Below are 113,457 nucleotides of genomic sequence, written 5' to 3' on the forward strand. Positions count from 1 at the left end.
GCATGGACTCCCTCCTCCGCCTTGCGATCGCACGCACCAGACCCCGCCGACCCCGCCCTCCGGGCGGACGACGCCGATGTGAAGACACTCCCTAGGCGCAGCTGAACTTCGCCGCGGCCCAGTCCCCGTGGTCACCGCTCTTGGAGCCGTTGGTGTCGGTGATCTTGAGGCGGACGTGCCGGGCCCCGCCGAGCGGGACGTCCACCGGCACGGTCGCGGAGGCGCCCGTCACCTTGGGCGAGGTCCACAGCACCGTGCCGTCGGCCTCGACCGAGAACGCCACCTCCCCGTAGCCGTTGATCTCGTCGTCGATCCCCGCGTCGGCGGTGAACCGGGTGCAGCGGCCGCCGGTGTAGAGCTCGATGTCGGAGTCGGCGTGCGCGCCGATCCCCTTGGGGTACACCGTTCCCGCCAGAGTGATCGGATGACCGTCCGCGGCGCCCGACTCCCCGTTGCTGCGGTCGCGTTCCGGCGGCCCGTAGCCGTTGCCCTCGCTCAGCCACACCATGTCGCTCGCCCAGGTGTCGGCCACCGGCGGGCGCGGCATCGTGGAGACCGCGAACGGCTGCGCCGTCACGCGGGGCTGCCCGGCCGCCCGGTAGGCGGCGGAGGCCCGCAGTACGGCCTCCCCCGGTGCCGCGTTCTGCGGCGGGGTGACGGTGACCTGGATCCGGCGGGTCGTCCCGGCGGGGATGCGGGCCACCGGCACGGGGGCCGTCACCGACCAGCCGGCCGGCGCCGCCAGCGTCACCTGGACGCCGGTGGCGTCACTGCCGCCGGCCGTCACGTCGACCGGCACGGTCGCCGGCACGCCCGCGCCGACCTCCTGCGCCGGCGGTGACGAGACGGTGGCGGCGCTGCCCGGCGCCTTCCCGCCGAGCGCGCTGGCGCCCAGCAGCCGCAGGCCGAACGCCTTCGCGGTGCTCAGCGACGCGGTCTTGACATGCACCACGCCGCCGCGGTCGGCGGCGTCGTACCACCAGCCGCGGGAGGCCGCGTCGAAGGCGGCCTTCGAGGTGTACCGCGGCAGCGCGGCCCCGTCCAGCAGCAGCCCGGACGGCGCGTCACCGGTGTGCACGGTGAACAGGTACGGGCGGGCGGTCTGCTTGCCCTGGAAGCTGCCGACGCTCGCGCCGACGTCGACGCTCACGTCGCCCGCGCCGGACGCCGGGGCCCGGACGGTGACCTTCTGCTGCGCGGACTTCCCGTCCCGGCTCTGCCGGGTGACGCCGTCGTCCTCGTACAGCGTGAAGGAGGACGTGCCCTGCGGGTAGACGTCCCAGGCGACCGGCGAGGACGCGGTGCGGTCCTGGTAGGACCTGATGCCGGGCCACATCGGCACGGCGGCACCGGCCTTGACGAACAGCGGCAGGGTGCCCAGCGGCGCGCTGTAGCCGTTGACCGTGGTCGGCCCCTGGTATAGGCGGCCGGTCCAGTAGTCGGTCCAGGTGCCCTTCGGCAGGTAGATGCCGTCGCGCACCGCGGTGTCCTGGTAGACCGGCGCGACGAGGAAGTCCTCGCCGGACAGGAACTCGTACTTGGCGGCGTCGGAGGCGGCCTTCGGGTCGTCCGGGTACTCCAGCGCGAGCGGCCTGACCTGGCCGACGCCGGTGCGGTTCGCCTCGGCCGCGTAGGAGTACGTGTACGGCAGCAGCGACTCCTTCAGCTTGAGGTACTGGCGGTTGATGGACGTGTACGGCTCCCCGTACTGGTAGGGCTGCTTGTCGCTGGCGGCCCAGCCGTCCATCGTCATCACGGCGGGCAGGAAGGACTTCCACTCCAGGTCGCGGGTGTACGTCTTGGGGCTGCCGCCGAAGATGCCGTCGATGTCGCCCGAGGTGTAGGCGAGACCGGACATCGTGGCGCCCGCGTACGTCGGGATCTGCCAGCGGATGTACTCCCAGCTGCCCGACTGGTCGCCGGACCACTGCACGCCGCAGCGCTGGGCGCCCGACCAGCTCTCGGGGGCCCAGGTGAAGCCGCGGGCGTCGCTGTTGGCCTCGATGCCCCGGTAGGCGTCCTTGCAGCCGTCGAGGGCGAACTTGTAGCCGCCGCCGACCCAGGCCACGTCGAGCTTGGCGATCCGCTGGCCGGCCTTGACCTGGTCGGCGAGCTTGTCGATGCCGTCCTCGGTCCACAGGCCCGTGGCCATCTTGCGGTCCCCCAGGCCGGCGGAGGTCTCCGGCAGGTTCTCGTAGCCGCAGCCGTAGCCGTCGTTGACGAGCATCCAGCCGTTGGGCATGTCGTTCTTGACGTAGTCGTCGGCGACCTTGAGGGCGTCCAGGGTGTGGCGCTCGCCCCGGTTGGCGTTGTGCAGGTAGCAGTCCGAGTCCCCGACCTCCAGCCCGTACACGGGCGGCAGGAAGGGGCGGCCGGTCAGCTGCGTGTACTGGCCGATGACGTCCTTGGCGGACGGTCCGGCGAAGTAGTACGCGTCGAACCGGTTCTCCTGCTCGGTCGTCGCCACCGGGTCGGTGAAGGCGTACGTGCCGGGCGCGTACGTGTTGCGGAAGGCGCCGTAGCCGGCCGTGGACAGGTAGAACGGCACGGAGTTGGGGTGGCCGCCGTCGTTCCAGTTGTCGTCCACGCCGACCTCGACGGTCTTGCCGCGGTGCGAGGTGTTGCCGCGGCCGTTCTGCATGCCGGCGCCGTAGAACTGCTCGGTGGCGCCGCGCTCCAGGGTCTGCGTGGTCCTGGCGCCGTTCCAGGTCAGGCCCTTGGACTCGGCCCAGACCTTGGTGCCGTCGGCGCGGTACAGCGCGAAGCGCAGCGGGGCCTTGTAGGCGCGCAGGGTGACCTCGGAGGTGCTCAGCTCGTAGCGGTCGCCCGCGTCCCGCCAGCGGGTGGCCGGAGCCGCGCCCTGCGGCAGCACGATGTCGCTGCCGGTGGGGTCGGTGAACCGGCCGTCGGGCGCGAGCTCCACCCGGAACGTCCGGCCGGACACGAACGTGACCCGGGCCTCGGCCTTGCCCGCCGTCAGGTGGTACACGGGTCCGGCGGCGGCGAATCCGGTCACGTTCCCGACGGTGACGTCGGCGGCAGCGACGGGTGCGGCGTGCGCCGCGCCGGCGGCCGGGGCCAGCAGGGCCGCGAGCAGGCCCAGCAGCACGAGCAGCGGTATCGCCTGGATTCTGCGGAGGTTCTGAGCATCCCTGTGCATGAACACCTCTCTGGCTGCAACTGCGCGCAGTTCGGAGCATGAAATGAGCAACTGTGAGCGTGTATAGCGCAGGTGCCGTGTTCATGACCAGAGGGCATGACGAGAACGGCCCCGGCGGGAATCCGCCGGGGCCGCTGGTTTGTCCGGGTGTGTGCCGCTACAGGGCGACGCCCAGGAGCGCGTCCACCGCGCGGGAGACGACGCCGGGCGCCCCCTCGTCCGTGCCGCCGGAAACGGCCTGCGAGACCGCCCAGCGGTCCACCGCGGCGAGCGCGGCCGGTGCGTCCAGGTCGTCGGCGAGCGCCGCGCGGATCTCCTCGACGAGCGCCTCGGCCGGCGGCCCGTCGGGGCGGGAGACCGCCGCGCGCCAGCGGGCGAGCCGCTCGACGGCGTCGGCGAGGACGGCGTCGGTCCACTCCCAGTCGGCACGGTAGTGGTGGGCGAGCAGCGACAGCCGGATCGCGGCCGGGTCGACCCCGTCCCGGCGCAGCTGCGAGACGAAGACCAGGTTGCCCTTGGACTTCGACATCTTCTCGCCGTGCAGGGCGACCATGCCGGCGTGCACGTACGCCTTGGCCATCGGGAACTCGCCGGTCAGCACCTGGGCGTGCGAGGCGCCCATCTCGTGGTGCGGGAAGGCGAGGTCGGAACCGCCGCCCTGGACGTCGAAGCCCATGCCCAGGTGGTCCAGCGCGATGGCCACGCACTCGATGTGCCAGCCGGGCCGGCCGCGGCCGAGGGAGGCGCCGTCCCAGCTCGGCTCGCCCTCGCGGGCGGCCATCCAGAGCATCGGGTCCAGCGGGTTCTTCTTGCCGGGGCGGTCCGGGTCGCCGCCGCGCTCCGCGGACAGGATCCGCATCGCGGCCGCGTCCAGGTTCGAGACCTGCCCGAAGTGCGGGTCGGCGTCGACGGAGAAGTAGGTGTCGCCGCCCAGTTCGTAGGCCGCGCCCAGTTCCAGGAGCCGTTCGACCAGCGGGACGATCCCGGGTATGGCCTCGACGGCACCGATGTAGTGGTCCGGAGGGAGCATCCGCAGCGCGGTCATGTCCTCGCGGAACAGGGCGGTCTCACGCTCGGCGAGCGCGGTCCAGTCGTCCCCGTTGGCGACGGCCCGCTCCAGCAGCGGATCGTCGACGTCGGTGACGTTCTGGACGTACTGCACCTGGCGCTTCGTGTCGAGCCACACGCGCTGCACGAGGTCGAACGCGTTGTAGGTGGCCGCGTGCCCCATGTGGGTGGCGTCGTAGGGGGTGATCCCGCAGACATAGATGCGGGCGACCGGACCGGGGTCCAGGGTTACCGGGCCACCGGTCGCGGTGTCGTGGAGGCGGAGGTCGCGGCCACTGCCGGGAAGGGCAGGGACGTCGGAAGCGGGCCAGGCATACATGTCATGAGCGTAACCGGACGTGGGTTCCGGAATCGAACCGGAGGCGGACCCGCGCGCGGATGGGCCGGATCGGCCGTCTTGACGGCGCGCCGGGCAGCCGGATCGCCGCCCCCGGCCGCCGCCCCCGGTTCACGGGCCGCACGGCAGGGCCGTACGGCGGGTCGGCGGGCGGGGAGCCGCCGGGGGACCTAGACGGGCGGCCACGGGATCGCGGGCCACTGGCCGCTCGGCAGCGGGTAGCGACCGGTGCGCAGCAGCTCCGCCACCCGGGTGGCGACCGCCTCGACCTCGGCGCCGGTCAGCAGCGCCGCCAACCGGCCGCCCAGCTCGCCCTCCAGCGCCGCGGTGAGGCCGCGGAGCACCGCGACGGCCTCGTCGGGCAGCGCTTCGTCGGCCCAGCCCCACAGCAGCGTGCGCAGCTTGTCGTCGGTGTGGAAGGAGACGCCGTGGTCGATGCCGTAGAGGCGGCCGTCCGGAGCGGGCAGCAGATGGCCGCCCTTGCGGTCGGCGTTGTTGATCACCGCGTCCAGCAGGGCGATCCGGCGCAGCCGGGGGTCGTCGGCGTGCACCAGGAGCGCGGTGCGGCCGCCGCCGACCTCGGCCCGCACGACCGGCTTCCAGCCCTCGCCCGGCTCGTCCTCCTCGACCAGGGCCAGCAGCTCCCGCTCCTGCTCGGACTCGTCGATCCACAGCTGGCACATGCCCTCGCCGTACGGGCCGTCCCGCAGCACCGTCGGCGGGACCAGGCCCCAGCCGGTGGCCTCCGAGACCAGGTACGCGGCCACCTCGCGCTCGGCGAGGGTGCCGTCCGGGAAGTCCCACAGCGGGCGCTCGCCCGCGACGGGCTTGTACACGCAGTGCGCGGTACGGCCGTCGAGGGCCACCTCGCAGTACAGGACGGCGTTGGAGGCGTCGCGCAGCTGCCCGCGCACGGTCAGCTCACCGCGGGTGAGCAGCTCCAGGGCCTCCCCGGCCGGCACCCCCGCGACATCCGCCGCGGCGGCGGGCACGTCCGCCGGGTCGGCGGGCCGGCCGGCGGCGTCGCCGCTCAGGCTCCCCGCCGGTACCCGTTCTGGCGCGGGCATACGTGTCCTTCCGGGTCCAGGGGCAGGCTGCACAGCGGGCACGGCGGGCGGCCCGCCGAGACCACGTCCAGGGCGCGCTTGGCGAAGGAGCGGGCCTGCGCGCCGGTCAGGTGGACGCGCAGCAGTGGCGGACCGTTCTCGTCGTCCTCCCGCAGCTCCTCGGCGGCCTCCAGCGTGGCGTCGTCGGCGTCGGGTTCGACCTCGACCAGCGCCTGGGCCTCAAGGACCATGCGCTCCTGGGTGCTGTCCCAGGCCAGCGCCATGGTGCCGACCCGGAACTCCTCCTCGACGGGGCTGTCGAGCGGCGCGGTGTCGGCCAGTTCGCCCGGGGCGACCGCGGGCACGACGGTGCTGCCCCCGGTCCGCCGGACGACCTCGTCCAGCAGCTCGTCGATCCGTTCGGCCAACGCCGCGACCTGCGTCTTCTCCAGGGCGACGCTGGTGGTGCGGCCTGCGCCGGTGGCCTGCAGGAAGAAGATGCGCTGGCCCGGCTCGCCGACCGTCCCGGCGACGAACCGGTCCGGCTGTTCGTAGAAGAAGACCTGACGGGGCACGTCCTGCTCCGTTTGCTCGACTGTGCGTCTGCTCGACTGTGGGACTGCTCAGCTGCGGCGGTGCTCAGTTATGGGTGTGCTCGGCTCTGGGTGGAAGCGGCTGTTCCGCGCCATCGGACACCGGTCCGGGGCACGGAACGCCGCCGGTCCACCACCCTACTGCGGAAGCCGATCACGGTGCGCCCGTGCCTCCGCCGACCACCGCGTCGCCCGACGTGTCCCCGGCGGCGTCCGCGCCCGCCTCCGACGCCCCGGTGGCCGCCGCGGACAGCGCGGGCGCCAGCCCCGTGAGGTCCCCGGTGTCGCCGAGCCGCAGCAGGAACGGCCGGTACGCGGTGTAGCGGATCGCGGTCACCGAGCAGGGGTCGACGGCGATCCGCTGGAAGAGGTCCAGGTGCATGCCCAGGGCGTCGGCGGCGATGGCCTTGATGATGTCGCCGTGCGAGCAGATGGCGTAGACCGCGTCCGGGCCGTGGCTCTCCTCGATCCGCGCGTTCCACTCCCGCACCGCGTCGACCGCGCGGGCCTGCATGGAGCGCAGCGACTCGCCGTCGGGGCCGGGGAAGACCGCGGCGGACGGATGGCGCTGCACGGTGGCCCACAGCGGCTCGTCGGCGAGCTCGGAGAGCTTGCGGCCGGTCCACTCCCCGTAGTGGCACTCCCCGATCCGGTCCTCGGTGTGGACGGGCAGCTCGGGGCGGGTGTCCAGCATCGACTGGACGGTCTCCCGGCAGCGCTGCAGCGGGCTGGTGACGACGGCGGCCAGCGGCACGGGGGACAGCCGGGCGGCGAGCTCGGTGGCCTGGGCGCGGCCGCTGTCGTCCAGGGCGACGCCCGGGCTCCAGCCGGCCAGCACTCCGTCGGCGTTGGCGGTGGACCGCCCGTGGCGGACAAGGATCACGGTGGGCATGTCGGCCAGCCTACGTCGGTGGTGTGACTTCGCCGGATCGCGGAAGAATAGCCAGGGTGATCGTGGACTGCGCCATCTACAAGGACGGGCACCGCACCGACGGGCCCGACGACCTTTCCGACGCCCTGGACCAGGCGCGGGCCTCGGGCGCCTTCCTCTGGATCGGGCTGCACGAGCCGACCGAGGAGGAGTTCGCGTTGGTGACGTCGGAGTTCGGTCTGCACCCGCTGGCCGTCGAGGACGCCCTGACCGCGCACCAGCGTCCCAAGCTGGAGGTCTACGACGACTCGCTCTTCATGGTCCTCAAGCCGCTGGAGTACGACGACGCGACGGCGACGGTCACCTCGGGCGAGCTGATGGTGTTCGTCGGCGACGCGTTCGTGGTGACGGTCCGGCACGGCGAGGGCAGCGCGCTGGCCGAGGTGCGGCACCGGCTGGAGAAGGACCCGGAGCTGCTGCGGAAGGGACCGGCCTCCGTGCTGTATGTGATCAGCGACACAGTGGTCGACCACTATGTCGAGATCGCCTCCGAACTCCAGGTGGACCTGGAGGAGTTGGAGTCGAGCGTGTTCAGCCCGAACGTCTCGGACTCGGGCAACACCGCGAGCACGATCTACACCTTCAAGCGCCAGGCGCTGGAGTTCCGCCGCGCCACGGGTCCGCTGATGGACCCGATGAACCGGCTGACCAGCAGCGGGGTGCCCTTCGTCGCGGAGTCGATCCGGCCCTTCTTCCGCGACGTCGCCGACCACCTGACCCGCTCGAACGAGCAGGGCGAGAGCCTGGACCGGCTGCTGTCGGACATCCTCGCCGCCCACCTGACGCAGGTCGGGGTGCGGCAGAACGACGACATGCGCAAGATCTCGGCCTGGGCGGCGATGGCGGCGGCGCCGACGATGGTCGCCGGCATCTACGGGATGAACTTCGAGCACATGCCGGAACTGCACCAGACCTGGGGTTATCCGGCGGTGATGACGCTCATGGCGGGCATCGTCACCTTCCTGTACGTGTTCTTCAAGCGGCGCGGGTGGCTGTAGCGGGGCGGGCCTGAGGGGCGCGTCGGAGCGGGACGGAGGGCCGGGGCGGAGCGGGCGGCGGGATGCGGCGGAGCGGGGTGGAGGGCCGCGGGGCGTAACCCCCGGGCCGCTGGGGCGTTGTGTTTGCTGACGGCCGTGGCGGGGAAGACCCCCGAGCCCCCACCACGGCCGCAGAATCCCCAGCGATTCCCGTCGAGCCTCCACACCCCGCACTGTCCTGCCTCCTGGGTAGGGTGCAACGGGGGCCGAGGGGCCGACGAGGCCGTGAATCGCGAAGCAGGTGGACATGTTCAGCAAGGCGACGAGGAGCCGCCCGACCACGCGCCGGCCGGGTCCGGCGGGGTCGGACTGGTCTCCGTACGAGCGCCTCGAGGACGCGTCGGACGCCTACTTCCTGCACGCGGACGTCGCGTTGGACGCGATCAGGGGCGTGCTCGGCCGCCGAAAGGTCCTCGGTTTCACCCTGGAGCGGGTGGTCGATCTGACGGAGGCCGGCACCTCGGTGTGGCAGGAGGCGGCGGTCTGCGACGGCCGCCGGCTGATCCTGTGGCACAGCGAGGAGTTGGCCGACGAGAGCGCGCCCGGCGGCACGGTCCTGGACTCGTCGGTGCAGGTGCTGCCGCTGAACTCCATCGGCCACGTCGGGATGCGGACGCTGGTCGGCAGGAACGAGAAGGGGGCGCGGGTCGACCGCGGGGTCTACCTGGTCCTCGCGACCTCGATGCCGCACGAGTTGAGCGCCGTGCAGGGTGATCCGGACTCGCCGGTCGCCGCCGCCCGGTTCCGTCCGGAGGCGTTCCGGTTCAGCAAGTCGCTCGACGACGGGGGGCCGGGGCAGATAGCCAGGCTCGTCTCGTTCGGCCGGCTGCTGGGGCGGCTGGTGCCGAGCTAGGCCCGGCCGTCGCGTGCCCGGCGCCTTGCGTTGCTCTCGCATCCTTTGCGGCTTCGGCGTTGTTCGCGCACGAAGCCGGCTCCGGCCCGCCCGGCGGGTGCGGGGGGCCGGGGCTGGTTCTCCTGCGGCTTCTCCTACGGCGTGCGAGCGCCGTTACGCGAGGCCCGCGCGCTCCATGGCCTCGACGCCCGCCCGCAGCGCGGCGACGCGCTCGTCGAGCGTCCAGCCGGCCGGGGTGACGGTCAGGGTGGTGACGCCGGCGGCCGCGTACTCCTGCATCCGGTCCGCGATCCGCTCGACCGGGCCCAGCAGGCTGGTGCGGTCGATCAGCTCGCGCGGGATGGCGGCCGCGGCGCCGTCCTTGTCGCCCGCCAGGTACTTGTCCTGGATCTCGGCGGCCTCCTTCTCGTACCCCATGCGCTGGGCGAGCCGGTTGTAGAAGTTCTGCTTCCTGCTGCCCATGCCGCCGACGTACAGGGCGGTGTAGGGGCGGAAGATGTCGGCGAGCGCGTCCACGTCGTCGCCCAGCGCGAGCGGCAGGGTCGGACAGACGTCGAAGCCGTCGAGGGTCTTGCCGACCTTGGCGCGGCCCGCGCGCAGCGGGGCCAGCGAGGTCTCCTCCATGTTCTCGGCGGCGCAGAAGAGCGTCAGCGCGCCGTCGGCGATCTCGCCGGTCTGCTCCAGGTTCTTGGGGCCGATCGCGGCGATGTACAGCGGGATGTGCTCGCGCACCGGGTGCACGGTGAGCTTGAGCGCCTTGCCGGGCCCGTCGGGCAGCGGCAGCGTCCAGTGCTCGCCCTCGTGGGAGAGCCGCTCGCGGGCCATCGCCTTGCGGACGATCTCGACGTACTCCCGGGTGCGGGACAGCGGCTTGTCGAAGCGCGTGCCGTACCAGCCCTCGGAGACCTGCGGTCCCGAGACGCCCAGGCCCAGCCGGAAGCGGCCGCCGGAGAGCGAGTCCAGGGTGGCGGCGGTCATCGCGGTCATCGCGGGGGTGCGGGCCGGGATCTGGAAGATCGCCGAGCCGATGTCGATGCGCTCGGTCTGCGCGGCCACCCACGAGAGCACGGTCGCGGCGTCGGAACCGTACGCCTCCGCGGCCCAGCAGACCGCGTAGCCGAGCCGGTCCGCCTCCTGGGCGACGGCCAGGTTGTCGGCGTCCATCCCGCCGCCCCAGTAGCCGAGGTTGATTCCGAGCCGCATACCGTTCCCCTTACTGCTGCCTTACTGATGAGTAACGTCCCTGTCCCTCCGGACTTTAGCGCCAAGGCGTGCTCCGCGCGCCTGTCGGGTCCGTCACGGCTGCCCAATCAGCCACTTCACCAGTAATCTCAGCGCTCATGGAACAGAGGCACCTCGGACGCACCGGGCTGCGCGTCTCGCGACTCGGCCTGGGCACGCTCACATGGGGGCGGTACACCGGGGAACGTGACGCGGCCGACCAGCTGAAGACGTTCTGGGAGGCGGGCGGCACGCTCGTGGACACCGCCGACGTCTACGCGGACGGCGGCGCGGAGTACGTGCTCGGACGACTCCTGGAGGACTTCGTCCCGCGCACGGACCTGGTGATCGCCACCAAGGCGGGCAGCGTGCCCGATCCCGACCGGCGCTTCGACTGCTCCCGCGGCCACCTCCTCGCGGCCCTGGACGCCTCCCTGCAGCGCCTCGGCACCGACTACGTCGACCTGTGGCAGGTGCACGCCTTCGACCCGGCCACCCCGCTCGACGAGACGCTGCAGGCCCTCGACATCGCCGTCACCTCCGGCCGGGCCCGGTACGTCGGGGTGTCCAACTACTGCGGCTGGCAGCTGGCCAAGGCCGCGACCTGGCAGCGCGCGGTACCCGGCCGCACCCCGCTGGCCAGCACGCAGATGGAGTACTCGCTGCTCCAGCGCGGCATCGAGCGCGAGGTGCTGCCCGCCGCCATCGACCTGGGCATCGGGCTGCTGCCGTCCTCGCCGCTCGGCCGGGGCGTGCTCACCGGCAAGTACCGCACCGGGACGCCCGTCGAGTCGCGCGGCGGCTCGGAGGAGATGGCGGCCTTCGTCGACCCGTACCTCGACGACACCGCCCGGCTCATCGTCGACGCCGTCAGCACGGCGGCCGACGGGCTCGCGGTGCGGCCGATAGACGTCGCGCTGGCCTGGGTCAGGGACCGGCCGGGAGTGACCGCGCCGATCGTCGGCGCGCGCAACGCGCAGCAGCTGGCGCAGGCATTGTCAGTGGAGGCGCTTAGTCTTCCGGGTGAGATCCGCCAGGCGCTGGACGACGTGTCGGCGCCACTGCACCGCTACCCGGATCACGACTGGAGCACGCTCTAGGGCGGCCCGGCCGGGATCCGCCGCACCACGCCGCACCACGGAGGCCCACGTGACCGAGGACCGCACCGACCAGGACGTCGCGACGCCGGAAGCCGACGGGCAACCGCCCACGGCCCCCGCCCGCCTCGCCGAGACGGAGCGGGCCCAGGAGCGGGTCATAGACGATGCCGCCGCTCCACTCGTCCCGGCCCCGGCCGCCCCGGCCAGCCGTGCGGGCGCCCGGGCCAAGCCCCCTGTCGATCTCGCGAACCTCGCCGCCGCCATGCGCTCCATCGAGCGCGGCGACAACCCCGCGGCGCCCGCGCCCAAGGGCGACGCCGCGGCGGCCCGCCGCAAGCGCCGCGAGGCGATGGCCGCCGAGGCGGCGAAGCTCCAGGCCGCCGAGGCGGCAGCCGCGGCGGGCGGGCAGCCGGCGGAGGCCGCGGGGGCCGCTGAGGTCCCGACGGACGCGGCGGACGTGACGGCGGAGCCGGAGGGGTCCGAGCCCGCGGTCGAGGGCGTCACGGACGCGGGCGTCGCGGACGCGGTGGAGGAGCCGGAGGACGGTCCGGCGGACCTCGACGACGCAGCCGTGTCCGAGCCGGAACCCGAACCCGAACCTGTCACGGCCCCGGTCGCGGATCCCGATCCGGTTCCCGCGTCGGCTCCGGCTCCGGCCGCAGCGGTGGTCGCGGAGCCCGCTGCCGACGCTGAACGGCCCGTCCGGGAACGGGAGCGCCCGGCCCGGGAGCCGGTCCGGCTCGCGCGGGTGCCGGTCGCGTACGACCCGGCCGCCGTCGAGGCGGCGCGGAGCGTGCTGGCCGAGGGCGGCGCGCCGGCGGAGCTGGCCGAGCCCGCGGTGGCGGCGCTCGGCGAGCGGGCGGCGCAGGCGCTGCGCGAGGACCCGTGGCAGGTGCTGGCGCTGCCCGGCGTCCGCGTCGAGCACGCGGACGGCTTCGCGCGGGCGCTGCTCGGCGGCGAGTGCGGGCCCGACGACGAGCGCCGCGTGCAGGCCCTGGTCGTGTGGCTGCTGGAGCGGGCGGCGGAGCAGGGGCACACCGCCCTCGAATCGTCCGTGCTGCGCGCCGCGCTGGAGAAGCAGTCGGTCTCCGGCGCCGAGGAAGGCCTCAGCGCCGCCATCGCCGAGGGCCGCGTGCTGGTGTTCCAGGACACCGAGGACGTCCCCGGCAAGCCCGCCGCGGCGGACGAGGGGGACGAGGGGCCGCCGGTCCGGCTGCTGCTCGGCCTCGACCGGTACGCGCTCGCCGAGGAGAGCCTCGCGGACGGCCTGGACCGGCTGCTCAAGACCTTCGAAGGGGACGGCCTGGACTGGGAGTCGGCCGCGGCCGCCACGTCGTCGCCGTCCGCCGCCGCGCTGGTCCGCGCCGCCGCCGTCAGCGGGCTGGTGACGCACACCGGCGGCGAGGCGGCCCGCGCCGAGCCGACGGCGCTGGTCGCCGCGGCCCGGGAGCTGGGGCTGCGCGCGTACGCCGCCGCGTACACCGCGGAGGGCCGGCGGCGGCTCGCCGCCCACCTCGGCGACGACACCGCCGTCACCGTCGCCGGGCTGCTGTCCGGCCAGGAGGGACCGGGCCGGGAGGCCGACGGGAGCCTGGCGCTCGACGTGTTGGCCGTGCTGGACGCACCGCAGCTCGACGTGGAGCTCGCCGCGACCCTCGTCGAGGCCGTGCCCGACGGCGCGCGGCTGGTCCTCAGCGGCGACCCGGGGGTGCTCTGGTCGACCGGGCCCGGCCGGGCCTTCGCGGACCTGCTGGCGGCGAAGACGTGCCCGCAGGTGGCGTCCCGCACCCCGGACTTCGGGCCCATCGGCGAGCTGGTGTCGGGGATCGGCATCGGGGAGCTGGCGGCGGTGGAGGCGCCCGACAAGGAGGTCGTGATCGTCCCGGTCCGCGACCCCCGCGAGGCCGTGCACCGCACGGTGCAGCTCGTCGCCGACTCGGTGCCGCGCGTCATCGGGGTGGCCGCGGCCGAGACCCAGGTCATCACGCCCGGCCACGGCGGCGCCGTCGGCACCCAGGTGCTCAACGCGGCGCTGAAGGAACGGCTCAATCCCGGCCCCGGCCGGTTCGGCGGCTTCGACCCGGGCGACCGGGTGGTGTACGCCCCGGAGCCGGGCCTCACGCTGCCCGGCACGGTGCTGTCGGCCGATCCCGAGGGGCTGCACCTGGACTGCGCGGGCATTCCGGTCCTGGTGCCGCGCGACGAGGTGGCGGCGCTGCGGCACGGGTGGGCGATGACGGCACAGCAGGCCGCGGGGCTGCGCTGGCCCGCCGTGGTCGTCGTGCTGCCGGGCGACGCGGTGCAGGCGCTGACCCGCGCGTGGGTCTACACGGCCTTCGGCCGCGGCGAGCGCCATCTGTCGGTGGTGCAGGGCGCCGACCAGGCCCTGGCGCAGGCGGTGGCCGGCATTCCGGCGAAGGACCGTACGACGCGGCTGCGTTCGGTGCTGCGCGAGCAGGCGACGGCCGAGTGAGTCGGTCCGGGGCGGAGCGGTGACCCCGCCCCGCCCCGGACCCCGGCCGCCTAGTTGTCCGGGTCGAGCGCGCTCAGCTCGTCGTCGAAGACCGAACTGACGTCGAACCGGCAGATGATCAGCTGGGGGTCGGCCTGCTCGAACGGGGCGGCCAGCCAGTCCCCCGGATCGGTGGGCTCGGCGGCGGAGACCCACAGGGTCGAGTCGCCCTCCTCCAGCCCGAACTCCTTGTGCCGCTGGGCGATCTCGTCCGGCTCGTACTCGCCGAAGAGGATGCCGACGGCCGCGTTCACCCCGGTGTCCGGTCCGGAGTCGGCGTCGGCGACCCGCCGGGCCTGCAGCAGCAGCCGCTGCGGCTCGACGATGCTGTAGTCGCGGCGGATGAGCACGCTGATGGCGGCGGGTTCGTCGGACCCGGCGTACTCGGGCAGCGTGTCACCCGACGGGACCTCGAAGGGGGTGACCTCGTCGTAGGCGTCGTAAAGCAGCTCGTCGTAGGCCTCGGCGGCTGCGGCGAGGTCGTCGAAGGCGGTGTAGACGGCGGGGTCGTCCTCCCCCGTCCGGTTCTCGATCGCCTCGAGGTGGCGGTCCAGCGCGGCTTTGACCGCCTCGGCGGCGGCACGTACCTCGGCAACGGTGGGCTGCACGTCATCAGACATGGTGCAGACGCTATCCGCACCAGGGCGTTGCCCGCACAATAGATGCGATGCCGGAATACGAATTCACAGAGATGTACGTCCCCCGGGGTGTCTCCCGGAAGGACGCGACGCGACTGCTGACCGACCACGCGGAGTACGGCCACTGGGAGTTGGACCGGCTCCGCCTCTACCCCGACGGGAGCCGCCGGGTGCGGCTGCGCCGCCGGATCATCCGCCAGGTCAGGGCGACCTGGTGAGCTGACATCCCCCGACCGCATGAAATGGGACCCCGCGACTGCGGGGTCCCATCGAACCGTGCGCGCGAGCCGGCCGTCCTGCGACGATCTGGCGGCTCTCCCGCTCTCCGTCAGCGACGGGCGGCTCGGTTGCGGCGGTAGAGCATCCCGCCACCGAGCAGCAGCGCCGCACTGGTCGGCAACGCCATCCCGAGCGACCCCGCACCGGTGGCGGCCAGCTGGGCCTCCGGAGCGCCCTGGTGGCCGGCCGGAGCCGCGTGGTGCAGGGCGGGCGTGACGTGGTGCGCCGAGGGCGCGGAGGGGTGGACGTGCCCGGCGGGCTGGACGTGCCCGGTGCCGGTGCCCGGCGTTCCGGGGTGACCGGGGGTGTTCGGCTGGCCTGGCTGACCGGGCTGGCCGGGGGTGCTCGGGTTACCGGGCTGACCCGGCTGACCCGGAGTGCCGGGGTTCCCGGGCTGACCCGGAGTCCCGGGGTTACCGGGCTGACCCGGCGTACCAGGGTTACCCGGCTGACCCGGCGTACCAGGGTTACCCGGCTGACCCGGCGTACCAGGGTTACCCGGCTGACCCGGCGTACCAGGGTTGCCAGGCTGACCCGGGTGGCCCGGCGTACCGGGGTTCCCGGGCTGACCGGGGTGCCCCTCATGACCGCCCGGCTGTCCCCCCGGATGACCACCCGGGTTCCCTCCCGGATGTCCGCCCGGCTGTCCCGGAGTTCCCGGCTGCTGGCCGCCGGGGTGGTCCTCGCAGTCGTCGGCGTCCGAGTGGGCGGGCGGCGCGTACTCCACGTTCCCGCAGCCGTTGCCCATCGCGGGGTTGAGCGCACCGATCACGCTCACGCTGTTGCCGCAGGCGTTGACCGGGACGTCGATCGGAACCTGCGCCGAGTTGCCCGAGAGCACGCCGGGCGAGTGCGAGGCGCCGCCGTGCGCGACCGCGCCGGTGGAACCGTAGGGGCCGTACGTACCGTAAGGGCCGTATGCGTCGTAAGAGTCGTTTGAACCGTACGAGTCCTGGGGAGAGTGCGGACTGTAGGGACCGCTGGGGGCCGACCCGCCGCGCCCCCCATGGACCGAGGTGTTCGCGCAGCTGTTGCCCATGGCCGGGTTCAGCAGCCCGATGACGCTCGCCGTGTTGCCGCACAGGTTGACGGGTACGTGCACCGGCACCTGGACGTTGTTGCCGGAGCCGACGCCCGGCGAGTCGGACGTGGTGCCGGCGGCACCCGAGTCCGCGAACGCGAAGCCGCTGCCGGCGGCGAGTACGCCACCCGTCGCGACCACGGTGATCAGGCCCTTCTTGGCGACCTGTCGCATAGCCTTCCCTGCCTTCGCTCTCAGTGAGTCCGCGGGGTCGCGGCCCCGGGAAGGGAACGGATGGCTGTGAAACCCCTGTCCGAATCCCCCGGAAAATGCCGGGGGCCCCGGAGTGCGCACCGCGCACTCCGGGGCCGACCCGGACCAGGCCCTTACCGGGCCGGAGATGACGTCACTGGTTGACGCAGGCGTTGCCGAAGGCCGGGTTCAGCAGGCCGATCACGCTGACCGTGTTGCCACAGGCGTTGATCGGGATGTGGACCGGAACCTGGATGAGGTTGCCCGAGAGCACGCCCGGGGAGCCCACCGCGGCACCGTGCGCACCGGCGTCGGCAGCGGCGAGGCCCGCACCGGCGAGCACGAGACCACCCGAAACGGCGACAGTGGCGACAATCTTCTTGATCATGGTTTCCTCCTAGTTCGAAACGCGATCCCCAGCCGCGGACCGCACAAGTCGTAACGACCCCGAAGGAACCGAGCTACGAAACTGCGGGAGCTTTCACCCGTCTCAGTTCGATTGCGACAGATGGTCGAATCGTCAGCAGTTTTCGATGAAACGGTCCAGCACTCGAACGCCGAACTTGAGCCCGTCCACCGGAACCCGCTCGTCCACGCCGTGGAACATGCCCGCGAAGTCCAGCTCCGGCGGGAGCTTGAGCGGCGCGAACCCGAAGCAGCGGATGCCCAGGTCGTCGAAGGACTTCGCGTCCGTCCCGCCGGACAGGCAGTACGGCACCGCCCGCGCGATCGGGTCCTCGGCCTTCAGCGCGGCCTGCATGGCGTCGACCAGCGCGCCGTCGAAGTCCGTCTCCAGCGCCTTGTCCGAGTGGACGGACTCGCGCTTGACCCGCGGGCCGAGGATCCGGTCCAGGTCGGTGAGGAACTCCTCCTCGTAACCGGGCAGGAAGCGCCCGTCGACGTGGGCGGTGGCCTGGCCGGGGATCACGTTGACCTTGTAGCCCGCGCCGAGCATCGTCGGGGCGGCGGTGTTGCGCAGCGTGGTGCCGATCATCTTGGCGATGCCGCCGAGCTTCGCGAGCGTCGCGTCCATGTCCTCGGGGTCGAGCTCGGTGCCCAGCGCGTCCGACAGCTCGTCGAGGAAGCCGCGGACCGACTTCGTCATCCGCACCGGGAACTTGTGCCGGCCCAGCCGTCCGACGGCCTCGCACAGCTCGGTGATCGCGTTGTCGTTGTTGGTCATGGAGCCGTGCCCGGCCGTACCGTCGACGGTGAGCCGCATCCAGTGCATGCCCTTCTGCGCCGTCTCCACGAGGTACAGCCGCAGGTTCTCGTTGACGGTGAAGGAGAAGCCGCCGACCTCGCCGATCGCCTCGCTCACCCCTTCGAAGAGGTCCGGGTGCTTGTTGACGAGGTGCCGCGCTCCGTAGACGCCGCCCGCCTCCTCGTCGGCCAGGAACGCCAGCACGATGTCGCGCGGGGGCTTGCGGCCGCTGCGCAGCCGGTCGCGCACCACCGCCAGCGTCATGGCGTCCATGTCCTTCATGTCGACGGCCCCGCGCCCCCACACGCAGCCGTCGGCGATCTCGCCGGAGAACGGGTGGTGCGTCCAGTCGTCGGCGTTGGCCGGCACCACGTCGGTGTGCCCGTGGATCAGCAGCGCGGGCCGCGAGGGGTCCTCCCCCGCGATCCGGGCGACGGTGGACGCCCGCCCCTTGTGCGACTCGAAGATCTGCGGTTCGAGACCGACCTCGGCCAGCTTCTCGGCGACGTACTCGGCCGCGGCGCGCTCGCCGGGCCCGGAGTGGTCGCCGTAGTTGCTGGTGTCGATCCGGATCAGATCCCGGCACAGGTCGACGACCTCGTCCTCGCCGGTGATCTTCCTGTCGCCCTTCGCGCCCGAATTCGACTCGCTCACGCTGTCTCCTCGTCCCTCACGCACTCCCGCGCCCGCAGCCGGCGGCCCGCGGCGGATTCCACTCCCCATACTCCCCCGCCCACCCCCGCCACCCAAGAGCCACCCGCCCCGCGTCATGATCCCTTCACACCTGCACGCGTGATCGAGCCCCTGGGATCTTTGCTATGGTTTACCTCGTCGCCGCAGCCGAGAGGCCTGCGGTACACCCGGTCCGGGTGGCGGAATGGCAGACGCGCTAGCTTGAGGTGCTAGTGCCCTTTATCGGGCGTGGGGGTTCAAGTCCCCCCTCGGACACTCACGGATTACCGAAAGACCCTGGCGACAGGGTCTTTTTTCATGTCCTGACTTCCCGGGGCAAAGGTGTCTCTTCCGGCGCTAGGGTTCAGCCAGCGCACTGGGGATGCGCCCCAACCGCGTTGACAGCGCTACCGGCTGCCCGGGTTCGCTCGTGCGGCCTTGCACCGAGGGGGGCCTCATGCAAGAGATGACCAAGGGTGCCAATGTCGGCCTGGCGACGTTGAGCGAGGACACCGGCTCCGTGATCGTGAGTCTGGGCTGGAGCAGCGCGTCCGGGGACGGGGACGCGGATGTCTCCGTGCTCCTGCTGGACGCCGACGGCAAGGCCCGCAGCGATGCGGACTTCTTCTTCTACAACCACCCGGCGGCGCCCGACGGCAGCGTGCAACTGCTGGGCAAGACGCCCACCGCGAACGGCAACGAGGACCGGATCAGCCTCGATCTGACGGCGATGCCCGCGGACGTCCAGCAGGTGGTGGTCGCGGCCAGCCGGTACGGCGACGACCGGTTCGGCACGCTCGAGGACCTGCAACTGACGCTGGCCGACGGGTCGGGTGAGGGCCTGCTCGCCTTCCGCATCACCGATGCGAGCGTCGAGAGCGCGTTCATCTTCGGCGAGCTGTACCGGCGGGGCGAGGAGTGGAAGTTCCGGGCCGTCGGGCAGGGGTACGAGACCGGGCTCGCCGGGCTGGCGACGGACTACGGGATCGACGTCGACGACGCCGACGAGGCGGAGGAGGCAGAGGAGGAGCACGAGGCGGGCGGGACGAGCGAGGCCGAGGAGAACGTACCCGCCGCCGCGCCGGTGCTGGAAGTACCGGCGGTCACCCTCGAACAGGCACCGGCTCCCGAGGCCCCGGCCGCCCCCGCCGCCGGCGGCGTCGAAGCCGCGGCGCCGAAGCGCCCGCGCACTGCCAAGAAGAAGGTGACGCTGCCGAAGGCGACCAGGAAGTCGCTCGCCGAGAACGACTCCTGGCGGCCCTCCCGGCTCTTCCCCGCCTCCTCCCTCAAGAGCGACCACGAGCGGGAGACGCGCGCCACCTCCATCCTGCTGTCGGTGATGGCCCAGGTCCCGGAGTTCGGGCGACGGCTCACCGCCGCGTTCGGGGCTCCCGCCGGCCGTATGGAGACCTTCACGGAGGTGTCGCTGCCGCACGGCGAGACGCCGAAGCGCCCCGACGGCGTCATCCGGGTGGAGCGTGCCGGGCGGCTGTGGACCGCGCTGGTCGAGACGAAGACCAACGGCAATCCGCTCAAGGCCGAGCAGGTCCAGGACTACATGGACATCGCCGCCCGCCGGGGCTACGAGGCCGTGATCACCGTCTCCAACGACGTGGCCCTGGAGGGCAGCCCGCTGGTGGACGTGAAGATCGACGGGCGCCGCAAGCACAAGGTCGCCCTGTGGCACCTGTCCTGGGCCGAGGTCACCCAGCAGGCCCAGATGCTCATCCGCCACGAGGGCGTCGGCAGCGCCGCGCACGCCGCCCTCCTGGAGGAGTTCCTGCACTACCTGCAGCACGAGAACTCCGGCTGCCACGGCTTCCAGAACATGGGCCCCGCGTGGGTGCCGGTACGCAACGGCATCGACGAGGAGATCCTCTGCCAGGGCGACGAGCGCGCGGTCCAGGTCGTCGAGAGCTGGGAGCGGCTGATCCGGCAGGTCTGCCTGCGGCTCGGCGGTGAGCTCGGCCAGAAGGTGCTGCCGGTCCAGCGGGCGAAGCGCGGCTCCGATCCGCGGTCGCGGCGGGCGGACCTCGCCGACCGGCTCTGCGAGGACGGCCGGCTGCACGCCGAGATCCGCATCGACGGCAGCGTCGGCATCCTGGCGATCACCGCGGACCTGCGCACCGGCAAGCTGCGGATCTCCCTGGAGATCCCGCGCCCGGAGCAGGGCTCCCCGCTCACCTGGACCAAGCGCCTGGTCCGCCAGCTCGCCGAGGCCCCGGCCGACCTGCACATCGAGACGCTGGTCGAGGGCCGGGGCAGCGGCCCGCGCGGCACGCTGGAGAGACTGCGCCCCGAGCCGGGCGAACTCCTGCCCAAGGACGGCGGCCGGATCACCGGCTTCCGGCTCTCCCTCTTCAAGGGGATGGGCAGCTCCCGGGGCAGCGCCGAGACGGGCTTCATCCGCAGCGTCGACGCCGCGGTGGACCGGTTCCACTCCACCGTCGTCACCCAGTTGGAGCGCCCGGCGGGGCGCCGCCCGCAGCAGGACCGGGCGACCGCGCCCGTCTGACCGGGGACCGCAGGACCGTCCCGCGGCATCAGGTCGCGGGGCGGGTCACCAGGCTGCCGGGGCGTAGTCCTTCAGGAAGCAGCCGTAGAGGTCTTCGCCGAGTTCGCCGCGGACGATGGGGTCGTAGACGCGGGCGGCGCCGTCGACCAGGTCGAGGGGGGCGTGGAAGCCCTCTTCGGCGAGGCGCATCTTGTCGGGGTGGGGGCGCTCGTCGGTGATCCAGCCGGTGTCGACGGCGGTCATGAGGATGCCGTCCGTCTCCAGCATCTCCTGGGCGCTGGTGCGGGTGAGCATGTTCAGGGCGGCCTTGGCCATGTTGGTGTGCGGGTGGCCCGGACCCTTGTAGCCGCGGCTGAACTGGCCTTCCATCGCCGAGACGTTGACGACGTACTTGCGGCGGGCCGCGGCCGCGGCCATCGACGGGCGCAGCCGGCTGACGAGGACGAACGGCGCGGTGACGTTGCACAGCTGGACCTCGAGGAGTTCGAGCGGGTCGACCTCCTCGACGCGCTGGATCCAGGTGTTGGTGGCGTCCAGGTCCGGCACGAGGCCGCCGGCGTCGATGGCCGTGCCGGCCTCGATGCGGGCCGGGGTGGCGGAGCCGGTGGTCAGGGCCAGGGCCGTGATCGACTCGGGCGTCAGCGCGTCGTGGCCGGACGAGGAGGGGCCGGGCAGGGCGATCTGGGCGCCGCTGCCGAAGTGGCCCAGCACGGTCCTCGACGGCAGCTCGCCGGCCGGCAGCGGGGCGAGCTCCGCGGCGACGAGCTCCGCGTAGGCGCGGGGGCTGCGGCGGACGGTCTGCGCGGCGTTGTTGATCAGGATGTCGAGCGGTCCCTCGGCGGCCACCTCGTCGGCGAGCGCGATGACCTGGGCGGGGTCGCGCAGGTCTATTCCGACGATCTTCAGCCGGTGCAGCCAGTCCGCGCTGTCGGGCATCGCCTTGAAGCGGCGGACCGCGTCGTTCGGGAAGCGGGTGGTGATGGTGGTGTGCGCGCCGTCGCGCAGCAGCCGCAGCGCGATGTACATGCCGATCTTGGCGCGGCCGCCGGTGAGCAGGGCGCGGCGTCCCGTGAGGTCCGTGCGCGCGTCGCGGCGGCCGCGGTTCTCCCGCGCGCAGGGCGGGCAGAGCTGGTGGTAGAACGCGTCGACCTCGACGTAGCGGGTCTTGCAGATGTAGCAGGAGCGCGGGCGCTCCAGGATCCCGGCGATCTCCGTCGTCGTGGACGTCGTGAGCATGTTGCCCAGCGTCTCGTCGTCGATCCGGTCGGCCGCGCCGGTGGCCGTGGCCTCGGTGACGGCCTTGTCGTTCGCCGTCTTCGCCGCCCGGCGCTCCTGGCGGCGGCGCTGCTTCACGGTGCGGTAGATGCCCGCGGTGGCGCGCCGTACGGCGATCGCGTCCGGGTGGTCGACGTCCAGCCGGTCGAGCTCGGCCAGCACGCTCAGGCAGAGCTCCATGCGCGCCGGGTCGATGCCCGTCGAATCGTCGCGCCGGGTTTCCGTCTGTTCACTCGCTGTCATGCCGCTGCTGCCTTACTGGATCGTCTGTTCCGTCCCGAGTCCACCCGAGTCAGGCGGAACTCTACGGACGCACGTGTAGCACCACCAAATACGAGCCCGTCGGCGACCCCCGCGTCTACGGTCGGTGCGCGGGCCGGCACGGACGGTCGCCGAGCAGTGACGTCCGCCACCCCCGTGTCCGGCCCTTGAGACGGGGGATAGTCTCGGCACGTTCGTACTCTCCCTGGAGGCCAGTTGAGCGCCAGCAGCCCGCTCACCGTCCCGGACGACTCCCCGTTCGGCGTACACAACCTGCCGTACGGCGTCTTCACGACCGCCGACCGGCCGGAGCAGCGCCGGATCGGCGTCGCCATCGGTGACCACGTCCTCGACGCGGGCGCGGCGGCCCGCGCGCTCGGCGAGTCCGGTTTCCCCGCCCTCGACGCCTCCAGCCTGAACCCCCTGCTGGCCGCGGGCCGGCCGGTGTGGACCGCGGTGCGGGCCGCGCTCACCCGGTGGCTGACGGACGAGTCGCTGCGCGGGGCGGTCGAGCCGTGCTTGGTGCCGCGCGCGGAGGCCGTCCTCCACCTGCCGTTCGAGGTGGCCGACTACGTCGACTTCTACGCCTCCGAGCACCACGCGACGAACCTGGGCCGCATCTTCCGGCCCGGGTCCGAGCCGCTGACGCCCAACTGGAAGCATCTGCCGATCGGCTACCACGGCCGGTCCGGCACGATCGTCGTCTCGGGCACCCCGATCATCCGCCCGTCCGGGCAGCGCAAGGCCCCGGCGGACGCGGTCCCGGACTTCGGCCCGTCCCGCCGCCTGGACATCGAGGCGGAGCTCGGCTTCGTCGTCGGCACGCCGTCCGAGCTGGGCAGTCCGGTCGCGCTGGCCGACGCCGCCGAGCACGTCTTCGGCGTCTGCCTCGTCAACGACTGGTCCGCCCGCGATCTGCAGGCGTGGGAGTACGTGCCGCTGGGCCCGTTCCTCGGCAAGTCCTTCGCCACGTCGGTCTCGCCCTGGATCGTCCCGCTGGACGCCCTCGCGCAGGCCCGCACCACGCCGCCCGAGCGCGACGTCGAGCCGCTGCCCTACCTCGACGACCGGGACGCCGCCGAGCCGTCCGGCTTCGACATCGCCTTCGAGGTCCGGCTCAACGGCCACACCGTCTCGCGGCCGCCGTTCGCCGCCATGTACTGGACGTACGCGCAGATGCTCGCGCACCTGACCGCCAACGGCGCGTCCCTGCGGACCGGGGACCTCTTCGCCTCCGGCACCATCAGCGGCCCCGAGCGCGAGACGCGCGGCGCGCTCATCGAGCTGACGTGGAACGGCCAGGAGCCGCTGAAGCTGGCGGACGGCAGCGAGCGCACGTTCCTCGACGACGGCGACGAGGTCGTCATCACCGCCACCGCCCCGGGCCCGAACGGCACCCGCGTCGGCTTCGGCGAGGTGGCCGGCCGCATCACCCCCCGCCCCGCGGGCTGAACGACCCGGTGCCCGCCGCACCTCGCCAGGACGGGGTGCGGCGGGCACCGGCGCGCTCTAACGCACCCGGCCGCGCGGCTTCAGGGGCACGGGCGGCAGTTCGGGGGCGGGCAGCGGAGGTCCGTCGTAGCCCTTCACCTCGCCGAAGCGGGGGCCCGTCGTCCAGTCCTCGCGGGCCTGGGCGATGTCCTCGTTCGACCGTCCGATGAAGTTCCACCACATGACGATCTTCTCCTCGAAGGGCTCGCCGCCCAGGAGCATCAGGCCGCTGTCCACATCGGCGCGCAGCGCGAGTTCCCGGCGGCCGCAGCCGAGGTAGAGCATGGAGCCGGGGGCCAGGCGTACGCCGTCGACCTCGGTCTCGCCGGACATCGTCAGGGCGGCGTACTCGAAGTCGGGGCGGAGCGGCAGGCGGGTGTCGGTGCCCGCCGCCAGGGCGAGGTCGGCGCCGACCAGCGGGGTGTGGACGGTGCCGGGCGAGGCGGCGCCGTCCAGTTCGCCGAGGATGACCGTGGCGCGCAGGCCGCCGCCCCCGCTGACGACCGGCAGGTCGGCGTGGTGCTCGAAGGCGGGCGCGGTGTTGCGGTGGGCGTCGGGCAGGGCGACCCAGAGCTGGGCGCCGTGCAGCAGCCGGGAGTGCTCGCGCGGGGACTCCTCGGAGTGCGAGATGGCCCGGCCCGAGGTCATCAGGCCCAGCTCGCGGGGGCGTACCGTCTGCAGGCTGCCGAGGCTGTCGCGGTGCAGCACCTCGCCGTCGTGCAGCCAGCTCACCGTCTGCAGCCCCATGTGCGGGTGCGGCGGGACCTGCATCCCGGACTCGGCGGCGATGTCGTCCGGCCCGTAGTGGTCGACGAAGCACCAGGCGCCGACCATCCGGCGGCCCAGGTTCGGCAGGAGCCGGCGCACCTCCGTGCTCGCGCCGAGGGCGACGGTGCGGCCGGTCAGGAGCTCGCGGACGGGCTGGGCCGAGACGTCGTCCCGGCCGCCGCACACGGTCGGTGCGGGCTTCACATCGAGGTTGCTCATGCCCCGATCATCCCGCACCCCGCGTCCCGCGCCGAGTGCCGCCGGCTCGGACGGCCGGAGGCACTCGCAGCCGCCTCAGATGGCCGGGTGCACTCCGTGCACCAGGTCCATCGCCTCGCTGGTGTAGCGCTCGCGGACGCTGAGGTCGAGGTCGGGGAAGTAGTCCTTGAGCCGGGCGACCACCTGCTGCTCGGACTCGTGGCAGTCGCGCAGCAGGAAGATCGCCTTGCGCAGGATCGACCGGTCCATCGGAAGCCCCCTCAAAAACCGCCCACCCGCTTCTTGCCGTGGGCCGCTTTCCACGGTACGCAGCCGACCGTCAGCACTGGGGCAAAGGGATCTCCGCGCCCGGCAAAGGCAGGTAAAGACCTGCAAAGCCGTCCGCCCGCGGCTACCCGTTGGGCAGCAGGTCCATGGGGATGTCCACGGGGCGGGCCCGCAGGTACTCGCCCAGGCTCTTGGCCTGCGGGTCGGGGCGGGTGGAGGCGGCGACGCCCTCGCCGAGCAGGCCGCGCACGACGAAGTTGAGGGCGCGCAGGTTGGGCAGCTCGTAGCGGACGACCTCCAGCTCCGCCGCCTCCGGGAGCAGCAGCCGCAGCTCGTCGACGCCCAGGTGGGCGCGGAGCCAGGCGTACGCCTCGTCGCTGCGGGCCCACAGGCCGATGTTGGCGTCGCCGCCCTTGTCGCCGGAGCGGGCGCCCACCAGCCGTCCGAGCGGCGCCCGGACGGTGGGGCCCGAGTCGTCCGGCCGGCGCGGCTCCGCGGCGGCGACGGCCGCGCTGTCCGGGCGCTCGCGGCGCTCGCGCGCCGCCGTCGGGGGCCGCGGCACGTCCAGCCGGGTGCCGTCGGCGAGCACGACCTCCGCCGTCACCTCCGCGGCGGGGACCAGCGCGGGCCAGTACACCCCGTACTCGGTGGGCCGGGGGGACGCCTGCTCCAGGTAGAAGCCGGGGTAGCTGGCCAGCGCCGTGCCCGCGACGGCGGTGAACAGCGCGCGGCCGACCTTGTCACGGTCGGCGTCCTTGACGGTCAGCGTCAGCCGGGCGGTGTCGGCCGCCGGGCGCTCCATGCGCAGGTCGAACTCGTCGAAGCGGTCGGCGCCGCCCGTGGCGTCGAGCAGGGACGCCTCCGCGAACCGCGCCTTCGCCTCGATGTCGAGACCGGTCAGCACGAAGGTGGCGCTGTTGCGGAAGCCGCCGAGGTGGTTGAGGCAGACCTTGAGGGTGTCGGGGGCGGGCTCGCCGCGGGTGCCGGTGACCAGTACCCGGTCGGGGCCCTGCTGCTCCAGCCGCAGGGTGTCGAAGCGGGCCACGACGTCGGCGTTGAGGTACTCGGGCCGCTCGATCTCGTAGAGAAGCTGCGCCGTGACGGTGTCGACGGTGACCGCGCCGCCCGTTCCCTCGTGCTTGGTGATGACGCACGAGCCGTCGGGGCGCATCTCGGCGATCGGGAAGCCGGGGTGGACGGGGTACTCGATCTCGGTGAAGAAGGAGAAGTTGCCGCCGGTGGCCTGGGCGCCGCACTCGATGATGTGGCCCGCGGCGACCGCCCCGGCGAGCCGGTCCCAGTCGTCGGGCGCCCAGTCGAAGGCCCACGCGGCCGGCCCGATGACGAGCGCGGCGTCGGTGACCCGGCCGCAGATGACCACGTCGGCGCCGGCGCGCAGCGCGCGGGCGATGCCCCAGCCGCCGAGGTAGGCGTTGGCGGTGACGGGCTCGACCCCGGAGTCGGCGAGCGGCCGGCCGGTGGAGAGGTTGGCGAAGGCGTGGCCCTTGTCGCGCAGCTCGGGGAGGCGTCCGAGCAGGTCGTCGCCCTCCACGTGGGCGATGACGGGGTGCAGGCCCCCGAGCGCGGCCAGTTCGCCGAGTTTGGCGGCGAGCCCGGCGGGGTTGAGGCCGCCCGCGTTGACGACGACCTTGATGCCGCGCTCCAGGCAGGTGCCGAGCACGTCGTGCATCTGGGCGAGGAAGGAGACCGCGTAGCCGGCGTCGGGGTCGCGCTGCCGTGCCTTCCACAGGATCAGCATCGTCAGCTCGGCCAGGTAGTCGCCGGTCAATACGTCGATCGGACCACCTTCGACCATCTCGCGAGCGGCGGACAGCCGGTCGCCGTAGAAGCCCGAGCAGTTGGCTATACGCAGGACGTCGAACGGTGCCGGCATGGCGGTCACTCCTGGTCGGTGCTGGGCAGTGGTGGCCGCGCGCAGCATTTCGCGTGCGGTGGCCACCCGGCAAGGGGCCCGTACGGAGCACCCCCTCTCGCGTGCCCGGCGTAGGCCGCCTAACGTGCGTGCATGAGCTCTGCTGGGACGACCCCTCCGCCGCCGGACGAACCGACCTCCACCGCCGCGGACTCCGGCGACCCCCGGGGCGTCCCGGCGCTCGCCGACGGGTCGGGCGGTTTCCTGGCCGAACTGCGGGACGCGATCAGCTTCCGGGCGTTCCTGCTGGTCGTCGGGGGCCTGCTGGTCCAGCTGGCGTTCATCGTGTCGTACCTGGGCGCGTTCCACTCCCCCACCCCGCACCGGATCCCGGCCGCCGTGGTGGCCCCGGCGCAGGTGTCGGGCCAGGTGGTCCAGCAGCTGAACGCGCTGTCCGGCGAACCGGTGAAGGCGGTCGCGGTGGCCGACGAGGCCGAGGCGCGGCGGCAGATCATGAACCGTACGGTGGACGCCGCGATCCTGATCAACCCGGCGGGGAAGACCGACACGCTGCTGGTGGCGTCGGCGGGCGGCCCCTCGGTGTCGCAGACCTCCACGCAGATCGCGCAGAGCGTCGAGAAGGCCCAGCACCGGCAGGTGAAGGTCATCGACATCAAGGCCCCCAACAAGGAGGACGGCCGCGGTCTGAGCTCGTTCTACCTGGTCATCGGCTGGGTGGTGGGCGGCTATCTGACCGCTTCGATCCTGGGCGTGGCGGGCGGCGCGCGGCCGGTCAACCGGCACCGGACGGCGATCCGGCTCGGCACCCTCGCGCTCTACTCGGTGGTCTCCGGGCTCGGCGGGGCGATCATCGTGGACCCGGTCTTCTCGGCGCTGACCGGCCACTTCCTGGCGCTGTGGGGCATCGGTTCGCTGATCGTCTTCGCGGCCGCCGCCGTCACCACCGCCCTGCAGGTGCTCTTCGGGATCGTCGGCATCGGGGTGTCGATCCTGCTCTTCGTCGTGCTGGGCAACCCCAGCGCCGGGGGCGTCTACCCCGCGTCGCTGCTGCCGCGGTTCTGGAGCGCGATCGGGCAGTCCCTGCCGCCGGGCGCGGGCACGACGGCGGTCCGCAACACGGTGTACTTCGGCGGCAGCGCGACGGCCGGCCCGCTGTGGGTGCTGGCCGCGTACGCGGCTGCCGGCGTGGTCGTCGCGATGGTCACCGTCGTGGTCCGCGACCGCCGGGCGGGGGCCGTCCCCGCGCGCCCCGGGAAGCCGCTCGGGGCGGCCACGCCGCTCTGACGCCGCCGGCGCCGTGCCCGCCGTCGCCTTCCGGACGGGCGGGGAGGGTGGCGGAAGCGGAGACGGCCCCTCCTGCGGCGTGTCCGACACGCCTAGGCTGAGCCCATGAGCTCTTACGACGATCTTCCGCCGTTCGAATTCGCCTTCCCCGGACCGCTGCGCGACCGGCTGGTCGCCGCGGTCCTGTCCGGGGCGAAGACGTCGACGACGGGGCTCGTCGCGGACTACGAGCACTGCGGCGACGCGCTGCCCGTCGTCGGGGAGCGGGCCGCGGTGGTCGACTCCGCGGGCCGGCCGGTGGCCGTGCTGGAGACCACGGAGGTCCGCGTGCTGCCGCTCGCCGACGTCGATCTGGCGCACGTGGTGGACGAGGGCGAGGGCGAGGGCAGCATCGCCGAATGGCGGGCGAACCACGAGGGGTTCTGGCACAGCCCGCAGATGCGCGAGGCGGTCGGCGACCCGCACTTCACCGTCGACGACCGGACGCTGGTCGTCGCGCAGCGCTTCCGCGTCGTGGAGCACCTGGACCCGGCGACCGGCGCGCCCGCGCCGTCGCCCCGGCAGCGCTCCGCGGACGAGCTGCTGGACATCGTCGACGAGCACGACGTGGTCGTCGGGCAGGCGCGGCGCGCCGAGGCGTACGCGCGCGGGCTGCGGCACCGCTGCGTGTTCGTCCTGGTGCGCGACGGCGAGGGGCGCACGTTCGTGCACCGCCGCACCGCGCAGAAGCTGGTCTTCCCCTCGCTGTACGACATGTTCGTGGGCGGGGTGGTCGGGGCGGGTGAGACGTACGACGACGCGGCGCTGCGGGAGGCCGAGGAGGAGCTGGGGGTGTCAGGACTCCCCGGACCCCGTCCGCTGTTCACGTTCCTCTATGAGCGGGACGGGCACTCCTGGTGGTCCCGGGTGTACGAGGTGCGGTGCGAGCTCCCCGTCTCCCCGCAGGTCGAGGAGGTCGCCTGGCACGCCTTCCTCACCGACGGTGAGCTGGAGCGGCGGTTGGCCGAATGGAGTTGGGCCCCGGACGGCCTCGACGCGTTCCACAGGCTGCGCGAGTGGCGCGGGCGGCCTTCTGGGGCGTAGCCGTCTTGGCTGAAAAGTGTGCTGGTGGACACCCCCGCGCGGTGACACGTTGTGGCCTCGCCCATGGGAAAGGGGAGACACCATGCGCATGATCTATTCCGATCGCGGTCCCTCACCACTGGACCTCGGGAAGCCGGGCGAGGCACCACGCGACTCGACGTTCGGCTGGTGGGGCGCGCTCAGTGTGGAGCACTTCGTCAACCAGGTCACCCTCACCTACACCCACGAGGACGCGACCGGCTGGCTGAACTACCTGCAGCAGTTCTACGACCGCAACTTCTGGTTCGCGGACGACGGCGTCAAGGTGTGGGCCTACGAGGACACGTACGACGACTGGCAGGACCGCTACGGCCTGGACGCGGTGGCCGCGGTCTACCACTCGGGCCACGGCGGCATGTACAACGACGGCACCTTCATCGCGCCACTGGGCGGCACGTGGGACAACCGCAGTGACGCTCTGTCGTCCAACATGCGGCTGGGCAACCAGCGGGTGAACTACATCTTCTGGTCCACCTGCAACTCCCTGCGCGTGCTGGACGGGCACAGCCCGATCCGTACGTGGGGCACGCCCAACGTCGGCTTCCGCATGATCTTCGGCTTCGAGTCGACCAGCGTCGACCACCCCGGCTACGGGTCGAACTTCTGGAACTACTGGCGCGGCGGGCAGACCTTCACCGACGCCTGGCTCAACGCCAGCTGGGCGATCTCCACCCACCAGGCGCCGTCCGTGGCCGCGGTGGGCACCACCCAGGACGAGGCCGTCAACCGCCTCAACACCGAGCGGTCCTTCTCCCGCGACCACGTCGCGGACAACTGGTACGCCTGGCGCTGGTACTACGCCCGCGACGCCATCCGCGAACCGCTGATGACGCTGCCGGACGAGCCGAAGCTGGTCCTGCTCGCGCCGCGCGAGCCGAGCGCCGAGCTGCTCGCCATGGGCCGGGCCGCGCAGTTCCCCGAGGCAGCGCTCGCCGAGATCCAGGTCGAGGCGCAGGGCGTGCTGAGCGCCACGTCCGGCGACCGGCACATCTCCACGGGACCCGGCGCCGTGCGGTGGGTCAAGCTCGCCGAGCCCAACCGCCGCAACACCGAGCAGATCTCCACCGAGCAGGCCATCGCCGCGGCCCAGCCCTTCGCCCAGCAGCACGCGAACGGCGCCGAGCTGGTCGTCGACAGCGTGCACGACCTGATGGAGAACTACGGCAGCAAGGACGGGGAGCAGGGCGAGCCCCGCAGCGTGGAGACCATGGTGGTCTTCCGTCAGCAGTTCAACGACGTTCCCGTCATCACCCCCGGCCGGGGCGAGATGCGCGTGTCGGTGGACAACGACGGCACCGTCGTCCAGGCGCTGATCTCCACCCGCCAGCAGGCCGGCAGCAGCGGTCTGCTCACCTCGCTGGTCACCGAACCGCAGCCCGGTGCGCGCGGTGCGGCGCACGAGGCCTCCCGGCCGTCGTTCGCCGAACCGCAGGCAGCGCTGGCCGTGGCGCAGCAGCAGCTGCTCGCCGAGCTGGCGGCCCACGCGGCGGCCGGCCCGAAGAACGCGGCCATGACCGGCGCGCGGAGCCAGAACCGGTCCCCGAAGTCCCCGGAGTCCATCGAGTCCCGTGACGTGCCCGGCACGACGCAGGTCGGCTACGAGATCGAGGGCAACCACGCCTACCTGGCCGCCCGCAAGCTCATCGAGATCGGCCCGGAGGGCGGCTTCGTGACCCGCCGCTGGGTGATCGCACCGCTCGCCCGCTGAACAACCCCGCGACCGACGGGGCCGGAGCCGCTCCGGCCCCGTCACCGCGTTCCGGAGCGGCCCGCCGGGCCGCTCCGGTCCCGCGGTGGTCCGGACGTACAGTGACCGGGTGATCGTCTTCGTACGGGCGCTGCCCGGCAGGCTGCGGGCCGCGGTGTCGGCGGTCGGGCTGTGGTTCGCCCCGACCCGGGTGCAGGCGGAGGGCGTGACGCCCGACTACCGGTTCTCACTCGCCAACGAGCGCACGTTCCTGGCCTGGATCAGGACCGCGCTGGCGCTGATCGGCGGCGGCTTCGCGGTGGACCAGTTCCTGCCGGACCTGCCGCGGACCGTCCGGGTCGTCCTCGCGCTGGCGCTGCTGGCGGGTGGCGCGATGTGCGCGGTGCGGGCCGTCAACTACTGGGTGCGCTGCGAGCGCGCCATGCGCAGGAACGAGGACCTGCCGATCTCCCGCTTCCCGACGCTGCTGGCCGTGCTCGTGGCGGGCATCGCGGTGCTGATGGTGGCGATCGTGCTGCTCGGCCGGGCGGGCTAGGCCGTGCCGGCGACCGCCGGGGTGCGGGAGCGCGATCCCGGCCTGCAGCCGGAGCGCACGCGGCTCGCGTGGCGGCGGACGACCCTGTCGTGCGCGGTCACGGCGGTGCTGGCGGGCCGGCAGGCGCTCCACCGGGGGCTGTCGGGCGTGGGGATCGTGGGGGTGGCGCTCGGCGCGCTGGTCTGGCTCGCCTTCCTGGTCGTCGCCCAGCGCCGGATCCGGCTGATGGACGCGCCGCGGCCGCCCGTGCTCGGTGCACGGGCGGCCGCGGCGGTGGTGGGGTGCACGGTGGCGCTGGCCGTCTTCGGCGCGGCCGTGCTGTGGTGACGGACCTGTCCCGTCACCCGGTCGGACACGTCACACGGTGACGACGATCTTGCCGCGGGTGTGGCCCTCGGCGCTGAGCCGCTGCGCGTCGGCCGCCCGCTCCAGCGGGAACGTGGCGGCGACCTCCACGGTGACCACTCCGGCCTCGGCGAGGTCGCTGAGCGCCGCGAGGTCCGCCGCGTCGGGGCGGACCCACTGGAACCGGCCGCCCATGCCCAGCACCGCCGGGTCCGCGATCGAGACCAGCCGGCCGCCGTCGGCGAGCAGCTGCGGGGAGACGGTCAGGGCGTCGCCGCCGACCAGGTCCAGCACCGCGTCCACGCCGTCGGGAGCCAGCGCCCGCACGCGGTCGGCGAGGCCGTCCCCGTAGACCACCGGCTCCGCGCCGAGATCGCGCAGGTAGGCGTGGTTCTTCTCCCCCGCCGTCCCGATCACCCGGGCGCCGAGGTGCTTGGCGATCTGGACGGCCATGGAGCCGACGCCGCCGGCCGCCGCGTGGATCAGGACTGTGTCGCCCTTGCCGACGCTCAGCTCGTGCAGCAGCGTCTGATAGGCGGTCAGGCCCGCCAGCGGCAGGCCCGCGGCCTGCTCGAAGCTGAGGTTGGACGGCTTGCGGGCGAGCGTGCGGACCGGGGCGCCGACGTACTCGGCGAACGTGCCGCGGGACAGGAAGTCCTCGCGGACGTAGCCGATGACCTCGTCGCCCTCCTCGTACTCGGGAACGTCGGGGCCGGTCCTGACGACGACCCCCGCGACGTCCCAGCCCGGGATGACGGGGTAGACCGCGTCGAGCAGCGAGTCCAGGTAACCGGCCTGCGCCTTCCAGTCGACGGGGTTCACCGCCGCGGCCTTGACCTTGATCAGGACGGTGTCCGGTCCGACCTTGGGGTCGGGGCGGTCGCCGTACTCCAGGGCCTCGGGCCCTCCGTAGCTGCGGTAACTGACGGCCTTCATGGTGGTGGCTCCTGTACGCGGTGGGGGGATCGGGCGGGGATCAGACGACGCCGGCCTTGTCGGCCGCGCCGGGCTGCTCCACCACCTTGGGGGACGGGACGGCACTCGTGGCGGACGCCGTCACCTCGACGGTCCGGTGTCCCTGGTGGGTCCGCAAGCCGAGCCAGCTGACCAGCCCGACGAGGGCGAAGGAGACGGCCGCGATGGTGAAGGTGAGGGTGAAGCCCGATTCCGCGGGCAGCGCGGGCACTCCCGCGGGCAGGTGCTCGATGGTCTTGGACGCCAGGATCGTGGTGACCACGGCGCTGCCGATCGCGCTGCCGGTGGAGCGGGAGATCGAGTTGATGCCGTTGGCGATGCCGCTCTGGTGGTGCGGGACGCTCGCCATGATGACGGCGGGCATGGCCGCGTAGCCGAAGCTGACGGCCGCGCCGACGACGAGGCCGGCGCCGATCACCGAGGCGGTGTGGCCGTGGTCGAGGGCGAGCCAGGCGAAGCCGGCGGCGCCCAGGACGGCGGCCAGGCCGAGCACGACCCGCGGGCCGCGGTGCCGGACGAGCCGGCCGCCGATGGGCGAGGCGAGCAGCGAGACGATGGCGCCCGGGAGCAGGAACTCGACGGAGGCCCGCAGGATCGACGCGTCGAAGCCGTAGCCGGTGACGGCCTGGGGCATCTGGACGAGGTAGGAGACGCCCAGGAAGTTCGCGAACATGCCGAAGCCGACGAGGATGCCGGCGAGGTTGGCCATCAGCACCGGGCGGTGGACGAACATGCGCATGTCGACCAGCGGCTCGCGGACCTTCAGCTCGGTCAGCACCCAGACGGCGCCCATGACGACGGCGCCGGCGAAGCTGCCCAGCGTGCGGCCGGAGGCCCAGCCCCACTCGTGGCCCTGCGAGATCGGCAGCAGGAGCAGGAGGAGGGCGACGCCGAGGGTGAGCGCGCCGAGGATGTCGGTGCGGCCGCCGGTCTTGTGCCGGGTCGCGGGGACCAGGAGGACCACGGCGAGCAGGGCGAGGACGGCGAAGCCGGTCGCCATCCAGAACGCGTTGCGGTAGTCGGCGTCGGGGCCGGAGGTGAGCAGGCCCGTGGCGACCAGCGCGAGACCGCTGCCGAACGCCAGGGTGCCGCTGACCAGGGCCATCGCACCGGGGAGCTTCTGCGGGCGGACCTCCTCGCGCAGCACCGACAGCGCCAGCGGGAAGATCGCGGTGGCGGCGCCCTGCAGCACCCGGCCGACGATCAGCAGGGGCAGCGAGGACGCCAGGGCGGCGATGACGGAACCCGCGACCATGACGCCGAGTACGGCCACCAGGGTCGGCTTCTTGCCGTGCTGGTCCCCGAAGCGGCCGAGCAGCGGGGTGAAGACCGCGGCGGACAGCAGGGTGGCCGTGGTCACCCAGCTGACGTTGGCGGTGGAGGTGCCGAGGTCGTTGCGGATCAGGCCCAGGATCGGGACGGGCAGGGTCTGCATCATCGACACGACCATGGCGGCGAGGCTCAGGGCGAAGACGATGACCGTCTCGTTCCGGTGCCCCGCTGCGGCGGGTGCGGTGCTGGCGTGGCTCATTACTGGCGGGTCCTTCGCATGGGCTGCGTCTCATTGCTTCACGACGTGGATGCTTGATGTCGTCAAGCAACTCGACAGACGGTAGACCTCAATAGTTAAGGACGTCAAGTTAATGATTGATGTCGTCAAGCATTTTGAGTACACTCGAGCCATGAGCGCCACGACCCAGAACGTCCCGACCAAGCTCGAACTCCTGGAGCTGCTCGCCGCCATCGGCACCGCCCAGTGGCGGGACTTCGCGGCCGCCGCGGCGCACCACGGCCTCACCTCCACGCAGGCCAAGGTCCTCGCCCAGCTCGATGGGCCGCTGCCGATGCGCGGCCTCGCGGCGCTGCTGGTGTGCGACGCGTCGAACGTCACCGGGATCGTGGACCGGCTGGAGGCCCGTTCGCTCGTGCGCCGCGAGGCGGACCCGGCCGACCGCCGGGTCAAGAACGTCGTGGCGACCGACGAGGGGCGCGAGACCATCCGGCGCGTGCGCGAGGAGATGCAGGCCACGCACGGCGCGCTCGACGCGCTGGACGAGCAGGAGAGCGCGACACTCTACGCCCTGCTGGGCCGGCTCCGCCCGGCGATGGAGAAGAACGCCTGACGGCCTGACAGCTCCGGCCCGACAGCCCGACGGCTCCGGCCTGCCGCCGTCAGCGGCGGCGCAGCGCCGCCGCGACCGCCCGCACGTCACGACTGGCGAAGCCGGGCTCCCGCCCCAGCGCGCGGACCAGGTCGTCCCGCACCGCGCGGGTGCGGCCCGCCGCGACCAGCGCCAGCGACTCGGCGAGCGCGGCCGGCAGCGAGGGGTGGTACCACGGCTCCGCCGCGTCCTCGTCGAACCAGCGGACCGCAGGGAACGAGCCGTGCACCTTGGGCTGGTGGTCACCGAACCAGGACCAGGTCCGGGGATCCAGCGACACGTTGACCACCTGGCCGGCGGGCAGCGTGCGCACCCACGGGCGGGACGCGTCCTGCTGCCAGCGCCAGTGACCCGGGGCGGTCTTCCCGCGCTGGGTGACGCCCACGTAGCGGAGTTTGCGGCGGATCACCGGCCACGGCTCACGGCTCTCCCCGATCCAGTCGGCGAGCGCGCCGTGCACGGTGTCGAAGGTGCTGCCGCCGAAGACCACGTCCACGAGGGCGACCGGCCGCCTGCGGCGGGCGAGCGCGTACGGGTCGAGCCCGGCCGCGGCCAGGTGCTCGCGGAAGCGGGCCCGCACGGCCGGGGTCCAGCCGCGCTCGCCCGTGCACGAGACCGGCAGCCGCAGCAGCCGCCCCTGCCACGACGAGCCCTCGAACGCGCCGGTCAGCAGGTCGTACATGCTGTCCAGCGACCGTCCGACGAAGCACAGGTCGGCGCCGTCGGAACGGGCCAGCACCTTCGCGGCGCACTCGGTGAGCGCCGGCAGGTAGCCCAGCTTCGCGGGCGGCGCCCCCTCGGTCAGCGCTCCGAGCCGGTCGGGGCCGGCGCCCGCGGACGTGGCGAGGCTCCAGCGGAACGGCTGCGGCGGGGCGGACGGTCGGGCGGGCATACCCCCAGTGGATCACCGCCGGCCGGACGGGTCATCCGGTTTTCCCGCGACCGCCCGACCGCCCGCCCGACGGCCGGTCGTCGCGGCTACGGCTACGGCTACGGCTACGGCTACGGCTACGGCTACGGCTACGGCTACGGCGCGAGGATGTCGAGTTCGCGCAGCGCGCCGACGCAGATCTCCCGCATCAGGCTCTCCGCGGCCACCGCGTCCCGCGCCCGGACCGCCTCGGCGACCCGTACGTGCAGGGTGACCGCCTCGGGGTCGGGGGCGGTGAACATCACGTGGTGCTCGGTGCGGCCGGTCAGCACCTCGGCCACCACGTCGCCGAGCCGGGCGAACATCTCGTTGCCGGAGGCCCGCAGCATGACGCGGTGGAACGCCACGTCGTGCACCAGGTACTCGTCCAGGTCCGCGGCGCGGCCGGCCGCGGCCATGTCGGAGGCGAGCACCGTCAGCTCCCGGCACTGCCCCGGGGTGGCGGCCTGCGCGGCGAGCGCGGCGGCCACCGGCTCGACGGCGGTGCGCAGCATCGTCAGCGAGCGCAGCTGGCGGGGGCGGTCCGCGCCGGCCAGCCGCCAGCGGATGACCGCCGGGTCGAAGACGTTCCACTCCTCGGTGCGGCGCACGGTGACGCCGACCCGGCGGCGCGTCTCGACCAGGTGCATGGCCTCCAGGACGCGGACGGCCTCGCGGACGACGGTGCGCGAGACCCCGTACCGCTCCTCGAGTTCGTCGATGCGCAACACCGTGCCGGGCGGGTAGGCGCCCGAGGCGATGGCGGGCCCGAGTTCGGCCAGTACGCGGGCGTGCAGGCCGCCGCTCTCTCCCTGCTGAGGCATGGACGACAGCTTAGGCGCCAGCTCACTGATATGACATTTTCGCATCGAGCTCTTGAATAAGTAGTACCTATGGCGTTTATTGGTGCCAGCCGCTTGCACAAGGAGGTACGAGCGCATGACTGCCGAACCCGCGCAGCACCAGCAGCAGCCGCACCCGAGTCCCCCGGTCGTCGTCGTCATGGGCGTGTCCGGCTCGGGCAAGTCCACGGTCGGCGGCCTGCTCGCCGAACGGCTGGGCGTCCCCTACGCCGAGGCGGACGACTTCCACCCGGCGGCGAACATCGCCAAGATGTCGGCCGGCCACCCGCTGGACGACACCGACCGCGCGCCGTGGCTGGACGCCATCGCCGCCTGGGCCACCGAACGCACCGGGCTGGGCGGCGTGGTCAGCTGCTCCGCGCTGCGCCGCCGCTACCGCGACCGGCTCCGCGCCGCCGCCCCCGAGCTGTTCTTCCTGCACCTGGACGGCCCGCCGGAGCTGATCGCCGCCCGGATGCAGGCCCGCATGGAGCACTTCATGCCGCCCGGGCTGCTGCGCTCGCAGCTCGACGCCCTCGAACCGCTGGATCCCGACGAGGCCGGAGCCGTCATCGCGATCGACGGCGGCCCGCAGCAGATCACCGAGCGCGCGTACGCCGCCCTCCCCCGCTGACCCCCGCCTCCCCCGCCCTCCCCCTGGAGTACGAACGTGTCTGCACTCAGCGTCGAGCTGCTGGCCGCGACCACCGCGCCCCCCATCACCTCCGCCGGTGACACCCGGCTCGCCATCGCCGCCCTCGTCGGCATCGCCGTCATCATCCTGCTGATCACCCGCTGGAAGGTGCACGCCTTCCTCGCCCTCACCATCGGCTCCGGCGTGCTCGGCGCGGTGGCGGGCGCACCGCTGGCGAAGACCGTCACGAGCTTCACGACGGGGCTCGGGTCGACCGTCGCGGGCGTCGGCGTGCTCATCGCGCTCGGCGCCATCCTCGGCAAGCTGCTGGCGGACTCCGGCGGCGCCGACCAGATCGTCGACACCATCCTGGCCCGCACCAGCGAGCGCCGGATGCCGTGGGCGATGGCGGGGATCGCGGGGCTGATCGGGCTGCCGCTCTTCTTCGAGGTCGGCATCGTGCTGCTGATCCCCGTGGTGCTGCTGGTCGCCCGGCGCGGCAACTACTCGCTGATGCGGGTCGGCATCCCGGCGCTGGCCGGGCTCTCCGTCATGCACGGCCTGGTGCCGCCGCACCCCGGCCCGCTGGCCGCGATCGACTCCATCCACGCCGACCTCGGCACCACCCTGGCGCTCGGCGTCCTGGTCGCGCTGCCCACGCTCGCCATCGCGGGACCGCTCTTCGGCCGGGTGGCCGACCGCTGGGTCAAGGTCGAGCCGCCGGAGACCATGACGCCGGCCCGCGCCTCCGACGACCTGGAGCACCGTCCCAGCTTCGTCGCGACGGTGTGCACCATGCTGCTGCCGGTGGTGCTCATGCTCGCCAAGGCGCTGGTGGACGTCATCGTCGACGACAAGCAGAGCCTGGTCTTCCGGATCTTCGACGTGGTCGGCACCCCGCTGATCGCGCTGCTCGCCGCCGTCGTGCTGGCCATGTTCACCATGGGCCGCGCCGCCGGGTTCAGCAAGGAGCGGATCTCCACGACGGTCGAGAAGTCGCTCGCCCCGATCGCCGGCATCCTGCTCATCGTCGGCGCCGGCGGCGGGTTCAAGCAGACACTGATCGACGCCGGGGTCGGCAACATGATCCTCGACTGGTCGGACAGCTGGAACATCTCCCCGCTGCTGCTCGCCTGGCTGATCGCCGTCCTGATCCGCGTCGCCACCGGCTCCGCGACCGTCGCGACGATCTCGGCCGCGGGCCTGGTGGCACCGCTCGCCGCCGACATGTCGACAACGCACGCGGCGCTGCTGGTCCTCGCCGTCGGCGCCGGCTCGCTCTTCTTCTCCCATGTCAACGACGCCGGGTTCTGGCTCGTGAAGGAGTACTTCGGGATGGACGTCCCGCAGACCCTCAAATCATGGTCGACGATGGAGACAGTGATCTCCGTGGTGGCCCTAGGCTTCGTCCTGCTGCTCTCGCTCGTCCTGTAGTGCGAGACGGCGTCAGTTGACCGTCCTGGGGAGGGCACGCATGGGCACGCCGTCGATTGCCGACACCACGGGCACGGAGCCGTATCTCATGGAACTGGCTCCTGACGTCCATGCTTTCTGCCAGCCCGACGGCGGGTGGTGCCTGAGCAACGCTGGCTTCGTCAGCGACGGCACGAGCACCCTGCTGGTGGACACCGCCGCCACCGAGCGCCGCACCCGGCTGCTGCGCGACGCCATCACGGCGGCGGGCGCGCCGCATCCGGAGTACGTCGTCAACACCCACCACCACGGCGACCACACCTACGGCAACGGCCTGTTCGCGGCGGGCGGCTCGGCGATCGTCGGGCACACCGCCTGCCGCAGCGAGGTGCTGGCGGCCGGCCGCCAGCTGCACGGGGTGTGGCCGGACGTCGACTACGGCGACATCCGGATCACCCCGCCCACCGTCACGTACTCCGAGTCGATGCGGCTGCACACGGCCGGCTCCGAGGTCCGGCTGTTCCACCCGGGGGTGGCGCACACGCCCGGCGACACCATCGTGTGGCTGCCGCGCCAGCGCATCGTGTTCACGGGCGACCTGGTCTTCAACGGCGGCACGCCGTTCATCCTGATGGGGTCGCTGAACGGGTCGCTGCGCGCGCTGGACCTGCTGCGGTCGCTGGACGCCGAGATCGTCGTCCCCGGGCACGGCCCGGTGACCGACCCCGGCGCCTTCGACACCATGGAGCGGTACCTGCGCCACCTCGGCGCCCTCGCGGAGAGCGGCCGCGCCGCCGGCCGCACCCCGCTGGAGACCGCCCGCGCCGCCGACCTCGGCCCCTTCGCCCAACTACGGGAGTCCGAGCGCCTGGTCGCCAACCTGCACCGCGTCTACGCCGAACTCGACGGCATCGCCCCGGGCGCCCCGCTGGACGTGCCGGCGGCGTTCGCCGACATGACCAAGATGAACGGCGGCGTCCCGGTGGCGTGCCACGCGTAGAACCGCGGCGGTGGCGCGGCGGTGAGCCGCCCGCGCTACCAGCGCGGCACGGCCGGCGTCCGCCAGTCCGGCTCGGCCAGGCGCATCGCGGCCGCGTCGTCGCGGTCGCGGAGCGTGCCGTCGTCGTCCAGCCAGCGCTGGTGGAGCACCTCGAGGGCGTCGCGGTCGAGTTCGACGCCGAGGCCGGGCGCGTCGGAGACGGTGAGGCGGCCGTCGGTGAAGACGTGCCGGGACGTGATGACGTCGTCGGTCTGCCAGGGGTAGTGCGAGTCGCAGGCGTAGTCGAGGTTGGGGACGGTCGCGGCCACGTGGGTCATCGCCGCCAGGCTGATGCCCAGGTGGGTGTTGGAGTGCATGGACAGGCCGACGCCGAAGGCGCGGCAGATCGCGGCCAGTTCGCGGGTGTTGCGCAGGCCGCCCCAGTAGTGGTGGTCGGAGAGCACCACCTGCACGGCGCCCGTCGCGAAGGCCTCCCGGATCTCCGGGAACGTCGTCACGCACATGTTGGTGGCCAGCGGCACGTCCGTGCCCGCCGCGACCTCCGCCATCCGGCCCGTCGTGCTGGCCGGGTCCTCCAGGTACTCCAGGACGTCGCCCAGTTCGGCGGCGACCCGCAGGGAGGTCTCCACGGACCAGGCGCCGTTGGGGTCCAGCCGCAGCGGCTGTCCGGGGAACGCCGCGGCCAGCGCCCGGACGGCGGCGATCTCCTCGTCGGGCGGGAAGACCCCGCCCTTGAGCTTGAACGAGCCGAACCCGTACGTGTCGGCGAAGCGGCGGGCCTGGGCGACGACCCCGGCCGGGTCGAGCGCGGCGCCCCAGTCGTCCCGCGGGGTGTCCGCGCCGGGGTGGTGCGCCCAGCGGTAGAAGAGGTAGGCGCTGTACTCGACGGTGTCGCGGACCTTGCCGCCGAGCAGCGCGTGCACGGGCAGGCCCTGGATCTTGCCGAGCGCGTCGAGGCAGGCGACCTCGAAGCCGGAGATGACGGAGAGCCGCAGCTTGTCGGCGGTCTGCACGCCGCGCAGCCCGCCGACGTCGACGGAGTCCGAGACGTCGTCGGGGTTCCCGGGATCGCCGCAGACCCGCTCGGCGAGCGAGAACAGCCCGTTCAGGTCGCTGACCGCGTGACCGGGCAGCGCCTTGCCCAGCGGGGCGGCGAGCTCCAGGTAGCGGGTGTCGCCGTAGGTCTCGCCGACGCCCACCGTGCCGTCGGCGGTGACCACCTCGATGATCAGGCGCGGGGTGTAGGGCTGGTGCACGCCCTGGGTGTTGAGCAGCGGCGGGTCGGCGATCAGGATCGGCGTGAGCCTGACCTCCGTCACCGTCAGTGCCCCGGCATCCGCCGCTGTCTGTGTATGTGAATACCGTTCACCCATAAGTCCAGAGGCTAGGCGGGGGCCGAGTCCGCGTCAACCCATGCCGGCAACGCCTCCCGGGCCGCGTGCCAGGCCGGCGGCAGGGCCGCGACCCCGGTGCGGGCGGCGACCACGCCGCCCGCGATGGCGCAGGTGGTGTCCATGTCGCCGAGACCGGAGACCGTGAACCACAGGCACTCCTGGAGGTCGTCGGGGTGGTTGGCCGCGCACCACAGGGCGAACGGGACCGTGTCGGGGGCCGAGACCCGGTACCCCGAGCCGAGCACCTCGGCCGCGTGGCGGACCGAGGCGTACTCCGACATCCGCGAGGCGGTGCGCAGACCGGAGCGGACGTCGGAGACGTCGAGCCGGTCGGCGACGGCGCCCAGGAAGTCGGCGCGGGCGGGCGCCGCGCCGTCCCGGCCGCGGGCCGCGAGCGCGGCGGCGACCGCCACCGCCACGGCCCCGACGACGGCCTCGTGGTGGCCGTGGGAGACGGCCGCCTGGCGGGCGGCGAGCTCCGCGACCGCGTCCAGGTCCCGGCAGTGCCAGGCGCCGAGCGGGGCGACGCGCATGGCGGCCCCGTTCCCCCAGGAGCCCAGCCCCTCGAACTGCTCGGCCACCACCGCCTTCCAGGGCTCACCGGCGCCGATCCGGCGCAGCACGTCGTGCATGGAGGGGCCGTAGCCGCGGTGGTCGTCGGCGGCGTACTCGTCGGCGAGGCGCCGGGCCAGCCGGTCCTGGTCGACCTCGCCGCCGCTCTCGGCCAGCTCCCGCACGAGCGCGAGCGCCTGCGCGGTGTCGTCGCTCCACAGCCAGGTCTCCTGCGGCGGCAGCACGCGTCTGTCCAGCGCCTCGGGTCCGGACCGACGGAGCAGCGAGAACCAGCGGTCGCCGAAGGCGTCCCCGTGGGCGAGTCCGTGGAGCGAGTCCAGGGCGGCGGCGGGGATGTACATCTAGGCTCCTCGAAGGGCATGGGCGGAAGGGTCAGTCTCGCAGTAGGAACCAGCCCACAACACCGGATTCCGGATCCGCACTGGACGACATACCGACTGGTCGGCATGATGGCAGGAACGCCAGGACCAAGGTGTGCCGGGTGGTGAGGAGCAGACGATGAGCGAGACGGACAATCCACCGGGGCTCGACCTCGGTCGGCTGCGCGAACATCTGGACCGGGAGCGCCCGGGTCTGGTGCGCGGCGCCCTGCGCGCCAGGCTGATCGAGGGCGGCCGCTCCAACCTGACGTACGCCGTCACCGACGGCACCGCGCGGTGGGTCGTGCGGCGGCCGCCGCTGGGGCACGTGCTGGCCACCGCGCACGACATGACGCGCGAGCACCGGGTGATCAGCGCGCTGCGCGACACCCCGGTCCCGGTGCCCGGCACGGTGCTGCTGTGCGAGGACCCCGAGGTGATCGGCGCCCCGTTCTACGTCATGGACTTCGTGGACGGCACCCCGTACCGCACCGCGGAGCAGCTCGCCGGGATCGGCCCCGAGCGCACCCGCGAGGTCGTGCTGGGGCTGCTGGACACCCTGGTGGACCTGCACGCGGTGGATCCGGCGGCCGTCGGCCTGGAGAGCTTCGGGCGGCCCGAGGGCTTCCTGGAGCGGCAGCTGCGCCGCTGGGGCAAGCAGCTGGAGGCGTCCACCAGCCGCGAGCTGCCCGGCATCGCGGAGCTGCACACCGCGCTCGGCAAGGCGCTGCCCGCCTCGCCCGCGCCCACCGTCGTGCACGGCGACTACCGGCTCGACAACGTGCTCGTCGGCGCCGACGACCGGGTGCTGGCCGTCCTGGACTGGGAGATGTCGACCCTGGGCGACCCGCTCACCGACCTCGGCCTGCTGGTGATGTACAGCGAGCAGGAGACCGTCCCCGACGTGCCCGTGTCCACCACCGGCGACGCGCCCGGCCACCCCGACGCCCGGGAGCTGGTCGAGCGGTACGCCGAGCGGTCCGGCCGCGACACCTCCGCCATCGACTGGTACACGGCCTTCGCCTACTTCAAGCTCGCCGTGATCCTCGAGGGCATCCACTACCGCTTCACGCTCGGCCAGACCGTCGGGGCCGGTTTCGACCGGATCGGCGCGCTGGTTCCCGCCTTCATCGACCGCGGGCTGCTCAAGCTCCGGCTCCAGCCCCAGGAGGACTGAGGACTGATGGATTTCGCCTACGACGCCCGTACCGAGGAACTGCGGACGCGGCTCACCGCGTTCATGGAGTCGCACGTCTACCCGGCCGAGCCGGTCTTCGCCGCCCAGCGCGAGCAGGCCGAGGGCGACGCCCGCTGGTCCGCGCCGCCCGTCGTCGGGGAGCTGAAGGCGGAGGCGAAGCGGCAGGGCCTGTGGAACCTCTTCCTGCCCGGCGAGCGCGGGGCGGGGCTGACCAACCTGCAGTACGCGCCGCTGGCCGAGATCACCGGCCGCAGCCCGCACCTGGCGCCGCCGGCGCTGAACTGCGCCGCGCCCGACACCGGGAACATGGAGGTGCTGAGCGAGTTCGGCACCGAGCAGCAGCGCAAGCAGTGGCTGGAGCCGCTGCTCGCCGGCGAGATCCGGTCGGCGTTCGCGATGACGGAGCCCGACGTCGCCTCGTCGGACGCGACCAACATCGAGACCCGCATCGAGCGCGACGGCGACTCCTACGTCGTCAACGGCCGCAAGTGGTACATCTCCGGGGCGATGAACCCGAAGTGCGCGATCATGATCGTGATGGGCAAGAGCGACCCGTCGGCCGAGCGGCACCGCCAGCAGAGCCAGATCCTCGTGCCGCGCGACACTCCCGGGGTCGAGGTCCGCCGCGGCATGCGGGTGTTCGGCTACGACGACGGCGACCACGGCGGGCACGCCGAGGTGGTCTTCACCGACGTGCGGGTGCCGGCCGAGAACCTGATCGGCGAGGAGGGCGGCGGCTTCGCCATCGCCCAGGCGCGGCTGGGGCCGGGCCGGATCCACCACTGCATGCGGCTGATCGGGATGGCCGAGCGCGCGGTCGAGCTGATGTGCCGGCGGGCGACGGACCGGGTGGCGTTCGGCAAGCCGATCGCCGAGCAGGGCGTCGTGCAGGAGTGGATCGCCGAGGCGCGGGTCGAGATCGAGCTGCTGCGGCTGCTGGTGCTGAAGACGGCCTGGCTGATGGACACGGTCGGCAACCGGGGCGCGCACACCGAGATCCAGTCGATCAAGATCGCCACCCCGGCCGCGGTGCAGAAGATCATCGACCGCGCGATCCAGGTGCACGGCGCCGGCGGCGTGAGCCAGGACTTCCCGCTGGCGGAGCTGTGGGCGGCCACCCGGACGCTGCGCCTGGCGGACGGCCCGGACGAGGTGCACAAGCGCTCGCTGGCGCGTCGCGAGCTGAAGAAGTACGTGTAAGCCTGCCGCTGCTTCGTGGGGGCGGGGCCGGGATCTCCGGCGCGAGGGTTCGAAATCGTGTAACTACGGGTGTGGCCGCCCACAGATACACGGCAGCATTTCGAACCCCCACGCCTGCGACCCCGGCCCCTCACGTTCGGACCCGGTAGTGCCGTCAGGTGTTGACGACCACTACCCGGCCGGTGGTCTTGCCGTCCGCCACCCGCTGGACCGCTTCCGCCGCGCCCGCGAGCGGGACGCGCTCGCTGACGTAGGGCTTGACGCTGCCCTCGGCGGCCAGCCGGGTGAGGGTCTCGTGGGCCTGCAGGACCGCCTGCGGGTCCTTCGTGTTGTACAGGCCCCAGTGCAGGCCGAGGATCGAGTAGTTCTTGACGAGGGCGTGGTTCAGGCCCGGGGTCGGGACCGTGCCGCTGGTGAAGCCGACGATGACGATGCGGCCCTCGAAGGCGATGCACTTCGTCGACTTCGTGTAGGCGTCGCCGCCCACCGGGTCGTAGACGACGTTCGCGCCGCGGCCGTTGGTGGCCTCCTTGACGACGGCCACGAAGTCCTCGCCGTACCGGTCGACGACCAGGTCCGCGCCCAGCTCGCGGGCGACCTTCGCCTTCTCCGGCCCGCCGGTGACGCCGATGACGGTGGCGCCGGCGGCCTTGCCGAGCTGGATCGCCGCGCTGCCGACGCCGCCCGCGGCGGCGTGCACCAGCAGGACCTCGCCGGGCTGCAGGGCGGCCCGGCGGTGCAGCCCGAACAGGCCGGTCTGGTAGCCGATGTGCAGGGCCGCGGCCTCGGCGTCGTCCAGCGCCTCGGGCGCCGGCAGCACCGAAGCGGCGCTGACGACGGCCAGTTCCGCGAACGCGCCGTGCGGCAGCGAGGCCGGGGAGATGATCCGGGCGCCGACGTCGAGGCCCGTCACGCCCTCGCCGAGGGCGAGGATCTCGCCGCACAGCTCGACGCCCGGGGTGAACGGCAGCGGCGGGCGGATCTGGTACTGGCCGCGGCACAGCAGGGCGTCGGGGAAGTTGATGTTCGCGGCGCGCACCCGCACCAGCACCTCACCGGGGCCGGGCTGCGGATCCGGTACCTCGTCGAGGCGCATCGCCTCGCGCGGCTCCCCGTTCTCGTGCACGCGCCATGCCTTCACCAGGTACCTCCAGGGTTGTCAGCTGGGCTGCCGCACCGAGTGCAGCAGCATGTCTGCGAAGTCCTCGGCGACCGTCGTCGCGGACAGCGGGCCGTCCGCGCGGTACCAGGTGCCGAGGTGGTGCACCGAGCCGAAGAAGTAGTCGACGACGAGGTCGGGCCGCAGCTCGGTGCGGAAGACCCCGTCCTTCTGGCCCTCCTCGATCAGGGCCCGGAACTTCTCGTGGTAGCGGCGGCGCTCGGCACGCACCGCCTTCTGCTTCTCCGGGCTCAGCTGGTGCATGGACCGGAAGAAGATCTTGGTGTCGTCCAGGTTCCCGATACTGGTGACGACGACGTCGGCGGCGGCCTCCGCCAGCCGGGTGGCGACCGGCGCGTCCTGGGCGGCGATGGAGTCGAGGCGCTCGGTCTGCAGCCGCAGCACGCGGCCGTAGATCTCGTGCAGCAGGTCGTCCTTGGAGCCGAAGTAGTGGTAGAGCGCGCCCTTCGTCACCCCCGCCGCTTCGACGATCTCCTGCACCGAGGTGCGGTCGTAGCCGCGCTCGGCGAAGAGGCGGGTGGCCTCGGCGAGCAGCCGCTCGGGAACCGCGGTCGCCTTCGTGGTCGTGCTGCGTGCCATGGCCTGCCCTTTCTCCGTGCCGATGCGCCGGTCGACATTCCGACCGGTATGGACCCTATCCGGCCCGGGCCTTCAGTTCGCGCCGCAGGATCTTGCCCGTCGTGGTCTTGGGCAGTTCCTCGATGACCTCCACCTCGCGCGGGTACTTGTAGGCGGCGAGCCGCTCCTTGCAGTACGCGATGAGATCGGCGGGCTCGGCGGCCACCCCCGGCCGCAGGCTGACGTACGCCTTGACGCTCTCGCCCCGGTACGCGTCGGGGATGCCGACGACGGCCGCCTCCCGGACGGCGGGGTGGGTGTAGAGCACGTCCTCGACCTCGCGCGGCCAGACCTTGAAGCCGGACGCGTTGATCATGTCCTTCTTGCGGTCGACGACGTAGAGCCAGCCCTCCTCGTCCATGAAGCCGATGTCGCCGGTGCGCAGCTCGCCGCCGGGCAGGGCCGCCGCCGACTCCTCGGGGCGGTTCCAGTAGCCGGGGACCACCATCGGGCCGCGCACGCCGATCTCGCCGTGCGTGCCGAACGGCACGTCCGCGCCGTGCTCGTCGATGATGCGCACCACGGTGTCGGGGCCGGGGACGCCGACGGACAGGGTGCCGGACTCCGGGTCGACGGGTGCCTCCTGGCCGGCGGGGACGCTCGCGCAGGGCGCGGTGCACTCCGTCAGGCCGTAGCCGTTGCGGATGTAGGGCCCGAACCGCTCGCGGAACCCCTCGACGATGGCCGGCGGCAGGGGCGCGCCGCCCGAGTAGATGTAGTGGAACGACGAGAAGTGGTCCGGCGTGGCCTCCGGGCGGGCCATCAGCGCCATGAAGGCGGTGGCGGGACCGACGGTGTAGGCCGGGCGGTACTCCTGGAACGCCTCCAGCACGACGCCCGCCTCGAAGCGGTTGGTCAGCGCCAGGGTGGCGCCGTTGGCGACGGCCGAGGAGAGCTGGGCCACCATGCCGGTGATGTGGAAGAGCGGCGCCAGCGCGAAGATCACCGAGCCGTCCGGCAGGGCGAGCATGACGCGCTGCCGGTCGGCGTTGTAGGCGAGGTTGCCGTGGGTGTTCATCGCGCCCTTGGGCGCGCCGGTGGTCCCGGAGGTGTAGCTGATCAGCGCGGTGCCGTCGCGCTCGGGGAGCGCCGCGGGCCCGGGCCCCGCGGCGGCGCGGGCCGCGTCGAGCAGGTCGTCCGCGTCGTCGGGGGCGGGCAGCCGTTCGGCGGGCAGCACGCGGCGGTCGTCGCGGGTCTGCAGGTCCAGCTCGCTGGTGACCAGCGCGATCGTGGCCGGCGAGCCGGCGGCGGTCTGCCGGACGTAGCCGTCCCAGGCCCGGTCGGAGCAGACGATCGCCCGGACCCCGGCGTCGGCGAGGATGTGGGAGAGCTCGTGCGTCTTGTACATCGGGTTGACCGGCACGACCACGCCGCCGGCCTTCCACGCGCCGAGCAGCGTGATGACGAACTGCGGGATGTTCTGCAGCATCACCGCGAGCCGGTCGCCGGGCGCGAAGCCGCGGGCCGCCAGGTGGTTCGCCAGGCCGTCGGAGAGCTCGTCGACCTCGCGGTAGGTCAGCCGGCCGTCGAAGTAGGCGAGGGCGGCGCGGTCGGGGACGCGGGCGACCGCGTCACGGAAGGCGTGCAGCACGCTCGGCGGGGCCGCGGGCAGCGCGCGCTGCTCCTCGGTGAAGTGCCGGAGCCACGGCTTGGCGGCGTAGGAGGTCACGAGCGGTCCCCGCCCTCCGTCGCGCGCTCCAGTTTCCGCTGCAGGCGGTTCATGCCGTCGATCCACTGCTCCGGGTCCGCGGCGCGGGCCGCGTAGTACTGGGCGACCTCCGGGTGCGGCAGGATCAGGAACCGCTCGGCGGCGATGCCGGCCATGACGGCGTCGGCGAGCTCCTCCGGCTCGATCGCGGTGGGCGCGAGCACCAGCTCGCCCGCGGCCCCGGCCGCCCGCATCATGTCGGTCCGCACGCCCTGCGGGCAGACCGCGTGCACGCGGATGCCGCGGTGCCGGTAGGTGAGCGACAGCCACTCGGCGTACGCGTAGGCGCCGTGCTTGGTCACCGAGTACGGCGCCGCGCCGACCATGGTGAGCAGCCCGGCGGCGGAGACGGTGGCGACGAACCGGCCGCTGCCGCGCTCCAGCCACTCGGGCAGCAGCTCGCGGGCGGCCCGGACGTGGCTCATGACGTTGACGTCCCAGGAGTGCTCCCACTCCTCGTCGGTGGCGTCCGGGCCGCCGGTGCCGATGCCGGCGTTGGCGCAGAAGACGTCGATCGTGCCGTCGAGCGCGTCCCGCGCCTTGCCGACGATCCCCGAGGCGTCGCCGGGCACCGCGATGCCGCCGATCTCGTCGGCGACGGCCTGCGCGGCTGCGGCGTTCAGGTCGTTGACCACGACCCGCGCGCCCTCGGCGGCGAATCTGCGGGCCAGCGCGGCGCCGATGCCGCCACCTGCCCCGGTGACGACCACTCGGGCATCGCGCAGGGTTTCCACGGCCACGATCGTGTCTCCTTCGACTCGACTGCATCTCGACTGGATACGGCTCAGGTACGGCTCGGTACGGCTCTTGGGTGCGGCCTGGGTACGGCTCTCGGGTCCGACTCGGGTACGGCTCCCTTCGCATACTAAGCGGTCGGTCAGGTGCACGGAAGGGCAAAATCGTATGCGCGGGGTATGGCCGGTCTCCTCCCCGTTCGGGATGATGCGGGCACATGGCGCGGATCGTGACCTGAGGAGACCGCCGTGACGCTGACGAGTGTGACGAGTGTGCGGCCCTACTGGGAGCTGACCTTCGACGAGGACGGCGACGTCGACGCGCGGCAGCGCGATCAGCTGCAGGCGGGCGCGGCCGCCGCGGGCGTCACCGATCTGCTGGTGTTCGCGCACGGCTGGAACAACGACCAGTCCATGGCGACCTGGCTCTACGACCGCTTCTTCGCGCCCTTCCCCGGGCTGCTCGGCCCCGGCGCCGGCGCGCGGCTGGGCTACGTCGGCGTGCTCTGGCCCGCCATGCGCTTCAGCGACGAGCCCATCCCGGACTTCACCCCCGCGCTGACGATCGCCCCCGCCCCGACCGGCAGGACGGAGCTGAGCGAGGAGACGTGCCGGGCCCTGACCGCCATGTTCCCCGAGCAGGGCGCGACGGTGGCGCGGCTGGCGGAGCTGCTGCGGGAGTGCCCCGACTCCCCCGAGGCGTTCGAGGAGTACGTGCGCCTGGTCCGCGACCTCGTGAAGCTGCCGGAGGGCTGCCCGGCCGCCGCGTTCGCCGCGGACTCCGACGACGGCTCGCAGTCCGACCCGGCGATCCTGCTGGACGACCCGGTGGCGCTCTGCGCGGAGTTCACCGCCGCCCTCCAGGAGACGGGCGTGGACTGCGGCCCCGACGGGCCCGAGGAACCGCAGCTGTTCGGCGGGATCCGCAAGCGGCTGTGGAACGGCGCGCACGAACTGCTGCGGCAGGCGACGTACTTCGCGATGAAGCGGCGGGCCGGCACGATCGGCCAGCGGGGCCTCGGCCCGGTGCTGGGCCGCCTCGCGCAGCCGGCGACGCCGGCGCGGGTGCACCTGGTGGGGCACAGCTTCGGCGCCCGGCTGGTGTCGTTCGCCCTGCTCGGACTGCCCGCCGGCGCGCACAACGTGAAGTCCGTGACGCTGCTCCAAGGGGCCTTCTCGCACTACGCGTACGCGCGCCAACTGCCGGGTGACCCGTCGCGCTCGGGCGTGCTGCACGACGTCGAGCAGCGGGTGGACGGCCCCGTGGTGTCCTGTTTCTCCCGCCACGACACGGCGCTCAGCGTGATCTACCCGATCGCGTCACGGCTGTCGCGCGACGACACCTCGCTCCTCGGGCTCGGCGACCGCTGGGGCGCGATGGGCTACGACGGCATCCAGGCCGTGACCGGCACCCGCAAGGCGACGGTCGAGGACGCCCGCACCGGCCGGTTCCCGGCGACCGGGTGCGTCAGCGTGGACGTGTCGGCCATCGTGCGCAGCGGCCCGCCGCCGGCGGGCGCGCACAGCGACATCTGCCACGAGGAACTGGCGCGCGTGGTGATCGCCGCGGGACGGATCCCGGCCTGAGCCCCGCCCCCTGGCGCTCGCCGGGGGACGGATCCCCGACCTGAGCCCCTGTCCCGTGGTCCTCGCCGCGGGACGGGTCCCGACCCGATTCCAGCCCCCTGGTGCTCGCCGCGGGACGGGTATCGACCCGATTCCCGCCCCGCGGCGCTCACCCGTTCACCGTGAGCCGCTACCGGTGCGCGGGGAACTCGACGACCTGCTGGAAGGTCGGGCGGTTCTGCCAGCTGATCTTGTCCTGGGTGATCCCGCCCAGCGGACGCTGGATGATCGAGTCGGAGCACCACTGGTCGCCGGCCGAGCAGTTCGCGTCGGCCGGGTAGACGGCGGTCGCGGGCTTCGCGACCGCCTGCTTCAACGTGGCCAGCAGCACGTCACGGCAGCCGCCGAGGGTGCCGCCGCCGCAGAAGGCCTGCGGCGTCCAGCCCTGCACGGGGTCGCCGAGGACCGTGCGCAGGTCCTTGTCGGTGTAGCTCCACCAGCCGTACTGGAACGCGCTGCCCGCGTGCGCCCCGGTCGGCCCGTGGCCGGCCGACGGTGACTCGTCGATCGACAGGTTGGACGTCAGCGCCGCGTACAGGCCGTCGCCGAGGCCGGGCCGGAACGCGCCGTCGACCAGCAGCGGCCACCACGCGTCCATCGTGCGGACCGCGTCCGCGTTCGCGTAGACGTGGGAGCCCGCCGCGGTCTCCCTGCGCTTGCTGCCCGCCGCGCCCCAGTCGGACAACTGCTGCACGGCGGTGACCAGTTGCGGGTCGGTGACCGGGGCGCTGCGCAGCACGCGCAGCAGCTCGGGCAGGACGTCCTCGCCGCGCAGGTCGGTCAGCGCGGCGTCGGCCATCGCCTTGGTGAGCGCGGACCGGGTCACCCCGCCCGCGGCGACGAGCTGCTTCACCCGGTCGTTCAGCAGATCCCCGCGGTGCACGGAGCCGTTGCCGAAGCCGGCCGAGGTGAAGTCCTTGGCCTGCTTGTTGTTCCAGGAGATGTAGTAGTCCTGGTCGACGGATTGCGGGTGCTGCGCCGGCGGGGTGTAGGTGGCGGTGTTCGTCGCCGGGTTCCAGCCCTGCCACTCGTAGGCGGCCTCCGCCTTCACCGGGAAGGACGGGTCGACGCCCGCGGCCCGCACCGGATTGGTCCCGCTGTTGAAGTACGCGGTCTGCCGGGAGTCCGCGTAGAACCAGTTGAAGGTGTAGTTGATGTTCTGGGTGGCCTGCTGGAACGAGGCCGCGTCATGGACGAAGCCGGGGTCGTTCAGCATCTGGAACCCGAGGATCGAGTCGGCCTCGTGCCGGTACGAGCTGCGCAGCGTGGTGTACGCGACCGCCTTGCCGCCGACCGTCGCGCGGTAGGCCACCGGCCCGTACGCCGTGCGGTAGACCTGCATCCGGTAGGAGCCCGCCGCCGTCGAGTCCGCGACCGTGGGCTTCCAGGAGTTGACGCGCTCCAGCTTCTCCATCGCCGTGCAGACGCCGTGGTAGACGTAGTGCACGGCGTCCTGGCACAGCTCGACGGCGTAGGTGTCGGTGATGTCCTGGCCGGCCGAGGTGGCGCTCCAGGCGTAGTCCTGGCCGCGGCCGAGCTCCACGTACATCCCCAGCCCGGCGAACGAGGCGCCGCGCGCGCTGATCCCCGGGCCCTGCAGCTCCTGGAGCATCAGCAGCTGGGGCGCGAAGTACCCGGTCTGCGGGCCGAACACGGCGAGCGGATGGCCGCCGGCGGTGTGCGCGCCGCTGACCACCAGGGCGTTGGACATGCCCTTCTTGGTGGAGAACAGGTTCGCCGGCAGCGCCCCGTTGTCGAAGATCCCCTGCGCGGCCTTGAGCGGCCCGGCCTTGACCGGCGTCTTCGCGGCGGTCGTCGCGCCGCCGGTCTGGTCGTAGACCAGCGGTTCCGCGACGACGGTGCCGGGCACCGGCATCGCCGCGCCCTGCGGGTTCGCGGGCTTGCCCGCGTACGGGAAGCTGGAGCCGTCGTGCAGGGTCAGCGTCGCCTCGGGGTCGTTGCGCTCGCGGAACGTCTCCCAGACCGTGGTGCCCTGCGTGACGCCGTACTTCTGCTGGGCGGCGAGCAGCGACAGCGCGCTCTCCACCTCACCGCCGCCGCCGGAGCCGAACAGCGCGCCGATGACCGAGCCGAGCGCGATCAGGTCGGTGAGCTTGAATGGCTGGATCTCACCGGCGTTGGTGATCGCGTCGATCTGTCCGGTCAGCACGTACTCGCCGGGGAAGTAGCGGCCGTTCTTGGCCGCGGTGATGTAGGCGTTGATGCCGGCGACGTACGCCGTCACGTCGGCGAGCGCCTGCTGCCCGCGCGGGCCGCTGTTCGCCGTGAGCTGGTCCACCTGCGCCTGGAGGTCGGCCTCCGTGTACGGGGCGGCCCGCCAGAACTCCTGCTCCAGCTCCCGGTTGGCGGCCGCGCCGCCCGCGAAGGACGACAGCTGGCCGCGCCCGACGTGCCGGAACAGGTCCATCAGCCACAGCCGGTCCTGCGCCGCCGCGTATCCGGCGCCGTACTCGGTCCCCTCGCGGGTGGTGCCCTTGATGTGCGGGACACCGGTCTTCTTGTCGCGGGTGATGGTGACGTCGGCGCGGGGCGTGGTCACGGACGCGACCTGGCCGGAGGGGACGCCGAAGGAGGCGTCGTTGAAGAAGGTGCTGATGGAGGCGTCGGTGAGCGACGGGTAGCCGGTGGCGAGGTTGGCGTACGGTCCGAGCTGGTCGGCGGCGTGCGCGGGGCGGGTGCCGAGGACCTTGTGGGCGAGGATGTCGGCGAGCGTCGCGTTGCCGTTCTCGCCGGCCGGCAGGATGTCGCCGCACCGGCCCTGGCAGTAGTCGATGACGGGGTCCGCGGCCGCGGCCGTCTGCGGCAGCGGTACGACGAGGGTGACGCCGAGCGCGAGCAGCGCCGCCGCGGTCACGGATCTGAACCTGCGGGTGACCGCCTTGCCCTTGCGGGCGCCTACCTTGCCGGTGCGTAGTTTGCCGGTGCGTTGTGGCATTCCTGCTCCTCCCGGAGGCCGATGGGCCGGAGGTTACCGCCGGTACGCTCCGGCCGGAAGGTGAACATGCGTCACCTTTTTGTTCGGCACTTCCGGCCTCCGGAAGGTTTACCGACGAGGCGACGCCGTACCCGCACGTCCGCCGCTCACCGGCTCACAGCGCGTCCCGGGGAGCGGCCTCGAAGAGCCCGATCACCCGCTTCACCAGTTCCGCTCCGGTGGGCAGGAGTTGCTCGTCCAGCCGCCCGATCGGAGCGATCCCCCGCGAGTTGCAGGCGAAGGCGCCGTCGAACCCGGGCACGTCCGCCACCGTCACCCGCTGGTGCCGCCACGGCACCCCGGCCGCGTCCATCTCCCGCTGGAGCACCCGCATCGTGATGCCGTGCAGGGCGGGCGCGTCGGGCCACACGACCGTGTCGCCGTCCGCGAAGCCGACGTTGGTGATCGCCCCCTCGGCGATCACGCCGCCGGGCCCGACGAGCAGCGCCTCGTCGAACCCGGCCTCGCGCGCGGCGTTGCCGAAGTACCCCTGGGCGAAGCCGCCGACGTGCTTCACCTGGGCCACCGGCCGCTGGTAGTCGACGGTCATCAGGCTCTGCGCCCCGCTGGGCGCGGCCCCGGGCCCCCGGACCGACACCAGCAGGGAGACGTCGTCGGCACCGTCGGGACGGTAGACGTTGACGCGCACCGAAGCGTCGACGTCGTCCCCCAGCGCGTGCCGCACCGCGTCGAGCACCCGCCCGCCGTCCAGCCCGGTCCCGAACAACTCCCGCGTGGCACCGTCCAGCCGCTCGACATGAAACCCGAGCCCCCGCACCGCCCGCCCCCTGACCTGCATGGCGGTGAAGTGCCCGTAACTGCTGACCATGACGAACCGCGCCAGGTCGTCAGCGGTGGCGGGACGGCCGTCGATCTCGATCCGGAAGGCGGGAGCTGAGCCAGGAGTACCAGTCATACCGGCTACCCAATCACGCCGCCCCCGCGGGTCGCCGGGAGTACCGGCGTCAGCTCTCCGCCGGAGCCCCCGGCAGCCAGCCGTCGAGCAGCCGCTCCATCACGGCCACGGGGAGGGCGCTGTTCTCCGCCGCCGCGGAGGCCACGGCCCAGTCGGGGTAGCCCAGCAGTTCCACCACGACCTCTGGAGGCAGTGCGGGGTGCAGGGCAGCGTGGCGGCGGCTGTCGGAGTGCTCCAGGCAGATCAGCAGCGTCTCCGCCGTGGCCGCCGGGTGGCGGGCGATGGGGCGCAGCGCCTTGCGCACCGCGTGCGAGTCGAGCGCCATCCGGTGCAGCAGATCGGCGGGGCAGTGCGGATTGGTGGCGACCGCACTGTAGACAGCCGGCCCGTGCCGTTCCGCGATGGCCCGCAGATGGGCCGCGGTGAGGGACGGATGGGACGCGATCCGCTGGGCCACACCCGCGTCCGGGTCCCCGGCCAACCCGGCGAGCAGATCGGCGGGGAGGTCCTCCCGGACGGCGGCGAGTGCGCGCACCTGGGCGACGGGAGACGCGGCCAGCTGCCGCAGTTCGTCCTCGGACGCGGCGGCGATCCTCGGCAGGATCTCCCGGGGAGGGCGCCGGCGGGCCGCGATCGTCATGAGCAGGTCCAGCGAAATGGCCGGGTTGGCGCCGAGCTCGCGGCGGACCTCGGAGGACGGATCCCCGGCGAGGCGTCGCAGCAGCGATGCGGGGACGTCGGGGTTTCCGGCCAGAGCGGCCCGGACCGACGGGGCGGGGTCGTCGGCCAGCGCGGTGTACACCTCTTCCGCGACGCCGGGGCGTTCCGCGATCAAGGCGCGCTGCCAGGGTTCCGGCAGGGAGATGAACGCCGCCATGCCGTCCGGCGGCGTCGCGGGATTCCGCAGTGCGGAGAGCTGGACCTCAAGGATGCCGGGGGCGTGGTCGCCGCACTGGGCACGGCGCTCGTCAGGGTCCGCGACGGTGTGGCACGAACCGCACATGGTGGGCGGCGGGCTGCCGCCGTCGGCGAGCAGCCCGGCGAGGATGCGGGCCGGAGCCCGGTCGTTTTGGGCCAGCGCGGAGCGGACGGCGGTGCTCGGGTGCCGCGCGAGCGTCTCCATCAGGTCGGACGGCAGCGCCGCGTTGCCTGCGAGCGCCTGCAGCACGCTGTGGTCCGGGTCGTCGGCGAGGACGTGGAACGTCTCGCCGAGGTCCTGTTCCAGGTCCGCCACCTCCCAACGGACGTCCCGGTCGGGACAGCGGGCGAGCTCCGCCGCCCAGGAGAGCGGCGCCAAGCCGCTGACGAGGGCGGCGAGCGCCACCTTCGGGTCGTCCCGCGGCACCTCCTCCAACGGCAGGGACCCGGCCCACACCAGCGCCTGCAGCACCCGACTGGCGCCCCGCTCGACCAGCGCGCGCCGCAGGCCGGGCCCGAGGTCGGTCCGCGTGGCGAGTTCGCCGAGGAGATCCTGGTCGGCACGCTCGACGAAACGGGCGAGCAGCCGCCGCGGCAGCGCCTCGTTCTCGGCGAGGCCGCACAACTGGGCCCCGTGTTCCAGCACCGGGTGGCTCACCGCCTCCGTCACCTGTCCTCCATGGCGTCGGCCCGCGTACGGGCATCCCGCATCATGACCCATCACCCCCGGCCGCCGTGCGGCTGGTTCCGGGGTCTGGATTGCTACCGACGGGTAGTGCGAGGATCGCGGCGCACGGTGACGGGATGTCGAACGAGCAGAGGACGGGACAGCCATGGCGCAGCTGCACGATCTGACCGCGGTGGAGCAGGCGGAGGGGATACGGAGCGGGACCGTGTCGCCGGTCGAGTTGACCGAGCACTATCTCGACCGCGTCGAGCGGCTCAACGAGACCGTGGGCGCGTACATCACCGTGACCCCCGAGATCGCCCGCAAGCAGGCGGCCGACGCGGAGGGCGAGGCGCTCGCCGCGCGCCGTGAGGGGCGGGAGCTGGCGCCGCTGTACGGGGTTCCGGTGCCGGTCAAGGACCTCAACTTCGTGGCGGGGGTGCGCTGCACGCTCGGCTCGCGGGCGTACGCCGACCACGTGCCGGACATCGACGACCATGTGGTGACCAGGCTCCGCGAGGCGGGCACGATCCTGCTCGGCAAGACCAACACCCCCGAGTTCGGGCTGCCCTGCTACACCGAGAACCAGCTCGCGCCGCCCGCCCGCACCCCGTGGGACCTGGAGCGGTCCGCCGGCGGGTCCAGCGGGGGCGCCGGCGCGGCGGTCGCCGCCGGGCTGGCGCCGATCGCCCAGGGCAGCGACGGCGGCGGCTCGATCCGCATCCCGGCGTCCGTCTGCGGGCTGTTCGGGATCAAGCCGAGCCGGGGGCGCGTCAGCGGCGGGCCGGTGCAGCACGACGTGAGCGGCCTGGCCACGTCCGGGCCGCTCGCCCGCAGCGTCGCCGACGCCGCCACGCTGCTCGACGTGCTGGCCGGCCCGATGCCCGGCATCCCGTACGGCGCGCCCTCGCTGCCGCAGGGCGCGACCTTCGCCTCGTACGCCGGGGTCGAGCCGGGCCCGCTGCGGGTGGTCGCGCTGCCGACCCCGCCGGTGCCCGGCGTCGAGCTGCACCCGGACTGCCGGGCGGCGTTCGACGGGACGGCCGGTCTGCTGCGCGACCTCGGCCACCAGGTGGACGAGATGGAGCTGCCCGTCGACGACTCCGTCCGCGACGCCTTCAGCCGGGTGTGGGCCGTGATGTCGACCGTCTACCCGGTCGCCCCGGAGCACGAGGAGCTGCTGATGCCGCTCACCCGGCACCTGCGCGAGCAGGGCGGCCGGGTGTCGGGGCCGGAGTTCGCGGGAGCGCTGTACGCGTTCCGCGCCCTGGGACAGCTGATCGCCGACGCGCTGCTGTCGTCGTACGACGTCATCCTGACCCCGACGCTCGCCCAGCCGCCCGCCCCGGTCGGCGGGCTGCGCAACGACGGCGACCCCGAGGCGGAGTTCGCCGGCCTGGCGGCCTTCACGCCGTTCACCCCGCTCTACAACGCCACCGGCCAGCCCGCGGTGTCCGTCCCGCTGCACTGGACGGAGGCGGGCCTGCCGATCGGCGTGATGTTCGGCGGCCGGTACGGCGACGAGGCCACGCTCATCTCGCTCTCCGCGCAGCTGGAGGCGGCCCGGCCCTGGGCGCGGCGGCACCCCGCCATCTGGTGACCGCGAGGCACTGAGTCCCTCCTGTGCCCCCGTCCGGGCGTTGACACGGCCGTCGACCGGAACCATGCTGAGCAAGCGCTTGGTAACCCGTCGGACAGTTGGGCACAGGAGGCATCAGATGTCGCAGGCCAGGATCTTCGCTTCGCTGGACGATCTCCGGGCGGCGGTCGGCGAGCAGCTCGGTACGACCGGCTGGCTGGAGGTCGACCAGAAGCGGATCGACCTGTTCGCGGAGGCCACCGGCGACCACCAGTGGATCCACGTCGACCCGGAGAAGGCCGCGCAGGGACCGTTCGGCACCACCATCGCGCACGGCTACCTGACGCTGTCGCTGATCCCGTCGCTCACGCCGGAGCTCTTCCGGGTCGAGGGCGTGAAGATGGGCGTCAACTACGGCGTCAACAAGGTCCGCTTCCCCGCGCCCGTCCCAGTCGGGTCGCGGCTGCGGGCGACGGCGCAGATCGCGGAGGTCAGCGAGGTCGGCGGCGGCGTCCAGCTCGTCACCAAGGTGACGATCGAGCGCGAGGGCGGCGACAAGCCGGTCTGCGTCGCGGAGACGGTGGCCCGCTTCTACCTCTGAGCAGCGCCGGCGGCCACGGTGGGCCGGCCGGCACGGTTACGGCAGGTCGGCCCGCACGCTATGACTGGTCGGCCGGCACCGGCTGGCGCGGGCTGACCATCCGCCCGACGAGGTCGGCGTAGAGCACGCCGACGTCGTCGGGCGTGCGGCGTCCGTCGGGGTTGAACCACCGGGCGACGTCGATGCACAGCGACAGGATGGCGAGGGCGGTGCCCGCGACGTCCGGCACGTCGAACTCGCCGGTCCGCACGCCGTCCTCGATGATCGAGCGGACCGCGCGCTCGGACTTGCGGCGCAGCGCGACGATCTCGGTGTAGTGGTCCTCCGCGAGCGCGCCCAGCTCGTACTGCACGACGCGCGCGGTGGTGTGCCGCTCGGCGTGCCAGCTGACGAAGGCCCGGACGGCGACGGCGAGCCGCTCCCCCGGCGCACCGGCGCCGCCTGCGGCCTCTTCGAGCAGCCCGACGGAGCGCAGGTGCCCGACCCGGCTGATCTGGTAGAGCAGCTCTTCCTTGGTCTTGTAGTGGATGTAGAGCGCCGCGGGGCTCATGCCCGCGCGTCCGGCGATGTCCCGGGTCGTCGTCGCGTGGTACCCGCGCTCGGCGAACGCCTCGACCGCGGCGATCACCAGCCGGCGGGCAGCATCCGGGGTGACGTCGCTCCACGCGTCGGGCGTTCCTGCCTCCACATCCATGGCCGACACCCTACAGCCAAGGTGAGCAAGCGCTTAGATACCGTCCGGTCGGTCAATCGGACCGGCGGCGACGCCGGCGGCGGCTCAGAAGGCCGAGACCCCCGTCAGGGCGCGCCCGATGAGCAGCTTGTGGATCTGGCTGGTGCCCTCGTACAGCGTCATGACGCGCGCGTCCCGCAGCAGCTTCCCCGCCGGGTACTCGTCGATGTACCCGTACCCGCCGAACACCTGCAGCGCGTTGTTGGCGGCCCGCACCGCGGCCTCGCTCGCGTAGAGCTTCGCCACCGACGACTCGGTGGCGAAGGGCAGCCCGCGGTCGATGTGGTCGGCGACGCGCCAGGTCAGCAGCCGGGCGGCGTCCACGTCCACGGCGATGTCGGAGATCAGCTCCTGCACCAGCTGGTGGTGGGCGATCGGCTTCCCGAACTGCTCGCGCTCCCCCGCGTACGCCACGGCCGCGTCCAGGCACGCCTGCGCGATGCCGACGCAGCCCGCCGCGACCGACATCCGGCCCTTGGCCAGGGCGGACATCGCCACCGAGAAGCCCTTGCCCTCGGGCGCGATCATGGCGGAGGCCGGCACCCGGACCCCGTCGAGCACCAGCTCGGCGGTGGCCTGGCCGCGCAGCCCGAGCTTGCCGTGGATCTCCCGGCGGGTGAGCCCAGGGGTGTCGGTCGGCACCAGGAAGGCGCTGACGCCCTTGTGCCCGGGCGCCCGCTCCGGGTCGCCGGTGCGGGCGAAGAGCAGCACGACATCGGCCCAGGTGCCGTTGGTGATGAACATCTTGGAGCCGGTGATGACGTACGAGTCGCCGTCCCGCACCGCGCGGGTGGTCAGGTTCGCGGCGTCGGAACCGGTGCCGGGCTCGGTCAGCCCGAAGCAGCCCACCGCGTCGCCGGAGGTGAGCCGCGGCAGCCACCGCTGCTTCTGCTCCTCGCTCCCCCAGTGCGCGATCGACTTGGCGACCAGCCCCAGCGACACCGAGACGATGCCGCGGACGGCGGAGTCGCCGCGTCCCAGCTCCTCGGTGACCAGGCAGTACGCCAGGTGGTCGCCGCCGGAGCCGCCGTACTCCTCGTCGATCGTCAGCCCGAGGAAGCCGAGCGCGCCGAGCTTCTTGACGATCCCGCGGTCCACGCTCTCGGCGCGGTCCCACGCCACCGCGTGCGGGGTGATCTCGCGCTCGGTGAAGTCCCGGGCGAGCTGCCGGACGGCGGTCTGCTCCTGCGAGAGCGCAAGGTCCACGGGGGCACCTCCCATAAATTAGCACCGCTAGTTTTTAGGGTGCAGGCCCTACTATGCGTGCCATGGCCCGCCCTCGCAAGCCCCTCCTGAACCGCGAACTGATCGTCGCCGCCGCCCTGTCCCTCGTGGACGCGGAAGGGCTGCCGGCGCTCTCGACGCGGCGGCTCGCGGCCGAACTCGGAGTCAGCGGGCCGTCGCTCTACAACCACTTCAAGGTCAAGGACGACATCCTGGACGCGGTGGCCGACACCGTCGTCTCCCAGGTCGATCTGTCGATGTTCCAGCGGTCCCAGGGGCCCCAGGGGTCCCAGGAGCTCCAGGGCGGCCCCGACTGGCGGGCGGCGCTGCTGGCCTGGGGCCGCTCCTACCGCGCGGCCCTGACCGCGCACCCGAACATCGTCCCGTTCCTCGCCCAGGGCCCCGGCCGCAGGCCGGCCGGCCTGCGGATGGCCGACGCCGTCTTCGGCGCCATGGTGGACGCCGGCTGGCCCCCCGCCCAGGCGACCAGGATCGGCGCGCTGATGCGCTACTTCGTCGCGGGCTCCGCCCTCGGCTCCTTCGCCCGCGGCTTCGTCGACGACGCGGGCGCGTACGACCCCGCCGACTACCCCCGCCTGGGCAGCGCGCACCTGCTGGCGGAGCACCAGCAGCAGGTCGACGAGGGCGCGTTCGAGACGGGCCTGCGGGCGCTGGTCGACGGTCTCGCGATCCAGTACGAGGCCGGCGGTTACGATGCCCCGCATGTCTGACGACGTGCGGGTGAGGTACCGGAAGTACGACGGGTCGCTGCACTGGAACATGGAGATGCGACGGCTGGGCGAGGACGAGCACGGCGTCTGGCTCGGCGTCTCCGGCGGCAGCTCCTCGCGGAAGGGGCACGAGCCGGGCATCGTCTTCCCGGAGGCGTACGTGCTCCTGTTCCCCCGCGAGGCGTGGTGGACCGCGACGTTCAACGCGGCCCCCCGCCCCACCGAGATCTACTGCGACATCACCACGCCGCCCCAGTGGATCTCCGAGACCGAGGTCACCATGGTCGACCTGGACCTCGACGTCGTCCGCAAGCGCGGTGTGCCGGCCCCGCGCCTGCTGGACGAGGACGAGTTCGCCGACCACCAGGTGCGGTACGGCTACCCGCCCGAGGTCGTCGAACGGGCCGCCGCGTCCGCACGGTGGCTGATGCGGCAGATCGCCGACGGCGCCGAGCCGTTCTCCACGGTCCACCGCGAGTGGCTCGCCCTCGTGGAGTAGCCGCGCCGGTGGCAGAACGGCCGGCAGCTCCCGGGGGCTCAGTCGAAGACGACCAGGGCCCGGCCGCCACGGCCCTGCGTCATCGCCGAGAACGCCGCCGGGATCCCGTCAAGACCGATCCGTTCCGTCACCATGCCGCCCAGGTCGAGGCGCCCGGCCCGGATGTGCTCCGCCAGCACCGGCAGGTCCCGCGCCGGGTCGCTGTTGCCGAACACGCAGCCCGACAGCGTCCGGCCGAAGTAGAACAGCTCCAGCGCGGTGAACGTGACCTGCTGGTCCTGCCCGCCGATGCCGACCACCGTCGTCCGGCCCCCGCGCCGGGTCGACGACCAGGCCGTGCGGATCGTGTCGGCGCGGCCGACGCACTCGATGGCCACGTCCGCCCCGTACCCGCCGGTGAGCTTGCGGATCTGCTTGGCGGTGTCGTCGGAGGCGAGCAGGAAGTCGGTGGCTCCCGCCGCCCGCGCCAGCTCCTCCTTCGCGGGCGAGACGTCGACGGCGATCACCGGTCCGGCGTCCGCGATGCGCGCGGACTGCAGCACGGAGAGCCCGACGCCGCCGACGCCGAAGACCGCCACCGACTCCCCGCCGCGCACCCGCGCGGCGTGGTGGACGGCGCCGTAACCGGTCAGGACCGCGCAGCCGAGCAGCGCGGCGTCGGTGAGCGGGATGCCGTCCGGGAGCGGCAGGATCGCGTTCTCGGGGACGACCGTCTCCTCGGCGAAGACGGCGGTGCCCAGGCCCGCGTACAGCTCGCTCCCGTCGGAGGCGAGCTTCGCGTACGGGGTCGTGGCGCCGGTGCCCGCGTTGGCGCAGAGCCACGGCTCGTCGAGGGCGCAGAAGTGGCAGGCTCCGCAGGAGGGGGCCCAGTTGAGGACGACGCGGTCGCCCGGCGCGACCGCCGTGACCCCCTCGCCCACCTCAATGACGGTTCCGGCGCCCTCGTGCCCCAGGACGGCCGGGGCGGGCTGGCGCAGCGTCCCGTTGGACAGCGACAGGTCGGAGTGGCAGACACCCGCGGCGGCGAGGCGGACCCGGACCTGGCCGGGGCCCGGTGCCGGGATCTCGATCTCGGTGACGATCAGGGGCTGGCTGACGGCGGGAAGGACGGCGGCGCGGACCACGGAATTCCTCTCGGACTCTCTGCTCGGACTACGGATCACCAGCTGGGCGGGCGGCCCGGCCTCGGCACCAGGCCTTGGGGGTACCAGGCCTCGGCATCAGGACGCGGGCCGGGCCGCGGAAACGCGACTCAGCACTGCTCAGAACTGCAGCGACTTCGTCTGCAGGTACTCCGCCAGGCCGTGCGCGCCCAGCTCGCGCCCGACGCCCGACTGCTTGTAGCCGCCGAACGGTGCCAGCGGGTTGAACCGGCCGCCGTTGATGTCGACCTGCCCGGTGTCCATCCGGCGGGCGAAGGCCACGGCCTCCCCCTCCTCGCCGGCCCAGACCGCCCCCGCCAGACCGTAGACGGTGCCGTTGGCGATGCGCAGCGCGTCGTCCTCGTCCTGGTACTTCAGGATCGCGACGACCGGGCCGAAGATCTCCTCCTGGGCGATGGCCATGTCGGGCGTGACGTCGGCGAAGACGGTCGGGCGGACGTAGTAGCCGTCGGTGAGTCCTTCGGGGGCGTCGGGTCCGCCCGCGACGACCCGGGCGCCCTCGTCGATGCCGCGCTGGATGTAGCCGCGGACCCGGTCGCGCTGCTTGCGGCTGACGACGGGGCCGAGCCGGTCGCCCGGCACGTACTTGGCGGCGGCGGCCGCGGCCAGCTCCACGGCCTCGTCGTACCGGTCGGCGTCGACGAGCATCCGCGTCCACGCGCTGCAGGTCTGGCCGGAGTTGGCGAAGACGTTGCCGAGGCCCACGTTGACCGCCTTGGCGAGGTCGGCGCTCGGCAGGATGACGTTGGCGGACTTGCCGCCGAGTTCGAGCGCCACGCGCTTGACCGCGGCGCCGGCGGTGGCGCCGATCTGCTTGCCGACGGCCGTGGAGCCGGTGAACGAGACGAGGTCCACGTCCTCGTGGGCGGCCAGCGCCTGTCCGGCGACCGGGCCGAGGCCGGTGACGAGGTTGAACACCCCGGCGGGCAGGCCCGCCTCGTCGACGGCCTCGGCGAAGAGCTGCGCGGTGAGCGGGGTGTCCTCGGCGGGCTTGAGGACGATCGTGCAGCCGGCCGCCAGCGCGGGCGCGACCTTGGCGACGATCTGGTGCAGCGGGTAGTTCCAGGGCGTGATGGCGCCGACGACGCCCACCGGCTCCTGCAGCACGGTGGAGTTGCCGACCTTCTCCTCGAAGGCGTACGACGCGGCCAGCTGCGCGTACGAGCCGGCGACGGCGATCGGCAGGTCGGTGTGGACGGCGGCCGCGAAGCCGAGCGGGGCGCCGAGTTCGGCGCTGATGGTCCCGGCGATCTCCTCGCGGCGGGCGATCAGCCGGTCGCGTACCGCGCCGATCAGGGCGGCGCGGTCGGCGGGCGCGGTCGCGGCCCAGCCGGGGAGCGCCGCGCGGGCGGCGCGCACGGCGGCGTCGACGTCCTGCGCCGTGCCGGCCGGCACGGAGGCGATGACCTGCTCGTCCGCCGGGTTGACCACCTCGATCGACTCGTGCCCGGCGGCGGGGCGCCAGGCTCCGTCGATGTACATGCCGTCGTGAGCCTTCACGTCGTCGTCCTCCCGGTAGGGGGCGGGTCTCCCTGACCCGCCCAAACTAGCGCTGTTAGTTTTCGCACGCCAGAGGCTCTCCCGTGCTCTGGCTCACGTCACACGGGGACCGGTGGACATCGGCGGGGTCCGGCGGTGGTCGGCGGATGTCGGCGCACCCCACGCCGACCGTACGCCCGGCACCCGTTCAGCCACGGTCCGGCAGCGCCGAGACCTGCACCGGGAACCCGTTGAGCACGGCGGTCCCGGAGAGCGGGTCGAGGCGGCTGCCGTCGAGGAGCTGGTTGACGTTGACCCCGGGGCGCAGCCCCGCGGTGGCGAGCCGGGTGCCGGCGCGGTCGTGCCCCCAGCCGTGCGGCAGGCTGACGACGCCGGGGCGTACGGCGTCGGTGACCTCGACCGGGGCCTCGATCTCGCCGCCGTCGCCCTTGATCAGGGCGGTCCCGCCGTCGGCGAGCCCGAACCGGACCGCGTCCTCGGGATGCACCTGCAGCGTGCACAGGTTGGTGCCGCCGGAGAGCGCCGGCAGGTTGTGCATCCAGCTGTTGTTGGAGCGCAGGTGGCGGCGGCCGATGAGGACGGGGCCCGCGGCCCGTTCGGTCAGCGAGCGCAGCAGCCTCGGCACGTCGGCGGCGATCGGCGCCGGGGCGAGCTCGATCCGGCCCGTCGGGGTGCGCAGCACCTCGGGGACGCGGGGGGCGAGCGGGCCGAGGTCGATGCCGTGCGGCCGGTCGAGGACCTTGTCGAGGGTCAGGCCGTACGGGCCGAGGCGGAGCATGAGGTCGATCCGCCGCTCGTAGCCGGTCCTGCCGCCGAGCCCGGCGGCCAGCTCCGCCGGGTCGCCGCCGTGCAGCGGCGAGTGCGGGTCGGCGGTCGCGCGGGCCAGCAGCCGGGCGATGGCCTGCTCGTCCACGGCGGCGGGGTCGGCGTCCGGCGCCGCGCCGGACAGGATCAGCACGAGCCGGGCGTAGATCTCGGGCTCGCCGGGCCGGCCGTCCTCCAGCTCGACGGCCGGGCGGCTGTAGCGCACGGTGTTGCGGACGGCGAGCGTGGAGAAGGCGAAGTCGTAGTGCGCGCTCTGTGTCGGCCGCGGCGGCGGCAGGACGACGTGGGCGTGCCGGGAGGTCTCGTTGAGATACGGGTCGACGCTGACCATGAAGTCCAGCCCGGCCAGCGCCCGGTCGAGGCGGTCGCCGTCGGGCGCGGAGAGCACCGGGTTGGCGGCGAGGGCGATGACGGCCCGGACGCGCCCCTCGCCCGGGGTGTCGATCTCCTCGGCCAGGGCCGCGGAGGGCAGTTCGCTCTTCACCTCGGGGTGGCCGGAGACCCGGCTGTGCCAGCGCCCGACGGTGAAGCCCCTGCCGGGCGCGGCGGGCCGGGGCGCCCGCGCGGTCGGGGCGAGCGGGAACATGGCGCCGCCGGGCCGGTCGAGGTTGCCGGTCAGCACGTTGAGCACGTCCACCAGCCAGCTGCACAGGGTGCCGAACTCGACGGCGGTGCTGCCGAGCCGGCCGTAGACGGCGGCGCTGGGCGCTGCGGCCAGTTCACGGGCGAGGGCCCGGATCTCGGCGGCCGGCACCTCGCACACGCCCTCGACGGCCTCCGGGGTGAAGTCGGCGGCAAGCGCGCGCACCTCCTCGACCCCCGTGACGTGGTCCGCGAGCGCGCCGAGGTCGGTGAGGCCCTCGGCGAACAGCACCTGCACGACCGCGAAGAGCAGCGCGGCGTCGGTGCCCGGCCGCAGCGAGACGTGCCGGTCGGCGACCTCGGCGGTGCGGGTGCGCTTGGGGTCGATGACGGTGATCCGTCCGCCGCGCTTGCGCAGCGCCTTGAGCTTGCCGGGGAAGTCCGCGGCGGTGGCCAGGCTCCCGTTGGAGACCAGCGGGTTGGCGCCGATGATGAGCAGATGGTCGGTGCGGTCCAGGTCGGGGACCGGGATCGCGTTGGGGTCGCCGAAGAGGTAGCCGCACGCGACGTGCTTGGGCATCTGGTCCAGGGTGCTGGCGGAGAAGACGTTGCGGCTGCCCAGGGCGCCGATGAGCTGCGCGGGGTAGAGGCCGCCCGCGACCGTGTGGACGTTGGGGTTGCCGAGGACGACGCCGACGGCGTCGGCCCCGTGCGCGGCGGTGACCGCGCCGAGGCCGGCGGCGACGGCGGCGAACGCCTCGGCCCAGCCGGTCTCGACCAGCCGGCCGTCCTTGCGGACCAGGGGGCGGGTCAGGCGGTCGGGGTCGGCGTCGAGGGCGCCGAACGTCGCCCCCTTGGGGCAGATGAAGCCGGCACTGAACACGTCCTCGCGGTCACCGCGGGCGCTCGTGACGGTGTTCTCGTCGAGGGTGAGCGTCAGCCCGCAGGTGGCCTCGCACAACGGGCAGATTCGCAGGGCGGTACGGGTCATCGGGCTCTCCTGGGACGACGGCAGCACGCGTACAGCCGAGCATACCGACCGGTATGCATGCGTGAACCCCCACGGCGGTCCCAATCGGCCGGCGACCGCCCCGGCCCCGAGAAGCCCCTGCCGCCCAGGCCTTGAGTGGCCCTATCGCGCCAGGTACGCGCGCAGCAGCCGCTTGGTCTCCGCGATCACGGCCGGGTCCCCCGCCGGATCGGTGCGAAAGGCCAGCTGGAGCAGGGCGTCGGCGGCTTCCACGCTGATCACGAAGGTGAGCCGGGCGTACGCGTCCGCCGGGTCGAGGCCCAGCCGCCCGGCGAGCAGTTCCAGCAGCCGGTCGGCGACGTGCAGGTTGGGCTCGGACTCCCCGGGGACGCCGAAGTCGACAAGTTCGAAGCCCGGGGTGGTGCCCTTCATCGCGATGTACTCGTCGACCACCACCTCCACGACCACGTCGAGCGGCAGCGACGCGTCTCCCCCGGGCCCCGCCAGCCGGTCCGTGACGGCGTCCAGGTAGCGGTCGAGGTTGCGCTGCGCCAGGGCGTCGGCCATCGCCCGCTTGTTGGAGAAGAACCGGTAGACGGAGCCGATCGGCACCCCGGCACGGACGGCGACCGCGCGGGTGCTCAGGCTCTCGTAACCGGCCTCGTCCAGCAGTTGGGCACAAGCGTCCAGGATGCGGCCGAGACGTTCGGTGCTGCGCTGCTGCACCGGGGTCCTGCGAAGCCCTTGTCCGGTCACGGCACACCCCCTTTTCGGGCCACCTTAGGTCACGGCGCCGCGCTCCGGCCGAAGGTCATTGACGGTTGGCCCGTCCCATTCCTATGGTCGACGATAGGAATAGGACAACGGCATCCGGGAGCTCACGATGGGCAGCACACACGGCACGGACCTCACGTACTCGCCCGGTTTCGGGAACGAGCACGTCAGCGAGGCGGTGCCCGGCGCGGTGCCGATCGGCCGGAACTCCCCGCAGCGCGCGCCGCTGGGCCTGTACGCGGAGCAGCTCAGCGGCACCGCGTTCACCGAGCCCCGGCAGCAGAACCTCCGCAGCTGGCTGTACCGGATCCGCCCGTCGGCCGCCCATCCGCCGTTCCGCCGGGTCGGCAACGGCGCGCTGCGCAGCGCGCCCTTCCTGGACGTCGAGCCGGACCCCAACCGGCTGCGCTGGAGCGCGCCCGCGCTGCCGGACACCCCCACCGACTTCGTCCAGGGCCTGGTCACCGTCGGCGGCAACGGCGACGTGCTGCGCCGCGAGGGCATCGGCATCCACTGGTACGCGGCCGACACGTCGATGACCGACCGGGTCTTCTCGTCCTCCGATGGCGAGTTCCTGATCGTGCCCGAGCACGGCACCCTGCTGCTCCGCACCGAGCTGGGCCTGCTCCAGGCCGGCCCCGGCGAGGTGGCGCTGATCCCGCGCGGGATGCGCTTCCGCGTCGAGCTGCTGGACGCCACGGCGCGCGGCTACGTCTGCGAGAACTACGGGCAGGCCTTCCGGCTCCCCGACCTCGGCCCGATCGGCGCCAACGGGCTGGCCAACGCGCGCGACTTCCTGGCGCCGGTGGCCGCCTTCGAGGACCGCGAGGAACCGGTCGAGGTGATCAACAAGTTCGGCGGAAACCTGTGGGCCGCGACGTACGACCACTCGCCGCTGGACGTCGTCGGCTGGCACGGCAACCTCGTCCCGTACGTCTACGACCTGCGGCGGTTCAACGTCCTGGGCTCGCTGAGCTACGACCACCCGGACCCGTCGATCTTCACCGTGCTGACCTCCCCTTCCGACACCCCCGGCCTGGCCAACGCCGACTTCGTGGTCTTCGCGCCGCGCTGGCTGGTCGGCGAGGACACCTTCCGGCCGCCGTACTTCCACCGCAACGTCATGAGCGAGTTCATGGGCCTGATCGAGGGCGCGTACGACGCCAAGGCCGAGGGGTTCGTCCCCGGCGGCGCATCGCTGCACAACATGATGTCGGCGCACGGCCCGGACCGCGCGACCTTCGACAAGGCCAGCGCCGCCGAGCTGAAGCCGCAGAAGGTCGACGACGGGCTGGCGTTCATGTTCGAGACCCGCTGGCCCGTCGTGCCGACCGCCGGCGCGCTCGCCGCCGACCACCGGCAGGAGGGGTACGACGAGGTGTGGACGGGCCTCGAGCGGCACTTCCCCACCTCATGACCGCCTTCGCCCCGGACTCGATCGTCCTCAACCGCAAACTGCCGCTGTGGTACCAGGTCTCGCAGTCGCTGCGCGCCTCGATACTCGGCCGCCGCCCGGACGCCCCGCTGCGGCTGCCCACCGAGGACGACCTGGCCGGCCACTACGGCGTGAGCGTGCTGACCATGCGCCAGGCCCTGAAGGAGCTGGAGACCGAGGGGCTGATCAGCCGGCACCGGCGGCGCGGCACGTTCATCGAGCCGACCGCGCTGCGCGGCGCGCCGGTCCGGCTGCTGGGCTCGGTCGACGCCATCGTGGCCCAGCAGTCGGGCGAGCACACGGCGGTGCTGGCGCACGGCACCGCCCCCGTCCCGGCCTGGGCCGCCGAGCACCTGCCGGACCTCGCGGAGGCCGCCTACTTCCGCCGGCTGCGCTGCGAGGAGGGCGGCGAGCCGACCAACTGGGCGGAGAACTTCGTCCGTCCGGAACTCGCCGACCGCATCGACCTGGCCGATCTCGAACGGTGGCCGATGACGAAGGTCCTGCGGGACTCGCTGGGCGTGCGGATCAGCCGGATCACCGACACGGTGGAGGCGCGGCTGGCGGACCCGGAGACCGCGCGGCTGCTCGACATCCCGCTGCTGAGCCCGATCCTGCACTACACCGGGGTGACGTACGACGATTCGGGCCGCGCGGTGGACGTGGTGCGGATCCACTACCGCGGGGACCGGTTCTCCTTCACCGTGACGATGGAGGCGCGCTGACGGCGCCGCCGGTCCGCCGCGCGCTGCCCGGGGGGCGACTGTCACCGCCGGTCCGCCGCCCGGGTGGCGGTGCGCCCGTCACCTCGGCTCAGTACGATGCCGTCGGTGGGAAGCGCATCCGCGCATCCAGGCGCTGGGGAGGCCCGTGACGTGACACCGCCACGAGCCGGCGGCTCCGGCCCCGGGGCGGGCCGGGGCGCTCCCGTGCTCGCCGACCTGATGCCGTGGTCCGTGCCGCCGCTGGTCTACGGGCGGTCCTGGGCGGTCGCGCCCGACGTCAAGGCGCTGCGGGCCCGCTGGGACGCACTGCTGGCGGCCTCCGACGACGCGGAGCGCGAGCGGCTGCTGCGGCCGAGCCGGGCCCGCGGGCTGCACACGCCGGCGCCGCAACTGGCGGTGCCGGGGCGGGCGGGACCGCCCGCCGCCACCACCCGGCTCGCCCGCGAGAGCGGCCGCTGCCCGGAGCCGGTCCGCGTCCTGCACGGCGCCTTCGACCTGCAGTGGCTGATCCCCGACCACCGGCTCATCGACGCCGCCCGCCCCGAGCTGTGGCGGGTCGCCGACGAGCGGCAGATCTTCGCCGTGGAGCAGGCCAGGCTCCCCAACGTGCCCGGTCCCGCGCTGTCGTTCGGCGCCGTCCTGCCCGACGGCCGCTCCCCCGCCGGGAAGCCCGGCAGGATCCGGCCGCTGTACCGGCGGCCCGGCGGGCAGGACCCCAACCTCGCGCCCGGCCTGACCGAGCTGCTCGGTGAGCTGCTCGGCCTGCCGGTGGCCGCCGAGGACGTCCTGGCCTGGATCACCGTCGCGGGCCTGCCGTCCCGGGATCCGCGGGACGGCGTAGCGGTGCCGCTCACCCGCGACCCGGAACTGTGGCTCGCCGCCGTCGAACTGGGCCGGACCGCGATTTGGCTGCACACCCGCGGCGAGCGCTGCGCGGACCCCGCCGCGGACCGGCCCGGCGGCCATCCCCGGCTGCCCGGCGGCCGGCGCCCGTACGTGCGCGCCCCGCTGCCCGCCGCGCCGCAAGCCGGGGAGCTGGCCTACGACCCGGACGAGGAGGCGCTGCGGATCGGGGACGGGCTGATCTCACCGGTGCCGGCCGCCGCGTGGGAGTTCCACGCGGGCGGGGTGCGGGTGCTGGAGGCCTGGTACGAGCGGCGGACGGCCGTCGCGGCGGCGGGGACGCTGGAGGCGCTGCGGCCCGCGCGCTGGACCCGGGAGACGACCACGGAGCTGCTCGAACTCGTCACCGTGCTCACGCTGCTGGCCGGGCTCCGCCCGGAGCGGCGCCGGCTCGCGGAGCGGCTGGCGGCGGAGCCGGGGTCACGCCGGGCCGCCGCGGCGGGGATCTCCGCCGAAGCGCTGCGACTGGCGGGGGTGCTGCCCGCGCCCGCGGGGGCGCGGCGCCCCGCCTCGGTGCTCGACCATCACGAGGAGGGGCCGGACGGCCAGTTCGCGCTCCTGTGAACCGCCGGCGGGGACGTGACCGGGGTGCGGAGGAGCGTCGAACCCGCCGAAACCGACAAACCGTTGAATCCGTTGCGGCGCTGCAACCGTTGGAGCCGACAAACCATCGGGCCCGTCGAAACCGTCACAACTGCCGCACCGCACGTGGACGCGCGTAGAGGTCCTGCCGTTCACGGCGAGCACACCGCAACGCCGCTGGCCGCAGCGTTGTGCCGGGACGGTGTGACCGCCGGAAGGTGGGATCAGCCGCGGCTGCCGAACAGGGAGCGCCGCAGGCGCCGCAGAGGCGCGAACAGGGACACCCGTGCACTGCGGCTCGCCTTGGTGCGCGCCGTATCCCGCGAGGTCAGCTCGCGCATCAGCAACGTCGCCTCCGCACTCTCACGGTGCGGGACGACGGGGCCGCCCAGTATCGCGAGATGACGGTCCAGACGTGTGCTGGTCGTGCTGCTTCCGCAGTTGATGGCAGGCACTCTCGGCCTGCTTCGCATCGCTATTTGTTCCATGACACTCCCCACCCGTACGAGGGCACCCGGCCCGGGCAGGGTAACCCTATCGCCCCGACGCGTCACCTGCGCATCCCAGGCCCCGGATTGACCACCCGGCCCCGGGTGTTGACGACTGAACAGCGAAATGCCAGCGCTCGCACGGTAGTTGGCGAACGGCCGACCACAAGAGCCTACCCCCCTCCCGCTCCTTCATCATCGCCGGGACCGGCCGCATCCGCACGCGGTTGAGGTAGATTTCCTCCGAATCACTCCGGTTACGGGCGGGGGTTCGCACATGAGCGCAGGCACGGGCGGTGAGCGGGTGCTCGCGGACCGCTACCGGCTGATCGGCGAGCTCGGGCGCGGCGGCATGGGCGTCGTGTGGCGGGCGCGGGACGAACTGCTCGGCCGCGAGGTCGCCGTCAAGGAGGTGCGGGCGCCCGCCGGACTCGACGAGCGCGAGGTGCGGCAGCTGTACGCCCGCCTGGAGCAGGAGGGCCGGGCCGCGGCCCGCATCATCCACCCGAACGTGATCACGGTGTACGACGTGGCGGTCGCCGACGGCGCACCGTGGATCATCATGCAGCTCGTTCCGGGCCTCACCCTCGCCGACGTCCTGGACGCGGAGGGCCCCATGAGCCCGCGGCGGGCGGCGGGCATCGGCGGCCAGGTACTGGCCGGCCTGCGCGCCGCGCACGTCGCGGGGGTGCTGCACCGGGACGTGAAGCCCGGCAACGTGCTGATCGCCAACGACGGCCGGGTCGTCCTCACGGACTTCGGCATCGCGATGATCGAGGGCACCTCGGCGCTCACCCGCACGGGCGAGCTGATCGGGTCGCCGGAGTACCTGGCGCCCGAGCGGGCCATCGGCAGAGCCCCGGGTCCGGAGTCGGACCTGTGGTCCCTGGGCGTGCTGATCTACCGGTCGGTGGAGGGCTCCTCGCCGTTCCGCCGCGACTCGGCGCTGAGCACCCTGCGCGCGGCCGTCGACGACCCCCTGCCGGAGCCGCGCCGGGCGGGGCCGCTGCGCCCGGTGCTGGAGGGCCTGCTGCGCAAGGACCCGGCGGACCGGATCGACGGGAGCGAGGCGCAGCGGATGCTGGACGAGGTGGCGGCCGGCCGCACCACCGGGCCGCCGTCCGGGTTCGGCTCACCGCCCCGGACGACGCCGATGCCGCTGCCCCTGCCGCTGCCGTCCGGCGGGAGCGGCGGGACCGGCGGCGGGACGCCGCCGACCCTGCCGGGGTACGGAGCCGGCTACGGGCCGCCGCCCGCTCCCCGTTCCGCCGGCGCCGAGCCGGATCCCGAGCGGCGCCGGCGGGTCGCGGCGGTGCTGGCGGCGGGGGCGCTGGTGCTCGCCCTGGCGGCGGCCCTGGTGGCCTGGCAGTTGATGGACCGCGGGACGGGGGACGGGGCGTCCGGCGGCGGGACCGGGTCGGGTGCGAGCAGCGTCCGCCCGTCCACCAGCACCACTGGGACCACGACCAGGAGCAGCCCGCCGACCACGACGAAGCCGTCGACGGCTACGACGACCACCGCGTCGCCCTCGACGTCCGCCACCACGGTTGTCGACATCGGCGTCGTCATCGAGCTGAGCGCCGTGCGGGACGCGTACAAGGGGGCGTGCCCGGCGCCGTCCGACCAGGCGCCGGCGTTCACCGCGGTGATCACGGTGGACCGGCTGCCGGCGACGGTGGTGTGGCGCTGGACGACGCGGAGCGGCCGCGGCTCGGACCCGGGGTGGAAGACCGCGCAGTTCCCCGCGGGCGGATCGACGTCACGGACCTACCGGCACACCGAGCTGTCGTTCGAGCCGGGCCGGAGGACGACCGACCGCATCGCGGTGGAGGCCGGCTCCCCGAAGGAGTACCGGTCCGACCCGGTGTCGTTCACGGTGGAGTGCGTACCGGAGCCGCCGACGTCGAGTTCGACGCCGGCGGCGGCCGGTACGGGCGGTACGGGCGGTACGGGCGGTACTGGTCAGGCGGCGGAGCTGAACGCGGGCAGGTAACCGCCGGACTGCCCGGCGGCCTTGGGGTGGTAGGACTCGTCGATCGGGAAGGTCAGGCTGTTCAGCCAGGGCGACCCCGAGCAGAGTTCGTGCCCGGTGAACGTGCCGCGCACGTCGGCGAAGCTGAAGCCGTGGTCGGCGGCGCGCTTGGCCGTCACCGTGTCGAGTTCGTCGGCGGCGCCGTTGATGGCGGTGCGCGAGCGGTCGCTGAGGCCGGCCCAGCAACTGCCGCCGATCTTGTAGAAGTGCGGGTAGCCGACGACGACCACGTGGGCGTTGGGCGCCTTGGCGTGGATCGCGTTGTACACGTTGTCGAGGAGGCCGGGGAGGGTGTTGTCCGCGTAGGTGCGGGCCGTCGCGATGCGGGCCAGGCAGGTGCTCTCGGAGTTCAGGACGCAGGTCTGCATGACGTCGGCGAAGCCGGCGTCGTTGCCGCCGATGCTGATGCTCACCAGGCCGGTGGAGGAGTTGAGCGGCCCGAGCTGGTTGTTGAGCACGTCTCCCGTCTTGGCGCCGGAACAGGCGGTGAAGGCGAACGCGGACGGGGCGTGGGCCGCCGCCCACAGCGCGGGATAGGCCTTGGTGCTGCGCTTGCAGGCACCGCTGGAGCTGTCGTAGCTGCCGGCGCCGACACCCGCGGAGTACGAGTCTCCGAGGGCTGCGTACGAGGGCGCCGCGGCGTGCGCGGGGGCCGCGCCGATAAGCGCGAGGCCAGTGGTGAGGATCAGCGCGGATACGGCTGAAGCCAACCGGGACAGTCTCATGGAACCTCCCTGGGCAGGATCTCTGCGAGACCTGTTGTACCGGCCGGTAACCCTTGGGGGAAGTACCCTGACCACGAATTTTTGTCGTGTCCATTACGATGATATGAAGAGTCCGTAATGGCTCGACCCCACGCCGACCGGGCCGCGTTCAAACCTCTTCCGCGCCTCGTTCCCGCCTCGTTCCCGCCGCGTCCGTGACTCGTCCGTGCCGCGTGCCCGCCTCGACCGCGCCTCGCGTCCGCCGCCTCGGCCGAGGCGCCCGTCCGGCCCGGAAAAGCACTGGGCACGAGCGGCTCCCGTGCCGGATCATGGGCCGCATGTCCGCGAAGCCCCACGACCCGAGGAGGCCTGTGCCACCGAGCCCGTCCGACCCCGCACCCGCCCGGCACGCACCGCGCCCGCCGCACCGCGCGGTACCCGTCCACCTCCGCCTGGACGACAGCGACTCCCCCTCCGACGTCGTGGACGCGCTCTTCCTCGGGCGCTTCACCTCCGGCGAGCAGCCGTATTCGCGCGGCGCCTCCCTCGAGAACGTCAAGTCCGGTCTGACGCTGATCCCGCCGGACGCCACCGTCCTGCGCCAGGCGCGCGACAAGGACCGCAGCGCCACGCTCGCCGAGGGCGACGGCTGGACGATCCTGATCTCGCGGTGGAACCGCGGCGCGGACGTCACGGTCGCCGCCGTCACCGACGAGCTGGCCGAGCAGGTGCTCACGCGCGCCGTCGCGGACGCCGAGGACGAACCGGAACCCCAGCCCGAGACGGTGACCATGGGCTTCTGGTACGTCTCGCCGCGCCGCGGCCCGCACCGCACCACCCGGCAGATCTCCGCCGCCACGTGGGAGGAGCTGCGGGGCAACTACACGGCGCCGGTGGCCGAGGCCATGGACGGCCTGATGAAGCTCTCCAAGGACGACATCACCGGCCGGCTGCTGCTCCTGCACGGACCGCCCGGCACCGGCAAGACCTCGGCGCTGCGCACCCTGGCCCGCTCGTGGCGCGACTGGTGCCAGGTCGACTGCGTGCTGGACCCCGAGCGGCTCTTCAACGACGTCGGCTACCTGATGGACATCGCCATCGGCGAGGACGACGGAACGGCCGGCGGCCGCTGGCGGCTGCTGCTCCTGGAGGACTGCGACGAGCTGATCCGCGGTCAGGCCAAGCACCAGACCGGCCAGGCGCTCTCGCGGCTGCTCAACCTGACCGACGGGCTGCTCGGCCAGGGCCGCAACGTGCTCGTCGGCATCACCACCAACGAGGACTTGGAGCGGCTGCACCCCGCGGTCGTCCGGCCGGGCCGCTGCCTGTCCCGTATCGAGGTCGGCCCGCTGACCCGCGACGAGTCCGTCGCCTGGCTCGGCACCGCCGAGGGCGTCGGGCGCGAGGGCGCCACCCTCGCCGAGCTGTACGCGCTGCGGCGCGGCGCCGGCGCGACCATCCCCGCCCAGGCCCCCACGTCGGACGGCCTGTACCTCTGATCGGTACCGGGTTCGGGTGGGGGTTCGTCCGGGTGTCGCGGACGTCGCAGCCGCGGCGCGCGCTCCGGGGCGAGGACCTGCCCGCGGCGGGGGAACTACCCGCCGTAGGCGGCGCGCAGTGCGTCCTGGACGGCGGCGAGGGCGGCCGCGCGGTCCAGTCCGAGGCGGTGCGCGCGCTGCGCGAACTCCGCGGCGGCGGCAGCGGCCTGCCGCTCGGCGGCGTCGCCCGCGGCGGCGACGAAGGTGCCGTGCCGGCCCCGGGTCTCGACGACGCCGTCCGCCTCCAGGGCGCGGTAGGCCTTGGCGACGGTGTTGGCCGCGAGGCCCAGCTCCTCGGCGAGGCCGCGGACGGTCGGGAGCTTGTGGCCGACGGGGAGCCGCCCGGTGCGGGCCTGATCGGCGATCTGCTCGCGCACTTGCTCGAAGGGGGCGGTGGCCGCGTCGGCGGCGACGGTGATCCTCAGGCTCATGGCGGCGATCCTGGCACAGCGGGCCGGGTGGTCCGTCGACGCCGGTCCGGATCCGGCTCGCCGTCGGCCCCGGTGCGCGTGCGCTGATAGTGCCGGGCGACCCGGGCCCGGTTGCCGCACGCCGGCTTGCACCACTCCTGCCGGCCGTGCCCCTTGACGAAGTAGCGGACGCAGCGCGGTGCCGTGCAGGCCCGCAGCCGCTCCCGTTCGGGACCGGCCAGGAAGTCGATGGCGGCGCGGGCCAGGGCCGCGATGATCCGCACCCGCGGGTCACCCTCCGTGGACAGCGCCCGGACACCCGGGGGCGCGCCCCGGGGCCAGACCAGCTGCGGGGCGACCGGTTCGGCCGCGGCGGCGGAGTTGAGCCGGTCGAGGGCCTGCTCGGCGGAGATGAGGCGGTCGGCGTCGGCGCGGCTCGGCGGCGCGGGGCTGACGGCCAGGGCGAACAGCGCCCGCACCGCCTGCCGCAGGGCGACGACGCGGTCCCTGAGCTCCTCGTCCGCGGTGAACTCCCCGGCGGCGCCCTGCCCGAGGAGCAGGTCCGCCCGCTCCCGGATCCAGCGGGCCGCCTCCTCGGCGGTGGCGAGATCGTCGGCGACGCCGCCGTCCCCGTCGTGCCGGACCGTGCTCACCAGCTCCAGCGCCAGCTGTCGCTCCATGGATCTCCCTCGTCGCCGCCTCCCCCCCAGCCTACGACCCCTAATGAGAGGAAGGGGCCCTCTCATTAGCCGGCCTCCTACAGCCCGAGGTTGCGGTACCTGGCCCGCCGGGCGGCCAGCCGTTCGCCGCGGTCGCGGGCCCGCAGGGCGGCCAGCTCGGCGCCGAGCAGCCCGCCGAGGCGGCCGAGGAACTCGTCCGGGTCGTCCGCCGCGTCGGGCCCCTCCTCGACGATGGTGTCGACGATCCGGTTGGCCAGCAGGTCGGCGGAGCCGACCCCCTGCCGCTCCGCGACCTCGAACGCGCGGTCCGTCGTCCGGTACAGGATCGCGGACGCGCCCTCCGGCGGCAGCGGCGAGAGCCAGGCGTGCCGGGCGGCGATGACGCGGTCGGCGGGCAGCAGCGCCAGCGCGCCGCCGCCGGCGCCCTGGCCGAGCAGCAGGCAGAGAGTCGGCGCCCGCAGGGTGACGAGGTCGGCGAGGCAGCGGGCGATCTCCCCCGCGAGGCCGCCCTCCTCCGCCTCCCGGCTGAGCGCCGCGCCCGCCGTGTCGATCACGGTGAGCAGCGGCAGGTCGAGTTCGGCCGCGATCCGCATGCCGCGCCGCGCCTCCCGCAGCCCGGCCGGGCCCAGCGGGGCGGGCCCCGCCTCGTCCGGGCGCCGGTCGTGACCGAGCACGACGCAGGGCGTCGGCCCGAACCTTGCCAGCGCGAGCAGCAGCCCGGGGTCGCGCTCCCCTGCGCCGGTGCCGCTCAGCGGCGTGACCTCCCGCCCGGCGCCCGCCAGCAGCGCCCGCAGCCCCGGCCGGTCGGGCCGGCGCGAGCGGCGGATCGAGTCGGCGGTGGAGACCCCGGCGGCCGGCGCCGGCGTGCCCGCGGGGATGTCGCCCGCCTCCTCGCCCGCCTCGCCGCACAGCACGTCGAGCGCGCGCGCCGCGACCTCGGCCAGCTGGCCCGCCGGGAGCACCGCGTCTACCAGCCCGTTGGCCAGCAGGTTCTCGGCGACCTGGACACCGGCCGGGAACGGCTCGCCGTACAGCGCCTCATGGACCCGCGGGCCGAGGAACCCGATCAGCGCCCCCGGCTCGGCGGCGGTGACGTGCCCCAGCGACCCCCAGGACGCGAGCACCCCGCCAGTGGTGGGATGCCGCAGGTAGACGAGGTAGGGCAGGCCTTCGGCCTTGTGGTCGGCGATGGCCGCCGCGACCTTGACCATCTGCAGGAACGCGACGGTGCCCTCCTGCATCCGCGTCCCGCCGGAGGCGGGGGACGCGAGCAGCGGCAGCCGCTCCCGGGTCGCCCGCTCCACCGCGGTCACCAGCCGCGTCCCGGCCGCCACCCCGATCGACCCGCCGAGGAACCCGAACTCCCCCGCGACCAGCGCCACCCGCCGCCCCCGGATCCGCCCCTCACCCGTGACGACGGACTCGTCGAGCCCGGTCCGCAGCCGCGCCTTCTCCACGTCGGCGCGGTACTCCGCCGCCTCGGGCAGCACGGTGACGGGCTCGTCCCACCGCCGCCAACTCCCCGCGTCGACCGCGGCCTCGATCACTTGCAGCACGGCAGGCCGGCTCGTATCGCTCATCCCGCCACCCTGCCACGACTGATCAACCGGGCGCGTTCTTAATCGGCTCTCAGGGGTCCCTTAAAGCGCCCATAAAGATCGGGATTTCGCAGCCGGCGGCCGGATTCTGGCGGGTGGGCGGGGCTAGCGTGCGGGGAGTTGGGAACGTGCCGCCGTCGAAGGAGACTCCCGGAATGACCGTACGTCGCAGGGCTGCCGCAGGCGCTGTCGTGGGGCTCGTGCCGCTGGTGCTGGCCGGGCTGGGCGCCGCTCCCGCGAGCGCGCACGGCTCGATGTCGAATCCGGTCAGCCGGGTGTCCGCCTGCTACGCGGAGGGTCCGGAGAGCCCGCGGTCGGCCGCGTGCAAGGCCGCTGTCGCGGCGGGCGGGACGCAGGCGCTCTACGATTGGAACGGGGTGCGCGACGGCGAGGCGGGCGGGCGGAGCCGGGCGAAGGTGCCGGACGGGCAGCTGTGCAGCGCCGGCAACGCGGAGTACAAGGGGCTCGACCTGGCGCGCGCGGACTGGCCGGCGACGGCGATGAGCAGCGGCTCGTTCACCTTCAGGTACCGGGCGACGGCCCCGCACAGAGGCAGGTTCGACCTGTACGTCACCAAGGCCGGCTACGACGCGTCGAAGCCGCTGAAATGGTCGGACCTGGAGGCGAAGCCGTTCGCGTCGGTGACCGACCCGACGCTCACGGACGGCTCCTACGTGTTCTCCGGCAAGGTGCCGCAGCGCACCGGCCGGCACCTGATCTACAGCGTCTGGCAGCGCTCGGACAGCCCCGAGGCGTTCTACACCTGCTCCGACGTCGTCTTCGGCAAGGACACCGGCGGCTCGGCCCCGGCCACCCCCTCGCACAGCCCCTCGCACAGCGCACCGGCGACCACGGCGGCGGCCCCGGCCGCGTCCGCGCCGTCCGCGCCGTCCGAGGCGCAGATCGCCGCGGGCGCCTCGAAGTCCACCGTCCACCACGACCACCCGACGGCCACCCCCACGGCGGGCGGTGCCGCGCCGCAGGCCGACGGCTCCGCCGCGCCCGTGGCGCCCGCCGAGGGCACGGTCCTCGCCGAGACCGGCGGCTCCGCCGGTACGGGCCCGCTCGCCGTCGGCGGGGCCGCGGTGATCGCGGCCGGGGCCTCGGTGCTGCTGGTCGCAGTCCGCCGCAGGGCCGCCACCGCGGGACGTCACCGCTCCTGACGGACCGCCCCCAGAACCGGTGCCGCTGCCACCCCACGGGCAGTGGCACCTTGGCGTTTCCGGGGCCGGGCGGCTACCAGTTGGGCCGGATCGGGCCGCCCGGCGCCAGCCGGGCCAGATCGTCCCGCAGGGCCCGCAGCCGGCGCTCGCCGAGGAGGTCCGCCCAGGGGCGTACGGCCTCGGCGGCCGCCTCCTCCGCGGCGCGGGTGCAGGCCCAGCCGCGGTCGGTGAGCACGACGAGCCGGGCGCGGGCGTCGTCCGGGTGCGGACGGCGCTCCACGTATCCCTTGCGGACCAGGTCCTCGACCATCTGGCTCGCCGCCTGGCGGGTGACGCCGAGGTGCTCCGCCAGGTCCGCGGCGGTCGCGTCGCCCGGCGCGAGGCGGGCGAAGGCGAAGCCGTGGGCGGGCCGGAGGTCGTCGAAGCCGCGCGCGACGACACCGTCGTGGATCACGGCGGTGAGACCGCCGGCCGCGGCCAGCAGGGTCGCGGTCAGGCTCATGGCGTCAGCGTTGTTCACGGGAGCAGCTTGACACACTAGGCAAGCCACTTGACTATATAGACAAGCAACTTGCTCAAGCGACTTGACGATCTGGAGTTTCCGTATGCCTTTTGTCCCCGCCGCCGAAGCCGTCGTCCACGAGATGCACGGCGTCCGTTTCGTCTCGTACATCCTCCCCGCCCACGGCAGCAAGGAGCTGTGCGCCTGGCGCGGCGAGATACCCGGCGGCACCGCCGGACCGGCCCACACCATCACCCGCGAGGAGGTCTTCCTCGTGCTGAGCGGCACGCTGCGGTTCAGCATCGACGGCGAGGTCTCCACCCTGCGGCCCGGCGACGCCGCGGTCGCGCCCGCCGGCTCCTCCCTGGGCGTCAGCAACCCCACGGAGGAACCGGCCGCCATGTGGGTCACCACCAGCGTCGGCCTGGAGGCCGAACTCGCCGACGGCACCCGCATCTCGCCGCCCTGGGTCAGCTGAGCGCGGAGAGGCAGGTCGTCCGGGTCGCGTGGGCGGGATCGAGGGCGTTGGCCGCCTCGTGGAAGGCGATCCGGTCGGTCAGTCCGATCAGGACGTGCTCGGAGAGGTCCACCGCGCAGAGGTCCTGCAGCAGCACGTTGCGCACGTCGGGGCCGGAGAGGAACTGCGACGCGTACGGCGTGACGACCTCGTCGTACCGGGTCGCGATGACGGTGTAGCGCACGCCGGGGACGGTGTCGCCGCCGGCGTTGAGGGCCTGCATGAAGGCCGATCCGGCGACCTGGTCGGCGAGCCCCGGAGTGACGGAGTGGATGGCGTCCGCCGCCCCCGGGAAGTACGGGAGCAGGCCGGCGAGGCCGTCGAGGGTGGTTCCGTGGTTGTCGGGGGCCAGGCCGACCAGCGCGTTCACCTTCGACGCCCCGCCGAGGAACTTGAGGTACCAGCGCGGCATCATGCCGCCCTGGGAGTGGCCGACCAGGTCCGCCTTCTGCGCCCCGGTGGCCGCCAGCACCCGGTCGTTGAAGTCCGCCAGTTGCTGCGCGGAGTCCGCGACGGCGCCGAGCCCGTCGAAGAAGGGGACGCCCGGCAGCTGCCCGTAGTCGAAGGAGAAGACGCAGTAGCCCCGGGCCACCAGATAGGGGGCGAACGCGAGCCAGTTGTCGGTGCCGTTGCCGAACGTTCCGTGCACGAGCACGACCGGCCGGGGGTGCGCGGCCGAGGGCCGGCAGGAGAAGTCGTTCCATCCGCTGGAGGGGGCCGAGTGTGCGGTGGCGGCGGTCGCCGCGGTCGGGGCGACCGCCACCGCGCAGGCCAGGGCCAGAGCGGAGAGCGTTCGCTTCCAGGACAGCCTCATGTGATCTCCTCGCAGGTCAGGGGAGTTGGGGGGCTCCACCCACGCTGTGATCCGGATCACAAATTGTTACGTTCACGTCAACTTACGCGCCAGTAGCAAAACACGCCAGTTACGCGTCGGTAAAGAATTGACCACCTGGGGCCGCCGTGACGGCGGCCCCCTCCGCCTCCACGGCCGGAGCCCCGCGCAGGCAGTACGCCGCGGTCAGCACCCCCGCCGCGCCGAACACGGCGAGCAGCAGCCGGTGGTCGGCGACCGCGACGAGCCCGGCGCCCACCAGCCCGCCCACCGCCGTGGGCGCGAAGACGAGCGTGTTCGCGGTGGCCGCGACGCGGCCGATCAGTTCGGCGGGCGTCTCGCGCTGGACGGCGGTCAGCACGGTGATCAGCACCCACGGCAGCCCGACGCCGATCGCCGCGCCGCCCGCGAGGGCGGCGGAGACCCACGGCGTGGCACGCGCCGCTATCCCGAGGGCGAAGAGCAGCATCCCGGTGGCCGCGAAGACCCGTTCCGGCATCCGCCGCAGCAGCGCACCCGCGACCACTCCCCCGGCGACGGAGCCCGCGCCCTGCACCGCGTACAGCACGCCCACGAAGGCGGGCGAACGGTGCAGGCCCGCGTCGACCACCGCGTAGATCGTGGAACTGCCGAGCGCGGACAGCAGCATGGCGATCGAGCCGACGGCCACCAGACGGCGCAGCAGGGGGTGCCGGCGCAGGTGGCGGATACCGGCGGCGGTCTGCTCGCGCCAGCTCGACGCGGCCGGGGCGGGCGCCTGCTCGCGCACCCGGACCATCGCGAAGACGGCCGCGGCGAGGGCGAAGGTGACGGCGTCGAGCACGGCGACGGAGCCGCCCCCGTAGCGGACGTACAGCCCGGCGCCGGCGAGCGGGGCGAGGAGCTTCATCGCCTCGTTGGCGGTCATCCGCAGCCCGTTGAAGTCGCCGCGCAGCGCCTCGGGGACGGTGGCGGTGACGACGGCGGCCTCGGCCGCGTCGCAGAGCACCGACGCGGTGCCGTACAGGACGAGCACGGCGAACAGGATCCAGACCAGGTCCGCCGTACGCACCGCGAGCAGCAGCGGCAGCAGGGCGGCCATCGCGGCGTTGACCAGGATCAGCAGCGGACGGCGGCGGACCCGGTCGACCAGCGTGCCGAGCAGCGGACCGGCCAGCGTCGGGGCCCACAGGCAGACGCCGACCAGCGCCGCGAGGCTGCTGGAGCCGGTCAGCGACTTCACCCAGATACCGGCGGCCAGCATCATCGCCGAGCTGCCGAAGCCGGAGACCAGCACGCCGCCCAAGTACGTTCCCGCGTCGCGGTCGCGCAGGACCCCCCATGCCGTCATGACTCCCAACCTAATGCTTGGGAGTCACCGGGGCAACGGGCAGCCCGAAGCGGCACGGAGGGGTGGGAGCGGGGTGCGGGCCGGGCTAGGGCGGGGTGCGGGTGGGGTCATTCCCCTTCGGGGGCCCGGGTGTTGCTCTCCACGGGGGCGGCGGGGGCGGACTCGGCGGCCGGCACGGCGGGCGCAGGCACGGCCGGTGCGGGTGCGGCCGGTGCGGGAGGGGCCGGTGCGGGTGTGGCCGGTGCGGCCGGTGCGGGAGGGGCCGGCGCGGGTGCGGCCGGTGCGGGAGGGGCCGCGCGTTCCAGGAAGCGCAGCAGCTCGACCGGGAAGGGCAGCACCAGCGTCGAGTTCTTCTCCGCCGCGACCGCCACCACCGTCTGCAGCAGCCGCAGTTGCAGGGCCGAGGGGTTGTCCTCCATCTGCAGGGCTGCCTGGGCCAGCACCTTCGAGGCCTGCAGTTCGGCGTCCGCGTTGATGATGCGGGCCCGGCGCTCGCGCTCCGCCTCGGCCTGCCGGGACATCGACCGCTTCATGGCCTCGGGCAGCGACACGTCCTTGATCTCGACCCGGTCGATCTGCACGCCCCAGCCCAGCGCCGGGCTGTCGATCATCACTTCCAGGCCCTCGTTCAGCTTCTCCCGGTTCGACAGCAGCTCGTCCAGATCGCTCTTGCCGATGATCGAGCGCAGCGAGGTCTGGGCGACCTGGGAGACCGCGAAGCGGTAGTCCTCGACCTGGATGACGGCGTCCACGGCGTTGACGACCTTGAAGTACACGACCGCGTCCACCTTGACCGACACGTTGTCGCGGGTGATGCCGTCCTGCCCGGGCACGGGCATCGTCACGATCTGCAGATTGACCTTCCGCAGCCGGTCGATGAACGGGATGATCATCGTGTACCCGGGGGCCTTGGGCTCCGATCTGAGCCGGCCCAGCCGCAGCACGACACCGCGCTCGTACTGCCGCACCACCCGGGACGCGGCCGCCACGTAGACGAACCCGCCCGCGAGGCCCGCAGACACCAGCTCCACGATCATCGCGATCCCCCTGCCGTATACACGTGCAGTGCGTCCAGCGTACTGCCGGAACCCCCGCCGGGCGCCGGTCGTACGGGCGCGGAGGCACACGGCAGGGGCGCGCGGGCCGCACGGGGCGACGGCGCCCCGGCCACCGGGGTGGCGGCCGTGCGGCGGCCGCCACCGGGTTCGCGGCTGTGCGGCGGCCGTCAGCTCCGGGACGGCCGGGGCGTCCGGTCCGCGGCGCGCAGCATCCGGGCGGCCACCTCGCGCAGCCGGTCGGCGAGCTCGGCGGGCTCGTGCACCTCGAACTCCGCGCCGAGCATGGCGATGAAGACGGTCAGGGCCTCCAGGGACTCGGCGCCCGTCCGCAGCTCGCAGGTGGTGTCGTCGATGGCCTCGATCGTGCCGAACCCCGTCCAGCCGAAGTCGGCGACCTCCTCGGCCGACCGGTGCAGGGTGATCCGCGCCTGGTGGCGGTAGGCCCGGGTGGTGACGCCCTTGGCGACGTACGCCGCCGCGTCCTCGGGTGGCTCGCGCGGGGTGAAGCGCGGCCCGCTGGGGGACTTGGGGTCGATGCGGTCGACGCGGAACGTCCGCCAGTCCTCGCGGCTGGTGTCCCAGGCGAGCAGGTACCAGCGGCGCCCGTGGTTGACCAGGCGGTACGGCTCGACCGTGCGGCGGCTGGAGGTGCCGCCGTGGTCGCTGTAGTCGAAGCGCAGCCGCTCGCGGTCGCGGCAGGCGGCGCCGATGACGGTCAGCACGTCCTGGTCGACGGCCGCCCGGTTCGGCGGCGGCGCGTGCACGGTGATCGCCTGCATGGCCTGGACGCGGTGCCGCAGCCGCGAGGGGAGCACCTGCTCCAGCTTGGACAGCGCCCGGACGGAGACCTCCTCGATCCCGGCGACGGTGCCGCCCACGCCGGTGCGCAGGCACAGCGCGACGGCGACGGCCTCCTCGTCGTCCAGGAGCAGCGGCGGCAGCGCGGCGCCCGCGCCGAGCCGGTAGCCGCCGGCCGTGCCCGGTGCGGCGTGCACCGGATAGCCGAGGGTCCGCAGCCGGTCGACGTCGCGGCGCACGGTCCGCGCGGTGACGTCCAGGCGCTCCGCGAGGTCGGGTCCTGACCAGTCCCGCCGGGACTGCAGGAGCGAGAGCAGGCGCAGCAGCCGCGCCGAGGTCTCCAACATGCGGCCAGTCTGCCAGGCACTGCGGACAGCTACTGACCGCATGGGGGACGGCATCAACGACCGTACGACCGCCCGCGCGACCGACCGCGTGGGCGGGATGTCCGCACCCACGGCAGAGCCCCCGCCGGCAGGTCGGCGGGGGCTCCGCTTCTGTCCACTGCAGTCCGTCCCCAGGGTCGATGGTGACGCGTCAGCAGACCGTCGGTGGTGGCCGCGTCAGTAGACGCTGACCCCGTAGGCGCTCAGCGCCTCGGTGACCGGCTGGAAGAACGTCGTCCCGCCGGAGGAGCAGTTGCCGCTGCCGCCCGAGGTGAGGCCGACCGCGATGGAGCCGTTGTAGAGGGAGCCGCCGCTGTCGCCGGGCTCGGCGCAGACGTTGGTCTTGATCATGCCGTAGACGATGTCGCCGCCGCCGTAGTTGACGGTGGCGTTGAGCCCGGTCACCGAGCCGCTGTGGATGCCGGTGGTGGAGCCGCGGCGCTTGACGGGCTCACCGACGTAGGCGTTGCCCGCGCTGGCGATGTCCTGGCTGCCGACGGCGCCGGGGTGCGCGATCGAGGTGTTGTTGTAGCGGACGATGCCGTAGTCGTTGTTCGGGAAGCTGTTGCCGGTGGTCGGGCCGATGGAGGTGCCGCCGGACGTGGTCCACGCCGGGAAGCCCTCGGTGCAGTGGCCCGCGGTGAGGAAGTAGTACGTGCTGCCGCTGCGGACGTTGAAGCCGACCGAGCAGCGCCACTGGCTGGTGTAGACGGCGTCGCCGCCGGAGAGCAGCTTGCTGAACTTGCCGGCCACGCGGTGGATGGTCACGGCGTCGCCGTAGCTCGCGGTGGCCTGGGTCAGCCGCGCCAGCTGGGCGGCGGTGACCCGGCTGTCGACGCTCACGTCGAGCTTGTTGGCCAGCGGGTCGACGGACCACGCCGTGCCGGCGATGTCCGCGCTCTGCGCGGCCTGGCCGGCCCGGTCGAGCACGGCCGAGCTGAACTTGACGGTCCTGGGCGTCGCTCCCGCGGCCCGGACGGCGTCGGCCGCACCGGCCGAGGTGACGTTGACGACGGTGGTCTTCGTCGCCGCGTCGTAGTAGCTGCCCGCGGTGGCGGTGGCGCCGAGCGACGTGGCGACCGCGGCGGCGGCCTCCGGTGATGCCGTGGCCGTGGGGGCGGCGTTGGCGGCGGGCAGCGTGAGCGCGGTGACGGCCACCAGGCCGGACGTCACAGCGAGCAGGCCGGCGCGTCGGGTGATTTTCATCTATTCCTCCTGTGGGGGGTGGAGGTCAGCTCGGCCTGCCCGGCGTCGACACCGATTAACGAACTCGACGTGACCCTGACAAGCACTGGACGGGAGTATTCAGAGCCCGCGCGGAAGACACAAGGGCGCCTTTCGGCCGCACGGAACCGACGCGAAAGCGCCCGTGCGGCCGGGCGGAGCACCGGAGCACACCCTGGCTGACCACAGCTCGGCGAGCCGTGCGGCTCAGCGGGTGAGGACGCGGCTCTCGCCCGCTTCCAGCGCGAACGGCAGCGTGTTGCCGGGCGGCGGGAACGGGCACACGAAAGCGTCGGCGAAGGCGCACGGCGGGAGCAGCGTCCGGTTGAGGTCCAGCACCACCCGGCCGTCGGCGGCGGGCGCCGGGGTGCGCAGGAAACGGAAGCGGTAGCTGCTCCTTCCGCTGGTCGCGTCGGCGATGACGCCCCAGAGGGTGCCGTCCTCCTCGACCGCCACCGCGAGGGCGTGCTCGACGCCGTCCACGGTGAACGCCAGCTCGCCGCTGACCCCGAGCCCGCGCTCCCGGCCGTCGGCGTGCGGCACCAGGACGGCGCGGCCCTCGGGGTACGGGCGGAAGACCGCGGGCAGCACCCAGCGCTCGTCGTAGGGGAACGCGTCGATGCCCGCGAAAGCCTGCCGCGCCTCGGCGGCAGGGTCCCAGATCCGGACGGCCAGCAGGCCCTCACGGTCGATCGCCACGATCCGCTTCTCCCCGAAGAGCACCGGCTCGCCCTCGGGCTCCAGCCGCCCGCGGACACCGTCGTTCCGGTGCACCACCGCGCCGTCCTCCTCCCGCCACTCCCCCGGCAGTCCGGGGATCCTCCCGTCCTCGGTGTCGGCGAGCCAGTACGTGCCGGTCAGGGCCAGTGGCCCGTAAGGTGCGGCGACCGACTCGGCGCGCCGTTCGCGCCAGTTCTTCCAGTCCTGCTCAGTGTCGGAACTCATGGTCATCAACCTTCCACAGCGGCCGCCGCAGGCCGGGGTGATCACGCGGCGTCGTGCCCCTCGTCCTCCGGTCGGCGGCTGCTGTCCGGACGCGGGGTGGGGCGGTGGCCGGAAGTGGCCCGTCCGGATCGCCCGCGGCGGTCATCCGACCGAACGGCCCCCCGCACGGTCGGCGGACCGGTCCACCGCGCGGCTCACCGGCCGGTCGAGCCCGAGGTGCTCGCGCAGCGTCGTCCCGGGCTGGAAGCGGCGGAACAGTCCGCGCTGCTGGAGGACGGGCACGGTCCCGTTCACCAGCCGGGCCAGGTCCCGCGGCGGGTCGGCGGGCCGTACGTGGAAGCCGTCGGTGATCCCGTCGCGGTGCCAGTCGCCGAACAGGTCGGCCAGGACGACGGCGTCGGCCGGGTCGAACAGCTCGACCGCGAGCGAGGCGAGGACCGTGAGCCGGTCCGGGTCCCGGCCGTAGGCCGCCGCCCGGCGGCGCAGGTCGGTGCGTGCCTCGTACGCCAGCCGCTCGGCGTGCGGTCCGCCGACCCGTACGTACGCCACGTCGGCGTGCCGCGCGGCCGTCTCGCGCGGCGCCTCCAGCGTCGCGTCGACCGCGATCACCGGCCACCCGTCGGTCGGCCCGGTACCGGCTGACGCCGTGTCATGGAGCCCGGCGGAGGCGTCGTCCTGGCCGTCCTGCGGTGCGAAGGCGGTCCCGGAGGACGGCCCGGACGGCCCGGAAGCCACCGCGTCCGGGGCCGGCGGCGTCCAGCCGGCCCGGCCGCGGCTGATCCGGTCGAGGAGCACGATCCCGGCCGGGACGGAGGGTGGCCCGGGGTGCGGGGCGGCGACGGCCGCCACCAGGCCGATCCGGTCGGTGGCGGGGGCGACCTGGGTCAGGACGGCGAGCGCGTCGAACCGTCCGGCGGCGCCGTCGGCCGGCGGCGGGGCGTCGTCGAGCGTGACGAAGTCCAGCACGCCGATCTCGGCGAGCCGGGCGAGTTCGACGTAGTGGGCGACCTCGAACCGTTCCCGGTGCTGCTCGCCGCCGTCGAGCGCGAAAGCGAGGTGGAGCGGTTGGATGGGCCGATGGGTCGGAGGGGTCTGGGGCATGCGAGGACTCCGTGGACACACAGAAGGAGCACGGGAGTTGCCTTCACGCACGCCGCGTCCCTCAACGCGGCCGGGCCGTCACGACCTTGCCCGAGGCTAATCCCCAGGCGTCACCCACTGTCAAGCGTGTCCACCTGGTGGGCACCGCGTCTCAGCGTGGTTGACGGATGGGGACGGCTGCTGGTCCACTGGCCGCATGCGCAGCTGTCAGTTGGTGACCCGCGACCACATCGACTTCGGTCGGGTGTGGTCGTCCTCGTGTTGTCGCTGACCTCTTAGGCCTGCCCGGCCGGCCCCGGCTCCGCCCCGCCTCGCGCGCACCGCGCCGCCGCGGCCGCCCCCCTCGGGCCCCCGCTCTTCCGCAGCTCTCCCGTCAGCCCGGTCGGTCTTCCTTCACGTACGCGCACGCGCACACCGCCACACCGCCTTCTCTCCCTCCCTCGTCAGCACCTTTCGAGTTCGAGAAGGACTCCGCACCATCCCCTTCGGAGCCACGATCCGTTCAGAGCCACGATCCTCCGGTGTTCAGCAGTCACATGGTGTTCAGCAGTCACAACCGCAATCGCAGCAGTTGCAGCAGTCGCATCCATCGCAGCAGTCACAACCATCGCAGGAGCAGTCGCAGTCGGAGCACCAGCCCTCGCGGCGCCGGCCGTTCCACGGGTCCTCGTAGTGGTCCCGGCAGCACAGCTGGCAGGTGCAGCACAGCCCGCTCCACACCGCGCAGCCGGCGATCAGTCCCCGCTGGCGCGGCGGCTCGGGCGGCGGGCCGTTCGGCGGGAAGCCCGGCCCGCCGGGCGCGTACGGGCTCTGCCCGGGGGCGTACGGATTGCCGCTCAGCTGCGGCTGCCCCTGCGTTCCGTGCGCGCAGGAGCCGCCGAACGCGCGGTCCACCGAGCGTCCCAGCTCGTGGGCGAGCAGGAGGTGCACGAGACGGCGGTCGGTGAACTCGGCGTCCTTCAGCGCCAGCCGCACCCCGTGCACCGCGTCGTCGCACAGCCGCCGCGCCTCGTCGCGGCCGGTGCCCGTCGCCGTCAGCGGGTTCCACGCGCCCGACGCCGCGTCGGCCGCCTGGTCCTCGACCGCGTCCAGCAGGTGCGCCAGCCGTCCGAAGAGCCGGCCGGCCTCCTCCAACGGGGCGCGGTTGCCCGGCCGTCCGGCGAGGACCGCGGTGTGGCCGAAGGCGGCCGCGGTCGCCGTCTCGGTCGGCTCGGTGACGGTCAGCAGCGGGGTGCCCGTCCTGGCCAGCGCCTCGATCCCGCTCTGCCGGTCCACCGCGTCCAGCAGCACCGCCGTGTCGAACCCGACCCCGCCGCCGGTCCGCGCCCCGGCCCGGTCCCAGCGCCGGGCGACGGTCCGCGCCGCGGCCGCGACCGGCCGCCGCGCCATGGCGCCGTCCCGGTCGTCGATGTGGTCGCGCATCTTCGCCGACGCCAGCACGAGCGAGACGGCGGCGGCCAGCCGCGCGCCCTCACCCGTCGCCACCGGGGCGGTGCGCATGCCGCGCAGCGGGCAGGGACCGGCGGTCCGGCGCCACTTCGCGGACGTCTGCGCGCCCGGGACCTGGGCCTCGACGAGCGCCGAGATGATCAGGCCGTCGTAGTTGGTGGCGATCCGGGCCAGCTGCCCGTGGTCGTCGCGCAGCGCGAGGCACAGCCCGCACAGGTGCGCCATCCAAGAAGTGGCGAGTCCCTCCGACATCCGGTGGCGACACGGCCTGATAATTCCGAACAACGCTCCCCCAGCGACTTCATCGTACGATCGGCCCGACATGCTACCGATGGAACGATCTCATGACCGGCGTACCGCCGTACGGACGCGGCCCGTCACCCGGAAGAGGGGAGCGCTCCCAGCACTTCGTCACCTTCCGTACGCCTATGGCTACCTGACTCCCCGACACCTATCTTGTGCACCAGTACCGTCACAAGTCCCCTGGGTGGCGGCTATCCGCTTGGCGCATCATCGGCATCATGGACGACCATAGGGGTACGGGCGATATCGACCGTGTGTGAAAGGAGGCGTCCATGGGTTCGGTTCGACGAGCGAGTGCCTGGCTGGGCCTCGTCGACGACAACGGCGACGAAAGCTACTACGACGAGGAGTACGCCGACTACGGCGAGGGGTCCGAGCGCGGCGACGCCTGGGTGACCGACCCCAGGGTGCAGGTGGCGAGCGAGACGGCCGAGGATCAGGGCCGGCAGATCGCGACCGTGACCCCGGACGGCTTCCGCGACGCCCGCGGCATCGGCGAGCTCTTCCGCAAGGGCGTCCCGGTGATCGTCAACCTCACGGGCATGGAGTCCAGCGACGCCAAGCGCGTCGTCGACTTCGCGGCCGGTCTCACCTTCGGGCTGCGCGGCTCGATCGAGCGCATCGCCACCCGTGTGTTCCTGCTGACCCCCGCCGACTACATGGTCCTCAACGCCGAGTCCAAGCGCGGCGCGGACGGCTTCTTCAACCAGAACTGATCCGCCACGCTCGGACCTGATCCGCCACGCTCGGAACTGGTCCAGCACGCTCAGCACCACGGAAGCACGGTATGGACAACGCTGTGAGCAGCCTGGGAGCCGTCGCCAACAGTCGTCGGTAGTCGTCCTCGGTCATCCTCGGACGGCACCCAGGCGGCCCTGCGGTGCGGCTGCCTCCGGCGGCCTGCGCCCTGGCGCGTGCCCTTTCCGGCTCCGTGACGCCACCGGCGCGTCCGCCGTCGAGCCGGGCCGCCGCCCGCGCAGGATGATCACATGCCAGAGACAGAGACGTCCCGTCCACTGCCCCGCCGGCCACTTCCTCGCCGTCGGCGCCACCGCGCTGCTCGGTCTCGGTGCCGCGGGGGCGACGCCGGCCGCCGCGCGGGCCCGGCGGCTCCCCACGCCCGAGCGCGAGGTCGTTGCCGGCCCCATGGTGATGGCCCTCACCTTCGACGACGGCCCCAGCCCGCAGTACACGCCGCAGGTGCTGGACGTCCTCCGCGCGTACGGCGTCCGCGCGACGTTCTTCGTCTGCGGCGACAACGTCGGGCTGTACCCGGACGTCGTGCGCCGCATCGTCGCGGAGGGGCACGCGGTGGGGAACCACAGCTGGTCCCACCCTCATCTCGGTGAGCTGTCCGCCGCGGACGTGCGCGGCCAGATCCAGCGCACCCAGGACGCCGTCGCGAAGGTCGGCGGGCGGACGCCGGTGCTGTTCCGTGCCCCGTACGGCGACTTCGCGGACGCCGCCCTGACCGTCTGCGCCGACCTCGGGCTCCGCCCGATCTCCTGGTCGGTGGACCCGTCGGACTGGGCCAACCCCGGCGCCGGCACCATCGCCGACCGGGTCCTCGCCGGTGCGGCCACCGGGTCCATCGTGCTCAACCACGACGGCACCGAGGGCGGCGACGACAACCCCGCGCCCGGCAGCGGCGGCGACCGCTCGCAGACGGTCGCCGCGCTGCGGAGCTACCTGCCCGAGCTGATCGACGCCGGCTACTCGTTCACCACCCCGGACGCCCATCCGCCGCGTTAGGACGGGAAAGGGGGGTACCCGCCCGCTGGGCCGGGCGGCTCACCTCAGCGGAAGGCGTCGAGTCCGGTGAGCGCCTTGCCCAGGACCAGCTGGTGCATCTCCACGGTGCCCTCGTAGGTGAGCACCGACTCCAGGTTGGTCGCGTGCCGCATCACCGGGTACTCCAGCGAGATGCCGTTGGCGCCGAGGATGGTGCGGGCGGTGCGGCAGATCTCGATCGCCTCGCGCACGTTGTTGAGCTTGCCGAAGCTGACCTGCTCCGGGCGCAGCCGCCCGGCGTCCATTCGCGTGCCCAGGTGGTGGGCGAGCAGGATGCCCTTGTGCAGTTCCAGCGCCATGTCGGCGAGTTTGGCCTGGGTGAGCTGGAAGCCGCCGATGGGCCGGCCGAACTGCTCGCGGGTCTTCGCGTACTCCCGCGCCGACTCGAAGCTGCTGCGGGCCGCGCCCATCGCGCCCCAGACGATGCCGTAGCGCGCGTGGTTCAGACAGCTGAGCGGACCCTTGAGCCCCGCTCCCTCGGGCAGCACCGCGTCGGCGGGCAGCCGCACGTCGTCCAGGACGAGTTCGCTGGTGACCGAGGCGCGCAGGCTCCACTTGTGCTTGATCTCCGGCGCGGAGAAGCCGGGGGCGTCGGTGGGGACGACGAAGCCGCGGATGCCGTCGTCGGTGCGGGCCCAGACCACCGCGACCCCTGCCACCGAGCCGTTGGTGATCCACATCTTGCGGCCGTTGAGCACCCAGTCGGTGCCGTCGCGCTTGGCGTGGGTGCGCATCCCGGCCGGGTCGGAGCCGTGGTCGGGCTCGGTGAGCCCGAAGCAGCCGATGACCTCGCCGGAGGCCATCCGCGGCAGCCACTCCTGGCGCTGCTCCTCGGAGCCGAAGCGGTGGATGGCGTACATCGCCAGCGATCCCTGCACGGAGACGAGGGAGCGGATCCCGGAGTCGGCCGCCTCCAGTTCCAGGCAGGCCAGGCCGTACTGGACGGCGCTGGCGCCCGCGCAACCGTAGCCGGTGAGGGACATGCCCAGCGCGCCGATCGAGCCCAGCTCGCGGGCGAGTTCGCGGATGGCGGGCAGCTCGCCGGCCTCGTACCACTCGGCCACGTGCGGCAGGACGCGGTCCGCGGCCCAGTTCCTGACGGTCGCGCGGACGGCGCGGTCCTCGTCGCTGAGCAGATCGTCGATCCCGAGCGGGTCGTACGGGTCGAACGGCGGCAGCGCGCTCCCGGACATGGCGGTCTCCTGGGTGAGCTCCGAGGGTGATCTACAAAGGTCGGGGACGACGCTACGTGCGTGCACCCGCCACGTAAAGACCCGTCTGCTGTTCGCCCGCGGACACCAGTCGTTCGGCTTCCGGCGCGTGGTGCTGGGCGGGCAGCGGGTGGCGGTCGGGGTGCGCGGCCTGCTCGGGGTGCGCGGTGTGCTCCGGGTGCGCGGCCTGTGCTGCGTGCTCCGGGTGCGCGGGACGCTCCGGGTGCTCCGGCTGCTTGGTGAGGGACGGCCGGTGCTCGTCGGCGGGGGGCGCGGCTTCCTCCGCGCACGCCAGGAGGGCGCCGCAGTCCATCACCCGCGGCAGCCGGAGCGCGGCGAGCGCGCCCAGCAGGAGCAGCCCCGCGCTGACGACGAGCGTGATGTGCAGCCCGGTCACGAAGGAGTGCCGGGCGGCCTGCCGCAGCGCGGCGCCCGCCGGGCCGCCGAGCCGGCCGGAGACGTCGTACGCCTCCCCGAGCGAGTTCGCGGCGGCGGCGCTCTCGGCGGACGGCACCCCGGCGACGTGCGCGACGCCCGGACCGTACGCCGCGTTCATCACGCTGCCGAGCAGCGCGATGCCCATGCCCGCGCCGAGTTGGTAGGAGGTCTCGCCGATGGCCGCGGCGCCGCCCGCCTGGGCGGCGGGCGCTTCGCTGAGCATGGACTCGTACGCCCCGAAGATCGTGGTCTCCAGGCCGAATCCGAGCAGGACGAAGGCGCCGGTGAGCAGCATCGGCCGGTCGGTCTGCCCCATCAGCGTCAGGGACAGCACGGCGACGGCGGTGAGCACGAACCCGGTGCCGACCATGGCGCGGGGCCCGAACCGGTGCAGCAGACGCGAGCCGCACAGCCCGGCGGCCATCGCGGCGAAGGTCAGCGGCAGCAGGCGCAGCCCGGTCGCGAAGGGGCTGAGGCCGAGTACCAGTTGCAGGTACTGCACGGCGATCAGTTCCAGGCCGACGAGGGCGAGCATGGCCAGGACGATGCAGCCGACCGAGGTGCTGAAGGTCGGGCGGGAGAACATGCCGACGTCTATGAGGGGGTGCTCGCGGCGCTTCTGGCGGCGCACGAAGAGCACCAGCAGCACCGCGCCGACCACGACGGGCCCGAGCGCGCCGGGGTCGAGCAGGCTCGCGCCTCCGCCGAGGCGCTTGACCCCGAGGACCACGCCGAGGACGCCGAACGCCGCCATGAGCGCGCCGAGCACGTCCCACGGGCCGCAGCCCTCGCCCCGGGACTCGGGCAGCAGCCACCGCGCGACCGGCAGGATCACGGCCATCAGCGGGATGTTGATGAGGAAGACCGAGCCCCACCAGAAGTGCTCGACGAGGAAGCCGCCGAGCACCGGCCCGATCGCGGCGCCCACGGCGGCGACGGCGCTCCACACGCCGATGGCGACCGCGCGCTCGCGGCGGTCGGGGAAGACCTGGCGCAGGATCGACAGCGTGGCCGGCATGATCATGGCGCCGCCGACCCCGAGCAGCGCGCGGGCCGCGATGAGCACGTGCGCACCGGTGGCGAAGGCGGCGAGGGCGGAGGCGAGGCCGAAGAGCCCGTAGCCGATCAGCAGGATCCGGCGGCGTCCGACGCGGTCGCCGAGGGTGCCGAAGAGGATGAGCAGCGACGCGGCGACGAGCGGATAGGCGTCGACGATCCACAGCAGCTGTATCGCGCCGGGGTGCAGGTCCTCGGTGAGGGCGGGGACCGCGACGTGCAGGACGGTCGCGTCCAGTGCGACGAGCAGCAGGCTCACGCACAGCACCACCAGGACGGTCCAGCGCCCGGCGGGACGCTGGTGCGGTGGGACGGCTGCCGGCACCGGTCTCGCCGAGCCGACCGTTGTCGTCCCAGCCATCTGCGTACCTCCCAGCGGGGTGCTCTCACTACCTCGGAACTGGACGTCGCTACACCATTCCGGTTGACCGGTGGTGAAGGCGAGTGAGACGACAGAGTACGCCAGGTGGAGGTCTCGTCGAGTGGCCCACCTCACCTTGACGGAATGATCCGCTCCGGGGTGCGGGCGCGGGGGCCGTGCCTGGCCTGGACGAACGGGCTCCGGATGGGCTCGGGATGGACACCGGACGGGTGCCGGGGCGGTGCAGGGACAGGTGCCGGGGCGGGTGTGCGCGGGGGTCAGCGCAGCGTGACGACGGTGGCGGTGCCCAGCGAGCCGGTGGTGCGGATGGTGCGGGTGGTGGTGGGGCGGCCGGCGATGAGTTCGCGCAGCGCGGCGGCGCCCGGCTGCAGCCGGCCGTGCCGGAAGAGGACGAAGCTCACCTCGGTGCCCGCCGGGACGCCGGTCCCCGCCGCGAAGCCGGCCTCCCGGGCCTGGGCGTAGGTGATCGCGTCGCACCCCGAGTACCAGCCCATCTCCGGCTCGTACCCGGTGACCAGCAGGCAGGGGCGGTCCGAGGAGAGCCGTTCCGCCACCGGGATCGTCGACTCGCGCTCCGCGTTCGGCGCGGGCATCGCCCCGTGCGCCACCGACATGGCGGTCGCCGGGACGGTGACGGCCGCGAGCAGCGCCACGGCGGTCAGCACCTGCGCGGACCAGCGTCCGGTCAGGTCGGCGAGAGCCTGCACGCCGAGGATGGTGAGCAGCACCACCGACAGGTAGACGAAGCGCGGCTCTCCGTCGGTGGCCACCCCCAGCAGGAGCATGACGAGCACGGCCGTCGACCCGAGGAAGACCTTCCGGCGGGCCGTGCCGCCCTCGGCCCCGGCGCTCCGGCGCCGGCGCAGGGCGGCGCCGGCCGCGTAGAGCCCGGCCGCCATCACCACCGCGCCGAGGTCGCCGGCCAGCCGGTACGGGAAGATGCCGAGGTAGTAGACGAACCCGTCGCCCACGTAGGCGCGGTTGGCGTGCGAGGTCGCGGAGAAGACCAGCCCCAGCGGCCAGCCGGCCACCTTCGTCGCGTACACGAAGTGCGGCACCAGGCCCGCGAGGAAGACGGCCGCCGCGACGGCCAGCCGGCGGCGCTGCGCCAGCCAGGCGCGCGGCCCGTAGGCGGCGACGGCGGCGATCGCGATCGCGACGAGGTTCCCGGCGACCCCGTAGCGCAGGTAGAACGCGGCCAGCGCGAAGGGCGGCACCCAGAGCAGGGCGCGCGAGGACGGCTTCTCCTGCGCCCGCGTCAGCAGGTACACCACGATCAGCAGCAGGCCGGTGGAGCCGATGTCGTTGAGGAACTCGGGCACCCGGCGCAGGAAGCCGAGCCCGCCCAGGACCAGCAGCGCCGCGACGGCCGCCCGGTGCGGGGTCGTCCAGCGGGCGGCGACGAGGTAGGTGACGGTGAGGGTGAAGAGCGCCAGGACGAGCGCCACCGCCCTGACGGCGCCGACCGTGTCGCTCAGGCCCAGCGCGATCCGGCCCAGCACCGGCAGGCCGATCGGCCGGTAGGTGCCCCAGCCGGCGTCCGGGGTGCCGTCCGCCCAGGACCGCGCCTTGTCGGCATAGACCGCCTCCTCGTGCCCCAGGTACGGCTCCTGGTCCTGCAGCGCCGCCCAGACCGCGGCGGCCGTCGCGAGCACGGCGGCCGGCGGCGCCCAGGACGGGACGCGGCGCAGCTGGACGGCGATCCGGGACAGGACGTAGGGCGGTCTGCGCCCGGCCGTCGCCCAGGGACGGGCCAGCAGCCACGCGGGAGCGGCGGCCAGGAGGAACGGAAGGGGCTGCCATCCGGGCAGCGGGCCGCCGACACCGACGGCCAGCAGGATCTGCTGGACGACCGCCGCCGCGGTGAACACGCAGGCGACGACGAGCGCCGGCTGCCTCCCGGGGCGGACCACGGCATGCTCCTCAGGTTCGTCGGACGTTCCGGGGTCGCCGGGCCGAACGCCCAGGTCACGTGCGTGCCGCCGGGACGGCCCCAAACGCTATCGCACGTCCCGCGCTCCATGATCGGCGCGGTGTCCCGCCATTCGGACGGGAAACAGCGCGCATCGCCGAGGGTAATAGCCGATAAAAAGGCGGTTGTGATGTGAGTATCGACACCCGAACATAAAATCCAGGGTTAGCGAATTTTCCTCGATTCTGTGAGTGGTCAATGGAACGGATGAGACGCACTCCACATCACATCGTCATTACAAAGCAGCACGTTCGGCCGGTCTCCGCTGTCACACGCTGTAACGTCGATTCAGTGCGAACCGATGAGAAGCTCCACCGACCGGCGGAGTACCCGACACGCGACCTACCGCGTATGAGCCGAACACGCCTCTGGCTGTTCGGCTCGACGCTTGCGGTCTACGTGGCCATCGTCGTGGGCGTCCTCACCTCCTCCAAGCTCGTGACGCTGGACTGGCAGGTGATGCTCTGGCGCCCCTACAAGCAGTGGCCCCAGATCCACGCGGCCCTGGACTACTTCGTGGTCCTGGGGCAGCGCGGTCCGACCGCGGTGATGGTCGCGGCCTGGCTGGGCTGGCGTGCCTGGCGGCAGCGCAGCCTGCACCCGATGCTGGCCCTCGGCGCCTCCCTGCTGCTGCTGAACATCACCGTCGGCGCCGTGAAGTACGGGCTGGGCCGGCTCGGCCCGCACTACGCCACCTCCGTGGGATCGCCGGAGCTCTTCGCCGGCGGCGATATATTTCCCTCGGGACACACCGCCAACGCGGTCGTGACCTGGGGCGTTCTGGCATATCTGGCGACCACCCCGCGGGTGCGCCGGTGGGCCTCGGTCATCGCCGCACTGCTGGCCCTCGGGGTCGGCATGACGACCATCTACCTCGGCACCCACTGGGTGAGCGACGTCCTGCTCGGCTGGGCCGCCGGCCTGCTGGTGCTGCTCGCCCTGCCCTGGTTCGAGCCCGCGATGGCGTGGGCCGAGGAGTTCCTGGTGGCCGCCTGGAACCGGCTCAGGAGCGGTTCGGACCTCGTCCCCGTACCGGCCAGGGCGCTCGGACAGCGTCCGGGACTGGTGACCCAGCGCACCTCCAAGGCGGGCTCCCCGCCCGCCCTGGAGCCCGTCGGCGCGACCGCGGGCACCCACCCGGCCGTCACCCCGCACGCCCCGGGACGGCCCCCGGCCACCCGCCACGAGCGCACCCCGGTCACCCCGACCGGCAGCCGCCGGCCGCCCGTCGAACGCCCCCTGCGGCCCCTCCCGCTCGCCCACCAGCAGGCGCGCGGACGCGGCGCCGCGGGCAGCTGACGCCGCCCCGACAACGCCGAGGAGGCCTTGCGGACCGTTCCACCGGTCCGCAAGGCCTCCCGTCGTTTTTCGGCCGTTTCCCCGTCGGGCCCGGCCCGGGGGCGGGTTTCGGGGCGGGTTTCAGCCCTGCCAGCTGCGCGTCACCCTGCCGTCCGCGACGCTGAAGTTCAGCCGCCCCTCCACGTACTCCATGGTGATGATCGCCCCCTCCGGAAGGGAGCGGACCGTGGTCCAGCCACGCTCTCTGGCGCGCTGCTCGGCCTCCTCCGGGGGCAGTCCCACGTAGGCCTCGCCGGGGTCGTCGGGCGGCCGGGATCCAGGTGTCGGTATCGGTGCCATACCCCCACCGTAAGCACGGGACGCACATCGGGGAAGGCGCGAACGGACAGCACTCACCGTAGATCGTCACGCTTCTGTCACAGAATCCGCTGACGCGTTTGATCTCTCGCGGAAATGTTCGGAAACCGGTTAATTCGCCTCCGACACAACATGCGCATGGATCGCGCACATCATGTCCGCAATGCCTCCAACTCCTCGTCCGTCAGGAGTCGGGAGCGTATAAGGAAGCGATTTCCCGTCGGCGCCTCCAGAGAAAACCCGCTCCCCCGCCCGGGCACCACGTCAATCGTCAGATGCGTATGGCTCCAGTACGCGAACTGGTCCCGGGCCATCCACACCGGCACCGGCTCCATGCCCGCGACGTCCAGGTCCCCGAGGTGCACGTCCGAGTCCCCGGTCAGGAACTCGCCCGCCGGATAGCACATGGGCGAGCTGCCGTCGCAGCACCCGCCGGACTGGTGGAACATCAGCGGACCGTGCTCGTCGGCCAGCCGCCGCAACAACTCCGCCGCCGCCCCGGTCACCCCGACCCGATTACTCACATCCATGCCCCACCACCCCTGTCTCCTCCCCGACCACCACCCCGCGCACTCCCCCGAACCGGAACCCGGGTTCCCGGGCCGCACCCCTGCGACCCGGGGACCCGGAACCCTCTAGAAGAAGCCCTGGGCGTTCGGGCTGTAGCTGACCAGGAGGTTCTTGGTCTGCTGGTAGTGGTCGAGCATTTGCTTGTGGTTCTCGCGGCCTATGCCGGAGTTCTTGTAGCCGCCGAAGGCCGCGTGGGCCGGGTAGGCGTGGTAGCAGTTGGTCCAGACGCGGCCGGCCTGGATGGCGCGGCCGGCGCGGAACGCGGTGTTCATGTCGCGGGTCCAGACGCCGGCGCCGAGGCCGTAGAGGGAGTCGTTGGCGAGGGAGACGGCGTCGTCGAGCTCGTCGAAGCGGGTCACCGAGACGACGGGGCCGAAGATCTCCTCCTGGAAGATCCGCATGCTGTTGTCGCCCTCGAAGATGGTCGGGGCCACGTAGTAGCCGCCGGAGAGGTCGCCACCGAGGTCCAGGCGCTCGCCGCCGATGAGGAGTTTGGCGCCCTCGGCGGTGCCGATGTCGATGTAGGAGAGGATCTTCTCCAGCTGGTCGTTGCTGGCCTGGGCGCCGATCATCGTGCCGGTGTCCAGGGGGTTGCCCTGCTGGATGGAGCGGGTGCGCTCCAGGGCGTCGCCGAGGAAGGTGTCGTAGATCGGCGCCTGGATGAGGGCGCGGGACGGGCAGGTGCAGACCTCGCCCTGGTTGAGGGCGAACATCGTGAAGCCCTCGAGGGCCTTGTCGTAGAACTCGTCGGGAGCCGCCGCGACGTCGGCGAAGAAGATGTTCGGGCTCTTGCCGCCGAGCTCCAGCGTGACCGGGATGATGTTCTGGCTCGCGTACTGCATGATCAGCCGGCCGGTGGTGGTCTCGCCGGTGAAGGCGACCTTCGCGATGCGGGGGCTGGAGGCGAGCGGCTTGCCGGCCTCGGTGCCGAAGCCGTTGACGACGTTGACGACGCCCGGCGGGATCAGGTCCTGGATCAGATCCATCAGGTACATGATCGAGGCCGGGGTCTGCTCGGCCGGCTTGAGGACCACGCAGTTGCCGGCCGCCAGCGCCGGGGCGAGCTTCCAGACGGCCATCAGGATCGGGAAGTTCCACGGGATGATCTGCGCGACGACCCCCAGCGGCTCCTGGAAGTGGTAGGCGACGGTGTCCTCGTCCAGCTGCGAGATCGTCCCCTCCTGGGCCCGCAGCACCCCCGCGAAGTACCGCAGGTGGTCGATGGCCAGCGGCAGGTCGGCGGCCAGCGCCTCGCGGACCGGCTTGCCGTTGTCCCAGACCTCCGCGATGGCCAGTTCGGTCAGGTGCTGCTCCATCCGGTCGGCGACCCGGTTCAGGACGGCCGCCCGCTCGGCCGGGGCGGTCCGCCCCCACGCGGGGGCCGCCGAGTGGGCCGCGTCCAGGGCGAGTTCCACGTCGGCGGCGGTGGAACGGGCGATGTCGACGAAGAGCCGGCCGGTGACCGGCGTGGGGTTCTCGAAGTAGCCCCCCGCGACCGGGGCGGTCCATTCGCCGCCGATCCAGTTCTCGTAACGGGAGGGGAAGGAGGCGGGGCTGCCGGAGTTTCCAGGGGGCTGATAGACCGTCATGAGCCTGCTCCTTCGGTGAAGCCGCGAGCGGATGCCGTGAGTAGCGGTGCCGTGGTGGTCGCGCTGTGCCGTGATAGCCGAGCCGTGCGGGCCGCGGGGGGATTGCGGAGGATCGCCCGGGAAACCGATGCCGCGCACGCTACTGCGGCGGGACCGAGTCGGCCAGATCGCCTCCGCACTCTCGCGTGTTGGTCATAGGGACGCGCATGATGGGCTCCTGTCCCGGATGGCTCACAGGTGTCCGAGGGAAAGGGAGCGCTCCATGGCGGCACCGGCGAAGGAGGCGGCACCGGAACCGGTGCGGGAACGGCAGCCGGGGCGGTTGGTGGTGGATTGGCTCACCACGACCGATCACAAGAAGATCGGCCATCTCTATCTGATCACGTCGTTCGGATTCTTCCTGGCTGCGGGGCTGATGGCGCTGCTGATGCGCGCGGAACTCGCCCGGCCCGGAATGCAATTGATCACGAACGAGGAGTTCAACCAGACGTTCACGATGCACGGCACGATCATGCTGCTGCTCTTCGCCACCCCGACCTTCGCGGGATTCGCCAACGAGATCATGCCGCTGCAGATCGGCTCGCCGGACGTCGCCTTTCCCCGGCTGAACATGTTCTCCTACTGGCTGTTTCTGTTCGGCGGCCTGATCGTGCTGGGCAGCCTGGTGGTCCCCGGCGGCCCCGCGAGTTTCGGCTGGTTCGCGTACGCGCCGCTGAACAGCATGACGCGCTCCCCCGGCATCGGCGCCGACATGTGGATCATGGGGCTGGCGCTCGCCGGTTTCGGCACGATCCTGGGCGCGGTGAACTTCCTGACCACGATCATCGGGATGCGCGCGCCGGGCATGACGATGTTCCGGATGCCGGTCTTCACCTGGAACGTGCTGTTCACGTCGATCCTGGTGCTCATCGCCTTCCCCGTGCTGGCGGCGGCGCTGCTGGTGCTGGAGGCGGACCGGCGGTTCGGCTCGGTGGTCTTCGATCCGGCGAACGGCGGGGCGCTGCTGTGGCAGCACCTGTTCTGGTTCTTCGGCCATCCCGAGGTGTACATCATCGCGCTGCCGTTCTTCGGCATCATCTCCGAGATCATTCCGGTCTTCTCCCGGAAACCGATCTTCGGCTATACCGCCCTGATCGGCGCGACGATGGCGATCACGGGGCTGTCGGTCGTCGTGTGGGCGCACCACATGTTCGTGACCGGCGCCGTGCTGCTGCCGTTCTTCTCGTTCATGTCGTTCCTCATCGCGGTGCCGACCGGGGTGAAGTTCTTCAACTGGATCGGCACGATGTGGCACGGGTCGCTGAGTTTCGAGACGCCGATGCTGTGGTCGGTCGGCTTTCTGGTCAGCTTCCTGTTCGGCGGTCTGACCGGAGTCATTCTCGCCTCGCCGCCGATGGACTTCCACGTCAGCGACTCGTACTTCGTCGTGGCGCACTTCCACTACGTCGTCTTCGGGACCGTGGTCTTCGCGATGTTCGCCGGGTTCTACTTCTGGTGGCCGAAATTCACCGGGAAGATGCTCGACGAACGGCTGGGAAAGATCCATTTCTGGACGCTGTTCTTCGGATTCCACACGACGTTCCTGGTGCAGCACTGGCTGGGCGTCGAGGGAATGCCGCGCCGGTACGCCGACTACCTGGCGGCGGACGGATTCACCACGCTCAACACGATCTCGACGATCGGCGCGTTCCTGCTGGGCATGTCGACGCTGCCGTTCGTCTACAACGTCTGGAAGACGGCCAGGTACGGCGTCAGGGTCGACGTCGACGATCCGTGGGGCTTCGGCCGGTCCCTGGAGTGGGCGACCTCCTGCCCGCCGCCGCGCCACAACTTCGTGACGCTGCCGAAGATCCGCTCCGAGTCCCCCGCCTTCGACCTGCACCACCCGGAGGTGGCGGCGCGCGAGGAGCTGTGACCCGCCCGCGCGACGGTCACTGACTCACAGTCGCCACTGATCAGCGCCCCTCACCGACACGCGGCCGTCACCGACCCGCGCCCGTCACTTCCGCAGCGTCCGCCGCGCTTTGCGCCCCGCCGCCAGCGCCACGTCGCCCAGCGTGTACGCGGTGCCCAGCAGCTGTCCGCCGGCCGACAGCACGGCGGCGCGCCCGCGGCCGCCGGGCCGGGCCCGCTCGTCCAGCAGCCGCTGGAAGAGCGTCTCGTGCAGCCGGGCGATCCGGTCCGGGTCGTAGCTCTCGGCCTTGGCCGAGGCCGCGCGGCCCATCGCGGCGCGCAGCTCGTCGTCGTTGATCAGCCGCAGCAGCGCGGCGGCCATCGCGTCGGGGTCGCGCGGCGGCACCAGCAGGCCGTCCACACCGTCGGAGATGATCTCCCGCGGGCCCAGCGGGCAGTCGGTGCTGACGACGGGCAGGCCGGCGCGCATGCCCTCGACGATCGTCATGCCGAACGACTCCATGCTGGACGAGACGGCCAGGATGGACGCCTTCGCCAGCTCCGGCTCCAGCGGCGAGACGGGGCCCATCAGATGGACGGCGTCCTGCGCGTGGAGCTCGGCGACGAGGTCGGCCAGCTTCTGCCGTTCGGCGCCGGCGCCGAACAGCCGCAGGGTCCAGTCCGGCCGCTCCGCCGCAACCTTGGCGAAGGCGCGGATCAGGTCGTCGTAGCACTTCGCGGGCGCGAGCCGGCCGGCGGCGACGACCACCGGCTCCGTGCACGGCGAGGGGTCGGTGCCGGTCGCGGGAACGCTGTTGGGCACCGGGGCGACCCGGACGCCCGGGATGCGGCGGCGGTAGGCGGCGGCGTCGGCCGCGGTGGTGGTGACCACCGCGTCGAGCCGCGGGTAGAGCCGGCGCAGCAGCAGGACGAGCTTGGTGGAGTGGGTGTCGAGGGTCAGGTGCTCCTGGGCGACGCGCACCATGGTGCGCGGAGCCTGCCGCGCGATGTGCACGTTGAGCCCGGGGCGGGTGCCGACGACGACGTCCGCGTCGAGCTGTGCCAGGTGCCGGGCGATGCGCTCGTCGGTGAGGGCGCTGTAGTGGTCGTGGCGGCGGTCGGACGACGGGAAGACCGTGGCGGGGGTGGCGCGCCGCGGGTCGTCGAGGTCGGAGTCCTGGCTGTCCTTGCGCAGGTCGACCAGGTGCCGCAGCCGGACGCGGGGGTCGTAGGGGAACTGCGGCCGGTCCAGGTGCCGGAAGACGGAGACGATCTCCACATCGTGCCGCTCGGCCAGTTGGCCGGCGAGGTTGCACGTCGTCCGGATGGTGCCGCCGATTCCGTACGCGTTGTGGATCAGGAATGAGATGCGCATGCGTTCGTGTGTCTCCCCGTTGCCCGGCGGTTCCCCCGCCCGTCGCCGTTCATGGACGACAGACGGACGATAGCAAGATCTGGTCGTATCCCACGGGGACCTGCTGTCGCGCACCCGCACCCCGGAACGCCGCACCCGCACCTCAGGGCACAGCACCCGCACCCCGGAACGCCGCACCCGCCCACCGGGGCCCCGCTACGGCCGGTAGGGCACCTGCGGCACGGTGAGGCAGTCGGCCGCCGGGTCGCCGCCCTGGGTGACCCAGCCGCCGCGCCCGCCCTGGGCCGCGTCCGACCAGCGGGCGACGGACAGGCAGGTGCGGCGGGTGGCGGGCGGGTCCGGCAGCGCGGTGAAGGTCACCGGCACCAGCAGTCCCCGGGCGTCGTAGGGGTGCGCGCGCCCCACGAACCGCTCGACGCAGCCGCGGTCGGGGGCCGCCCCGCCGGCGGTGCAGCCGGTGAGGGCGTCGGCGAGCCACATCGCGGCCGCCCAGCCCTCCAGCTGCCACTGGGAGAACTGCCCGGCCTCCTTGCCGTGCGCGCGCTGCCAGGCGGCCATGCCGTCGCGGAAGGCGGCGACGGCGGGGTGCCCGGTCTCGTCGTGGTTGCGGCTGCCCGAGGTCGCCCACAGCGCGTTCCGGCAGCCGGCCGCGCCCTGGTAGTCGGCGGGCACGGTCGACGCCCAGTTCTGGACGTTGGTGACCTTGGCCGTGACCGTGACGCCGGCCGCCTGCATCGCCCGGCAGAGCTGGCCGTTGCCGTGCGTGTCCATGGCGTCGAAGAGGATGTCGACGCCGCGGGCCCGCAGGTCGGCGGCGACGGCACGGAAGTTGGGCAGCGCGAAGTCGACCTGCTCGCTGATGGTCCGGTACCCCTCGGCCCGCAGCCCCTGCAGGATCTGCTGGGCGTAGCGCGCGGAGGCGGACTGGTTGTAGTAGACGACCGCGGCCGTCCTGGCCTGCTGCCGCTCCTTGAACCACCGGTAGACCTCGGTGCCCGCGTACAGCGTGCCGCCCCAGCCGGGCGTGCCCTGGCGGGGGGCGTCGCTGCCGTAGATCCCGTACAGGTGCGGGTAGGTGTCGTACGCCGTGCCGATGGGGATGCCGCCGATGTCGGGGACGCCCTTGCCGCTGACGTACGGGGCGCCGGCGTAGTCCAGGGCGCTCGTCGCCACCAGGGCGAACACCCTGTCCTGGTCGACGAGTCGGCGCACGCACTCGTTGTCGCCCACCCCGCTGCCGCCGTCGTCGCAGGTGACCGCCTCCACCCGGTGCCCGTTGACGCCGCCCGCCGCGTTGAGCGCGTCGAGGTACGCGAGCGCGCCGTCCCGCGGCCCGCTGAACGCCCCGCCGCCGACCGGGCTCGTGGCGCTGGTGACGATCCCGACGCGGACCGGGGCGGCGGCGGACGTCGTCGCGGAGGGCGGGTCGGCGAAGTCGCGCTCCGGCAGTCGGGTGCCGCACCCCGCCGTGACAGGGCCGGCGACCAGGGCGGCGGCAAGGGTGAGCGCCGCCGCGGCGGTTCGCGACGGGAACCTCGCCGGCCGGTCAGCAGCCCGGTACCGCTGTGCCACCGGAGTCCAGGGCGATCAGGGCGCACAGGCTCTTGACGGACACCTTCCACACCTGGTTCTGCAGCACGGCCGTGCCCATCGTGTTCGGCAGCACGTCGGTGCCCTGGAGGGAGAGCGTGTACGTCACCTCGGCGGCCGTGGGCGACGTGAGATGGACCCGGGTGACCTTCGCCTGGACCTGGCCGACCCGGGGGTCGCCGGAGAACGCGGCGAGCAGCGGCCCGAGCCGGTCGCCGTTCTCCAGCAGCTTCGCCTTCTCGGCGCTGGGCGTGCCGGGGGCGAAGAACTTCTCCCAGTTCTGCCGGACCTGCTGCTCGGCCGGGCCGTTCTCCCCCGCGGGCGGCGTGGTGGTGGCGGGCGGGGTGGTGGCGGCCGGGGTGCTGCTGTAGGGATCGGAGGTGGTGCTCGGTGACTTCGACGGCGTGTCCTTGCCACCGCCGTCGTCCCCGCAACCGGTCAGCGCGACAAGCATCGCCGTGGTCAAGGCCACCGCGACCAGTGTCGCGCGTGCGGAACGGACCATGTGCTCCACCATCCCCGGCTCGGACCGTGCGGTTCGGGGTATTGCCCCCACCGGCATATTGGCGCTAATCGGTGAACATGCCCAGACGCCGTGTGAAGCGAGATCGCGCCACACCCCGGGACGACGCCGCACCCGGGGACGACGCCACCCCCGGAGGAGCCACCGCACCCGGGGCCGGGACCGCGCCCCGGGACGGCGCCGCTCCCGCGGTCGTCCCGTGGGGCGGGTACGTCCACCGGGCCGGCTGGCTCCTCCTCACGGCGGGCGCCGTGCTGTGCGCGCTCGGCTGGTACGGGGTCTCGGGCGAGCGCTACGCGGAACGTCAGATCCCGTATCTCGCCTCCTCCTCGATCCCCGGCGCCGCCCTCATCGTGGCGGGAGCCGTCCTGCTCTCCCGGCCGCCCGGCACGCCGGTCGTGGCCGCGCCCGCGCCCGCCCCGCGGGAGACGGACGACGGCGCGGGGACCGGTCCCGTCGCCGTCTCCGCCGGCCCGCCCGTCGCGGTCCCCGGCGGCACGCTGCTGCACCGTCCCGACTGCCCGCTGGTGCAGGGCAAGCCGGAGGCGGTGCCCGCCGGGGCCGGCGAGATCCGCTCGCGCGCCCTGACGCCGTGCCCGGTCTGCGAGCCGGGCCGCTGACGTGGCGTCGCTGACGTACGACCTGACCCTGGCCGGTCTCTCGGTGGGCAGCGCCGCCGCGCTCACCGGGATCGGGCTGGTGGTCACCTACCGGGCGACGGGGGTGTTCAACCTCGCGCACGGCGCGATCGCGATGGTGACGGCGTACGTCCTGCGGGAGCTGGTGGTGGTCCACGGCTGGCCGCCGGCGCCCGCCGCCGCCCTGAGCCTGCTGGTGGTCGCGCCGGGCATCGGACTCGCGCTGGACCGCCTGGTCTTCCGGCCGCTGGCGGCCCGCGAGGCGGGCCCGGCCGAGACCCTCGTCGCCACGCTGGGGGTGTTCGTCCTGCTGGTCGGCGCCGCCTACCTGGCGTGGGGCGGGGACGCGCGCGGCGACGCGCCCGTCATCGTGCCGGACGACCCCTGGGCGCAGCTCGCCGCCGTCGTCGCGCTGGCCGCCGCGGTCGGCGCCGTCACCCGCTGGACGCGGTTCGGCACCCGGCTGCGGGCGGTCGTCGACGACCGGCGGCTCGCGGTGCTGGGCGGCATCGACGCGGACCGGGTCGCGGCGGCCGGCTGGGCGTTCGGCGCCTTCACCGCGGGCCTGGGCGGGGTGCTGCTCGCGCCGTACCTGCGGCTGGATCCGTACGGGCTGTCCCTGCTGGTCATGGAGACGATGGCGGTCGCGGTCGCCGCCGGGATGCGCAGCCTGCCGGTGGCGGTCGGGGTGGCGCTGGTGGTGGGCGTCGGGCAGAGCCAGCTCACCCGGCTGCACCCGAGAGGCAGTTGGCAGGAGCCGCTGCTGCAGGCGGTGGGCGCCAACCTGTTCGTCGTCGCCCTGCTCATGGCGGCGCTGCTGATGCCCGCGATCGGCGACCCGTCGCCGGGCGCCGCCGCCGCGCGCCCGGTCGCCGCACCCGCGGTCACCGCGGGCCTGCGGACGCCGCCGTGGGCGTGGGCGGTCTGCGGTGTCCTCTTCCTGCTGCCGCTCGGCCTGGCGGGCACCGACCTGACCACCTCCGTGCAGGTGCCCGCCCTGGGGCTGGTCCTGCTCTCGCTGGTCGTCGTCACCGGGCTCGGCGGCCAGATCTCCCTCGGCCAGGCCGCCTACGCCGGGCTCGGGGCCCTGTTCACCGCGCTGCTCGCGGCCGGCCGCTTCCCCCTGGTGCCCGCGCTCCCCGAACTGCCCGCGCTGGCCCTCGCGGTGCTCCTCGTCGCCCCCCTCGGGCTGCTGGCGGGTGCGCCGGCCGTGCGGCGGCGCGGCCTGGCGCTCGCGCTGGCGACGTTCGCGGTGGGGGTCGCGGTGAGCCGCTTCGTCTTCGCGCAGCCGTACGCCGTCTCGGGGCTCGACCTGCGCCGCCCGGCCGGGTTCACCGCCGACCGCGCCTACTACGTCCTGGAACTCGTGCTGCTGGCGGCCGCGCTGGCCGCCGTGCACCTGCTGCGAAGGGGCAGGACGGGACGTGCCCTGGCGGCGGTCCGCGACCACGAGGCGGGCGCCGCGGCGGCGGGGGTGCCGGTGCCCTTGCTCAAGCTCTGCACGTTCGTGGCGGGCGCGGGGCTGGCGGCGCTGGGCGGCGGGCTGCTCGGGATGGGCGTGCGGAGCTTCGACGTGGCGGCCTTCGACCCCCTGCGCGGGCTGCTGTGGTTCGCCGCCGTGCTCGTCCTGGGCGTGGACAGCCCGCTGGGCGCGCTGGCCGCGGCGGCCCTCCTCGTGGGCCTGGACGCCGGAACGAAGGAGGGCGTGGCCGCGGCGGTCGTCGGGGTCCTCGCCGTGCTGCTCGGCCGCGCCCCGGGCGGTCTGCCCGCCCTGCTGCGGCTGCGCGCGCCCGCGGCGCGCCGGACACGGCCGGTCCGGGGCCGCCGCACGAAAGTCCGCCGGGCGAAACGCCGCCGTACGACAGTCCGCCACACGAAAGTCCGCCGTACCAAACCCCGCCGTACGAAGGCCCGCGACAGGACGGCGCGCGGCACGGCGGCCGGCGGGGTGCGGCTGACCGCCCGGCGGATCTCCCTCAGCTACGACGGCATCACGGCCGTCGACGGGGTGGACCTGGCGGTGCCGCCCGGCCGGGTGACGGCGCTGACCGGGCCGAACGGGGCGGGCAAGAGCACCCTGTTCGACTGTCTGTGCGGCACGGCCCGGCCGCGGCGCGGCCGGGTGCTGCTGGACGGCCGGGACATCACCCGGCTGCCGCCGTACCGCCGGGCCCGGCTCGGCCTGGCCCGCACCTTCCAGCAGCTGGCGGTCTTCCCGGGGCTGAGCGTCGCCGAGAACATCGCGGTCGGCGCGGAGCAGGGCGCGGTGCGCGACCCGGAGGCCGTCGAGCGGATCCTGCGGCTGCTCGCGCTGGGCCCGGTCCGCGACGCCCCGGCCGCCGACCTGCCGACCGGCACGCTGCGCCGGGTGGAGCTGGGGCGGGCGCTGGCGGGCGCGCCCCGGGTGCTGCTGCTCGACGAGCCCGCCGCCGGGCTCGACAGCGCCGAGATCGAAGCGCTGCGCCACGTGCTGCGGGCGCTGGCGGCCGACGGCATGGCGCTGCTGCTCGTGGAGCACGACCTCGAACTCGTCGGCGCCCTCGCCGACGTCGTCCACGTGATGACCGACGGCCGGATCACCGCGGCGGGTCCGCCCGCCGCCGCGCCGGCCGCCCCGGCGGCGCCGCAGACCGCGTGGGGCGCCCCGTGAGCGTCGAGATCGCGCTGCGGCGCGCGCGGGTGCGGTACGGGCCGCTGGAGGCGCTGCACGGCGTCGACCTGGTGGTGCCGCGCGGCTCCGTCACCGTGCTGCTCGGCCGCAACGGCGCGGGCCGCACGACCGCGCTGCGCGCCCTGGCCGGTTCGGTGCCGCTGAGCGCGGGCCGGGTGGTGTGGCGGGGCGAGGACGTGACGCGGCTGCCCGCCCACCGGCGGGCCCGGCTCGGGCTGGCGTTCGTCCCGGACCGGCGGCCGGTGTTCGGCTCGCTCACCGTGGCCGAGAACCTGGCGCTGTTCGCGGACGGTGACTCCCGGACGCCGGGCGCGGAACGGGACGGCAGGGACGTGGACGCGGCCCTGGAGGTGTTCCCCGCGCTGCGCCCGCTGCTCGGCCGCCGGGCCGGGACGCTCTCCGGCGGCGAGCAGCGGATGCTGGCGGTGTCACGGGCGCTGCTGACCGGGGCCCGGCTCGTCCTGCTGGACGAGCCGGGTCTGGGACTGTCGCCCCGGGTGGCGGAGCACGCCTACGGGGCGCTGGCGCGGCTCGCGGCGGACGGCGGGCGCACGGTGGTGGTGGCGGAGCAGCGGCTGCCCGCCGCGCTGCGGCCGGCGACCACCGTGCTGCACGAACTGCGGCGCGGCGAGGTGGTGTTCACAGGCGAGCCCGCCGAGCGTCCGGAACGACCAGCGTCGTACCGACCTCGAGCTGGTCCGGGTTGGGGCCCACGGCCTGCCGGTTGACCCGGTACAGCTCCTGCCAGCCGCCGCTCACCGCGTACTTCACGGCGAGCGCCCCGAGGGTGTCGCCCGCGACGACGACGTGCTCGCGGCCGCTGAGGTTCACCTGCTTCGAGCAGACCGGCCAGGCACCCCAGCCCTGGGCGCGCTGCACCTTCTGCGCGACGGCGATCTGCTGCGCCGGGGTGGCCAGGTCGGCCCGCCGCGCGTACTGCAGGCCGCCGAACTCCTCCCACGTCGGCTGCCAGAACTGCAGACCGCCGTAGAAGCCGTTGCCGGTGTTGATGTGCCAGTCGCCGCTGCTCTCGCACATCGCGAGGCGCTCCCACACCGACGGGCGCACCGCTGGGGTGTCCACCGGGGTGCCGGCGTGGGAGGCGGCCCGGACGGCCGGGCCGCCGTCCTGCACGGGTGGGGCGTCGGCGCGGGCGGGCGCGGCCGAGAGCAGGGCTGCCAGGACGGTGGCGGCGGTGGCCGCGAGAACCATGACCCGGCATCCGGCAAGTACGTTCATGCGATGAGATGAGGACAGGTCGTTCATAGCGGGTCACGCTAGGCACGTCCTGTCCGCCCCCGCCGTCCGGCGCCCGCGGCGCGCCGCACGCCCCACCCGGTCGGAGCAGCCGCCCCGGACCGACGCCGTTCCCGGCGCCGCTCCCTGAGGGAGCATCACCAGGCGGGCCACCAGGCGGGCGGGCGGATCGCCAGCGGGGCTCCCGCGCCCTTGGCCGTGACCGCCACGACGGCGCGCTCCTGGCTGCGGGCCGGGCGCTCGGCGGCGCGTTGCGGCTGCGCCTTCGGCCGGACCGTCTTCGCCTTCGGGGGTGACGCCTTGGGGGTGCCCGCTGACGGCGCGCCGCCGTACGCACCCGCGCGCCGGGAGCAGACCGGCCACGCCCCCCAGCCGCTGGCCCGCTGCACCTTGGTCGCGATGGCTATCTGCTGCTCGCGGGAGGCCTTGTCGGCGGTCGCGGCGTACTGCGTGCCGCCGTAGGACCGCCAGGTGCCGGCGGCGAACTGCAGTCCGCCGTAGTAGCCGTTGCCGGTGTTGATGTGCCAGTTGCCGCCGCTCTCGCACTTGGCGATGCGGTCCCACACACCGCTGTCGGCCGCGGCGGCCTGTCCGCCGGCGGCCAGGACGGCCAGCGGGCTCAGCGCCGCCATGCCGGTGAACACGGCGATTGCTCGGTACTTGGCCAAGACCATGGATTTCCCTCTCCACGGACCCGGGGTTCCCCGTCGTGCCTCAAGAACGTCCACCGGCGCGTCGAACGCCGGTGCCCGTCCGAACCCGGGCGGTGCTCGTTGCACACGAGCCGAGAACCTAGACAGCCTGGTGCGCCGAATCAACCAAAACCGGTTCGTTGCAGGCCACTTGGCGGTTACCCGAAGTAACGGCCCATTTTTTCCCGGCGATTGACACGTACTTGTCATGCTAAAGCGGTATTGGGGCGGCGCCCACTGTGACTCACCTCACCGGTGCGACAAGTGCCAATGGCACAGAAGTTCGACAATGAGTGATCCCCTCCGGGTCATCCGTCACCCAGCGCACCGGTCGACGGGAACGGATGTGCCGCAAAGCGTGACCCTCACCACAGGTCTTCCGTTGTCACTGTGCGCGGGGGAACGCTCTGCGCAGCAACCCTCAGCCGCACAGTCAAGGAGGTGGCCTCCGTGCCGCCCATGCTCGACGTCAGCGCCGAAGTACGCGCCGAGATCGGTGAGGAGGAGGCCACGCGCCTGCTCGCCGGGGACAACGCCCCCGGAACGTACGACTGCACCTCCTGCCGCACCCCCGGCGACACCGGTCACGAGCGCACCAGCACCGTGCTCTTCGTCAGCGACGAGACCGCGGTGCTCGCCTTCGCCCACGCGACCTGCATCCCCTCCCAGGTGGTGCCGGTCTCGGAGGAGCAGCTCCAGGGCGCGGTGCGCAGCATCACCGCCGAGGACCCGGCCGGCGGGACGGCGTCCGTCCTGGTGGACGGCGCGCGCGAGACCGGTACCGCGGGCACCACCCCGCGCCAGGCGGTGCTGGGCATCACCTGCGGGCTCGTCCTGGTCGAGGGCACGCTGCGCCCGGCCCTGGTGGTCGAGCCGACCGGCGCCATCAGCCGCCCGGGGTCGGACGGCGACGGGGACGACTTCCTGCCCCTGATGATCGAGCAGGGCTTCATGCCCCAGCTCGACGTGGCCGTGCCGCCGCCGGCCCTGGCCGGCTGGTCGGTCCTGCTGGCCATGGGCCAGCTGCACGCCGTCCTGCAGCCGAGCGCCACCGGCGGCCCGGCCGTCTCGTGGTGGCAGGCGCACCAGCCGCTGCAGGTCAGCGACGGCTGGCGCAGCGCGGTGAGCCGCACCAACGAGGTGTACGTCTACGCCGCCCCGGCCGACTCGATCGGCCGCCAGCCGCGCGAGGACCTCATGCGGGACGCGCTGGAGCGCGCGGCCGGCCGCGGTCTGCTGGTCGGCGCGACGATGCCGCTGTCGGGCACCTGAGCGGCCCGTTCGGCCTGAAGCGGGCCCGCGGCGGGACCGAGGCCGGACCGAGGCGGGCCTGAAGCGGGCCTCGGGCAGCCCCGGGCAGCCTGGGGCGGGCCTGCGGCGGGAGTGACGAAGGGGCGCGTACGGAAAGCCGTACGCGCCCCTTCCCGTGCGCCAAAGATCCGTATTTGGCCCGCCCTGCCCGCATCTTGGACGCCCAACAGTCGTTGGCACATGCGTGCACACCTTTGACGCCTTCTCCCGAGTCCCCTATCAGAGCCAGATTCCGGCGATGCGCAGCGCGCAGGATTCCACCGGGGTCGGCTCGGGGACGCCGATCTACGACGCGCTCTACTCGGAGTACCGCCGGCTCTTCCGCGCCCTGCCGGGCGACCGCTCCGGCGAGGAGGCGATGCAGTTCAACGCGTTCTCGGCCTGGCACGAGCAGCCCTACGACGCCGCGCCCGGCCGGCACCGCGGCAACCGTCCGGCTCCCGCGGCGCTGCCGCCGGGCCGCACCGACAACCGGATGTACGGGCTCTGACAGTCCGCGGGGAGCGGGCCGCGAGGGCCCGCTCCCCGGGTCGTGACTACTTGTTGCGGCCGCGCTTCTCGCGGACCCGCACCGAGACCTGGATCGGGGTGCCGACGAAGCCGAACTCCTCGCGCAGCCGGCGCTCGACGAAGCGCCGGTAGCCCGCCTCCAGGAAGCCCGAGGCGAAGAGCACGAAGCGCGGCGGGCGGGTGCCGGCCTGCGTCCCGAACAGGATGCGGGGCTGCTTGCCGCCGCGGATCGGGTGCGGGTGTCCGGCGACCAGCTCGCCGAGGAAGGCGTTGAGGCGGCCGGTCGGGACGCGCGTCTCCCAGCCCGCGATGGCGGCCTCGATCGCCGGGACCAGCTTCTCCATGTGGCGGCCGGTGAGCGCCGAGACGTTCACCCGCGGCGCCCACTGCACCTGCACGAGGTCCTGCTCGATCTCGCGCTCCAGGTAATAGCGGCGCTCCTCGTCGATCTGGTCCCACTTGTTGTAGGCGATGACGACGGCGCGCCCGGCCTCGACGGCCATGGTGATGATGCGGGTGTCCTGGACGCTGATCGACTCGGTCGTGTCGATCAGGACGACCGCGACCTCGGCCTTGGTCAGCGCGGCGGCGGTGCGCAGCGACGCGTAGTAGTCCGCGCCCTCCTGCAGGTGCACGCGGCGGCGGATGCCGGCGGTGTCGATGAACTTCCAGGTGATGCCGCCGAGCTCGATCAGCTCGTCGACCGGGTCGCGGGTGGTGCCGGCGACCTTGTCGACGACGACGCGGTTCTCGCCGGCGACCCGGTTGAGCAGGCTCGACTTGCCGACGTTCGGACGGCCGATCAGCGCGATGCGGCG

At 73.3% G+C, this 113,457-nt stretch carries 98 protein-coding genes, 1 tRNA gene and 1 pseudogene (1 of these 100 only partly in view); 41 read left to right on the forward strand and 59 right to left on the reverse strand.

Annotated elements, in window-relative coordinates:
• Positions 1-91: 91 nt before the first annotated feature.
• The 5 genes from ABZ721_RS20355 to ABZ721_RS20375 form a co-directional block, all read right to left on the reverse strand.
• On the reverse strand, positions 92-3,160 hold the full coding sequence (locus tag ABZ721_RS20355) for an NPCBM/NEW2 domain-containing protein (protein ID WP_358790032.1): 3,069 nt from the start codon (positions 3,158-3,160) through the stop codon (positions 92-94).
• A 157-nt stretch (positions 3,161-3,317) separates the two neighbouring features.
• Positions 3,318-4,547 (reverse strand): cysteine--1-D-myo-inosityl 2-amino-2-deoxy-alpha-D-glucopyranoside ligase, encoded by a 1,230-nt coding sequence (gene mshC, locus ABZ721_RS20360; RefSeq protein ID WP_358790033.1) that lies wholly within the window; start codon positions 4,545-4,547, stop codon positions 3,318-3,320.
• Positions 4,548-4,735: 188 nt separating this feature from the next.
• Positions 4,736-5,632 carry an SCO1664 family protein gene (locus tag ABZ721_RS20365; RefSeq protein ID WP_358790034.1) on the reverse strand — a complete coding sequence of 299 codons (897 nt, stop codon included), beginning with the start codon at positions 5,630-5,632 and terminating at the stop codon, positions 4,736-4,738.
• Positions 5,596-6,186, reverse strand: coding sequence for a DUF3090 domain-containing protein (locus ABZ721_RS20370; RefSeq protein ID WP_138354778.1), 591 nt, complete (start codon positions 6,184-6,186; stop codon positions 5,596-5,598). Before ABZ721_RS20370 ends, ABZ721_RS20365 begins: the two co-directional genes overlap by 37 nt.
• Before the next feature lie 172 nt (positions 6,187-6,358).
• Positions 6,359-7,096 carry a histidine phosphatase family protein gene (locus ABZ721_RS20375; protein ID WP_358790035.1) on the reverse strand — a complete coding sequence of 246 codons (738 nt, stop codon included), beginning with the start codon at positions 7,094-7,096 and terminating at the stop codon, positions 6,359-6,361.
• A 47-nt stretch (positions 7,097-7,143) separates the two neighbouring features.
• Here ABZ721_RS20375 and corA point away from each other — a divergent pair, with 47 nt between their 5' ends.
• Together corA and ABZ721_RS20385 are read left to right on the forward strand one after the other, a co-directional pair.
• Positions 7,144-8,133: a magnesium/cobalt transporter CorA gene (gene corA / locus ABZ721_RS20380; RefSeq protein WP_358790143.1), complete on the forward strand. Its 990-nt coding sequence runs from the start codon at positions 7,144-7,146 to the stop codon at positions 8,131-8,133.
• Between the two features lie 286 nt (positions 8,134-8,419).
• Positions 8,420-9,025, forward strand: a complete 606-nt coding sequence (locus ABZ721_RS20385) for a hypothetical protein (protein ID WP_358790036.1) — start codon at positions 8,420-8,422, stop codon at positions 9,023-9,025.
• Between the two features lie 153 nt (positions 9,026-9,178).
• On the opposite strand, the gene ABZ721_RS20390 is transcribed toward ABZ721_RS20385, so the two are convergent.
• Positions 9,179-10,228, reverse strand: coding sequence for an LLM class F420-dependent oxidoreductase (locus ABZ721_RS20390; protein WP_358790037.1), 1,050 nt, complete (start codon positions 10,226-10,228; stop codon positions 9,179-9,181).
• Positions 10,229-10,365: 137 nt separating this feature from the next.
• Here ABZ721_RS20390 and ABZ721_RS20395 point away from each other — a divergent pair, with 137 nt between their 5' ends.
• Positions 10,366-11,346 carry an aldo/keto reductase gene (locus ABZ721_RS20395; protein WP_358790038.1) on the forward strand — a complete coding sequence of 327 codons (981 nt, stop codon included), beginning with the start codon at positions 10,366-10,368 and terminating at the stop codon, positions 11,344-11,346.
• Positions 11,347-11,695: 349 nt separating this feature from the next.
• A complete protein-coding gene (locus ABZ721_RS20400; protein WP_358790144.1) occupies positions 11,696-13,819 on the forward strand; it encodes an ATP-dependent RecD-like DNA helicase in 2,124 nt (707 codons plus the stop codon).
• A gap of 50 nt (positions 13,820-13,869) precedes the next feature.
• On the opposite strand, the gene ABZ721_RS20405 is transcribed toward ABZ721_RS20400, so the two are convergent.
• The gene (locus ABZ721_RS20405) at positions 13,870-14,478 is read right to left on the reverse strand and encodes a hypothetical protein (RefSeq protein ID WP_358790039.1); all 609 of its coding nucleotides are present in this window, start codon (positions 14,476-14,478) and stop codon (positions 13,870-13,872) included.
• 47 nt (positions 14,479-14,525) lie between these two features.
• Between ABZ721_RS20405 and ABZ721_RS20410 the strand changes: the two genes are divergently transcribed.
• Positions 14,526-14,714 carry a DUF5703 family protein gene (locus tag ABZ721_RS20410; RefSeq protein WP_138353264.1) on the forward strand — a complete coding sequence of 63 codons (189 nt, stop codon included), beginning with the start codon at positions 14,526-14,528 and terminating at the stop codon, positions 14,712-14,714.
• 110 nt (positions 14,715-14,824) lie between these two features.
• Here the strand turns inward: ABZ721_RS20410 and ABZ721_RS20415 are convergent, their stop codons facing one another.
• The 3 genes from ABZ721_RS20415 to ABZ721_RS20425 all read right to left on the reverse strand — a co-directional run bounded on the left by ABZ721_RS20415 (position 14,825) and on the right by ABZ721_RS20425 (position 17,906).
• A complete protein-coding gene (locus ABZ721_RS20415) occupies positions 14,825-16,030 on the reverse strand; it encodes a chaplin family protein (protein ID WP_358790040.1) in 1,206 nt (401 codons plus the stop codon).
• Between the two features lie 172 nt (positions 16,031-16,202).
• The gene (locus tag ABZ721_RS20420) at positions 16,203-16,436 is read right to left on the reverse strand and encodes a chaplin (protein WP_358790041.1); all 234 of its coding nucleotides are present in this window, start codon (positions 16,434-16,436) and stop codon (positions 16,203-16,205) included.
• Between the two features lie 132 nt (positions 16,437-16,568).
• The gene (locus ABZ721_RS20425; RefSeq protein ID WP_358790042.1) at positions 16,569-17,906 is read right to left on the reverse strand and encodes a M20/M25/M40 family metallo-hydrolase; all 1,338 of its coding nucleotides are present in this window, start codon (positions 17,904-17,906) and stop codon (positions 16,569-16,571) included.
• Positions 17,907-18,115: 209 nt separating this feature from the next.
• Between ABZ721_RS20425 and ABZ721_RS20430 the strand changes: the two genes are divergently transcribed.
• Positions 18,116-18,200, forward strand: a tRNA-Leu gene (locus ABZ721_RS20430).
• A 181-nt stretch (positions 18,201-18,381) separates the two neighbouring features.
• Positions 18,382-20,439, forward strand: coding sequence for a TerD family protein (locus ABZ721_RS20435; RefSeq protein WP_358790043.1), 2,058 nt, complete (start codon positions 18,382-18,384; stop codon positions 20,437-20,439).
• 45 nt (positions 20,440-20,484) lie between these two features.
• Here ABZ721_RS20435 and ABZ721_RS20440 read toward each other — a convergent pair whose 3' ends face one another.
• Positions 20,485-21,957 carry an SDR family NAD(P)-dependent oxidoreductase gene (locus ABZ721_RS20440; protein ID WP_358790044.1) on the reverse strand — a complete coding sequence of 491 codons (1,473 nt, stop codon included), beginning with the start codon at positions 21,955-21,957 and terminating at the stop codon, positions 20,485-20,487.
• A 234-nt stretch (positions 21,958-22,191) separates the two neighbouring features.
• On the opposite strand from ABZ721_RS20440, the gene fahA reads away from it, so the two are divergent.
• Positions 22,192-23,427 carry a fumarylacetoacetase gene (fahA, locus tag ABZ721_RS20445; RefSeq protein ID WP_358790045.1) on the forward strand — a complete coding sequence of 412 codons (1,236 nt, stop codon included), beginning with the start codon at positions 22,192-22,194 and terminating at the stop codon, positions 23,425-23,427.
• 57 nt (positions 23,428-23,484) lie between these two features.
• Here the strand turns inward: fahA and ABZ721_RS20450 are convergent, their stop codons facing one another.
• The 3 genes from ABZ721_RS20450 to ABZ721_RS20460 all read right to left on the reverse strand — a co-directional run bounded on the left by ABZ721_RS20450 (position 23,485) and on the right by ABZ721_RS20460 (position 26,614).
• A complete protein-coding gene (locus tag ABZ721_RS20450) occupies positions 23,485-24,453 on the reverse strand; it encodes a pirin family protein (RefSeq protein WP_358790046.1) in 969 nt (322 codons plus the stop codon).
• 75 nt (positions 24,454-24,528) lie between these two features.
• Positions 24,529-24,702 (reverse strand): hypothetical protein, encoded by a 174-nt coding sequence (locus ABZ721_RS20455; RefSeq protein WP_358790047.1) that lies wholly within the window; start codon positions 24,700-24,702, stop codon positions 24,529-24,531.
• A 142-nt stretch (positions 24,703-24,844) separates the two neighbouring features.
• Positions 24,845-26,614, reverse strand: a complete 1,770-nt coding sequence (locus tag ABZ721_RS20460; protein ID WP_358790048.1) for an acyclic terpene utilization AtuA family protein — start codon at positions 26,612-26,614, stop codon at positions 24,845-24,847.
• A 132-nt stretch (positions 26,615-26,746) separates the two neighbouring features.
• Between ABZ721_RS20460 and ABZ721_RS20465 the strand changes: the two genes are divergently transcribed.
• The 6 genes and pseudogenes from ABZ721_RS20465 (at position 26,747) to ABZ721_RS20490 (ending at position 31,590) form a co-directional block, all read left to right on the forward strand.
• Entirely contained in the window at positions 26,747-27,898 is a 1,152-nt protein-coding gene (locus ABZ721_RS20465) for an ABC transporter permease (protein ID WP_358790049.1), read from the forward strand.
• Between the two features lie 105 nt (positions 27,899-28,003).
• Positions 28,004-28,405, forward strand: a pseudogene (locus tag ABZ721_RS20470) (ASCH domain-containing protein); the annotation flags it as partial.
• A gap of 15 nt (positions 28,406-28,420) precedes the next feature.
• Entirely contained in the window at positions 28,421-28,981 is a 561-nt protein-coding gene (locus ABZ721_RS20475; protein WP_358790145.1) for an NUDIX domain-containing protein, read from the forward strand.
• Positions 28,982-29,069: 88 nt separating this feature from the next.
• Positions 29,070-30,728, forward strand: coding sequence for a DUF6345 domain-containing protein (locus ABZ721_RS20480; protein WP_358790050.1), 1,659 nt, complete (start codon positions 29,070-29,072; stop codon positions 30,726-30,728).
• A 109-nt stretch (positions 30,729-30,837) separates the two neighbouring features.
• On the forward strand, positions 30,838-31,263 hold the full coding sequence (locus tag ABZ721_RS20485) for a DUF202 domain-containing protein (RefSeq protein ID WP_358790051.1): 426 nt from the start codon (positions 30,838-30,840) through the stop codon (positions 31,261-31,263).
• Between the two features lie 3 nt (positions 31,264-31,266).
• A complete protein-coding gene (locus ABZ721_RS20490) occupies positions 31,267-31,590 on the forward strand; it encodes a DUF202 domain-containing protein (RefSeq protein WP_358790052.1) in 324 nt (107 codons plus the stop codon).
• 30 nt (positions 31,591-31,620) lie between these two features.
• Here ABZ721_RS20490 and ABZ721_RS20495 read toward each other — a convergent pair whose 3' ends face one another.
• Positions 31,621-32,544 carry an NADP-dependent oxidoreductase gene (locus ABZ721_RS20495; RefSeq protein ID WP_358790053.1) on the reverse strand — a complete coding sequence of 308 codons (924 nt, stop codon included), beginning with the start codon at positions 32,542-32,544 and terminating at the stop codon, positions 31,621-31,623.
• Positions 32,545-32,584: 40 nt separating this feature from the next.
• Positions 32,585-34,114, reverse strand: coding sequence for an MFS transporter (locus ABZ721_RS20500; protein ID WP_358790054.1), 1,530 nt, complete (start codon positions 34,112-34,114; stop codon positions 32,585-32,587).
• 151 nt (positions 34,115-34,265) lie between these two features.
• Between ABZ721_RS20500 and ABZ721_RS20505 the strand changes: the two genes are divergently transcribed.
• Positions 34,266-34,706 (forward strand): MarR family transcriptional regulator, encoded by a 441-nt coding sequence (locus ABZ721_RS20505; RefSeq protein WP_358790055.1) that lies wholly within the window; start codon positions 34,266-34,268, stop codon positions 34,704-34,706.
• 49 nt (positions 34,707-34,755) lie between these two features.
• Here ABZ721_RS20505 and ABZ721_RS20510 read toward each other — a convergent pair whose 3' ends face one another.
• Positions 34,756-35,637, reverse strand: coding sequence for a hypothetical protein (locus ABZ721_RS20510; protein WP_358790056.1), 882 nt, complete (start codon positions 35,635-35,637; stop codon positions 34,756-34,758).
• 134 nt (positions 35,638-35,771) lie between these two features.
• On the reverse strand, positions 35,772-36,479 hold the full coding sequence (locus ABZ721_RS20515) for an FCD domain-containing protein (RefSeq protein ID WP_358790057.1): 708 nt from the start codon (positions 36,477-36,479) through the stop codon (positions 35,772-35,774).
• 115 nt (positions 36,480-36,594) lie between these two features.
• On the opposite strand from ABZ721_RS20515, the gene ABZ721_RS20520 reads away from it, so the two are divergent.
• From ABZ721_RS20520 to ABZ721_RS20530, 3 genes are read left to right on the forward strand one after another with little or no spacing between them, the layout of a single operon-like run.
• Entirely contained in the window at positions 36,595-37,131 is a 537-nt protein-coding gene (locus tag ABZ721_RS20520; RefSeq protein ID WP_358790058.1) for a gluconokinase, GntK/IdnK-type, read from the forward strand.
• Positions 37,132-37,167: 36 nt separating this feature from the next.
• Positions 37,168-38,565, forward strand: a complete 1,398-nt coding sequence (locus tag ABZ721_RS20525) for a gluconate:H+ symporter (RefSeq protein ID WP_358790059.1) — start codon at positions 37,168-37,170, stop codon at positions 38,563-38,565.
• Between the two features lie 40 nt (positions 38,566-38,605).
• Positions 38,606-39,544, forward strand: a complete 939-nt coding sequence (locus ABZ721_RS20530) for an MBL fold metallo-hydrolase (RefSeq protein ID WP_358790060.1) — start codon at positions 38,606-38,608, stop codon at positions 39,542-39,544.
• A gap of 35 nt (positions 39,545-39,579) precedes the next feature.
• Here the strand turns inward: ABZ721_RS20530 and ABZ721_RS20535 are convergent, their stop codons facing one another.
• Positions 39,580-40,917 (reverse strand): glucarate dehydratase family protein, encoded by a 1,338-nt coding sequence (locus ABZ721_RS20535; RefSeq protein WP_358790061.1) that lies wholly within the window; start codon positions 40,915-40,917, stop codon positions 39,580-39,582.
• 11 nt (positions 40,918-40,928) lie between these two features.
• Entirely contained in the window at positions 40,929-41,852 is a 924-nt protein-coding gene (locus ABZ721_RS20540; RefSeq protein WP_358790062.1) for an ADP-ribosylglycohydrolase family protein, read from the reverse strand.
• Between the two features lie 157 nt (positions 41,853-42,009).
• On the opposite strand from ABZ721_RS20540, the gene ABZ721_RS20545 reads away from it, so the two are divergent.
• The gene (locus ABZ721_RS20545; RefSeq protein ID WP_358790063.1) at positions 42,010-43,047 is read left to right on the forward strand and encodes a phosphotransferase family protein; all 1,038 of its coding nucleotides are present in this window, start codon (positions 42,010-42,012) and stop codon (positions 43,045-43,047) included.
• 6 nt (positions 43,048-43,053) lie between these two features.
• Entirely contained in the window at positions 43,054-44,268 is a 1,215-nt protein-coding gene (locus ABZ721_RS20550; protein WP_358790064.1) for an acyl-CoA dehydrogenase family protein, read from the forward strand.
• Positions 44,269-44,422: 154 nt separating this feature from the next.
• On the opposite strand, the gene ABZ721_RS20555 is transcribed toward ABZ721_RS20550, so the two are convergent.
• Genes ABZ721_RS20555 through ABZ721_RS20570 form a run of 4 tightly spaced genes read right to left on the reverse strand, consistent with a single transcriptional unit; the run spans position 44,423 to position 48,508 of the window.
• Entirely contained in the window at positions 44,423-45,409 is a 987-nt protein-coding gene (locus ABZ721_RS20555) for an NADPH:quinone oxidoreductase family protein (RefSeq protein ID WP_358790065.1), read from the reverse strand.
• An 18-nt stretch (positions 45,410-45,427) separates the two neighbouring features.
• Entirely contained in the window at positions 45,428-46,027 is a 600-nt protein-coding gene (locus ABZ721_RS20560) for a TetR/AcrR family transcriptional regulator (RefSeq protein WP_358790066.1), read from the reverse strand.
• 55 nt (positions 46,028-46,082) lie between these two features.
• Positions 46,083-47,735, reverse strand: a complete 1,653-nt coding sequence (locus ABZ721_RS20565) for an AMP-binding protein (protein ID WP_358790067.1) — start codon at positions 47,733-47,735, stop codon at positions 46,083-46,085.
• Positions 47,732-48,508: an SDR family oxidoreductase gene (locus ABZ721_RS20570; RefSeq protein WP_358790146.1), complete on the reverse strand. Its 777-nt coding sequence runs from the start codon at positions 48,506-48,508 to the stop codon at positions 47,732-47,734. Before ABZ721_RS20570 ends, ABZ721_RS20565 begins: the two co-directional genes overlap by 4 nt.
• Positions 48,509-48,757: 249 nt before the next feature.
• Between ABZ721_RS20570 and ABZ721_RS20575 the strand changes: the two genes are divergently transcribed.
• Positions 48,758-50,095 (forward strand): serine-threonine protein kinase, encoded by a 1,338-nt coding sequence (locus ABZ721_RS20575; RefSeq protein ID WP_358790068.1) that lies wholly within the window; start codon positions 48,758-48,760, stop codon positions 50,093-50,095.
• A gap of 169 nt (positions 50,096-50,264) precedes the next feature.
• Here ABZ721_RS20575 and ABZ721_RS20580 read toward each other — a convergent pair whose 3' ends face one another.
• From ABZ721_RS20580 to ABZ721_RS20590, 3 genes are all read right to left on the reverse strand, one after another.
• Positions 50,265-53,090, reverse strand: a complete 2,826-nt coding sequence (locus tag ABZ721_RS20580; RefSeq protein WP_358790069.1) for a penicillin acylase family protein — start codon at positions 53,088-53,090, stop codon at positions 50,265-50,267.
• A gap of 154 nt (positions 53,091-53,244) precedes the next feature.
• The gene (locus tag ABZ721_RS20585) at positions 53,245-54,045 is read right to left on the reverse strand and encodes an aminotransferase class IV (protein ID WP_358790070.1); all 801 of its coding nucleotides are present in this window, start codon (positions 54,043-54,045) and stop codon (positions 53,245-53,247) included.
• 49 nt (positions 54,046-54,094) lie between these two features.
• The gene (locus tag ABZ721_RS20590) at positions 54,095-55,633 is read right to left on the reverse strand and encodes a hypothetical protein (RefSeq protein WP_358790071.1); all 1,539 of its coding nucleotides are present in this window, start codon (positions 55,631-55,633) and stop codon (positions 54,095-54,097) included.
• Positions 55,634-55,796: 163 nt separating this feature from the next.
• Between ABZ721_RS20590 and ABZ721_RS20595 the strand changes: the two genes are divergently transcribed.
• Together ABZ721_RS20595 and ABZ721_RS20600 are read left to right on the forward strand one after the other, a co-directional pair.
• Positions 55,797-57,230: an amidase gene (locus tag ABZ721_RS20595; protein WP_358790072.1), complete on the forward strand. Its 1,434-nt coding sequence runs from the start codon at positions 55,797-55,799 to the stop codon at positions 57,228-57,230.
• A 118-nt stretch (positions 57,231-57,348) separates the two neighbouring features.
• Positions 57,349-57,810, forward strand: a complete 462-nt coding sequence (locus ABZ721_RS20600; protein ID WP_358790073.1) for a MaoC family dehydratase — start codon at positions 57,349-57,351, stop codon at positions 57,808-57,810.
• Positions 57,811-57,868: 58 nt separating this feature from the next.
• On the opposite strand, the gene ABZ721_RS20605 is transcribed toward ABZ721_RS20600, so the two are convergent.
• Positions 57,869-58,504 carry a TetR/AcrR family transcriptional regulator gene (locus ABZ721_RS20605; RefSeq protein WP_358790074.1) on the reverse strand — a complete coding sequence of 212 codons (636 nt, stop codon included), beginning with the start codon at positions 58,502-58,504 and terminating at the stop codon, positions 57,869-57,871.
• A gap of 84 nt (positions 58,505-58,588) precedes the next feature.
• On the reverse strand, positions 58,589-59,749 hold the full coding sequence (locus ABZ721_RS20610; RefSeq protein WP_358790075.1) for an acyl-CoA dehydrogenase family protein: 1,161 nt from the start codon (positions 59,747-59,749) through the stop codon (positions 58,589-58,591).
• A 62-nt stretch (positions 59,750-59,811) separates the two neighbouring features.
• On the opposite strand from ABZ721_RS20610, the gene ABZ721_RS20615 reads away from it, so the two are divergent.
• Entirely contained in the window at positions 59,812-60,498 is a 687-nt protein-coding gene (locus ABZ721_RS20615) for a TetR/AcrR family transcriptional regulator C-terminal domain-containing protein (RefSeq protein WP_358790076.1), read from the forward strand.
• A complete protein-coding gene (locus ABZ721_RS20620) occupies positions 60,491-60,997 on the forward strand; it encodes a DUF402 domain-containing protein (RefSeq protein ID WP_358790077.1) in 507 nt (168 codons plus the stop codon). Before ABZ721_RS20615 ends, ABZ721_RS20620 begins: the two co-directional genes overlap by 8 nt.
• A 38-nt stretch (positions 60,998-61,035) precedes the next feature.
• On the opposite strand, the gene ABZ721_RS20625 is transcribed toward ABZ721_RS20620, so the two are convergent.
• From ABZ721_RS20625 to ABZ721_RS20640, 4 genes are all read right to left on the reverse strand, one after another.
• Complete coding sequence (locus ABZ721_RS20625; RefSeq protein WP_358790078.1) at positions 61,036-62,121, reverse strand: Zn-dependent alcohol dehydrogenase; 1,086 nt, start codon at positions 62,119-62,121, stop codon at positions 61,036-61,038.
• A 138-nt stretch (positions 62,122-62,259) separates the two neighbouring features.
• Positions 62,260-63,660 (reverse strand): aldehyde dehydrogenase family protein, encoded by a 1,401-nt coding sequence (locus tag ABZ721_RS20630; protein WP_358790079.1) that lies wholly within the window; start codon positions 63,658-63,660, stop codon positions 62,260-62,262.
• A gap of 187 nt (positions 63,661-63,847) precedes the next feature.
• A complete protein-coding gene (locus tag ABZ721_RS20635; protein ID WP_358790080.1) occupies positions 63,848-66,058 on the reverse strand; it encodes a molybdopterin-dependent oxidoreductase in 2,211 nt (736 codons plus the stop codon).
• A 141-nt stretch (positions 66,059-66,199) separates the two neighbouring features.
• Positions 66,200-66,793 (reverse strand): TetR/AcrR family transcriptional regulator, encoded by a 594-nt coding sequence (locus ABZ721_RS20640; protein WP_358790081.1) that lies wholly within the window; start codon positions 66,791-66,793, stop codon positions 66,200-66,202.
• Between the two features lie 127 nt (positions 66,794-66,920).
• Between ABZ721_RS20640 and hmgA the strand changes: the two genes are divergently transcribed.
• From hmgA to ABZ721_RS20655, 3 genes are all read left to right on the forward strand, one after another.
• A complete protein-coding gene (hmgA, locus tag ABZ721_RS20645) occupies positions 66,921-68,228 on the forward strand; it encodes a homogentisate 1,2-dioxygenase (RefSeq protein ID WP_358790082.1) in 1,308 nt (435 codons plus the stop codon).
• Positions 68,225-68,971 carry a GntR family transcriptional regulator gene (locus tag ABZ721_RS20650; protein ID WP_358790083.1) on the forward strand — a complete coding sequence of 249 codons (747 nt, stop codon included), beginning with the start codon at positions 68,225-68,227 and terminating at the stop codon, positions 68,969-68,971. The genes hmgA and ABZ721_RS20650 overlap by 4 nt, the downstream gene beginning before the upstream one ends.
• 219 nt (positions 68,972-69,190) lie before the next feature.
• A complete protein-coding gene (locus tag ABZ721_RS20655) occupies positions 69,191-70,438 on the forward strand; it encodes a type ISP restriction/modification enzyme (RefSeq protein ID WP_358790147.1) in 1,248 nt (415 codons plus the stop codon).
• Positions 70,439-70,680: 242 nt separating this feature from the next.
• Here the strand turns inward: ABZ721_RS20655 and ABZ721_RS20660 are convergent, their stop codons facing one another.
• Positions 70,681-70,944: a hypothetical protein gene (locus ABZ721_RS20660; RefSeq protein ID WP_358790084.1), complete on the reverse strand. Its 264-nt coding sequence runs from the start codon at positions 70,942-70,944 to the stop codon at positions 70,681-70,683.
• A gap of 277 nt (positions 70,945-71,221) precedes the next feature.
• On the opposite strand from ABZ721_RS20660, the gene ABZ721_RS20665 reads away from it, so the two are divergent.
• Positions 71,222-72,937, forward strand: coding sequence for a serine/threonine-protein kinase (locus tag ABZ721_RS20665; RefSeq protein ID WP_358790085.1), 1,716 nt, complete (start codon positions 71,222-71,224; stop codon positions 72,935-72,937).
• Here ABZ721_RS20665 and ABZ721_RS20670 read toward each other — a convergent pair.
• Positions 72,907-73,701 (reverse strand): SGNH/GDSL hydrolase family protein, encoded by a 795-nt coding sequence (locus ABZ721_RS20670; protein ID WP_358790086.1) that lies wholly within the window; start codon positions 73,699-73,701, stop codon positions 72,907-72,909. The genes ABZ721_RS20665 and ABZ721_RS20670 overlap by 31 nt on opposite strands.
• Positions 73,702-74,018: 317 nt before the next feature.
• On the opposite strand from ABZ721_RS20670, the gene ABZ721_RS20675 reads away from it, so the two are divergent.
• Complete coding sequence (locus ABZ721_RS20675) at positions 74,019-75,179, forward strand: DUF5925 domain-containing protein (RefSeq protein WP_358790087.1); 1,161 nt, start codon at positions 74,019-74,021, stop codon at positions 75,177-75,179.
• A 95-nt stretch (positions 75,180-75,274) separates the two neighbouring features.
• Here ABZ721_RS20675 and ABZ721_RS20680 read toward each other — a convergent pair whose 3' ends face one another.
• The 3 genes from ABZ721_RS20680 to ABZ721_RS20690 all read right to left on the reverse strand — a co-directional run bounded on the left by ABZ721_RS20680 (position 75,275) and on the right by ABZ721_RS20690 (position 77,888).
• Positions 75,275-75,649: a GntR family transcriptional regulator gene (locus tag ABZ721_RS20680; protein WP_358790088.1), complete on the reverse strand. Its 375-nt coding sequence runs from the start codon at positions 75,647-75,649 to the stop codon at positions 75,275-75,277.
• A complete protein-coding gene (locus tag ABZ721_RS20685; protein WP_358790089.1) occupies positions 75,646-76,308 on the reverse strand; it encodes an ABATE domain-containing protein in 663 nt (220 codons plus the stop codon). Before ABZ721_RS20685 ends, ABZ721_RS20680 begins: the two co-directional genes overlap by 4 nt.
• A 77-nt stretch (positions 76,309-76,385) precedes the next feature.
• A complete protein-coding gene (locus tag ABZ721_RS20690) occupies positions 76,386-77,888 on the reverse strand; it encodes a carboxyl transferase domain-containing protein (RefSeq protein ID WP_358790090.1) in 1,503 nt (500 codons plus the stop codon).
• A gap of 173 nt (positions 77,889-78,061) precedes the next feature.
• Here ABZ721_RS20690 and ABZ721_RS20695 point away from each other — a divergent pair, with 173 nt between their 5' ends.
• Positions 78,062-79,069: a lytic polysaccharide monooxygenase gene (locus tag ABZ721_RS20695; RefSeq protein WP_358790091.1), complete on the forward strand. Its 1,008-nt coding sequence runs from the start codon at positions 78,062-78,064 to the stop codon at positions 79,067-79,069.
• A 73-nt stretch (positions 79,070-79,142) separates the two neighbouring features.
• Here the strand turns inward: ABZ721_RS20695 and ABZ721_RS20700 are convergent, their stop codons facing one another.
• Entirely contained in the window at positions 79,143-79,589 is a 447-nt protein-coding gene (locus tag ABZ721_RS20700; protein WP_358790092.1) for a MarR family winged helix-turn-helix transcriptional regulator, read from the reverse strand.
• Between the two features lie 85 nt (positions 79,590-79,674).
• Between ABZ721_RS20700 and ABZ721_RS20705 the strand changes: the two genes are divergently transcribed.
• Positions 79,675-80,049, forward strand: a complete 375-nt coding sequence (locus ABZ721_RS20705; RefSeq protein WP_358790093.1) for a cupin domain-containing protein — start codon at positions 79,675-79,677, stop codon at positions 80,047-80,049.
• Here ABZ721_RS20705 and ABZ721_RS20710 read toward each other — a convergent pair.
• From ABZ721_RS20710 to ABZ721_RS20745, 8 genes are all read right to left on the reverse strand, one after another.
• Positions 80,042-80,902: an alpha/beta fold hydrolase gene (locus ABZ721_RS20710; protein ID WP_358790094.1), complete on the reverse strand. Its 861-nt coding sequence runs from the start codon at positions 80,900-80,902 to the stop codon at positions 80,042-80,044. The genes ABZ721_RS20705 and ABZ721_RS20710 overlap by 8 nt on opposite strands.
• 109 nt (positions 80,903-81,011) lie before the next feature.
• Entirely contained in the window at positions 81,012-82,250 is a 1,239-nt protein-coding gene (locus tag ABZ721_RS20715; protein ID WP_358790095.1) for an MFS transporter, read from the reverse strand.
• A gap of 107 nt (positions 82,251-82,357) precedes the next feature.
• On the reverse strand, positions 82,358-83,287 hold the full coding sequence (locus ABZ721_RS20720) for an SPFH domain-containing protein (RefSeq protein WP_358790096.1): 930 nt from the start codon (positions 83,285-83,287) through the stop codon (positions 82,358-82,360).
• A gap of 188 nt (positions 83,288-83,475) precedes the next feature.
• The gene (locus tag ABZ721_RS20725) at positions 83,476-84,453 is read right to left on the reverse strand and encodes a YafY family protein (protein WP_358790097.1); all 978 of its coding nucleotides are present in this window, start codon (positions 84,451-84,453) and stop codon (positions 83,476-83,478) included.
• 216 nt (positions 84,454-84,669) lie between these two features.
• A complete protein-coding gene (locus ABZ721_RS20730; protein ID WP_358790098.1) occupies positions 84,670-85,698 on the reverse strand; it encodes a S1 family peptidase in 1,029 nt (342 codons plus the stop codon).
• 225 nt (positions 85,699-85,923) lie between these two features.
• Positions 85,924-86,661: a DUF1684 domain-containing protein gene (locus ABZ721_RS20735; protein WP_358790099.1), complete on the reverse strand. Its 738-nt coding sequence runs from the start codon at positions 86,659-86,661 to the stop codon at positions 85,924-85,926.
• Positions 86,662-86,802: 141 nt separating this feature from the next.
• Entirely contained in the window at positions 86,803-87,762 is a 960-nt protein-coding gene (locus tag ABZ721_RS20740) for an LLM class flavin-dependent oxidoreductase (protein ID WP_358790100.1), read from the reverse strand.
• A 543-nt stretch (positions 87,763-88,305) separates the two neighbouring features.
• Complete coding sequence (locus ABZ721_RS20745) at positions 88,306-89,496, reverse strand: DUF5685 family protein (protein ID WP_358790101.1); 1,191 nt, start codon at positions 89,494-89,496, stop codon at positions 88,306-88,308.
• A 290-nt stretch (positions 89,497-89,786) separates the two neighbouring features.
• Here ABZ721_RS20745 and ABZ721_RS20750 point away from each other — a divergent pair, with 290 nt between their 5' ends.
• Complete coding sequence (locus tag ABZ721_RS20750; RefSeq protein WP_358790102.1) at positions 89,787-90,230, forward strand: cell division protein SepF; 444 nt, start codon at positions 89,787-89,789, stop codon at positions 90,228-90,230.
• A 265-nt stretch (positions 90,231-90,495) separates the two neighbouring features.
• Positions 90,496-91,266, forward strand: coding sequence for a polysaccharide deacetylase family protein (locus ABZ721_RS20755; RefSeq protein ID WP_358790103.1), 771 nt, complete (start codon positions 90,496-90,498; stop codon positions 91,264-91,266).
• 44 nt (positions 91,267-91,310) lie between these two features.
• Here the strand turns inward: ABZ721_RS20755 and ABZ721_RS20760 are convergent, their stop codons facing one another.
• The 3 genes from ABZ721_RS20760 to ABZ721_RS20770 all read right to left on the reverse strand — a co-directional run bounded on the left by ABZ721_RS20760 (position 91,311) and on the right by ABZ721_RS20770 (position 96,305).
• Entirely contained in the window at positions 91,311-92,498 is a 1,188-nt protein-coding gene (locus ABZ721_RS20760) for an acyl-CoA dehydrogenase family protein (protein ID WP_358790104.1), read from the reverse strand.
• Between the two features lie 52 nt (positions 92,499-92,550).
• Positions 92,551-94,371 carry an MFS transporter gene (locus ABZ721_RS20765; protein ID WP_358790105.1) on the reverse strand — a complete coding sequence of 607 codons (1,821 nt, stop codon included), beginning with the start codon at positions 94,369-94,371 and terminating at the stop codon, positions 92,551-92,553.
• 278 nt (positions 94,372-94,649) lie between these two features.
• On the reverse strand, positions 94,650-96,305 hold the full coding sequence (locus ABZ721_RS20770) for a glycosyltransferase family 39 protein (protein WP_358790106.1): 1,656 nt from the start codon (positions 96,303-96,305) through the stop codon (positions 94,650-94,652).
• Positions 96,306-96,715: 410 nt separating this feature from the next.
• Here ABZ721_RS20770 and ABZ721_RS20775 point away from each other — a divergent pair, with 410 nt between their 5' ends.
• Positions 96,716-97,663: a phosphatase PAP2 family protein gene (locus ABZ721_RS20775; RefSeq protein WP_358790107.1), complete on the forward strand. Its 948-nt coding sequence runs from the start codon at positions 96,716-96,718 to the stop codon at positions 97,661-97,663.
• Between the two features lie 120 nt (positions 97,664-97,783).
• Here ABZ721_RS20775 and ABZ721_RS20780 read toward each other — a convergent pair whose 3' ends face one another.
• From ABZ721_RS20780 to ABZ721_RS20790, 3 genes are all read right to left on the reverse strand, one after another.
• Positions 97,784-98,002, reverse strand: coding sequence for a proteinase inhibitor I78 (locus ABZ721_RS20780; RefSeq protein ID WP_358790108.1), 219 nt, complete (start codon positions 98,000-98,002; stop codon positions 97,784-97,786).
• 170 nt (positions 98,003-98,172) lie between these two features.
• Entirely contained in the window at positions 98,173-98,550 is a 378-nt protein-coding gene (locus ABZ721_RS20785; RefSeq protein ID WP_358790109.1) for a DUF779 domain-containing protein, read from the reverse strand.
• A gap of 105 nt (positions 98,551-98,655) precedes the next feature.
• A complete protein-coding gene (locus ABZ721_RS20790; protein WP_358790110.1) occupies positions 98,656-100,179 on the reverse strand; it encodes an aldehyde dehydrogenase family protein in 1,524 nt (507 codons plus the stop codon).
• 262 nt (positions 100,180-100,441) lie between these two features.
• Between ABZ721_RS20790 and ctaD the strand changes: the two genes are divergently transcribed.
• Positions 100,442-102,094, forward strand: a complete 1,653-nt coding sequence (gene ctaD, locus ABZ721_RS20795; protein ID WP_358790111.1) for a cytochrome c oxidase subunit I — start codon at positions 100,442-100,444, stop codon at positions 102,092-102,094.
• Between the two features lie 84 nt (positions 102,095-102,178).
• On the opposite strand, the gene ABZ721_RS20800 is transcribed toward ctaD, so the two are convergent.
• From ABZ721_RS20800 to ABZ721_RS20810, 3 genes are all read right to left on the reverse strand, one after another.
• The gene (locus ABZ721_RS20800) at positions 102,179-103,447 is read right to left on the reverse strand and encodes a glycosyltransferase (protein ID WP_358790112.1); all 1,269 of its coding nucleotides are present in this window, start codon (positions 103,445-103,447) and stop codon (positions 102,179-102,181) included.
• Positions 103,448-103,642: 195 nt separating this feature from the next.
• Positions 103,643-104,935 carry an ABC transporter substrate-binding protein gene (locus tag ABZ721_RS20805; protein ID WP_358790148.1) on the reverse strand — a complete coding sequence of 431 codons (1,293 nt, stop codon included), beginning with the start codon at positions 104,933-104,935 and terminating at the stop codon, positions 103,643-103,645.
• 58 nt (positions 104,936-104,993) lie between these two features.
• Positions 104,994-105,542 (reverse strand): hypothetical protein, encoded by a 549-nt coding sequence (locus ABZ721_RS20810; protein ID WP_358790113.1) that lies wholly within the window; start codon positions 105,540-105,542, stop codon positions 104,994-104,996.
• A gap of 269 nt (positions 105,543-105,811) precedes the next feature.
• Here ABZ721_RS20810 and ABZ721_RS20815 point away from each other — a divergent pair, with 269 nt between their 5' ends.
• Genes ABZ721_RS20815 through ABZ721_RS20825 form a run of 3 tightly spaced genes read left to right on the forward strand, consistent with a single transcriptional unit; the run spans position 105,812 to position 109,597 of the window.
• Positions 105,812-106,180: a hypothetical protein gene (locus ABZ721_RS20815; RefSeq protein WP_358790149.1), complete on the forward strand. Its 369-nt coding sequence runs from the start codon at positions 105,812-105,814 to the stop codon at positions 106,178-106,180.
• Position 106,181: 1 nt separating this feature from the next.
• A complete protein-coding gene (locus ABZ721_RS20820) occupies positions 106,182-108,848 on the forward strand; it encodes an ATP-binding cassette domain-containing protein (protein WP_358790114.1) in 2,667 nt (888 codons plus the stop codon).
• Positions 108,845-109,597 carry an ATP-binding cassette domain-containing protein gene (locus ABZ721_RS20825; RefSeq protein WP_358790115.1) on the forward strand — a complete coding sequence of 251 codons (753 nt, stop codon included), beginning with the start codon at positions 108,845-108,847 and terminating at the stop codon, positions 109,595-109,597. The genes ABZ721_RS20820 and ABZ721_RS20825 overlap by 4 nt, the downstream gene beginning before the upstream one ends.
• Here ABZ721_RS20825 and ABZ721_RS20830 read toward each other — a convergent pair.
• Both ABZ721_RS20830 and ABZ721_RS20835 read right to left on the reverse strand, forming a co-directional pair.
• Entirely contained in the window at positions 109,509-110,108 is a 600-nt protein-coding gene (locus ABZ721_RS20830; RefSeq protein ID WP_358790116.1) for a transglycosylase family protein, read from the reverse strand. The two genes, ABZ721_RS20825 and ABZ721_RS20830, sit on opposite strands and share 89 nt — an antisense overlap.
• A 155-nt stretch (positions 110,109-110,263) precedes the next feature.
• Positions 110,264-110,800 (reverse strand): transglycosylase family protein, encoded by a 537-nt coding sequence (locus ABZ721_RS20835; RefSeq protein WP_358790117.1) that lies wholly within the window; start codon positions 110,798-110,800, stop codon positions 110,264-110,266.
• 468 nt (positions 110,801-111,268) lie between these two features.
• Between ABZ721_RS20835 and ABZ721_RS20840 the strand changes: the two genes are divergently transcribed.
• Both ABZ721_RS20840 and ABZ721_RS20845 read left to right on the forward strand, forming a co-directional pair.
• Positions 111,269-112,090, forward strand: a complete 822-nt coding sequence (locus ABZ721_RS20840) for a hypothetical protein (RefSeq protein ID WP_358790118.1) — start codon at positions 111,269-111,271, stop codon at positions 112,088-112,090.
• Between the two features lie 277 nt (positions 112,091-112,367).
• Positions 112,368-112,619 carry a hypothetical protein gene (locus tag ABZ721_RS20845; protein ID WP_358790119.1) on the forward strand — a complete coding sequence of 84 codons (252 nt, stop codon included), beginning with the start codon at positions 112,368-112,370 and terminating at the stop codon, positions 112,617-112,619.
• A gap of 46 nt (positions 112,620-112,665) precedes the next feature.
• Here ABZ721_RS20845 and der read toward each other — a convergent pair whose 3' ends face one another.
• On the reverse strand, positions 112,666-113,457 hold the 3' portion of the coding sequence (gene der / locus ABZ721_RS20850) for a ribosome biogenesis GTPase Der (protein WP_358790120.1). It continues 666 nt past the right edge of the window; only the last 792 of its 1,458 coding nucleotides appear in the window; the start codon falls outside the window, past its right edge — the gene reads right to left on this strand; its stop codon occupies positions 112,666-112,668.

It is taken from the genome of Streptomyces sp. NPDC006733 (assembly GCF_040636125.1).
Classification (GTDB): Bacteria; Actinomycetota; Actinomycetes; order Streptomycetales; family Streptomycetaceae; genus Actinacidiphila.

Coding starts and splice junctions, on each gene's coding strand:
- ABZ721_RS20460 (WP_358790048.1), bottom strand. CDS start 26,614: ATGCCGGCACCGTTCGACGTCCTGCGTATAGCCAACTGCTCGGGCTTC.
- ABZ721_RS20450 (WP_358790046.1), bottom strand. CDS start 24,453: ATGAGCAACCTCGATGTGAAGCCCGCACCGACCGTGTGCGGCGGCCGG.
- ABZ721_RS20720 (WP_358790096.1), bottom strand. CDS start 83,287: ATGATCGTGGAGCTGGTGTCTGCGGGCCTCGCGGGCGGGTTCGTCTAC.
- ABZ721_RS20500 (WP_358790054.1), bottom strand. CDS start 34,114: ATGAGCCACGCCAGCACCGCACCCGCCGCAGCGGGGCACCGGAACGAG.
- ABZ721_RS20535 (WP_358790061.1), bottom strand. CDS start 40,917: ATGGGTGAACGGTATTCACATACACAGACAGCGGCGGATGCCGGGGCA.
- ABZ721_RS20680 (WP_358790088.1), bottom strand. CDS start 75,649: ATGAGCCTGAGGATCACCGTCGCCGCCGACGCGGCCACCGCCCCCTTC.
- ABZ721_RS20605 (WP_358790074.1), bottom strand. CDS start 58,504: ATGGATGTGGAGGCAGGAACGCCCGACGCGTGGAGCGACGTCACCCCG.
- ABZ721_RS20690 (WP_358790090.1), bottom strand. CDS start 77,888: ATGAGCGATACGAGCCGGCCTGCCGTGCTGCAAGTGATCGAGGCCGCG.
- ABZ721_RS20465 (WP_358790049.1), top strand. CDS start 26,747: ATGAGCTCTGCTGGGACGACCCCTCCGCCGCCGGACGAACCGACCTCC.
- ABZ721_RS20410 (WP_138353264.1), top strand. CDS start 14,526: ATGCCGGAATACGAATTCACAGAGATGTACGTCCCCCGGGGTGTCTCC.
- ABZ721_RS20750 (WP_358790102.1), top strand. CDS start 89,787: ATGGGTTCGGTTCGACGAGCGAGTGCCTGGCTGGGCCTCGTCGACGAC.
- ABZ721_RS20385 (WP_358790036.1), top strand. CDS start 8,420: ATGTTCAGCAAGGCGACGAGGAGCCGCCCGACCACGCGCCGGCCGGGT.
- ABZ721_RS20510 (WP_358790056.1), bottom strand. CDS start 35,637: ATGCCCGCCCGACCGTCCGCCCCGCCGCAGCCGTTCCGCTGGAGCCTC.
- ABZ721_RS20785 (WP_358790109.1), bottom strand. CDS start 98,550: ATGGATGTGAGTAATCGGGTCGGGGTGACCGGGGCGGCGGCGGAGTTG.
- ABZ721_RS20800 (WP_358790112.1), bottom strand. CDS start 103,447: ATGCGCATCTCATTCCTGATCCACAACGCGTACGGAATCGGCGGCACC.
- ABZ721_RS20670 (WP_358790086.1), bottom strand. CDS start 73,701: ATGAGACTGTCCCGGTTGGCTTCAGCCGTATCCGCGCTGATCCTCACC.
- ABZ721_RS20440 (WP_358790044.1), bottom strand. CDS start 21,957: ATGACAGCGAGTGAACAGACGGAAACCCGGCGCGACGATTCGACGGGC.
- ABZ721_RS20655 (WP_358790147.1), top strand. CDS start 69,191: ATGCCGTGGTCCGTGCCGCCGCTGGTCTACGGGCGGTCCTGGGCGGTC.
- ABZ721_RS20775 (WP_358790107.1), top strand. CDS start 96,716: ATGAGCCGAACACGCCTCTGGCTGTTCGGCTCGACGCTTGCGGTCTAC.
- ABZ721_RS20515 (WP_358790057.1), bottom strand. CDS start 36,479: ATGCCTCAGCAGGGAGAGAGCGGCGGCCTGCACGCCCGCGTACTGGCC.
- ABZ721_RS20845 (WP_358790119.1), top strand. CDS start 112,368: ATGCGCAGCGCGCAGGATTCCACCGGGGTCGGCTCGGGGACGCCGATC.
- ABZ721_RS20620 (WP_358790077.1), top strand. CDS start 60,491: ATGTCTGACGACGTGCGGGTGAGGTACCGGAAGTACGACGGGTCGCTG.
- ABZ721_RS20435 (WP_358790043.1), top strand. CDS start 18,382: ATGCAAGAGATGACCAAGGGTGCCAATGTCGGCCTGGCGACGTTGAGC.
- ABZ721_RS20780 (WP_358790108.1), bottom strand. CDS start 98,002: ATGGCACCGATACCGACACCTGGATCCCGGCCGCCCGACGACCCCGGC.
- ABZ721_RS20415 (WP_358790040.1), bottom strand. CDS start 16,030: ATGCGACAGGTCGCCAAGAAGGGCCTGATCACCGTGGTCGCGACGGGT.
- ABZ721_RS20540 (WP_358790062.1), bottom strand. CDS start 41,852: ATGTACATCCCCGCCGCCGCCCTGGACTCGCTCCACGGACTCGCCCAC.
- ABZ721_RS20740 (WP_358790100.1), bottom strand. CDS start 87,762: ATGCCCCAGACCCCTCCGACCCATCGGCCCATCCAACCGCTCCACCTC.
- ABZ721_RS20390 (WP_358790037.1), bottom strand. CDS start 10,228: ATGCGGCTCGGAATCAACCTCGGCTACTGGGGCGGCGGGATGGACGCC.
- ABZ721_RS20420 (WP_358790041.1), bottom strand. CDS start 16,436: ATGATCAAGAAGATTGTCGCCACTGTCGCCGTTTCGGGTGGTCTCGTG.
- ABZ721_RS20395 (WP_358790038.1), top strand. CDS start 10,366: ATGGAACAGAGGCACCTCGGACGCACCGGGCTGCGCGTCTCGCGACTC.
- ABZ721_RS20355 (WP_358790032.1), bottom strand. CDS start 3,160: ATGCACAGGGATGCTCAGAACCTCCGCAGAATCCAGGCGATACCGCTG.
- ABZ721_RS20835 (WP_358790117.1), bottom strand. CDS start 110,800: ATGGTCTTGGCCAAGTACCGAGCAATCGCCGTGTTCACCGGCATGGCG.
- ABZ721_RS20375 (WP_358790035.1), bottom strand. CDS start 7,096: ATGCCCACCGTGATCCTTGTCCGCCACGGGCGGTCCACCGCCAACGCC.
- ABZ721_RS20810 (WP_358790113.1), bottom strand. CDS start 105,542: ATGGTCCGTTCCGCACGCGCGACACTGGTCGCGGTGGCCTTGACCACG.
- ABZ721_RS20595 (WP_358790072.1), top strand. CDS start 55,797: ATGGCGCAGCTGCACGATCTGACCGCGGTGGAGCAGGCGGAGGGGATA.
- ABZ721_RS20530 (WP_358790060.1), top strand. CDS start 38,606: ATGGGCACGCCGTCGATTGCCGACACCACGGGCACGGAGCCGTATCTC.
- ABZ721_RS20660 (WP_358790084.1), bottom strand. CDS start 70,944: ATGGAACAAATAGCGATGCGAAGCAGGCCGAGAGTGCCTGCCATCAAC.
- ABZ721_RS20665 (WP_358790085.1), top strand. CDS start 71,222: ATGAGCGCAGGCACGGGCGGTGAGCGGGTGCTCGCGGACCGCTACCGG.
- ABZ721_RS20710 (WP_358790094.1), bottom strand. CDS start 80,902: ATGAGGCTGTCCTGGAAGCGAACGCTCTCCGCTCTGGCCCTGGCCTGC.
- hmgA (WP_358790082.1), top strand. CDS start 66,921: ATGGGCAGCACACACGGCACGGACCTCACGTACTCGCCCGGTTTCGGG.
- ABZ721_RS20650 (WP_358790083.1), top strand. CDS start 68,225: ATGACCGCCTTCGCCCCGGACTCGATCGTCCTCAACCGCAAACTGCCG.
- ctaD (WP_358790111.1), top strand. CDS start 100,442: ATGGCGGCACCGGCGAAGGAGGCGGCACCGGAACCGGTGCGGGAACGG.
- ABZ721_RS20585 (WP_358790070.1), bottom strand. CDS start 54,045: ATGACTGGTACTCCTGGCTCAGCTCCCGCCTTCCGGATCGAGATCGAC.
- ABZ721_RS20635 (WP_358790080.1), bottom strand. CDS start 66,058: ATGACCCGTACCGCCCTGCGAATCTGCCCGTTGTGCGAGGCCACCTGC.
- ABZ721_RS20735 (WP_358790099.1), bottom strand. CDS start 86,661: ATGAGTTCCGACACTGAGCAGGACTGGAAGAACTGGCGCGAACGGCGC.
- ABZ721_RS20600 (WP_358790073.1), top strand. CDS start 57,349: ATGTCGCAGGCCAGGATCTTCGCTTCGCTGGACGATCTCCGGGCGGCG.
- ABZ721_RS20505 (WP_358790055.1), top strand. CDS start 34,266: ATGAGCGCCACGACCCAGAACGTCCCGACCAAGCTCGAACTCCTGGAG.
- ABZ721_RS20715 (WP_358790095.1), bottom strand. CDS start 82,250: ATGACGGCATGGGGGGTCCTGCGCGACCGCGACGCGGGAACGTACTTG.
- ABZ721_RS20725 (WP_358790097.1), bottom strand. CDS start 84,453: ATGTTGGAGACCTCGGCGCGGCTGCTGCGCCTGCTCTCGCTCCTGCAG.
- ABZ721_RS20455 (WP_358790047.1), bottom strand. CDS start 24,702: ATGGACCGGTCGATCCTGCGCAAGGCGATCTTCCTGCTGCGCGACTGC.
- ABZ721_RS20830 (WP_358790116.1), bottom strand. CDS start 110,108: ATGAACGTACTTGCCGGATGCCGGGTCATGGTTCTCGCGGCCACCGCC.
- ABZ721_RS20615 (WP_358790076.1), top strand. CDS start 59,812: ATGGCCCGCCCTCGCAAGCCCCTCCTGAACCGCGAACTGATCGTCGCC.
- ABZ721_RS20760 (WP_358790104.1), bottom strand. CDS start 92,498: ATGTCCGGGAGCGCGCTGCCGCCGTTCGACCCGTACGACCCGCTCGGG.
- ABZ721_RS20545 (WP_358790063.1), top strand. CDS start 42,010: ATGAGCGAGACGGACAATCCACCGGGGCTCGACCTCGGTCGGCTGCGC.
- ABZ721_RS20495 (WP_358790053.1), bottom strand. CDS start 32,544: ATGAAGGCCGTCAGTTACCGCAGCTACGGAGGGCCCGAGGCCCTGGAG.
- ABZ721_RS20400 (WP_358790144.1), top strand. CDS start 11,696: ATGGCCGCCGAGGCGGCGAAGCTCCAGGCCGCCGAGGCGGCAGCCGCG.
- ABZ721_RS20730 (WP_358790098.1), bottom strand. CDS start 85,698: ATGAAAATCACCCGACGCGCCGGCCTGCTCGCTGTGACGTCCGGCCTG.
- ABZ721_RS20705 (WP_358790093.1), top strand. CDS start 79,675: ATGCCTTTTGTCCCCGCCGCCGAAGCCGTCGTCCACGAGATGCACGGC.
- ABZ721_RS20695 (WP_358790091.1), top strand. CDS start 78,062: ATGACCGTACGTCGCAGGGCTGCCGCAGGCGCTGTCGTGGGGCTCGTG.
- mshC (WP_358790033.1), bottom strand. CDS start 4,547: ATGTATGCCTGGCCCGCTTCCGACGTCCCTGCCCTTCCCGGCAGTGGC.
- ABZ721_RS20520 (WP_358790058.1), top strand. CDS start 36,595: ATGACTGCCGAACCCGCGCAGCACCAGCAGCAGCCGCACCCGAGTCCC.
- ABZ721_RS20675 (WP_358790087.1), top strand. CDS start 74,019: ATGTCCGCGAAGCCCCACGACCCGAGGAGGCCTGTGCCACCGAGCCCG.
- ABZ721_RS20790 (WP_358790110.1), bottom strand. CDS start 100,179: ATGACGGTCTATCAGCCCCCTGGAAACTCCGGCAGCCCCGCCTCCTTC.
- ABZ721_RS20580 (WP_358790069.1), bottom strand. CDS start 53,090: ATGCCACAACGCACCGGCAAACTACGCACCGGCAAGGTAGGCGCCCGC.
- ABZ721_RS20480 (WP_358790050.1), top strand. CDS start 29,070: ATGATCTATTCCGATCGCGGTCCCTCACCACTGGACCTCGGGAAGCCG.
- ABZ721_RS20405 (WP_358790039.1), bottom strand. CDS start 14,478: ATGTCTGATGACGTGCAGCCCACCGTTGCCGAGGTACGTGCCGCCGCC.
- ABZ721_RS20685 (WP_358790089.1), bottom strand. CDS start 76,308: ATGGAGCGACAGCTGGCGCTGGAGCTGGTGAGCACGGTCCGGCACGAC.
- ABZ721_RS20560 (WP_358790066.1), bottom strand. CDS start 46,027: ATGGCACGCAGCACGACCACGAAGGCGACCGCGGTTCCCGAGCGGCTG.
- ABZ721_RS20765 (WP_358790105.1), bottom strand. CDS start 94,371: ATGGCTGGGACGACAACGGTCGGCTCGGCGAGACCGGTGCCGGCAGCC.
- ABZ721_RS20550 (WP_358790064.1), top strand. CDS start 43,054: ATGGATTTCGCCTACGACGCCCGTACCGAGGAACTGCGGACGCGGCTC.
- ABZ721_RS20755 (WP_358790103.1), top strand. CDS start 90,496: ATGATCACATGCCAGAGACAGAGACGTCCCGTCCACTGCCCCGCCGGC.
- ABZ721_RS20365 (WP_358790034.1), bottom strand. CDS start 5,632: ATGCCCGCGCCAGAACGGGTACCGGCGGGGAGCCTGAGCGGCGACGCC.